Origin of the sequence: Tissierella praeacuta DSM 18095, from assembly GCF_900128955.1 — a bacterium.
In the GTDB taxonomy this organism is placed as follows: domain Bacteria; phylum Bacillota; class Clostridia; order Tissierellales; family Tissierellaceae; genus Tissierella; species Tissierella praeacuta.
The window spans coordinates 173,015-271,372 of sequence record NZ_FQTY01000003.1 but is presented as its reverse complement, the minus strand read 5'-3'; the positions used below and the strand labels follow the sequence as shown (position 1 = coordinate 271,372).

At 30.8% G+C, this 98,358-nt stretch carries 88 protein-coding genes, 2 pseudogenes and 1 other annotated feature (1 of these 91 running past the window's edge); of the genes and pseudogenes, 7 read left to right on the top strand and 83 right to left on the bottom strand.

Annotation, left to right across the window (positions count from 1 at the left end; genetic code table 11):
* Positions 1–464 precede the first annotated feature (464 nt).
* The 36 genes from BUB33_RS05950 to spoVG form a co-directional block, all read right to left on the bottom strand.
* A complete protein-coding gene (locus tag BUB33_RS05950; RefSeq protein WP_072974286.1) occupies positions 465–938 on the bottom strand; it encodes a demethoxyubiquinone hydroxylase family protein in 474 nt (157 codons plus the stop codon).
* Positions 939–1,044: 106 nt separating this feature from the next.
* Positions 1,045–2,250, bottom strand: coding sequence for a glycosyltransferase family 4 protein (locus BUB33_RS05945; RefSeq protein ID WP_072974283.1), 1,206 nt, complete (start codon positions 2,248–2,250; stop codon positions 1,045–1,047).
* Positions 2,251–2,356: 106 nt separating this feature from the next.
* Positions 2,357–3,835 carry a lysine--tRNA ligase gene (gene lysS, locus BUB33_RS05940; RefSeq protein WP_072974281.1) on the bottom strand — a complete coding sequence of 493 codons (1,479 nt, stop codon included), beginning with the start codon at positions 3,833–3,835 and terminating at the stop codon, positions 2,357–2,359.
* A gap of 29 nt (positions 3,836–3,864) precedes the next feature.
* A complete protein-coding gene (greA, locus tag BUB33_RS05935) occupies positions 3,865–4,341 on the bottom strand; it encodes a transcription elongation factor GreA (RefSeq protein WP_072974279.1) in 477 nt (158 codons plus the stop codon).
* A 150-nt stretch (positions 4,342–4,491) separates the two neighbouring features.
* Positions 4,492–5,328: a hypothetical protein gene (locus tag BUB33_RS05930; RefSeq protein ID WP_143154886.1), complete on the bottom strand. Its 837-nt coding sequence runs from the start codon at positions 5,326–5,328 to the stop codon at positions 4,492–4,494.
* A gap of 147 nt (positions 5,329–5,475) precedes the next feature.
* The gene (gene dusB, locus BUB33_RS05925; protein WP_072974274.1) at positions 5,476–6,444 is read right to left on the bottom strand and encodes a tRNA dihydrouridine synthase DusB; all 969 of its coding nucleotides are present in this window, start codon (positions 6,442–6,444) and stop codon (positions 5,476–5,478) included.
* A 43-nt stretch (positions 6,445–6,487) separates the two neighbouring features.
* Positions 6,488–7,270 (bottom strand): type III pantothenate kinase, encoded by a 783-nt coding sequence (locus BUB33_RS05920; RefSeq protein WP_425329680.1) that lies wholly within the window; start codon positions 7,268–7,270, stop codon positions 6,488–6,490.
* A 10-nt stretch (positions 7,271–7,280) separates the two neighbouring features.
* Positions 7,281–8,030 (bottom strand): ECF transporter S component, encoded by a 750-nt coding sequence (locus BUB33_RS05915; protein WP_072974270.1) that lies wholly within the window; start codon positions 8,028–8,030, stop codon positions 7,281–7,283.
* Positions 8,031–8,201: 171 nt separating this feature from the next.
* Positions 8,202–9,155: a P1 family peptidase gene (locus BUB33_RS05910; protein WP_072974267.1), complete on the bottom strand. Its 954-nt coding sequence runs from the start codon at positions 9,153–9,155 to the stop codon at positions 8,202–8,204.
* Positions 9,156–9,317: 162 nt separating this feature from the next.
* Positions 9,318–10,502 (bottom strand): sodium ion-translocating decarboxylase subunit beta, encoded by a 1,185-nt coding sequence (locus BUB33_RS05905; RefSeq protein WP_072974265.1) that lies wholly within the window; start codon positions 10,500–10,502, stop codon positions 9,318–9,320.
* Positions 10,503–10,529: 27 nt separating this feature from the next.
* Positions 10,530–10,931 (bottom strand): DUF2118 domain-containing protein, encoded by a 402-nt coding sequence (locus tag BUB33_RS16750; protein ID WP_072974263.1) that lies wholly within the window; start codon positions 10,929–10,931, stop codon positions 10,530–10,532.
* A 36-nt stretch (positions 10,932–10,967) separates the two neighbouring features.
* Positions 10,968–11,330, bottom strand: coding sequence for an OadG family protein (locus BUB33_RS05895; protein ID WP_084725204.1), 363 nt, complete (start codon positions 11,328–11,330; stop codon positions 10,968–10,970).
* Between the two features lie 14 nt (positions 11,331–11,344).
* On the bottom strand, positions 11,345–12,889 hold the full coding sequence (locus BUB33_RS05890) for an acyl-CoA carboxylase subunit beta (RefSeq protein WP_072974261.1): 1,545 nt from the start codon (positions 12,887–12,889) through the stop codon (positions 11,345–11,347).
* Between the two features lie 27 nt (positions 12,890–12,916).
* Positions 12,917–13,318, bottom strand: coding sequence for a methylmalonyl-CoA epimerase (gene mce / locus BUB33_RS05885; protein WP_072974259.1), 402 nt, complete (start codon positions 13,316–13,318; stop codon positions 12,917–12,919).
* Positions 13,319–13,475: 157 nt separating this feature from the next.
* Positions 13,476–14,411, bottom strand: a complete 936-nt coding sequence (gene meaB / locus BUB33_RS05880; protein ID WP_072974257.1) for a methylmalonyl Co-A mutase-associated GTPase MeaB — start codon at positions 14,409–14,411, stop codon at positions 13,476–13,478.
* 15 nt (positions 14,412–14,426) lie between these two features.
* Positions 14,427–14,822: a cobalamin B12-binding domain-containing protein gene (locus BUB33_RS05875; RefSeq protein WP_072974255.1), complete on the bottom strand. Its 396-nt coding sequence runs from the start codon at positions 14,820–14,822 to the stop codon at positions 14,427–14,429.
* Between the two features lie 90 nt (positions 14,823–14,912).
* Entirely contained in the window at positions 14,913–16,592 is a 1,680-nt protein-coding gene (locus BUB33_RS05870) for an acyl-CoA mutase large subunit family protein (protein WP_072974253.1), read from the bottom strand.
* Between the two features lie 229 nt (positions 16,593–16,821).
* Positions 16,822–18,630 carry an ATP-dependent zinc metalloprotease FtsH gene (gene ftsH / locus BUB33_RS05865; RefSeq protein ID WP_072974251.1) on the bottom strand — a complete coding sequence of 603 codons (1,809 nt, stop codon included), beginning with the start codon at positions 18,628–18,630 and terminating at the stop codon, positions 16,822–16,824.
* 77 nt (positions 18,631–18,707) lie between these two features.
* Positions 18,708–19,244, bottom strand: coding sequence for a hypoxanthine phosphoribosyltransferase (hpt, locus tag BUB33_RS05860; RefSeq protein WP_072974249.1), 537 nt, complete (start codon positions 19,242–19,244; stop codon positions 18,708–18,710).
* Between the two features lie 30 nt (positions 19,245–19,274).
* Positions 19,275–20,654, bottom strand: a complete 1,380-nt coding sequence (tilS, locus tag BUB33_RS05855) for a tRNA lysidine(34) synthetase TilS (RefSeq protein ID WP_072974247.1) — start codon at positions 20,652–20,654, stop codon at positions 19,275–19,277.
* Between the two features lie 166 nt (positions 20,655–20,820).
* Positions 20,821–23,148: a stage II sporulation protein E gene (gene spoIIE, locus BUB33_RS05850; RefSeq protein WP_072974245.1), complete on the bottom strand. Its 2,328-nt coding sequence runs from the start codon at positions 23,146–23,148 to the stop codon at positions 20,821–20,823.
* A 278-nt stretch (positions 23,149–23,426) separates the two neighbouring features.
* Positions 23,427–23,846, bottom strand: a complete 420-nt coding sequence (locus tag BUB33_RS05845) for a S1 RNA-binding domain-containing protein (protein WP_072974243.1) — start codon at positions 23,844–23,846, stop codon at positions 23,427–23,429.
* A 68-nt stretch (positions 23,847–23,914) separates the two neighbouring features.
* Complete coding sequence (locus BUB33_RS05840; RefSeq protein WP_072974241.1) at positions 23,915–24,241, bottom strand: FtsB family cell division protein; 327 nt, start codon at positions 24,239–24,241, stop codon at positions 23,915–23,917.
* Between the two features lie 48 nt (positions 24,242–24,289).
* Complete coding sequence (yabQ, locus tag BUB33_RS05835; RefSeq protein WP_072974239.1) at positions 24,290–24,757, bottom strand: spore cortex biosynthesis protein YabQ; 468 nt, start codon at positions 24,755–24,757, stop codon at positions 24,290–24,292.
* A gap of 20 nt (positions 24,758–24,777) precedes the next feature.
* On the bottom strand, positions 24,778–25,056 hold the full coding sequence (gene yabP / locus BUB33_RS05830) for a sporulation protein YabP (RefSeq protein ID WP_072974237.1): 279 nt from the start codon (positions 25,054–25,056) through the stop codon (positions 24,778–24,780).
* 66 nt (positions 25,057–25,122) lie between these two features.
* Positions 25,123–25,365, bottom strand: a complete 243-nt coding sequence (locus tag BUB33_RS05825; protein WP_072974224.1) for an RNA-binding S4 domain-containing protein — start codon at positions 25,363–25,365, stop codon at positions 25,123–25,125.
* A gap of 44 nt (positions 25,366–25,409) precedes the next feature.
* The gene (locus tag BUB33_RS05820; RefSeq protein ID WP_072974222.1) at positions 25,410–25,688 is read right to left on the bottom strand and encodes an HU family DNA-binding protein; all 279 of its coding nucleotides are present in this window, start codon (positions 25,686–25,688) and stop codon (positions 25,410–25,412) included.
* Positions 25,689–25,779: 91 nt separating this feature from the next.
* The gene (gene yabN / locus BUB33_RS05815) at positions 25,780–27,240 is read right to left on the bottom strand and encodes a bifunctional methyltransferase/pyrophosphohydrolase YabN (protein ID WP_072974220.1); all 1,461 of its coding nucleotides are present in this window, start codon (positions 27,238–27,240) and stop codon (positions 25,780–25,782) included.
* Between the two features lie 26 nt (positions 27,241–27,266).
* Positions 27,267–28,877, bottom strand: a complete 1,611-nt coding sequence (locus BUB33_RS05810) for a putative polysaccharide biosynthesis protein (RefSeq protein WP_072974218.1) — start codon at positions 28,875–28,877, stop codon at positions 27,267–27,269.
* A 96-nt stretch (positions 28,878–28,973) separates the two neighbouring features.
* Positions 28,974–29,525, bottom strand: coding sequence for a stage V sporulation protein T (gene spoVT / locus BUB33_RS05805; RefSeq protein ID WP_072974216.1), 552 nt, complete (start codon positions 29,523–29,525; stop codon positions 28,974–28,976).
* Positions 29,526–29,802: 277 nt separating this feature from the next.
* Entirely contained in the window at positions 29,803–30,753 is a 951-nt protein-coding gene (locus tag BUB33_RS05800; protein ID WP_072974214.1) for a peptidylprolyl isomerase, read from the bottom strand.
* A gap of 42 nt (positions 30,754–30,795) precedes the next feature.
* On the bottom strand, positions 30,796–34,314 hold the full coding sequence (gene mfd / locus BUB33_RS05795; protein WP_072974212.1) for a transcription-repair coupling factor: 3,519 nt from the start codon (positions 34,312–34,314) through the stop codon (positions 30,796–30,798).
* 35 nt (positions 34,315–34,349) lie between these two features.
* A complete protein-coding gene (pth, locus tag BUB33_RS05790) occupies positions 34,350–34,931 on the bottom strand; it encodes an aminoacyl-tRNA hydrolase (RefSeq protein ID WP_072974210.1) in 582 nt (193 codons plus the stop codon).
* A gap of 20 nt (positions 34,932–34,951) precedes the next feature.
* Positions 34,952–35,899, bottom strand: coding sequence for a ribose-phosphate diphosphokinase (locus tag BUB33_RS05785; RefSeq protein ID WP_072974208.1), 948 nt, complete (start codon positions 35,897–35,899; stop codon positions 34,952–34,954).
* A 28-nt stretch (positions 35,900–35,927) separates the two neighbouring features.
* On the bottom strand, positions 35,928–37,307 hold the full coding sequence (gene glmU, locus BUB33_RS05780; protein ID WP_072974205.1) for a bifunctional UDP-N-acetylglucosamine diphosphorylase/glucosamine-1-phosphate N-acetyltransferase GlmU: 1,380 nt from the start codon (positions 37,305–37,307) through the stop codon (positions 35,928–35,930).
* A gap of 129 nt (positions 37,308–37,436) precedes the next feature.
* Positions 37,437–37,700 carry a septation regulator SpoVG gene (gene spoVG, locus BUB33_RS05775; protein ID WP_072974203.1) on the bottom strand — a complete coding sequence of 88 codons (264 nt, stop codon included), beginning with the start codon at positions 37,698–37,700 and terminating at the stop codon, positions 37,437–37,439.
* Between the two features lie 273 nt (positions 37,701–37,973).
* Between spoVG and murC the strand changes: the two genes are divergently transcribed.
* The gene (murC, locus tag BUB33_RS05770) at positions 37,974–39,374 is read left to right on the top strand and encodes a UDP-N-acetylmuramate--L-alanine ligase (protein WP_072974201.1); all 1,401 of its coding nucleotides are present in this window, start codon (positions 37,974–37,976) and stop codon (positions 39,372–39,374) included.
* Between the two features lie 125 nt (positions 39,375–39,499).
* Here murC and BUB33_RS05765 read toward each other — a convergent pair whose 3' ends face one another.
* From BUB33_RS05765 to BUB33_RS05715, 11 genes and pseudogenes are all read right to left on the bottom strand, one after another.
* Positions 39,500–40,498 (bottom strand): LCP family protein, encoded by a 999-nt coding sequence (locus BUB33_RS05765; protein ID WP_072974199.1) that lies wholly within the window; start codon positions 40,496–40,498, stop codon positions 39,500–39,502.
* A 290-nt stretch (positions 40,499–40,788) separates the two neighbouring features.
* Entirely contained in the window at positions 40,789–41,214 is a 426-nt protein-coding gene (locus tag BUB33_RS16565) for a transposase (RefSeq protein WP_072974197.1), read from the bottom strand.
* Positions 41,215–41,447: 233 nt separating this feature from the next.
* A pseudogene (locus tag BUB33_RS16560) lies at positions 41,448–42,008 on the bottom strand (IS110 family transposase).
* Between the two features lie 914 nt (positions 42,009–42,922).
* Positions 42,923–48,112, bottom strand: coding sequence for an S-layer homology domain-containing protein (locus tag BUB33_RS05750; RefSeq protein ID WP_072974195.1), 5,190 nt, complete (start codon positions 48,110–48,112; stop codon positions 42,923–42,925).
* Between the two features lie 113 nt (positions 48,113–48,225).
* On the bottom strand, positions 48,226–49,251 hold the full coding sequence (locus BUB33_RS05745; protein ID WP_072974193.1) for an FAD:protein FMN transferase: 1,026 nt from the start codon (positions 49,249–49,251) through the stop codon (positions 48,226–48,228).
* Positions 49,252–49,444: 193 nt separating this feature from the next.
* Entirely contained in the window at positions 49,445–49,846 is a 402-nt protein-coding gene (locus BUB33_RS16315) for an N-6 DNA methylase (RefSeq protein WP_234949988.1), read from the bottom strand.
* Between the two features lie 113 nt (positions 49,847–49,959).
* A complete protein-coding gene (locus BUB33_RS05735; protein WP_072974188.1) occupies positions 49,960–50,808 on the bottom strand; it encodes a 3-hydroxybutyryl-CoA dehydrogenase in 849 nt (282 codons plus the stop codon).
* Positions 50,809–50,827: 19 nt separating this feature from the next.
* Positions 50,828–51,607 (bottom strand): short-chain-enoyl-CoA hydratase, encoded by a 780-nt coding sequence (locus BUB33_RS05730; protein ID WP_072974185.1) that lies wholly within the window; start codon positions 51,605–51,607, stop codon positions 50,828–50,830.
* Positions 51,608–51,721: 114 nt separating this feature from the next.
* Positions 51,722–52,846 (bottom strand): SpoIIE family protein phosphatase, encoded by a 1,125-nt coding sequence (locus BUB33_RS05725; RefSeq protein WP_072974183.1) that lies wholly within the window; start codon positions 52,844–52,846, stop codon positions 51,722–51,724.
* A gap of 113 nt (positions 52,847–52,959) precedes the next feature.
* The gene (locus BUB33_RS05720) at positions 52,960–53,484 is read right to left on the bottom strand and encodes a cob(I)yrinic acid a,c-diamide adenosyltransferase (RefSeq protein ID WP_072974180.1); all 525 of its coding nucleotides are present in this window, start codon (positions 53,482–53,484) and stop codon (positions 52,960–52,962) included.
* A 63-nt stretch (positions 53,485–53,547) separates the two neighbouring features.
* A complete protein-coding gene (locus BUB33_RS05715) occupies positions 53,548–54,711 on the bottom strand; it encodes a THUMP domain-containing class I SAM-dependent RNA methyltransferase (protein WP_072974178.1) in 1,164 nt (387 codons plus the stop codon).
* A gap of 141 nt (positions 54,712–54,852) precedes the next feature.
* On the opposite strand from BUB33_RS05715, the gene BUB33_RS05710 reads away from it, so the two are divergent.
* Together BUB33_RS05710 and tyrS are read left to right on the top strand one after the other, a co-directional pair.
* Positions 54,853–55,230 carry a class II SORL domain-containing protein gene (locus BUB33_RS05710; protein ID WP_072974176.1) on the top strand — a complete coding sequence of 126 codons (378 nt, stop codon included), beginning with the start codon at positions 54,853–54,855 and terminating at the stop codon, positions 55,228–55,230.
* Positions 55,231–55,281: 51 nt separating this feature from the next.
* Positions 55,282–55,478 (top strand) — a binding site (T-box leader).
* A 111-nt stretch (positions 55,479–55,589) separates the two neighbouring features.
* The gene (gene tyrS / locus BUB33_RS05705) at positions 55,590–56,813 is read left to right on the top strand and encodes a tyrosine--tRNA ligase (protein WP_072974173.1); all 1,224 of its coding nucleotides are present in this window, start codon (positions 55,590–55,592) and stop codon (positions 56,811–56,813) included.
* Between the two features lie 50 nt (positions 56,814–56,863).
* Here the strand turns inward: tyrS and BUB33_RS05700 are convergent, their stop codons facing one another.
* From BUB33_RS05700 to BUB33_RS05680, 5 genes are all read right to left on the bottom strand, one after another.
* On the bottom strand, positions 56,864–57,433 hold the full coding sequence (locus BUB33_RS05700) for a xanthine phosphoribosyltransferase (protein WP_072974171.1): 570 nt from the start codon (positions 57,431–57,433) through the stop codon (positions 56,864–56,866).
* 96 nt (positions 57,434–57,529) lie between these two features.
* On the bottom strand, positions 57,530–58,303 hold the full coding sequence (locus BUB33_RS05695) for an alpha/beta hydrolase family protein (RefSeq protein ID WP_072974169.1): 774 nt from the start codon (positions 58,301–58,303) through the stop codon (positions 57,530–57,532).
* A gap of 88 nt (positions 58,304–58,391) precedes the next feature.
* A complete protein-coding gene (locus BUB33_RS05690) occupies positions 58,392–59,168 on the bottom strand; it encodes a hypothetical protein (protein WP_072974167.1) in 777 nt (258 codons plus the stop codon).
* 15 nt (positions 59,169–59,183) lie between these two features.
* A complete protein-coding gene (locus BUB33_RS05685) occupies positions 59,184–61,598 on the bottom strand; it encodes an ATP-binding protein (protein WP_072974165.1) in 2,415 nt (804 codons plus the stop codon).
* Position 61,599: 1 nt separating this feature from the next.
* Positions 61,600–62,703, bottom strand: a complete 1,104-nt coding sequence (locus BUB33_RS05680) for a metallophosphoesterase family protein (protein ID WP_072974163.1) — start codon at positions 62,701–62,703, stop codon at positions 61,600–61,602.
* A 178-nt stretch (positions 62,704–62,881) separates the two neighbouring features.
* On the opposite strand from BUB33_RS05680, the gene BUB33_RS05675 reads away from it, so the two are divergent.
* Complete coding sequence (locus BUB33_RS05675) at positions 62,882–63,553, top strand: NAD(P)H-hydrate epimerase (RefSeq protein WP_072974161.1); 672 nt, start codon at positions 62,882–62,884, stop codon at positions 63,551–63,553.
* Between the two features lie 89 nt (positions 63,554–63,642).
* On the opposite strand, the gene BUB33_RS05670 is transcribed toward BUB33_RS05675, so the two are convergent.
* The 23 genes from BUB33_RS05670 to BUB33_RS05560 all read right to left on the bottom strand — a co-directional run bounded on the left by BUB33_RS05670 (position 63,643) and on the right by BUB33_RS05560 (position 90,377).
* A complete protein-coding gene (locus BUB33_RS05670; protein ID WP_072974160.1) occupies positions 63,643–64,215 on the bottom strand; it encodes a hypothetical protein in 573 nt (190 codons plus the stop codon).
* A 179-nt stretch (positions 64,216–64,394) separates the two neighbouring features.
* Positions 64,395–67,022, bottom strand: coding sequence for a pyruvate, phosphate dikinase (gene ppdK / locus BUB33_RS05665; protein ID WP_072974158.1), 2,628 nt, complete (start codon positions 67,020–67,022; stop codon positions 64,395–64,397).
* Between the two features lie 24 nt (positions 67,023–67,046).
* Entirely contained in the window at positions 67,047–67,922 is an 876-nt protein-coding gene (locus BUB33_RS05660) for a pyruvate, water dikinase regulatory protein (protein ID WP_072974307.1), read from the bottom strand.
* Positions 67,923–68,038: 116 nt separating this feature from the next.
* The gene (locus BUB33_RS05655; protein ID WP_072974156.1) at positions 68,039–68,401 is read right to left on the bottom strand and encodes an arsenate reductase family protein; all 363 of its coding nucleotides are present in this window, start codon (positions 68,399–68,401) and stop codon (positions 68,039–68,041) included.
* Between the two features lie 30 nt (positions 68,402–68,431).
* Entirely contained in the window at positions 68,432–68,647 is a 216-nt protein-coding gene (locus BUB33_RS05650) for a YdbC family protein (protein ID WP_072974154.1), read from the bottom strand.
* An 83-nt stretch (positions 68,648–68,730) separates the two neighbouring features.
* Entirely contained in the window at positions 68,731–69,261 is a 531-nt protein-coding gene (locus BUB33_RS05645) for a hypothetical protein (protein WP_072974152.1), read from the bottom strand.
* A gap of 59 nt (positions 69,262–69,320) precedes the next feature.
* Positions 69,321–70,310: a hypothetical protein gene (locus BUB33_RS05640; protein WP_072974150.1), complete on the bottom strand. Its 990-nt coding sequence runs from the start codon at positions 70,308–70,310 to the stop codon at positions 69,321–69,323.
* Between the two features lie 24 nt (positions 70,311–70,334).
* Positions 70,335–73,379 carry a type III restriction-modification system endonuclease gene (locus BUB33_RS05635; RefSeq protein WP_072974147.1) on the bottom strand — a complete coding sequence of 1,015 codons (3,045 nt, stop codon included), beginning with the start codon at positions 73,377–73,379 and terminating at the stop codon, positions 70,335–70,337.
* Positions 73,380–73,390: 11 nt separating this feature from the next.
* Complete coding sequence (locus BUB33_RS05630) at positions 73,391–75,238, bottom strand: site-specific DNA-methyltransferase (protein WP_072974145.1); 1,848 nt, start codon at positions 75,236–75,238, stop codon at positions 73,391–73,393.
* A 16-nt stretch (positions 75,239–75,254) separates the two neighbouring features.
* Entirely contained in the window at positions 75,255–75,821 is a 567-nt protein-coding gene (locus tag BUB33_RS05625) for a hypothetical protein (RefSeq protein ID WP_072974143.1), read from the bottom strand.
* Complete coding sequence (locus tag BUB33_RS05620) at positions 75,790–76,170, bottom strand: AIPR family protein (protein WP_072974141.1); 381 nt, start codon at positions 76,168–76,170, stop codon at positions 75,790–75,792. Before BUB33_RS05620 ends, BUB33_RS05625 begins: the two co-directional genes overlap by 32 nt.
* Positions 76,171–76,181: 11 nt before the next feature.
* On the bottom strand, positions 76,182–77,006 hold the full coding sequence (locus BUB33_RS05615) for a hypothetical protein (RefSeq protein ID WP_072974139.1): 825 nt from the start codon (positions 77,004–77,006) through the stop codon (positions 76,182–76,184).
* A gap of 239 nt (positions 77,007–77,245) precedes the next feature.
* Positions 77,246–78,253 (bottom strand): PDDEXK nuclease domain-containing protein, encoded by a 1,008-nt coding sequence (locus tag BUB33_RS05610; protein WP_234949987.1) that lies wholly within the window; start codon positions 78,251–78,253, stop codon positions 77,246–77,248.
* Positions 78,254–78,263: 10 nt separating this feature from the next.
* Positions 78,264–78,920: a DUF4391 domain-containing protein gene (locus BUB33_RS05605; protein ID WP_072974135.1), complete on the bottom strand. Its 657-nt coding sequence runs from the start codon at positions 78,918–78,920 to the stop codon at positions 78,264–78,266.
* A 9-nt stretch (positions 78,921–78,929) separates the two neighbouring features.
* Positions 78,930–82,172, bottom strand: coding sequence for a helicase-related protein (locus tag BUB33_RS05600; RefSeq protein WP_072974133.1), 3,243 nt, complete (start codon positions 82,170–82,172; stop codon positions 78,930–78,932).
* Between the two features lie 288 nt (positions 82,173–82,460).
* Entirely contained in the window at positions 82,461–82,694 is a 234-nt protein-coding gene (locus tag BUB33_RS05595; RefSeq protein ID WP_072974132.1) for a diguanylate cyclase, read from the bottom strand.
* Between the two features lie 196 nt (positions 82,695–82,890).
* Positions 82,891–83,628: a nucleoside phosphorylase gene (locus BUB33_RS05590; RefSeq protein WP_072974131.1), complete on the bottom strand. Its 738-nt coding sequence runs from the start codon at positions 83,626–83,628 to the stop codon at positions 82,891–82,893.
* On the bottom strand, positions 83,625–84,962 hold the full coding sequence (locus BUB33_RS05585) for a dihydrolipoyl dehydrogenase family protein (RefSeq protein WP_072974129.1): 1,338 nt from the start codon (positions 84,960–84,962) through the stop codon (positions 83,625–83,627). The genes BUB33_RS05590 and BUB33_RS05585 overlap by 4 nt, the downstream gene beginning before the upstream one ends.
* Complete coding sequence (locus BUB33_RS05580; RefSeq protein ID WP_072974115.1) at positions 84,955–85,878, bottom strand: ABC transporter permease; 924 nt, start codon at positions 85,876–85,878, stop codon at positions 84,955–84,957. Before BUB33_RS05580 ends, BUB33_RS05585 begins: the two co-directional genes overlap by 8 nt.
* A complete protein-coding gene (locus BUB33_RS05575; protein ID WP_072974113.1) occupies positions 85,871–86,947 on the bottom strand; it encodes an ABC transporter permease in 1,077 nt (358 codons plus the stop codon). The genes BUB33_RS05580 and BUB33_RS05575 overlap by 8 nt, the downstream gene beginning before the upstream one ends.
* 1 nt (position 86,948) lies before the next feature.
* On the bottom strand, positions 86,949–88,487 hold the full coding sequence (locus tag BUB33_RS05570) for an ABC transporter ATP-binding protein (protein WP_072974111.1): 1,539 nt from the start codon (positions 88,485–88,487) through the stop codon (positions 86,949–86,951).
* A gap of 79 nt (positions 88,488–88,566) precedes the next feature.
* Entirely contained in the window at positions 88,567–89,628 is a 1,062-nt protein-coding gene (locus BUB33_RS05565) for a BMP family lipoprotein (RefSeq protein ID WP_072974108.1), read from the bottom strand.
* A gap of 62 nt (positions 89,629–89,690) precedes the next feature.
* Entirely contained in the window at positions 89,691–90,377 is a 687-nt protein-coding gene (locus BUB33_RS05560; protein ID WP_200778137.1) for a Crp/Fnr family transcriptional regulator, read from the bottom strand.
* A 353-nt stretch (positions 90,378–90,730) separates the two neighbouring features.
* Here BUB33_RS05560 and BUB33_RS05555 point away from each other — a divergent pair, with 353 nt between their 5' ends.
* Together BUB33_RS05555 and BUB33_RS05550 are read left to right on the top strand one after the other, a co-directional pair.
* Positions 90,731–91,273: a GNAT family N-acetyltransferase gene (locus BUB33_RS05555; RefSeq protein ID WP_072974103.1), complete on the top strand. Its 543-nt coding sequence runs from the start codon at positions 90,731–90,733 to the stop codon at positions 91,271–91,273.
* A 190-nt stretch (positions 91,274–91,463) separates the two neighbouring features.
* A complete protein-coding gene (locus BUB33_RS05550; RefSeq protein ID WP_072974101.1) occupies positions 91,464–92,051 on the top strand; it encodes an SOS response-associated peptidase in 588 nt (195 codons plus the stop codon).
* Between the two features lie 44 nt (positions 92,052–92,095).
* On the opposite strand, the gene BUB33_RS05545 is transcribed toward BUB33_RS05550, so the two are convergent.
* The 7 genes and pseudogenes from BUB33_RS05545 to BUB33_RS05515 form a co-directional block, all read right to left on the bottom strand.
* Positions 92,096–92,710, bottom strand: a complete 615-nt coding sequence (locus tag BUB33_RS05545; protein WP_234949994.1) for a peroxiredoxin — start codon at positions 92,708–92,710, stop codon at positions 92,096–92,098.
* Positions 92,711–92,815: 105 nt separating this feature from the next.
* Positions 92,816–93,334, bottom strand: a complete 519-nt coding sequence (locus BUB33_RS05540) for a cysteine hydrolase family protein (protein ID WP_234949993.1) — start codon at positions 93,332–93,334, stop codon at positions 92,816–92,818.
* 39 nt (positions 93,335–93,373) lie between these two features.
* Positions 93,374–93,631, bottom strand: a complete 258-nt coding sequence (locus BUB33_RS05535; RefSeq protein WP_174905298.1) for a hypothetical protein — start codon at positions 93,629–93,631, stop codon at positions 93,374–93,376.
* 181 nt (positions 93,632–93,812) lie between these two features.
* The gene (locus tag BUB33_RS05530) at positions 93,813–95,936 is read right to left on the bottom strand and encodes a stalk domain-containing protein (protein ID WP_159429167.1); all 2,124 of its coding nucleotides are present in this window, start codon (positions 95,934–95,936) and stop codon (positions 93,813–93,815) included.
* 11 nt (positions 95,937–95,947) lie between these two features.
* Positions 95,948–96,109 carry a rubredoxin gene (locus tag BUB33_RS05525; RefSeq protein ID WP_072974094.1) on the bottom strand — a complete coding sequence of 54 codons (162 nt, stop codon included), beginning with the start codon at positions 96,107–96,109 and terminating at the stop codon, positions 95,948–95,950.
* Positions 96,110–96,126: 17 nt separating this feature from the next.
* A pseudogene (locus tag BUB33_RS16885) lies at positions 96,127–96,375 on the bottom strand (GNAT family N-acetyltransferase); the annotation flags it as partial.
* 137 nt (positions 96,376–96,512) lie between these two features.
* The gene (locus BUB33_RS05515) at positions 96,513–97,073 is read right to left on the bottom strand and encodes a DNA-3-methyladenine glycosylase I (protein WP_072974092.1); all 561 of its coding nucleotides are present in this window, start codon (positions 97,071–97,073) and stop codon (positions 96,513–96,515) included.
* A gap of 384 nt (positions 97,074–97,457) precedes the next feature.
* On the opposite strand from BUB33_RS05515, the gene BUB33_RS05510 reads away from it, so the two are divergent.
* Complete coding sequence (locus BUB33_RS05510; protein ID WP_072974090.1) at positions 97,458–97,976, top strand: nitroreductase family protein; 519 nt, start codon at positions 97,458–97,460, stop codon at positions 97,974–97,976.
* 45 nt (positions 97,977–98,021) lie between these two features.
* Here the strand turns inward: BUB33_RS05510 and BUB33_RS05505 are convergent, their stop codons facing one another.
* Positions 98,022–98,358: the final stretch of an ABC transporter ATP-binding protein gene (locus BUB33_RS05505; RefSeq protein ID WP_072974088.1), read on the bottom strand. The gene runs 371 nt beyond the window's last position; 337 of the gene's 708 nt are visible here — the last part of the coding sequence; its start codon lies off the right edge, out of view — the gene reads right to left on this strand; the stop codon is at positions 98,022–98,024.

Sequence of the window (98,358 nt, the reverse complement as noted above, 5' to 3'; positions counted from 1 at the left end):
TCATAGATTTGGACTTCGCGACATCTGACCTACCTTCAATTCGCTACGCTCATTGGGTTAGGTCATTACTTTTTATAATTCAAAGTTTCTCACACTGTTTAGTTTTCTAGGTTCATCGTCACCCCTTGAGGTGACTTACTTAGTATAGCAAACTTTTCCTTTGCTGTCAACTGTTATTTTTAAACTTTTTTAAATCATTTTGCAGATTTATGAAGTTTAATGTCACAGCCGACTTTTACTATCATACTCTCTTTTTCAAGAGTTGTCAACTGTTTTTTTGAACTTTTTTCAAATCTTATTTGATTTGCTTTTGGTTCAATGCCCCAGCCGACTTTTATTATGATACACGGTTTTAAACATAAAGTCAATACCTTTTTAAAAAAGTTTTTGTTTTTCTAGAAATAAAAGAATAAAGGTATACAAGTACACCTTTATTCTTTCCCAGTTTTAAATACTCTATAATTCTATTTTACATCATACATTCCATGAGTATTCATATAGTTAAACAATTCTTCTCCATGTTTTTGTTCGTCTTTTTGTATATGTTGAAGGGCTTCTCTTACTTCTTTGTTTGCAGATTCAAATACACCAGTATCATAAAAACCAGAGACATATTTCTCAGTTGCTAATAAATCACTACATAATAGTGCATCCTCAGGATTATTAAAAGACATATTGTTACCACTATTTGTATTAGTTGTTTGTTGAGTTTGTTGAGTTTTATTAGTATGTGTTAAATTTGGTTTTTTCCCTTGCAACAATTCATTTATAATATTGTAATGATGCTGTTCTTCTGAAGCTAGCTTATTTAACAACTGTTTTAAATTAGGGTCTTTTGCTTGATTAGCAAAACTTTGATATTTCTTGACACAAATATCCTCTTGGTGCTTTCCATCCTCTAAAATCATTCTCTCTTTTTGACTTAAGTTTATTTGCATAGTATACCTCCTATTGTATATTTTCTTTAATAGTATACTTTGCTTTTATCTGTATTTTATTCATCATTAACATTAAAAAGAATTAAAACCTTATGAAAAACAAGAACTAAAAATATCCTTCTATTTTATTAAATACATTTCCCCAAGACATCTTCTTTATTTCTTTTTTAGTATTATAATCCATCTTATAGTTTTCATATTTCTTCACAATTTGTCTTTCAATAGCGTCTTGTAATCTATCTTCAAATAATGGCAATTCTATTTCTAATGGTTTATCAACTTGACTCATATCTGGAAGCTGTACATACTCTATTACCCCACTATTATTAATGGTATCACCTAAATTTGATTTAAGCCCTGGAATTTCTGTTACTACTGCTAATAATCCACTAGCTAGAGCTTCTATTGTAACTAAAGATAATCCCTCATAAAAAGAAGGTAATACAAATATATCGGATTCTTTAAATATTTTGCCTAAATTTCTTTGAGTTACTTCTCCTAATAATTCCACGCCTAATCTAGTCCCTAGCTCCTTAATTTTCTTTTCTTCTTCTCCTGTCCCTGAACCGGCTAGAATCAATCTAATATTATATTTTTCTTTTAATTTATCAAATACTCTAAGTAAAGACATTATACCTTTGGCATAACTCAGTTTCCCTGCATATACCATCTTTATTTCATTATTATAAACTTTGTTTAAGGGAGGGGAAAAAATATCCTCATTATATCCTCCACCTATTACCATAATCTTTTCATTTGGAATATTATATTTCATACTAATATCTTCTCTTTGCTCTTCACTTAATGAAAAAATCTTGTCCAGTTCTTTACAACCAACTAATACTTCTTGTCTATATTGTGGACATTTCTCAAATTGCCTAATATCTGTCCCATGACATATTCCTATTACCTTTATATCTTCAGCCAGTTTTGCAACTAAAGAAGTTGATAACCATAAATGGTGAGATAGTATAATATCTGGTTTAAAATCTTCTATAGCATTAAGAATTACCCTTTTAAAATAGAACTTCCATTTATTCAGCATGTCTATAGTTAAATCACAATATCTAACACTTTCATAAGGCATAATATCACTCATACCTAAGATGGGAAATGGAAGTTCTTCTGTATTAAATATTAAAGGATAAAACTTATCTATATAACTAAGCTTAATGGAATCTCCATTTGGTATTCCAGCAATTAATCCTTGAATATAATTTTTTTTATTTCCTTCTCTTATTAATTCTTGCAAATATATTCCGCTACCTGTTTTCCCAGGATACTGAGATATAATATGTAAAATCTTCTTCATTTAACCACCACTCCTTGTTTTAAGGAAAGTATTTTTATAATATATACCCAAGTATATTTAAAATAAAAAAGAGCAGGAATCTAATCTCCTGCCCGTAACTATTATTTTACTCATCTAATGGCTTCATAGTTGGAAATAACAATATATCCCTTATGCTTGGCTGATTTGTAAGAAGTATTATCATTCTATCAATACCAATCCCAAGTCCTCCAGTAGGTGGAAGACCTACTTCTATTGCATTTAAGAAATCTGTATCCATTGGATGGGCTTCATCATCTCCTAAATCCTTTTGCTTAACTTGGTCTTCAAATCTTTGTCTTTGATCAATTGGATCATTTAATTCTGAGAAAGCATTTGCTAATTCCCAAGTATTGATAAACGCTTCAAATCTATTAGTCTTTCTTGGGTCTTCTGGGTTTCTCTTAGCAAGAGGTGATATCTCTACTGGATGTCCTGTAATAAACGTAGGCTGAATTAAATGTTCCTCACAGAATTCCTCAAACATTTCCGATATAATATGACCTCTAGTCATACCTGGTTTTATTTCTAATCCCTTTTCCTTAGCAACTGCTATAGCTTCTTCATCAGTGTTGATTGTAGAAAAGTCTACTCCTGTAAATTCCTTTACTGCATCTGCCATATCTAACCTTCTCCATGGTGGAGATAATTCTATTTCGGTGCCTTGATAATTTATTTTAGTACTTCCTAAAGCTTTTTCTGCTACATAAGCAAAAAGATTTTCAGTTAATCTCATCATTTCTTCATAGTCTACATATGCCTGATAAAGTTCTATATTAGTAAATTCAGGATTGTGTTTTGGGCTCATCCCTTCGTTTCTAAACATTCTTCCCATTTCATAGACCTTTTCAAACCCACCAACTATAAGCCTCTTTAAATATAGTTCATTGGCTATTCTTAAGTACATGTCAATATCTAATGCATTATGATGTGTAGCAAAAGGTCTTGCATTTGCCCCTCCTGCTATCGGACTTAAAATTGGAGTTTCTACCTCTAGGAATCCCCTATCATCTAAGTATTCTCTTACAGCCTTTATTATCTTCGTTCTTAAAATAAATGTCTCTTTCACTTCTGGATTTACTATTAAATCTACATATCTTTGTCTATATCTTAAATCCTGATCCTTTAAACCATGAAATTTTTCTGGTAATATTTGTAGGGATTTAGTCATTATAATTATTTCTTCAGCTCTTATGGATATTTCACCAGCATTTGTTCTAAATACCTCTCCTTTAACACCTATAATATCTCCAAGATCTAAAAGACTTAAATCTTTATACTCTTCTTCACCCATTGCATCTTGTTTAGCAAATATTTGAATACGACCTTCACTATCTTGTAAGTCAATAAAACTAACTTTTCCATGCCCACGCCTAGACATTACTCGTCCTGCAACTGCTACCTTTTGCCCTTCCAATTCTTCAAATTTATTTTTAATAGTAGCACTATGATGCGTATAATCAAATTTCTCAACTAGAAAAGGGTTTTTTCCTTTTTCGATCAGTTCCTTAAGTTTTTCTCTTCTCATCATCAACATTTCATTTAAATTTAATTCGGTTTCTCCCATTACTTTGCCTCCTTAGTTTATTAACCTTTTTATCTAGTAATAGTTAGTATTTGATATTCTATTTTCCCATCTGGAACAACTACCTCTACAATATCTTCAGATTTATGTCCTAAAAGTGCGGAACCTACAGGAGATTCATTTGATATTTTACCATTATATGGATCAGCCTCTGCAGAGCCCACTATAATAAATTCCATTTCTTCATCATATTCTAAATCTTTTACCAAAACTTTAGATCCAATTCCTACAACATCTGTTGTTATATCATCTTCATCTATTATCTTTGCATTTCTTAACATAGTTTCTAACTTCGCAATTCTTTCTTCCAATTGAGCTTGATCATTTTTAGCCTGATCATATTCTGAGTTTTCACTTATATCTCCAAAACTTAAAGCTTGTTTTATTTTTTCAGCAATTTCTTTCCTTCTAACGGTCTTTAACTCATCTAACTCATCCTCTAACTTCTTTAATCCATCCTCAGTTAAGAATACATCTCTTTCTGGCATTTCATTCTCTCCTTTACCCAATATATATTATTGCCTTTAAAATTATTATAAATATTATCTATCTATGCAAACTATTTAATTAATAGAAAAATTACATTTCCTACTTGTATGCAAGATATTATAATCAAGTGGAACCATAATGTCAAGTACTTAGAAATTCCCTTTAATATTTATAAAGGATTTTACATAATCTTCAATAGTATAATAATTATCTTCACAATATAAATACCTTATCCCTTTCATATTACCTCCTATTAGAGACTCTGCCAAACTGGAAAGAACCATACCCTCCATCCATATATTTTCCTCAATACTTAAATCATTTAAAGCAAAAGCAAAATCTTTAATGAAAGGCAAGGTTCTTTTATGGCTTAAATGAATACCATTACCAAAGTCAAAGATTATGCAATTTTTTCTTACTTTAGAAAAATCAATCTGCAAATTTCCTATCAAATTAATTATTATACTATAATTTCCTAAAATTCTTTTAATATTAGATGGATAAAATAAGGATAATCCTGTTTCTTCCAATATATATTCATAAATCTCATCATTATCCTTCTCACAACCTATGGCAGTTATAAACCTTATATCTTTTGAAATTCCTTTAATTAGGGCTTTTATTTTTTCTTTATTATCAGAAATCACTAAAATTTCCTTTTCTTCTAAGTTTGTTTTCATCCTATTGCATATTTCTTTCATTATTAAAGGAAGATTAGTTATTTTAATATTTTCTCCATCCGATATTTTCATATTTGTAAATTCTTCTATACGAAATATGGATTCTTTACTTAAGTCTTTATATCCTTCAATAAATAAACCAGTATAATTTTCATCTCCCTTTAGTCTTATTATAGCATCTAAATACTCTTTAAACTCATATTCATCATTAAAATCAATGGGTTTTAAATTTATTCCAGCTATTTTTCCTATTATATCATTTCTTCTTATAATACTGTCTATTACCTTAGGCTTGATTTTCGGCAAAAGAAATTCTGGCAAATATTTTCTAATTCCTTTTTTATAATATTCTATATATTTTTCACAATTTATTATATATAAAAGTTCTATAATACCCCTCCTCTCTAGTTTTAACTCTATTATATGAAAAGAGGTTTACATTCATTACATATACTATGGATAAAGATTAATATACTCTAACAATACTTTCTCCATATCTTCTTTATTTTCAATTGTGTATATTAGATTTTTTATTTCATTAGAATTTCTTAGTCCTTTTAAATACCAAGCAGCATGTTTTCTCATTTCTCTTACACCAACTCTTTCACCTTTTATGGAACAAACAAGATTTAAATGTCTTATACACATCTGAATTATTTCTTCTTTTGAAGGTGGGATATCTTCATCTCCAGTCATTAAATTAATTATTCTTCTAAATATCCATGGATTTCCTTGAGAACCTCTCCCTATTGCTATAGCATCACAGTTAGTAAAATTAAACATTCTAAGTCCATCTTGTGGTTCAAATATATCTCCATTTCCTATAACAGGTATACTTACACTTTCTTTAACTTTCTTAATAAATTCCCAATCTGCTTCACCAGAATAAAACATATCCCTAGTTCTTGCATGAATTGTTAAGGCAGAAATCCCTTCTTCCTCTGCTATTTTAGCTATATCTATTCCATTAATATTATCATAATCCCAACCCATACGTATCTTTAAGGTAACAGGCTTTTTAGATACCTTTATAACTTCTTTTATTATATCTCTAACTAAGATTGGATTTTTCATTAAAGCACTACCATCACCATTTTTAACTATCTTTGGAGCAGGACAGCCCATATTTATATCTATTATATCTATATCTTCCCTAGGGTTTAAGTATTCTCTTACAACATTTGCCATTATATATGGATCTGAACCAAATATCTGGATTGCTATTGGTCTTTCCTCTGGGTTTACCTGCAACAATGTTTTAGTTCCAGGATCCTTGTAATACATCCCCTTACTACTGACCATTTCAGAAACTACTAAACCTGCTCCCATCTCCTTACACAATATTCTAAATGCTAAATCTGTAACTCCAGCCATAGGAGCCAAAAATACATTATTCTCAATTTCTATATTTCCTATTCTCATATTTCCACCTCAAATATTAGAAAAGTAAGTAGCTCTAAGCTACTTACTTGTTTCTTTCAAATATTATCCTTAAACCTTCCAATGTCAACATTTTATCTATATTCTTTACATATCTGCTTTCAGATGCTATTAAGTTTGAAAATCCACCTGTTGCTATAATATTTACAGTATTTTCATTTTCTCCCATTTCTTTAATCATCTTTTCTATTATATAATCAACCATACCTATATAACCAAAAACCAATCCTGATTGAATACTGTTTGTTGTATTCTTTGCTATTACTTTATCTGGTTTCGCAATTTCAACCTTAGGAAGTTTAGCTGTCCTCATAAATAATGCTTCCGAAGAAATCTTTATCCCTGGAGTAATTGCACCTCCTAAATAATCACCTTCTTTAGATACAGCACAAAATGTAATAGCTGTACCAAAATCCACTATTATTAAAGGGCCACCATATTTTTCATAAGCAGCTACAGCATTTACTATTCTATCGGCTCCTACTTCTCTGGGATTATCATATTTTATATTCATTCCAGTTTTAACTCCAGGTCCTACTACAATAGGATCTATACCGAAGTATTTTATACTCATAGCTGGTAAAGTATGCATAAGTGGTGGTACTACAGAAGAAATAATAACATCTTTAACCTCTTTTGGATTTATTCCATGGTATCTGAAAATTTGTTCAAATAAAAGTCCATATTCATCAGATGTTCTGTCCCTTTCAGTTGCTATTCTCCAATCATATAATAACTCTTTATCATCATATACCCCAAATACTATGTTAGTATTGCCAACATCTATAACTAATAACAATAATTTCACACTCCATTCCTTATCTTTTGTTCTTTAAACTTCCAACTACAGAAGTTACTATTATAATAGCAATAATTGCTTCAGGTATACCATTAGTTACTCCTATACCAAAAATTATCTTTCTTGCAGTAGAAACATCCCCACCTATAGCCTCTACAAATCTTTCAGCATAAAGTAAATATATCATGGAAAGAACTCCTATAGTATTGGTCATTGTACCAATAGCAGATGCCATTATAATTTCCAAAGCTTTATTTTTAAACTTTGTTTGAACAAAATAAGCTATAATTAAAGTTAATATTATAAGAAATATATTTATTATAATCGACCATATACTCTGTGAAGTTTTTATGTTGATATATATCCCATAAGATAAATATCCTATAATTCCTGTGAAAATCAAATACAAAATTGCCATAATCTTATTTTTACCTAAATCTTTCAATATATCATATACATAAAAAGATACTATACCTATTAATATTCTAGGTAATACTGAAACCAATGGATTTAAAAATACAAAAGATACTGGTGTTTGATTAGTCATAGCTTGAAAAATACTAAATAGTCCAAATATGAGTCCAACAAAAGCACCTACAACTGGTCCTTCCATTACTGCACCAATTATAACAGGTATATGCATTATTGTTGCCCTTGTAGGTCCTACAGGTATAAAACCTAATGGAGTCATACCAAGAACTGCTGAAATAGCCCCTAAAACTCCTATAATGGTCATCTTTCTTACATTAAATCCTTTTTCTTTTACCATTAAAATCCCTCCCGCTCTAGTTCCTTTTAATTTTGGATACCAGTCGATAAAATATTAAATTTTAACTTTTAGCCAGTCCAATTCTAATTTGATATTGGCTATCTAACAAAAACATTATAATTCTATTTCTACATTAATTCAATATTAATTTTTATGTTCTAACACAATTAATTAAATATCCTTCAAGGCTTTCAGTCCACATACTCCCTCTGCAAACAACACACCATTTACTATAGCCTTACTCATTGCCTCCCCTGCCATAGTCCCTATAAGGCTTATATCTGCCATTATTTCATTAGTAGCCATAGTAAATATCGTATCTCCATCTACCATAGTATGAATTGGATTTATTGATCTTGCAAATCCATTATGAGCCATTTCTGAAATTTTATTTGCCTCAGCTTTAGTTAACTTTGCATTTGTAGCAATTATACCTATTGTTGTATTTTGTATGTTAAACCCTAAGTTTCTATTTTTATTTTTCATAATATCTATAGTATTTAATAATTTATTGTTTTTATAATCATATACTCCTGCAATTTGCTTATTATTTTTATAATCATAGATATCACCAAAACTATTTACAGCAACCATTGCCGATACTATTAATTCTCCTACTTTTATAGTAGCGGAACCTAAACCAGATTTCATAGCATTTTCTGGTCCTAAAATCTTGCCTATAGTAGCTCCCATACCACATCCTACATTACCCTGTATATTATTTACATTGGCATTTTTAGCGGCAATATATCCCATATTAAAGTCTGGTCTAATCTTACAATTTCCTATATTCAAATCAAATATCACAGCAGAAGCTACTATGGGAACCTTAGTTACTCCTACATCAAATCCTATATTCTGCTCCTCTAAATACCTCATAACACCTGATGCTGCTTCAAGACCAAATGCAGAACCCCCTGATAATACTACAGCATGAACCTTATCTACCATCTTCTCTGATTTAAATAAATCCGTTTCTCTAGTACCTGGAGCTGATCCTCTTACATCTACACCTCCTGTTGCACCACTATCACATATAATTACAGTGCAACCTGTCATACCTTCTTCCGATTGTGCATGACCCACTTTGATACCAGGAACATCAGTTATATAACCTTGATACATAATATCATCCTCTCAATTAACAATTAATGATTAACCGTTAAGAATTAAAAACGAAAAACCGAGATCCTTCGTTACACTGAGGATGACGAGTTTGGTCATTCCAAAAATGGTGAAGAATCTCGATTTAATTGTTCTTTATTCTCTGTTAATTTTTAATTAATCTTAGCCTCCAAAGAAATTCAACAATAGTCCTGCTGCTATAGCTGAACCTATTACTCCTGCTACATTGGGTCCCATAGCGTGCATTAATAAGAAGTTTTTCGGATTAGCCTCTTGACCAACTTTTTGTGATACCCTAGCTGCCATTGGCACTGCAGATACTCCAGCAGATCCTATAAGTGGATTAACTTTTCCTCCAGAAGTTTTATACATAATCTTACCAAATATTACTCCTGTAGCAGTACCTATGGAAAATGCTACAAGTCCTAATGCTATAATGCTTAAAGTTTTAACTGTAAGGAAAGTTTCTGCATTAGCTGTTGCTCCTACAGTTGTACCTAAAAATATTGTAACTATATTAACTAATTCATTTTGAGCTGTTTTTGACAATCTATCTGTGACTAAGGATTCTCTAAATAGATTACCTAACATTAACATACCAACTAAAGATGCTGCAGAAGGCAATAGTAAGGAAACTAGTATTGTAACCATAATTGGAAAAATAACTTTCTCTTTTTTTGATACTACCCTAAGTTGATCCATAACTACTTCTCTTTCTTCTTTAGTTGTCAATGCTTTCATAATTGGTGGTTGAATAATTGGAACCAACGCCATATATGAGTAAGCTGCAACTGCTATAGGTCCTAATAAATGAGGTGCTAGTTTAGACGTTAAATATAAAGCTGTAGGTCCATCTGCTCCACCAATAATACCAATACTTGCTGCTTCTGGTCCTGTAAATCCTAAAAGAATTGCACCTACAAAGGTAACAAAAATACCAAATTGTGCTGCTGCTCCAAGTAATATACTCTTTGGATTAGCTATAAGAGGTCCAAAATCAGTCATAGCTCCTACACCTAGAAATATAAGTGGTGGATATATTCCTAGCTTAACACCTTGATACAAATAATATAAAAGTCCTCCATTTTCTACAACAGTAGAAACCAACTCTCCAGTTACTGGATGTGGAGCAATCTTCACAACTGGAGGTGCCATAAGACCAGCCTCAGGCAAATTAGCCAATAACATACCAAATGCAATTGGAATAAGTAATAGAGGCTCAAATCCCTTAGCAATTGCTAAATATAATAGTACACAGGATATTAAAATCATTACTGCTTGTCCCCAAGTAATGGCAGCAAATCCTGTACTCTGGAAAAATTCCAGTAATATATCTCCTAAGTTCATGAAACTTACCTTCCTTTCTCAATGGAATTAGTCTAATACTACTAATTTATCTCCTGTATTTACAGTAGCTCCTTGTGTAGTATTGATACTAGCAACGACTCCATCTCTAGGAGCTAATATTTCATTTTCCATTTTCATAGCTTCTAGAATTAATAATATATCCCCAGCCTTAACTTTATCTCCTTCTTTTACTTCTATCTTCCAGATATTTCCTGGCATTGGAGCTTCTACAACTTCTTGTCCTGCAGATACTACTACTTCCTTTTTCTCTTCCTTTGGAGCAGGTGCTGGTGTAGATTTCGCTACAGGTTTTGATACTGGTGCTTGAGCTACTGGTGCCGCTGACCTTTGTACTGTGCTTCCTGATACTACTTCTTCAACTTCCACTTCATAAGAATTACCATTAACATTTATTATAAACTTTCTCATTGTTATGCCTCCTTATTTATGCTTCCATAGAAGCTTTTATTGTAATTTACCGTATATTTGCTCTTGTCTACTAGCTGCTGCCCATGCTGGAGAAGTTTGAGGTATTCTTCTAATGCTTTTTATGTTTACCTCAGGTACATTAACTCCCAAACTTGATGCCACAGCTGCAGCAATAACTGCTACTAATTCTTCATCATTTGTAGTAGTTATGTTTTCTACTACATTTTCTTTTGGTTTAATTGGTACTGGTGATTTTTTAATCTCTTCAACCTTTTTTTCGCCACCTATACTTTTTAGTACAGATATAAGAACTGCAAGTACGACTAAACCTAGAAATACAACAGACATACTAAATACTGTAATTACTAAACTATCTTTAAAGCTAATAATATCACCCAATGATTTCACCTCTTTTATACTGGTATATTACCATGTTTTTTTGCAGGTCTACTTTCTCTCTTAGATTCTAACATATCGAAAGCTGAAATAAGCCTAGGTCTTGTAATACTTGGAACTAATATATCATCAACAAATCCTCTTTGAGCTGCAATATATGGATTAGCTACAGTATCCCTGTATTCAGCAATTTTTTCTTGTCTAGTTATAATAGGATCATCAGAATTCTCAATATCCTTTTTAAATATTATATTTGCAGCACCATCTGGTCCCATAACAGCTATTTCAGCATTTGGCCATGCAAATACTTGATCAGCACCTAAGTCTTTAGAGCACATTGCAAGATAAGCTCCGCCATAAGCTTTTCTAACAATTAATGTAACTTTAGGTACAGTTGCCTCACTATAAGCATATAACATCTTAGCACCATGCCTAATTATTCCACCATATTCCTGCTCAGTACCTGGTAAAAATCCTGGAACATCTACTAAATTAAGCAAAGGTATATTAAACGCATCACAAGTTCTAATAAATCTTCCTGCTTTATCTGATGCATTTATATCTAGACATCCTGCTAAAACCTTAGGTTGATTACCAACAACTCCTATAGTTTTTCCATTTAATCTAATATATCCAGTTATAATATTCTGTGCATAATATGGTTGAATCTCGAAAAATTCTCCACCATCACCCAATAATTTTATAACTTCCTTCATATCGTATGGCTTATTAGGATTAACTGGAACAATTTCATTTAATCTTTCTTCTACTCTATTTATATCATCTTCTATAGCATAAATAGGTGCTACTTCTAAATTATTAGATGGTAAAAAAGATAATAACTCTTTAATTCTTTCAATACATTCTGCTTCTGTCTTATCTACAAAATGTGCTACTCCTGATATTTTATTATGAGTATTGGCACCGCCTAGTTCTTCTTGAGTAACTTCCTCCCCTGTTACAGATTTAATTACTTGAGGTCCTGTAATAAACATCATACTTGTCTTATCTACCATAAATATAAAATCTGTCAAGGCTGGTGAATAAACTGCTCCACCTGCTGAGGGTCCCATTATAACTGAAATTTGAGGTATCACTCCTGATGCAATAGTGTTTCTATAAAATATTTTTCCATATCCTGACAGTGCATCTACTCCCTCTTGAATTCTAGCTCCACCTGAATCATTAAATCCTATAATTGGCGCTCCCATTTTAAGTGCCATATCTTGTACTTTGCAAATCTTCGCAGCATGCATCTCGCCTAAAGACCCACCAACTACTGTAAAATCTTGAGCATAAGTAAATACAAGTCTTCCATCAACTGTACCATAACCAGTAACTACTCCATCTGCAGGCGCCTCTAATTTTGCCATATCAAAGTTCGTACATCTATGCTCAACAAACTTATCAATTTCTATAAAACTGCCTTCATCAAATAACAAATTAATTCTTTCTCTTGCAGTAAGCTTTCCTGACTTATGGTGTTTTTCAATTCTTTTCTCCCCACCACCAAGCTCAATTTTCTTAGTGTTTTCTAGGAGTATTTCAATTTTTTCCTTCATATTTACCCTCCTTCTTTTGTTAAGTACCTAATCCCTTTGACAAAGCTCTATCAACACTCCAAAAGTTGATTTTGGATGTAAAAAGGCAATTTTTGCACCACCAGCACCATATCTTGGTTTCTCATCTATCATCTTAATTCCTTTTTCCTTCATTTCTTCAATAGCTTTTTCAATATCATCTACTCTATAAGCAATATGTTGTATCCCTTCACCCTTTTTCTCAATAAATTTAGCTATAGGACCATCTTCTTCAGTAGATTCTAGTAATTCAACTTCTGTATCCCCTATGGGTAAAAATGCAACCTTAACTTTTTGCTCTTCCACTACTTCCTCATTTACACTTTTCATCCCAAGAATGTCCTCGTAAAATCTTAATGTTTCATTTAAATTTTTAACAGCAATACCAATATGGTCAACTTTACCAACCATTTTACTTTCTCCTTTCATTATTAAATTAACAATTAGCAGTTTTTCTCTTTATTTGACAACGGAAAATAAAACCATATATCTAATAATTTATATAATTTTAGTCATACCAAACTATCACTCATTTATTTTTTCAAGATTAATCTGTTAGCATCAATTATCAATTGGTTATTAACTGTATTATCTCATCTTTCGCAGTATAAGGATCTGTTTCTCTTAGAGTAACCCTTTTCGCTAAGTTTTCTATTAAATCTTCCTTGACTGCTCTGTCTAAAATCAATTTCATTAAATCTTCTTCTACCATTTTCAATATCTCTAATTTATTATTTCTTATTCTTATCTTTTCCAGCTCATGTGTCTTCTCCAGATATTCTCTATGCTCTAAAATCTTCTCTAAAAGTATATCTATATCTTTATTTTTTCCTGCCGATACTTTAATCACCGGTGGCCTATAATCACTATGTTCATTTAAGTCCAAATTCATTTCTATTTCAACCTTAGTTTTGTCAGCTCCATCTAAATCAGATTTATTTATGGCAAATACATCTGCTATTTCCATTATTCCTGCCTTTATTGCCTGAATATCGTCCCCTAGATTGGGAACCATGACCATAAGCACAGTATCTGCAGTCTTTACTATATCCACTTCTGATTGCCCAACTCCTACTGTTTCTATAAAAATATAATCACACCCAAAAATATCTAAAACCTTTATAGCACCCCAAGTAGCCTTTGACATACCTCCCAATGAACCACGAGTACCCATACTTCTTATAAATACATCTTTATCTAAGGCAAGATCATTCATTCTTATTCTATCCCCTAAGATAGCTCCTCCACTAAATGGGCTAGTAGGATCCACAGCAACTATGCCTACTTTCTTCCCTTGTTTCCTAAGTTCCTTAGTTAGTTTATCAGTCAAAGTAGATTTACCTGCTCCAGGAGGTCCTGTTATACCAACTACATAGGCTTTACCTGATTTATTATATAATTTTTTTAATATATCAATTGCTTCTTTATCATTATTTTCTAACATAGTAATAAGTCTAGCACATGCTCTTTTATTACCTTCCAATAAACCTTCATTTATATTCAAATAAGACACCACCTATTATCTCTTAAGGTTACTTGTAATAAAATCTACTACATCCTTTGTTGGTGTACCTGGAGTAAAAATCCCTTCCACTCCTGATTCTATAAGATAGGGAATATCATCTTCTGGAATAACTCCTCCCCCTACTATAAGCATATCATCTACTCCTTCATCTTTTAATAGATTTACTACCTTTGGAAATAAATGATTATGTGCTCCTGACAATATACTCATTGCCACTACATCTACGTCCTCTTGAATAGCAGCCGCAACTATTTGCTCAGGCGTTTGTCTAAGACCTGTATATATAACTTCCATTCCCGCATCTCTTAATGCTCTTGCAATTACCTTAGCTCCCCTATCATGTCCATCAAGTCCAGGTTTTGCAACTAAAACTCTAATTGGTCTATCCATGTTTTTATATACCTCCCGTTTATTCAATTAACAGATAACAATTAACCATTAACAATTAAAACTAATTAATATAAATTAATATGTTAATTGTTATAATATTACTGACTGTTGATATTCTCCAAATACTTCACGTAAAACATTACAAACTTCCCCAAGGGTCGCATACGCTTTAACAGCATCTAATATAAACGGCATTAAGTTTTCTTCCGTATTAGCTTTTTCTTTTAATAAATTTAATTTTCTTTCAACTTCTTCATTATTTCTTTCCGCTCTTAGCTTCTTTAATTTTTCTTTTTGATTTATTTCAACTGTTTTATCTACTTTTAATAATTCCTTTTTATCTGTTTCTTCAATTTGGAATTTATTTACTCCTACTACTATTCTCTCTAAAGATTCTACTTCCATTTGATATCTATACGCAGCATTCTGAATTTCTTTTTGAATATATCCCTTTTCTATTGCCTTAGGTGCTCCGCCTAATTCATCTATAGTTTCTATATATTTAATTGCCTCTTTTTCTATCTTATTAGTTAAACTTTCAATATAATAAGAACCCGCTAATGGATCTATTGTTTCCGTTACACCAGATTCATGAGCAACTATTTGTTGAGTTCTTAAAGCAATCCTAACAGAATCTTCTGTTGGTAATGCTAAAGCCTCATCCCTTGAATTAGTATGAAGTGATTGAGTTCCACCAAGAACTGCTGCTAGTGTTTGAATTGTAACCCTTATTATATTATTATCAGGTTGCTGCGCTGTTAATGTAGATCCAGCCGTTTGAGTATGAAACTTAAGTTGCATTGATTTTGGACTCTTTGCCTTGAATCTTTCCTTCATTATTTTAGCCCATAATCTTCTAGCTGCCCTGTACTTTGCAACTTCTTCTAAAAGGTCATTGTGAGCATTGAAGAAAAAAGATAATCTTGGTGCAAAATCATCTACATCAAGTCCTGCTTTAATGGCTGCTTCAACATAAGCTATACCGTCTGCTAATGTAAAAGCAACTTCTTGGGATGCTGTAGAGCCTGCTTCTCTTATGTGATAACCACTAATACTTATAGTATTCCATGCTGGAACTTCTTTTGAACAATATTCAAATATATTAGTAATTAATCTCATTGATGGTTCTGGTGGGAATATATAAGTTCCTCTTGCTATGTATTCCTTTAAGATGTCATTTTGTATAGTTCCCCTTAACTTATCCTTTGAAACGCCTTGCTTTTCTGCAACTGCAATATACATTGCTAATAAAACAGATGCTGGTGCATTAATAGTCATTGATGTACTAACTCTATCTAAAGGTATGCCATCAAATAAAACTTCCATATCCTTCAAAGAATCTATAGCTACTCCTACTTTTCCAACTTCACCTTCTGATAACCCGTCATCAGAATCATAACCTATTTGTGTTGGTAAGTCAAAAGCAACACTTAATCCAGTTTGACCTTGTTCCAATAAGTATTTATATCTTTGGTTTGATTCTTCAGCTGATGCAAATCCAGCATATTGTCTCATAGTCCAAAGTCTACCTCTATACATTGTAGATTGAACACCTCTAGTAAATGGAAATTCTCCTGGAAAGCCTAAATCTTCATTGTAATTTACACCCTCTACATCTAATGGAGTATATAGCCTATCTACTTCTATATTTGAGCCTGTAGTAAACTTTTCCTTTCTTTCAGGAAACTTAGCTAAGGATTTCTTCACTACCCCATTATCCCAATTATCTACCGACATCTTAATTTCTTCAAGCTTTTTATCATCAAACAACTTGATTTACCTCCTTATTATGGCAATTTTAAATTTTACCTAAAAACTTATCTTCATAGTATATTATAGTAATAAGTACCAGGTTTTTGCAACATATATTTCAATATAATTTAAAAATGAATGGAATATTGCATTTATATATATAAATATGTAGCAATTCCTTCTTTTATAACATTCATTCAGTTAGGTCATAAAAAAAGTAGGCTCCCTATAAAAGGGATCACCTACTTTATGCTCCTATGAACAAAGATTCAAATTCTTTACCATCTATAGTCTCTTTCTCTAATAAAGCTTCTGCTACTCTATGAAGTTTATCCATATTATCCCTTAATAATTGCTCTGCTTTATTATATGCAGTATCAATTAAAGTTCTCATTTCCTTATCTATGGCAGCTGCTACATCTTCACTATAATTTCTAGTCCTGCCAAAATCTCTGCCTACAAATACTTCTTCATCATCAGTACCATAGGTCATAGGTCCAAGTTTATCACTCATACCATAATGGGTAACCATTGATCTGGCAATTTTAGTAGCTCTTTCAATGTCGTTTTGAGCACCTGTACTTATATCCCCTAATACTAATGCTTCCGCTACTCTACCTCCAAGAAGAGTTACAAGTTTACTTTCCATTTGTTTTTTTGTTAAAAAACTTCTATCTTCTTCTGGTATATAAGCTGTAAAGCCTCCAGCCATTCCCCTTGGAATAATAGTTACCATATGAACTGGATCAGTATCTGGAGTAAGTCTAGAAGTAAGTGCATGCCCTGCCTCATGATAAGCTGTAAGCTTCCTCTCCTTCTCACTAACAACTTTAGACTTCTTCTCTGGCCCTGCTTGAACTTTAATGGAAGCTTCTTCAATTAAATCCATAGGTATAGCTTTTAAATTAAATCTGGCAGTAAGTAATGCTGCCTCATTTACTAAGTTTTCTAAATCTGCTGGTGTAAATCCTGGAGTTCTCTTAGCAACTACTTGTAAATCAACATCATTATCCAATGGTTTATTTTTTGTATGAACCTTTAATATCTCTTCTCTACCTCTTACATCAGGTAACCCTACATAAATTGTTCTATCAAATCTACCGGGACGAAGTAATGCAGGGTCAAGTATATCAGCTCTATTGGTTGCTGCCATTACAATTATACCCTCATTGGTTGCAAAGCCATCCATTTCAACAAGTAGTTGGTTCAATGTTTGTTCTCTTTCGTCATGACCTCCACCAAGTCCAGCACCTCTTCTCCTACCTACTGCATCAATTTCATCAATAAATACTATACAAGGAGCATTTTTCTTTGCTTGTTCAAATAAATCCCTAACTCTGCTTGCTCCAACACCTACAAACATTTCCACAAAATCAGAACCAGATATAGTAAAGAAAGGTACTCCTGCCTCTCCTGCTACTGCTTTGGAAAGATAAGTTTTACCTGTTCCAGGAGGCCCAACTAACAATACCCCCGTAGGAATTCTAGCACCTATCTCAATATATTTTCTAGGAGTTCTAAGAAAATCTACTATTTCCTTTAACTCTTCCTTTTCTTCCTGTAATCCTGCTACATCGGCAAATGTAATAACCTTTCCATCTTCTTTAACCATCTTAGCCCTAGACCTGCCAAAGGACATTACCTTTCCTCCGCCACCTTGGGATTGTTGCATAAATACAAACCAAAACACTGCAATAACTAAAAGAGTTAATATAGTTGGAATTACATTTACAAACCAAGGAGTCGTAGGTTCTGGTATAGCACCATAATGTATCTTTTCACTATCAACTAAATCCTTTAAATAATCTGAATAAAATGTATATCTCATTTCATTAGGCAATAAAGTTGTAAATTGAGTCTTATCCTTCAATTTACCTTTCACTTCATTTCCTTCCATTTCAATGCTTTCAACTCTACCCTTATTTAAATGTCCTACCAATTCAGTTACGTCTATTTTCTTAACCTGTTCAACATCATTTCCAAATCTTGTTACTAAAAGCATTATAATAATCACTATTAGTAGGTACACACTAATACCTTTGAAAAATCTCTTCAATACAAATCCTCCCTCCTCTTATAAGTAAATAATATCTTTTTATTATATCATCATTATATAGTTTTTTCAACCTTCTACTAACTATATACTTCCTCTTTAAGTGCGGCAACATAGGGTAAATTTCTTCCTATTTCAGAATAATCTAGCCCATATCCTACCACAAACTCATCAGGAATAGCAAAACCTAAATAATCCACACCTACATCAACCTTTCTTCTATCTGGTTTATCTAAAAGAGTACACACCTTAACAGAAGCTGCACCCCTCTTCCTCAAATTATCTGTTAAATAAGCTAATGTATAACCTGTATCTATAATATCTTCTACAATTAATACATCCTTATCTTCTACACTAAAGTCCAAATCTTTTATTATTCTAACCTCACCAGTTGAAGTTGAAGATCTGCCATAGGATGAAACAGCCATGAAATCCAATCCTATTGGCTTGTTTATATTTCTAGCTAAATCTGACATGAAAATAACAGCACCTTTTAATATTCCTACTAAAATTAAATCCTTATCCTTATAATCCTCAGTAATTTGAGCTCCTAATTCTTTTACTCTCTTTTCAATGTCTTCTTCAGAAACTAATATACTTTTGATTATATCTTTCATTGTATAATCCTCCTTATTATGTATTGTTAATTAATTATAATATATTGATAAGATCCTTTTTGTTTTCTTAGTAACCTTATACAAATCATTTGTCCTATACCCCACAACCCAAAGAATATTTTCATCATCTACAATTAATGGAATCTTATCCCTTAGTTCCTTTGGAATTTTTTCATCAATAAAATAATCCTTAAGTTTCTTTGTCCCTCTCATACCAAAGGGTATTATTCTATCTCCATCTATTCTATTTCTTACAACTAATTCTCCCTTAATCTTATCTAGGTCAAAATACTTGATATTCTTATCTTTATTCATATTAAAATCTTTATATATATCAAAGACTTTAATATCAAAAGAATAGCCTATATCATTTATAATATTAAGTCCTGGAAAGTTTAATTTATATGAATATTTGTTTATAGATTTACTTATACCCTTTTCAATAATTAAATCTCCATAAGTTAATTTTGCAACTATATCATTAGATAAATGAACTTCCCTCCCAGTTCCTAATGTCAATAAAAGATTTATGACTGAGGATATTTGAGCCTCAGTAATCCCATGTAAAGAATCATTAATTTTTAATATAGCCAATCTTATAATTCTTTGCTGAATACTTCTATGTTCCTCTAATAATTTCCTACCATCTAAGATTATACTACGTTTATCTTGATTTTTCACTATAATATTATATCTTAACTCAGAAAATTCTTCTAAAAATTCACTATCCATAGAAGAAATCCTAGAGGTTCTCCAAAGAGTGTTAACTATATTAGGGTTAAAATTTTCCTCAATATAAGGAATTAGTTCTAATCTAACCTTATTTCTACTATAAATAGGTTCTAAATTTGTTTTATCCAATACTGTCTCTATTTCTTTTTCTTTTATATAAGTCTCTATTTCTTTCCTACTTATACCCAGTATTGGTCTGATTATATCTTTGATTACAAAATCCATACCCTTTAAACCATCAATTCCTGTTCCTCTTAAAAATCTCATAATTAAAGTTTCTGCTTGATCATTCATATTATGAGCTACAGCTATTTTACCTCCGCCTACTAATTCAAGAATTTCTCTAAAAAATCCATATCTAAGTTCCCTTCCAGCCTCTTCTGAAGATATACCCTTTTCTTTACCATATTCAACCATATTTACATTTTTAGTATAATATGGTAAACCCAGTTTTTTAGCCATACCCTCAACAAACAATTGATCTGCTTTAGCATCTTCCCCTCTTACTCCATGATTTACATGAGCAATATATATATTAAAATTAATTAAATCTTTAATCTCTAGTAAAACATATAGTAATGCCATAGAATCTGGTCCCCCAGAAACCCCTACAACTATATTATCATTTTCACCAATTAAATTATAATCTTTAATAGTAGATAGTACTTTATTCTTCAAAACAATCACCCTATAATTTATTTACTAAACCAATGTCAACTATATCTTTATTATAACCTAATTGTCAACAAAATTTAAGGTTGCAATAAATTTTTATTTATTGCAACCTTAAACTAGGGAAGAAATATAAATACTATTAACTATAAACCCCTAGCTATCCACTGCCCTATATGTTTTTCCAAACCTTTGTTACTAAGACTGTCATATCGTCCCTAGTATTCAATACTACATTACTAGCTTCTTTTATTATTTCATTGGCTATAACTTGGGGATTAATACTATCTATTTTAGTTATAATATCTTTCAACCAAGCTTCTGAATTATCTATATATCTATTTGCATCTAAAACCCCATCTGAAACCATAATGATAATATCTCCATCTTCAATATATTCTTCATATAAGTTAAAATCTATTTCCTTTAATATTCCTACAGGCAATGTCCTTGAATTAATTATTTCCACTCTATCCCTTTTCTTTATAAACGTTGCCGGTGCACCAGACTTAATCATCTGCAGTTTTCCTAAATATAAATCTATAAAAGAAAGATCTAATGTTGTAAATATCTCATCATTGGATTTTGTCCTTAATACAGAATTTATAGTTTTTAGTATTATATCCTTATCTATATTTGCTTCCATAAGTTTTTCTAAAAGAGAAATCGCTACCTTGCTTTCCTCATTAGCCTTTCTTCCTATACCCATTCCATCACTTAATGCAGAATAATGAATATTATCAATTTCCCCAAATGTGAAGTTATCACCAGATATTTTATTCTCCGAATTTCCCATTGTTGCCATTTTAGTTATGGCACTGAATCTATTGGATTTTAAAAGTTTAAATCTTTGCTTCCTACTAGATATGCTATTGAAACTAGTATCACTTGCTACTGAAAAACCTAAACTTTGTGATATAATTGTTTCTAATCTATTATTCACATCCATAGGGGTATTTAAATCTATATATATCTCAAAATCTTCTTCTCCCATTTGCAAAACAGAAATATCCTTTATATCTATTCTATTATTTTTCAAATCCTTATACAAACCTTCTTCAATCTCTTTGTTAAAGGTAGAGTTGGTATAAAGATTAGCTGTCATATCTTCTATGGCCTTACTAATACCTTCTAACTGCTCTGATAACAAAATTCTACTTTCTCTTAATCTTAATTGCCAGTTGTAATTTAATGTGGATCTTTCCACAGCCCTATCAATTGTTTCGATTATTTCTCTTCCCCTAATGCAAAAACTATTGGCTTCTGAATAAACCATTTCATTATCAATTCCATTCATCTCAACAAGACCTACTAAGTTGAAAAAATTTTGATAGGATTTATAATAATTTTTTTCCCAACATTCTTCATATTTAGAGCAGTTTGTACAAATATTGTTGGCTATGCCATCTACCATGCTATATACTTCATTTGTAAAATAAAAATCCTTTTCTTCTGCCGATTCCTTAAAAGTGCTGCTTAGATTATTAAATAGCTCTGACATCCTATTTAGTTTTTTGACTACAACCTCATCCTTCTTCTCTGCATATTCTTTTTTTAAATCAAAATCAACTGTCAATAGTTCAGATATTTCAAAATTCATCTTTTCCGCAGTTATTAAAAAGAATAATGATGCTAATATTATTTCTTTAAAATTTAAAAAGGAAGTTCCTAACCCATTTATATAAAAAGAGATAATCCCATTTCCTAGAAAAAATCCTAAAACTGAACCAAAGATTCCTAAATCCTTAAATATTCCAGCTAAAAGCCCCGTAATTCCAAATATACCTATGATAAAAGGCATCTCGGGGTGTGATATATATGTTACCATTCCTAGAATTATCCCTATAGTACCACCTAAAAATGCTCCATAATTATAGGACAAATGTAGTATTACAGCTATACAAACTAAGTTTTTAACTTCAACTCCCATTACTGAGATATTCTTAATCCCTGCTAAAGTCAGTGCTAAAGTAATAAATGAGCAAATCATTTTTTCATTATTTAGATTTGCCCCTCTAATTTCTTCTATAGGAATACTAAATGAAAAAATATAAATCATAGTAAAAACTACTACTCCTTCAAATATAATCATAAATAAATCATATATAAATATTGTATTGCTAAATAAAATCCCTAGACTTCTAAATCCTGTAAATATAAAAGCAGATACTACAGCTGCCTTTAATAAAGAATAAGTTTTTTCTTTTTTAAATACAGTGAAAAATGTATAAATTAAAATATATGAAGAAATATAACTTATGCCTTTTATTCCTTGTAGTGATAGAGTACCTACTATTACAGCTATAAGTAGATGAATGTTTAAATTTTTCATTATAAGGTATGAAGCTAGAAATGCAAATCCAAAGGGAGTCAATTTATTTAGTATATTTACTCTAGCTAGAAAAAAACCCATAATCATAATTATTACTGCACTACTATCCACTTCAAATCCTATATTGTACCAATGCCTTTTAGTAATTAAAGAATCAGTCCTCATCATAAAAATCACTCCTGTTATTAGTATTTAATTAAATACTAACAAAACAAGTCCTAATAATTTGTCAATTCTAGGCAGTAGGTTTTAAGAAACTTTAGACATAAATCATTGGTTTATACTATAACCTTAAGTTTTCCTAAACAAACCTTAATATTCTTTACTTTAAGGAGCAATCATTGTATTTTCAACCTTTGCTTCCTTAAGTTATATATTTTCTATTAAATGTCTAATTTTGTAGCTTTTTAGCAATAAACAAAAATAAAAACCGGTTAATACCGGTTTTATAACTCTATCCCACTCATTTTCTTTTGTTTCATACTATTGCTTCTTCTACTATCTCTTGTTTTCAGTTGTTCTTGTTTCTCACTACTATCCTTTAAAAACTTATTTATCTTATCTTCAAAGGACATATACTTCTGTTTATCATCTGGTTTATTCCACTCAATTTCAACTGGTTTTGTGGTCTTAGGCTTTGCTTGTCTAATTGAAAGACTAATTTTCCCCTCATTTGAAATTGATAAAATCTTAACCCTAACTTTTTGATCCTTCTTTAAATGATCACTTACTTTCTCTACATAATCGTGTGATATCTCTGAAATATGAACAAGTCCACTTTTCCCTTCTGGTAGTTGAATAAAAGCTCCAAAGTTTGTTATCCCTGTAACAGTACCATCAACTACATCTCCTACAGATACCGGCATAAATTAATGATTCCTCCTTAAAAATAGTTTTCTTAATTCAGTATATATTAGAAATCTTTTAATGTCAATTAGTTATGCTTTTTTAAAGTCCCTAAAAACGGGTTTTTCTTTTTGTTTTTATCTATATATATAATTTCCCTAGGTTTTACCATTCCAAGTTCATCTCTTGCTACCTTTTCTACAAATTGTAAACTATCACTATCTTCTATTTCCTTATTTAAACCTTCTATCTCCATTTCTAATGTTTTCACCTCTGTTTCGATGGCTTGTTTCTTAGTTTCTAATCTTTTCATTAAAGTCCTTTGATTCCAAAAAATAAGTCCTAAATATCCAAATAAAAAACAAATTATTATATGTCTTAGCTTCAGTTTTTTCTTTTTTCTCTTTTTCTCCATAGTATCACCACCTAATATATAGTATTCTACAAAAATTTAAAAACTCCTTTATTTTTTTGTAGAAATTATTTTTTTATACTTTTCCCTTTGTTTTGCAAGCTCTATAGAAATTTTTTTCATCTTTCTTACGGTTGGCAAGGATTTACTTTTGAAAAATTTAATTGGATAAAAAACCAAGTAGACAATCCTTTTTATAATCTCCCGTACAATTCGTCCAACTTTTATGCAAATAGGGTAGATAAATTTACTAAATATCTTTAAATATATAAAAGCACCTATGATAAATCCAAGTATAATATATCCTCGTATTTCTCCCCAGTTAATCTTTATGAGAATGAAAAAAAATACAGAAGCAATAATCGTCCAAAACAAAATATCTTCTATATAAGTAACAATCTTGCTAGGTTTAGAAAAATATCTTACTGTTTTATATATATCATAAATAAAACCAGCTATTAACCCTCCATAAGCAGCCGTCAAAAAAATATATAATTCCACCATTAGTGAAGTATCCATATTCTTCTCCTCAAATAAATTTATTTAAATATTTTCCCCATTATATTCTTTGGAGTTCCTTCTTTATTCATATAGTTTACCCCATTAATCTTTCCCTCTATTTTTACACTACCATCATCTAAATTTAATTTAGCTATATTTAATCCCTCCCCCTTTATTGTCATTCCACCTTTTACTGTAGTTAAAATAATTGTATTATCATTAAAACTTTCTACTTGCTCTACTCCTGTCACTGTCATTTTCTCCCTATCTTCAACCATTATATTTTGATTTCTAATTTTGATTTTATTTTCAGTCATCTCTATCCCTCCAATTTTTCAACTAATAATATCTATGAGAAAAAAAAGACTTTTATTACAAAGTCTTTATTCTATCTTCTTATATAATTCTATTGCATTATCTTTTTTTACATTATCAGCTATACCCAATACTTGAATCTTCATAGATTCATTGCCAAAATTTATCTTTATTGTATCATCAATTTTAACTTCGTCTCCTGGTTTTGCTTGTTTTTCATTTATAAATACTCTACCTTGCTCACATGCTTCTTTTGCTATAGTTCTTCTTTTTATTATCCTCGCATTTTTTAGATACTTATCAATTCTCATCTTTATCCTCCTGATAAAAAAATCAGGTCAAAGACCTGATTTCATTATTTGTTTACTATTTCTTTTAAAGCTTTTCCTGCTTTAAATACTGGAGCCTTTGACGCTGCTATTTTAATTACTTCTTCTGGGTTTCTAGGATTTCTACCTTCTCTAGCTTTTCTTTCTCTTACTTCGAAAGTACCAAAACCAACAAGTTGTACTTTTTCTCCTTGTGCCAATGTTTCTTCTACTGTTTTCATAAATGCATTTAATGCACCTTCTGCATCTTTTTTAGTTAAGTTACTTTTCTCTGCTATGCTTGCTACTAATTCAGCTTTGTTCATAATAAATTCCTCCTCATAGTTTTTATTTTTTCAATAAATAATTCTATATAAATTTGAAAAATCCTTCTTTTATTATATAATTGTTAGCATTTTAATGGATTTTATGTATTTTTGCTTCATTCCATAGTTCATCCATTTCTTCTAAAGTTATTTCTTCAAATTTTTTGCCAAGACCTTCCAGTTTTTCTTCCATAAACTCAAATCGATTAATAAACTTATTTATAGTTCTATTTAAGGCTATCTCAGGATTTATATTTAAAAATCTTGATAGATTAACTATAGCAAAGAGCAAATCTCCCACTTCTTCCTCTGTTCTTTCATCACCACCTCCAAATTTCTCTATGGCTTCTAATACTTCTTGATGCTCTTCTATTACCTTATTTAATGGTCCTTCGATATTATCCCAATCAAATCCGATTTCTGCTGCTTTTTCTTGAATTTTAAAGCTAGTCATAAGAGCTGGTAACCTAGGTATATCCTTCAGTTTATCTGTAAACTTAGTGATATTTCGCTTGGCATATTTTAGCATATTCCAATTATATACTACTTCTTCCGAGTTTTCCACACTTTTTTTCAAAAAAACATGCGGATGTCTATAAATTAATTTGCTGCCAAGTGCTGAAGTTATATCATATATATTAAACTCCCCTTCATCAAATGCGATTTGTGAATGAAATATAACTTGAAGTAGCAAATCTCCCAATTCTTCAATAATACTGTCTATATCACCCTTATCAATTGCATCAACTACTTCATAGGCTTCCTCGATTACTGATTGACGTATAGATTCATGTGTCTGCTCCATATCCCAAGGGCAACCATTTTGTGACCTTAACACTTTCATTATACCCAATAAATCATTAAAATCAAAAACTTTCTTAGGGTTATTATCCATTTTTGGGACAAAAATACTAGTTAAAGGTCCAACTTCCTTTACCCTATCTAATTCATATATAGGTATATAGAGTTTTTTCTCATCTTCTTCTATACCTGCACTATGAATTAAATATATTTCATGTTCATCACCATAGATCTCTGATAGTATAAGCTTAATTTCAGATAATATTCTATAATTATATACCTGTGTAATTATCATATCTATGTTAATATCTACCATTAAAATATCAAATTCTTCTCCATTAACTATTTTAAGACCATTAATTGGATCTCGACGGATTAGTTCAATCATTGGTTCAATAAAACTCATTCCAGATATTATTTCTATATCTATATTTTTATCTATTAAAATTTCTACAGTTTTCTCAGCAACTAAAGGATTCCCAGGTACAAAATAATTTATACTTAAATACTTCTTTGATTCTTCAATTAGGTCCTCCGCAATTTTTTCATAAAGCTTGTGAAAACTGTCCTCATTATCATATAGAAAATCATAAGACTTATACGGAATGTTATTATCTATAAAATACTTGACAGTTGGATGTTTCTCTGTCCTTAAAAAATTCTTATCACCAGAGTTTATCCTATTTATTGCACCTAAAGTAAGAGAATCTATACTTCCTGGTCCCAATCCTATTACATATATTTTTCCCATAACCTTTCTCCTTTATAATACGTTAACTACTTAATTAACTTAAATCTATTTATTTTTTTCCCTATCTTATCACCTTTAGGCAATAAAATCAAATCTTCTTCAGTAATAGAACCCGTTACAATTAAAAGTAATCCATATAAAATTGCACCTATTAATATAGATACTATAGTTGCTAATTTAGGTCTTATAATATCCATTAAAAATATATAAGAACCAAAGGCTGCTATTGCCATACCAAAAGATGCAATAAATGGCTTGATAAATATGTCTTTAACACTTAACCTTATTTTAGCATATTTTATTACACTTATTAAATCCAAAACAGTTGCAATTCCAAATGCTACAACAGTAGATATTGCTGCACCATAAATATTTATACTTGGTATAATTGTTAATGTATATGAAAGTATAATTTTAACTACTGCACCAATAAATAAGTTTCTTGCTGGCAGCCCTGGTCTACCTAATCCTTGCAATATAGCAGACAAGGTTTGAACTATGGTCAAAAATATTACACTAAAAGATAAAATAGATAAAGAATTGCTAACATTAACTATGGTTTCTATATCATTATTATAATATAGTAATTCAATTATAGGCCTTGCCAATACAAATAAACCAAAAGCACAAGGTAAGCCTATTAGCAAAGTAATTCTAATTCCTGAGGAAATAATGGATTCTATTTCCTTCTTATTTTTTCTAGCATTTGCATCGGATATTGCAGGTACTAAACTCATTGATATAGCTATAGAAAACACTTGAGGCAAATTAATTAAGGTTTGTGCCATTCCCTTTAAATTACCATATAAAGCATTTGCCTGTTTTTCTGTATATCCTATGAGTTGAAGCCTATTTAATACAATCATAACATCTATTGTATCCATTATGGGAACTATGGCAGCACCTAATGTAATTGGAATAGCAATTATAAGAAGATCTTTTATAATATGTTTTACTTCATATTCTTCTATAATTATACTTTTATCTAGCTCTCCAATAATTCCCTTTCTTCTATGAAAGTAAATAAGAATCACTGTAAGGGCACCTACCATAGCTCCTATAGATCCACCAAAAGAAGCACCTCCTGCGGCTATAGGTATACCTTTATCTAATAATAGGTAAGTTAATAATAAACCAGATGCTACCCTAAAAAATTGTTCCGTTATTTGCGATAAAGCCGTAGGTGTCATTAATTGATGTCCTTGAAAAAAACCTCTGAAAGCTGACATAATAGGTACAAAGAATAAAGCTGGTACTAAAGCAATTAAGGCATAGTAAGCATTACTATTTCCTGATTTTTCCACTATTATATCCGCCGTAAAATACACAAATAGTGCTGTAAGTAACCCTCCTATAAAAAGCCCCATAAGTGTAACTTTAAATACTTTATAAGCTCCTTTAAAGTCTCCTATTGCCCTTCTTTCCGACACTAATTTAGCTATAGCTATTGGAAAACCTGCTGTTGATATAGTAAGCAATAAGGTGTACAAGGGATATGCTGTCTGATAATATCCCATACCCTCAGATTTTATTATATTGGATAAAGGTAATCTATATATAGCCCCTAGAATCTTTACAATCACTCCAGCTATACCTAAAATAGCAGCTCCCCTCAAAAAATTACTTTTTTTACTCATTAATTTTTCCCCCTAAAACATAATCTTTTATATTATATCATTGAATTAAAAAAATTAATACAAATAAAAGATAAACCTACCCTGAGGGTAGGTTTATTAATTTTCCATTTGCTTAGATAAAAATCCTGCTGCTGTTTCTGTTAACTTTATTTCCAAGTCCCCCATAACTGCATTTGGTTCTTTTGATATTAATATTACAGAACCTATAGGGTCTCCTTGCATAATTATAGGTGCAATCACTTGAGCTGTATAATCCTCTAGATTTGGATCTTCATAGGTTATTTTCATTGGGTTATTATCATTACCTGTTGAATAAGTACGCCTGTCTTCTGTTAATTTTTCTAACTCTGGGCTTATTCTTTTTTCTAAATATTCTCTTTTAGATCCACCAGATATAGCTATTATGAAATCTCTGTCAGATATCATGGCAGTATGATTAGTACTTTCATGAAGAGAATCACAATATTCCTGAGCAAATTCATTTAACTCTCCAATAGGAGAATATTTTTTAAGGATTACTTGACCTTCTCTATCAGTGAATATCTCCAAAGGATCTCCTTCTCTAATCCTAAGTGTTCTTCTGATTTCTTTAGGAATTACAACTCTGCCTAATTCATCTATTCTTCTAACAATTCCTGTAGCTTTCATTGTTGACCTCCTATAACAATAATTGTGTAGTGAGATTATTATTTAACTAAAAGGAAAATTTTATACATCCTTCAAAGATTAGGTTAATGTATTTACATTAATTAACTTAAAGTACCTAAAGTAATTAACCTAAACTTCTAAACTTACATTAGAAACAGTTGCTTTAGCACTAATATAAAATTCCTTATGTAAAAATATAGAAGGGAGACTTTTCTAATTATTATAAAATAAATCCGTAAAAATGTTTACATTAATAACATCTTCACGGATCTATTTTTTATTTGGTATTATTAGCCTTATTATCTAAAAATATCTTAACCTTAGCTTCATCTCTTAACTTTTTAATTTTTTCTACATATTTATCTTCTTTCAGCACCATAACTATATCATCTTTTAAAGCTTCATAAGTATCCTTCTTATCTTCTACTTTAATTATATGATAACCTACTTCAGTATGAATTAGATCGCTAACCTCACCAGGATTCAATGCAAAGGCAGCTTCTTCAAATTCTGCTATCATGTTTCCCTTAGCAAAGTATCCTAGATTTCCACCTTGTATAGCAGAAGTCTTATCAATTGATACCTCATTAGCAAGTTTTGCAAAATCTTCTCCTGCCTTAATCTTTTTTAATACTTTTTTACCTTCTTCTTCTGTTTTTACCAATATATGAGATGCCTTAACTACAACTAATTCTTCCTTATTATTTTCAAAATAATTTTTTATTTCTTTTTCATTTATTGCAGTATCATTTAAAAAAGCTTCTCTATATTTATTAAATAATAATTCTTTTCTTAAATTTTCTTCAAAAAATTCTCTAGATATATGACTATTATTTAAAAACTCATCAAATTTTTCTTGTCCGCCAATTACATTAATATATTCTTCCATCTGTTCCTTAGTTTCTTCTGAGGCAATTTCAATATTAATTTTTTTAGCTTCTTTTTCTATAAGTCTTTCCATAATCAGCTTTTCAACAATCTTTTGTTTAAGTTCTTCCTCTAAAGTTTTTCCATCTTCTCCTACTTGAGTTAGAGCATCTTCCCCAAGTTGTTGCTCAGAAATTCTTTTAAATACTTGAAAATCACTTTCAAATTCTTCTGTTGTTATATTCTCTCCATTTACTTTTGCAATAATATCTTCTTTATTACCTGTACATCCACTTATAGTAAAAACAAGTGCTAATAATATCCCTATTATTGCAAATCTTCTATAACTTATTCTATTCAATAATAACATCCTCTCTAAATCTATTTATTAAATCTATCTCTATTATATATTATTTTGTCCATGATTAAAACCATTAATTTTTTCTACAAGAACTTCTAGTTCTTCCAACACATTATTTTTTACCCTAAATTTAAAGGAGGGTTCCATAGATAAATCAAAAGATAGTCTCCTGCCATATTCTGTAGATAAGAAATGTAACAATTCTGCAGATAAATTATTTGTAGATTCAAACTCTAAAATAACTTCCTTACCTACTTCAGTAATATTTCTAATATTATTTTTACTGCATAAATATCTAATATAGGAAATATTCATTAGATTTTCTACTTCCTTAGGCAAATCACCAAACCTATCAATTAGCTCATCTAATAACTCTCCATAATCATTTTTACTGGAAATGGAGGCAATCTTTTTATATACTTCTATTTTTTGTTCCTCATCTTCTATATATCTTTGTTTAATATATCCATCAACTTTAATGTCTATTGTAGTATCAATATGTTCTTCAATTTTTTCGCCCTTTAACCTTCTAATAGCCTCATTTAAAAACTTTACATATAGATCATATCCTATGGCTTCAATATGCCCATGTTGTTCTAATCCCAAGAGATTTCCTGCACCTCTTATTTCTAAATCTCTCATGGCAATTTTAAATCCTGAGCCAAATTCTGTAAATTCCTTTATAGCTCTAAGTCTTTTTTCAGCTACCTCTGATAAAACTTTATTTTTCTCATAAACAAAATACCCATAGGCTATTCTATTGGATCTTCCTACTCTGCCTTTAAGCTGGTACAATTGTGATAAACCCATTTTATCAGCATCATGGATTATTATAGTATTAACATTTGGAATATCAAGACCTGTTTCAATAATAGTAGTACATACTAAAACATCTATCTCTTTTTCCAAAAAGCTTACCATAACCTTCTCCAGTTCTCTTTCACCCATCTGTCCATGTCCTACACCAAACCTTGCCTCTGGTACTAATTTTCTAAGCATAGAAGTAATCTTTTCTATAGTTTCAACTCTATTATATACAAAATAAACCTGTCCTCCGCGACCTAGCTCTTTTAAAATAGCATCTCTAATCATTTGCTCATTAAATTCTACAACATAGGTTTGTACAGGATACCTTTCTTCAGGTGGATCTTCTATTACGGACATATCTCTAATACCAGATAAAGACATATGAAGTGTTCTAGGTATTGGTGTAGCAGTAAGGGTTAATACATCTACTGTTTCCTTAAATTTTTTAAGAGCTTCCTTATGTTTTACACCAAATCTCTGCTCTTCATCTATAATCAATAATCCCAAATCATTAAAAGAAACATCCTTAGATAACAGCCTGTGTGTACCAACTACAATATCAACTAATCCTCTTCTAATATTATCAATTGCTAGTTTTTGTTCTGATTTACTCCTAAATCTGCTAAGGGTGGCTATTTTAATTGGAAAGCCAGCAAATCTCTCCATTATAGTATTATAATGTTGCTGAGCAAGAATAGTTGTAGGTACTAAAAAAGCAACCTGCTTTCCATCCATAACAGCCTTGAAAGCTGCCCTCAAAGCTACTTCTGTTTTACCATAACCCACATCACCACAAAGAAGCCTATCCATTGGTTTAGGTCTTTCCATATCATTTTTAATTTCTATAATACTTCTAATTTGTCCCTCTGTTTCCTCATAAGGAAACAAGTCTTCAAATTGTCGCTGCCACTCACCATCTTTAGAAAAAACAAAACCTTTATAGCTTTCTCTCTTTGCATATAGCTCTAGCAATTCATGAGCCATTTCCTCCACAGCTTTTTTAGCCTTCTCTTTGGTTCTTGCCCATTCTGCACTTGATAATTTGTTTACCTTTGGTTTTATACTATCAGAACCTATATATTTCTGAATTAAATGCATTTGATCTATAGGCACATATAATTTATCTTCACCTTTATACCTTATAGTCAAATAGTCCTTCTTTATGCCTTGAATATTTAATTGCTCTACACCTTCATATCTACCAATTCCATGATTTTCATGTACTACATAATCACCGATATTTAAGTCTGAAAAACTAATAGATTTACTAGGATCTTTCTTTCTTAACTTTCCTATTTTTTTCTTTCCTGCACCAAATATTTCCTTATCACTAATTACAATTAACTTTAAGTCTGGATATTCAAAACCTCCGTGAATACTACCTGATGTAATAAACACTTGAGAAGATTTAATCTCAGCATATTTATCAGCCATATAATTAGCTTCTATATCCATATCTAATAACATTTTATGAAGCCTTCTGCCTCTTTCTTCTGTTCCTGAAAGTATAATAATCTTATATCCTCTATATTTAAAATGATTAATATCCTCTTTTAAAACATCCATCTTATTATGATAAGATTGCATTCCCTTTATAGAAAATTTATAAATAGATTTAGAATTCCATCCACTATCTCCACTCAAAAGTGCACTATTCGTAATGCATGTCTTTTTCTTTATTTCCTCCAGTAATTCATCATATTTATAAAGAATATTAGAATGTAAAGGTAATACCTCTCCAACTTCATAAAGATCTGTAAATTTTAAGTTAAAATCATATTCTACATTCTTTACTCTTTCTTCTATCCTCTTAGGTTCATCTATATAAATTAAAGCATCTTCTTTTAAGTAACTAATAATGGATGTTAAATATTCTTTTGGTATATATGGTACAACCATATCCATATTGGATATAAATAATTTTTCAGTTAAATATTCTTTATATTTATTGAATTTATTTTCTAAATTTTCTTTTTCTATTATGCTAATTTTAGACTTAGATAAAGCCTTACTTAAATCCTTATTTAAACTTTCAATTATACTTTCTCTATATTTATCTAATATTAAATTTTCCTTTACCGGAAAAATAAAAGTCCTGTCTAAAGCCTCAATAGATCTTTGATTAGTAATATCAAAAGTTCTTATGGAATCTATTTCTTCATCAAACAGTTCAATCCTAATAGGATTTCCACTATATGCTGGAAAGAAATCTACTATTCCTCCTCTTATACTAAACTGCCCTATACCTTCAATCATATTTACTCTCTCATATCCACCATCCAATAATGTCTTTATTAAATTATTTAAATCTATTTCTTCACCTATCTTTATATCTTGTGAATATAATTTAAATATTTCTTTAGACATTAATTTATGAAACATGGCCTCTATAGAAGTAACAAGTAATAAATCTTCTCCTTCTACAAGCCTAGATACAATCCCAAGTCTTTCATTAGTATTCTCATAACTGAATGCGTCTACTTCATAAAACAATAATTCTCTTTTTGGAAGCAAAAATACATTGTCATTACCTAAATTCTTCAAATCTTCATAAATTCTTCTACTTCTTATTTCATTATAACTTATTATTAGTATTTGCCTTTTAGTATGCTCCTTTAGAGCATAAAGAATATGCCCTATGCTTTCATCAATGATACCATAAGTAGCAATAGGACTGTTTTTCTTTTCTATATCTTTCTTTAGTTTATTATAGGCATCTAAATTATCCAATGTATCTATTAAAAAATTGGGCATATCCTCACTCCTTTAGAAAAGACCATAGCCCAGGTTTAATCCTGGGCTCTATTGCCTTTAGTATTAAATTCATTCATAGCTTCATCTATACCATATTTTATAATTGCTTCTACTGACTGTGCTCCCAGTAATATAGAACCTTCAATAATTTCTCGTTCTGACTTTGAAAATCTACTTAAAACAAAATTTGCTAAGTCTTGAGCTTCATGTTTTTTCCCAATGCCTATTTTAACCCTAGGAAAATCATCTTTCTGCAATAAATATATTATAGATTTTAATCCATTATGAGAGCCTGCACTTCCCTTCCTTTTAATTCTTACTGCAGCAAAATCAATATCAATATCATCAACTACCACAATAATATTTTCAATTGGTACCTTGTAAAAATTATATATATCTCTAACAGTAATTCCACTGTTATTCATATAAGTTTGAGGCTTAACCAATAAAACTTTTTCATTTCCTATAATTCCTTCTCCATAAACAGATTTGAATTTAATTTTATTTATTTTAATATTATTTCTACTTGCTAATAAATCTATAGTATCAAACCCTATATTATGCCTAGTATTAGTATATTCTTTTCCAGGATTTCCTAAACCTACTACAACAAACAAAAAATCATCTCCTGTTATATCTATTCAAATAACTTGCTTACAGACTCATTATCGTGAATCCTTCTTATAGCCTCCGCAAATAATGGTGCAACAGATACCATTTCTATTTTATCAATTTTCTTCTCTTCTGGAATAGGTATTGTATCTGTAATAATGAATTTCTCCAACTCAGAATCTCTTATTCTTTCTATAGCTGGACCTGATAATACTCCATGAGTGGCACATCCGTAAACTTTCTTTGCACCAAAGTTCTTCAGTACACTAGCTGCTTTCGTTATAGTTCCTGCTGTATCAATAATATCATCAATCAATATTACATTTTTACCCTCAATATCCCCTATAACATTCATGACCTCTGAAACATTTGCTTTTGGTCTTCTTTTTTCAATTATAGCTATAGGAAGATCTAAAAGATTAGCAAAGGATCTAGCCCTGGTTACACCACCTAAGTCAGGAGAAACTACAACGGTTTCCTCATCTACAATATCTTTGAAATACTCCGCCAATATGGGAACTCCTGAAAGATGGTCAACTGGTATATCAAAATATCCCTGAATTTGTGCAGCATGTAAATCCATACTTATTACTCTATCAGCACCAGCCGTAGTAAATAAGTTTGCCACTAACTTTGCTGTTATTGGCTCTCTCGCCTTGGTTTTTCTATCTTGTCTAGCATAACCATAGTATGGAATTACAGCATTAACTCTTCCTGCTGATGCTCTTTTTACTGCATCTATAAGTATTAAAGTTTCCATAAGATTATCATTTACAGGTGTACAGGTTGGCTGTACTATATAAACATCTATACCCCTAACTGTTTCACTAATGTTTACATTTATTTCTCCATCACTAAATTGACTAACATCACATGTTCCAAGAGGTATATCCAATTCCTTACAAATTTTCTCAGCCAATTCTCTATTTGCATTACCTGAAAATACTTTTTTTCCACCCATGCATAAATTCATTTTTATATATTCCTCCTAAGTATATTTATTATTTTTTATAACCTTTTCTTTCTACCCAACCTTCTATATTCTTTTGCTCTGCCCTTGCTATAGATAATGTACCCTCTGGTACTTCTTTAGTTATAGTAGAACCTGCTGCTACATATCCCCATGATTCCACATTGACTGGTGCTACTAAATTTGAGTTACTGCCAACAAAAGCATTATCTCCTACAGTTGTCCTAAACTTCTCCTTACCATTGTAATTTACAAATACAACACCACAACCTATATTTACATCATGCCCAATATCTGCATCTCCTATATATGCCAAATGGCTAGCTTTTGTATTATCCTTAAGGGTTGAATTCTTAACCTCAACAAAATTACCAATCTTAGCATTTTTCCCAATATTACTATTAGGTCTAAGATGAGCATAAGGACCTATATGAGTATTTTCTCCCACAACACTATTTTCAATAGTTGAAGATTCAATACTAACATTATTATGAATCATACTCTCTACTATCCTAGAATTGCTTCCAATAATACAATCTTCTCCTATTTCAGTATTTCCTTCTAAACTTACTCCTGGATAAATAATAGTATCTCTACCGATCTTAACTCCATCTTCAATATAAGTATTATCAGGATTTATTATAGTAACACCATTTACCATATGATACTCACTAATCCTTTTTCTCATAACTTCCTCACTAAATGCTAATTGTACCCTAGAGTTAACACCATGTATCTCAGTGGAATTTTCAATAATATAAGCTCCAACCTTATGCCCTTCTTCTTTTAGTATACCTATAACATCTGTAACATAATATTCATTTTGAGCATTATTATTATCAATCTTACCTAAAGCATATTTAAGCAGCTTACCATCAAAGCAATATATACCCGAATTAATTTCTTTTATTTTCTTTTCTTCCTCTGAAGCATCTTTTTGTTCTACAATTTTAAGTATATCTCCAGTATCTTCTCTTATAATCCTGCCGTATCCTGTAGGATCATCTAAAATAGCAGTAAGTACTGTTGCCTTGAATTGATTTTTACTATGATAATTAATTAACTCATCTATAGTTGACTCTGTAATAAGGGGCGTATCCCCATATAATATAACTACAGTACTGCTGTCATCTATATCCTCCATTGCCTGCATCACAGCAAAACCAGTCCCATATGGAACATCGTCACCAATAGGTTGAGTCTTGAATATTATAGGCTCTTCTTTGAAATATTCTCTAACTATATCCCCTCCATGGCCTACGATAACTACATTCTTTTCCACTGATGCACCTTTGCTAGCATTTATTACATATTCTAATATAGGTTTTCCACAAACCTCATGTAGTACTTTAGGAATCTTCGATTTCATTCTTGTTCCTTCACCTGCTGCCAATATAACAGAAATATTCATTTTTTTACACCTCAATCTAAATTATCTATCAAATAATATTTTAACCCATTTCCCATATAAGTCTACACTAAAATCCATAAAATTTATATAATTTATATTATAATGGAAAAAAGAGCCTTTTGGCTCTTTTTATTCTGTAGCTAATACTTTCTCATATTCTTTAAAAATTGCATCCTGAATCTTTTGCCTAGTTTCAGCATTAATGGGATGGGCTATATCTCTAAATTCTCCATCTGCCATTTTTCTACTTGGCATGGCAACAAATAACCCATTTTGACCTTCAATTATTTTGATGTCATGAACTACAAATTCTTCATCAAAAGTAACAGATACTATTGCCTTCATCTTTCCTTCTTCTGAAATCTTTCTCAACCTTACATCTGTAATATTCATCCATTAAGCCCCCTTTTTTTAAGTCGCAAAAACTATTGAATATTCTTTATATTCTATAAAAAATCAAAAACTCCTTCTTTTTTTGGAATTTTTTTTACTTTTTTTATTAATTTCTTATAAACTTTACATAATATACAAATTTATCTTTAAATATTTTCCCATTATGATATAATCTATCAGTGACAATTTAATACTATTAGAATAAGATAATATTAATATATAATATGGTAATAATAATTAGAGAAAGTAATTTTTTATTTAGGAGGAAAGCTTATGTTCGACTTTTGCATAACTGATAATAAATATCCTAGGGTTCATTTTATTGGAATTGGTGGTATATCTATGAGTGGTTTGGCTGAGATATTACTATCTGAAGGATATATTGTAACTGGCTCTGATACAAAAGATAGTTCTATAATTGAAAGATTAAAAAACTTAGGAGCCAAGATTTACATAAACCATAGACCAAGTAATGTGGATGGTGCTGATTTAGTAATATACACAGACGCAATATCAAAGGATAATGAAGAGCTTGTAAAAGCATTTTCCCTTAATATTCCTGTAATTGATAGAGCAACATTTCTAGGTGCTTTAATGAAGAACTATAAAAACTCTATAGCAGTATCTGGAACCCATGGAAAGACTACTACCACTAGTATGTTATCTACTATATTAAATCGTTCTACTTTAAATCCCACTATTCTTTTAGGTGGACAATTAGATGAGATTGGTGGTAATGTAAAATTAGGTTCTAAGGATTATATACTTACAGAAGCCTGCGAGTATAAAGGAAATATACTAAAATATTTTCCTACAATGGCTATAATTTTAAATGTTGATGCAGATCATTTAGATTATTTTAGAAATATGGATCATATACTAGAAACCTTTATTCAATATAGTAAAAATCTTGATGAAAATAGCTATCTATTAATTAATATAGATGATATAAGCTCACAAAAAATAATATCCAGCACTAAGGCTAAAGTAATTACCTTTGGAATTACTGGAAATCCAGATTATAAGGCAGAAAATATAACCTTTTCTCCTGAAGGATATCCATCCTATACTCTTAAGATTAATGGAGAACTACATTCTATTAAATTAAATGTTATGGGTATTCATAATGTATATAATTCTCTAGCTAGTATTGTTGCAGCTCATATTTATGGTATTTCTATGGAAGAAATTCAAAAAAATATCTCAATTTATACTGGTGTTCATAGAAGATTGGAATTGAAGGGATACTATAAAGGTGTAAAAATCATTGATGACTATGCACATCACCCAACAGAAATCCGTGCTACATTAAATGCCTTAAAGAATTCTACAACTGGAGATATTTATTGTGTATTCCAACCACATACCTATACTAGAACTAAACTTCTATTAGATAATTTTGCAGAATCCTTTACTGAAGCAGATAAAGTTATAATTACAGATATTTATGCTGCTAGAGAAATAGATAATGGACTAATTCATTCTAAAGATTTGGCAAATGCTATATTTAACAATGGTTCTGATGCTGTTTACCTTGGATCATTTGAAGAAGTAGAAGATTATTTATTAAATAATGCTAAGGAAAACGATATTATCCTAACGATGGGTGCTGGAAATGTATATCTTGTAGGTGATTCAATAATAGAACATAATAAGGAAAAAACAGCAGTTTAAATCTTTACAACTTAAAATTATAAATTAAAGTATAGATTCTTCTCTGTGTTCAAAATGATAAATATATTGTCATCTTGAGCATGGTGGAGAGTCTTTTTAATATATAAAAAAGCCCTTATGGAAAATCAAAGATTTGGGCTTTTTACATTATATATTTTTTCTAATAATTTTGTTGCTTCTATTTTATCATAGATGAAATATGATAATACTTTTTTATTTATTTTTCTAAACTCTGCTTTTCCTGGTAATGTAAGCATTTCAAAATCTTCATTATTAATTCCAATAGCTTTTCTACCATAGGACAATGTGTCCATTAAATTAATATCAGTTTTAACATGATTAAAACCTTTTGTAATAACAGTTAATATGTTTTCTGATGCCTTCCCTATAAATGACTGTATAAACCTTTGTTGAGCCTTTATTCTTCCTAAATCTCCATCTATATAACCACCTTTTTTATTATTTCCTTTTCTATATCTCAAGAACTCTATTGAACTTTTACCATCTAATACTTGTTTCCCAGGTGGAATGTCTATATTTAATGGAGGACTTGCTGTAGGATCTTTATATTTCATATGAAAAGGCACCTCTACTTCAACACCATTTAATCCATCAACAATTTTTTCTACTCCTTTGTAATCTAACATAATATAATGATGAATCGGTACTTCATTTAATATATGAGATACAGTTTTTTTAACTCCTTCCACTCCATGCTCTCCATATACACTATTTATTTTCCTTTGCTCTGCTGTATTATATCCTTTTCTATGAATATAAGTATCTCGAGGTATATTTACTAAATTAACCTTTTTAGTATCTGGGCAAAAAGAGGCAAATATAATAGTATCCGTCCTTACATCTTCCATTCCTAATATTACAAAATTTACCCTATTACTCTTTTCTATAGCTTCTTTTAAGTTAGAATACACCTCCGGTTCCTTTGTGTCTGTTTCTAATTTTTTAACTATGGTTTTACTAATATCCATTTTATCCATTAATGGTATATTAATATTGCCTTCAAATTCTATATTCTTTTCTTTTATATAAGAATAAGAACCAATGGATATTGCAATAAAAAAACAGATAAATGATATAATAAAAACCTTAGAAAAAGTTCTCATATGAAGCCACCTTCCTAAGTAAAGTATTTCTAATATATTGTAACCAATTTTATATTTTTTAATTGTAAATGGTATATATTAAATATATATCCTATAAATATGATGATAAATTTAAGACTTATATAAGCATTTTTAAAAAATCTTATTCAAAAAAAGCATAAAAACCTGCTAACAAAATTCAAGATGATTTTTTAAAAAATTCATCTTGATTGTATATATTTAATTTTATCCATAACAAATAAGCCGACCATGATTCGGCTTTTTACATCCTAAGATTCGTATAAGATTCTTTATACTACCCTTTTTATCTCTCCTACTATTTTTGCTTCTATAACTCTAACATAGTAGATTCTTAAAAATTTATTCAGTCCTGCAAATTTACAAACTTTCTTAGCTTTACCTTCTTCTTTTTTAATCATGTAACAGTAAACAGGATTGTCTAGGTCTTTTGCACTCATCATACATTTCATTGCTTGATAGCCAACTTTTCTAAGAATTGCATTACCTCTTTTGGAAATCTTACGTTGGTTGCCTTTGAATCCAACCGATTCATATGGTGGAGCGTCAATTCCAATGTAAGATATGAGACATTTTTTGTTTTTAAATTTACTTAAGTCTCCAAATTCAGCTGTCAATTGTAGTGCTAACTTGTCAAAAATGCCTGAGAATTTTTTTGCTTCTTGAAATTCTTCTAAGGGTTCGGCAAGGTCAACCATTTGTGATAAAATATAATTAAGGCTTTGGTTAATCCGTTTAACCAGCTGAATGCTCTCATAAACGTCCGCTCTAATTATGGGCTATTTAAGTGCTGAGTGGAGATACATTCCTGAGCAACCTTGTAGATAGCTTGTGCCTTTTCGGTATTGGAATGGTATCTCTTTTCTTTTGCCCATTTTCGGTAGTCTTTGATAAATTCTGTTTCAGTTTTTTCTAGTACTAAATCCTTATGCTACCAAATTTCTAAAAAGTCTAGTAGTTTATCTTTTTTAAAGTCTCCTGCTCCATGAGGAATAAGCTTTTTCAGTCCTGGAAACACTTGATCAATCAAATAATCTAGAAAATTTATCTGACTAATCCTTAATTCCATATAATGCTGATAAGATCGATTTAAGTGTCTTAAGGCTTGATAAACTTCAGTATCCAAGGTGTATTCCTCTAAGTTATGCCAGTACATTAGCCCATATCCTGCAATTAATTTAGAGTCAATTTAGTCGTTCTTGGCTTTTCGGAAACTCATAGAGCAAGAGAATTGCTTCATCTCTAGGGGATTAATGACCGCAACAAAAAAGCCTGCTGACTTTAAATAGTATAATACCGGTAAATGATAGCTTCCTGTGACCTCCATAATAATCCGTACTTCGCTAGATAAAGTTTTAAGCTTTGATATAAAGTCATTCATATCTGTTTTTAAATGATTCACATTACAAGGTTTCCAAATAGTCTCATTACCCTCTTTCAAAGCACAAATAGTAGCCTTGTCTTTTGAAATATCAATGCCAATTGAAATCATAATTCCTCCTCCTTGTATTTAAATAATTAAATGAAGTAGATTCTACCTGCACCCATTTTCACTCATTTTAGCTTGTGACACAGAAGTATTATCCCAACCTGCTTAACCGAATGCATATAATGAGCCGGTAGACGACAATTTTTATAACGGGCGTTATAGCCCAAAAAAACATCCTCGACGTTCTACCTTTTCATTATATAAAAAACAGTACAAGAAAGGGTATCTCATTCTTACACTATTTATGGTACTAAAAATAAACCCTCCCAAAATACGAGTAGCCATAAAGACACCTTGTGAACCTACGGGCAGGCAAACTGAATACGCTGAGAATTAGGTCTGACACTTAAGCTTTCAAGTTGTTAGACCTAATTCTTTTTATTTTATTTTTTGTAAGCTTACAATATTCTTAAAGTAATTTAAGGCGGTTTCCCTATATATCAGAGAACTTTGATTTCTGATAAACCGAAAAAATATGGAATTTAGTAAGTCAACAAAATTCTCGGATTTAAGCTATAGAAAAAGTACATACCAATTATCTGATGTTACCCCCTAAATCCGGACACGGATTCAGGGGGTAACATCATTTTCATTTGTGTGCTTTTTCAATGTTTAATTTAACCGATATTATGTTGGGTAACACTCCATCTAACCATTATCCTTAATATTATATGGGTATTCCATGGGCAACTCTCTCAGATATTTGTTCCGGAAAGCCAAGCTGAAACGTTGTAATGCACAAACACTGTAAAAATTATCAGTTGCTTTAGAGATACTATTGAAGAAGTGTTGGAATTTGAGTCAGATTCGTTTATCATAAAACTTGAACAGTCCCAGTGATTGATAAGACTAATCATTAAAAGATACAGACCTGATGTATATCATCAGGTCTGTATCTTTCATAGGGGGATAACTATTTATGTTGTTTCTTGTTTTTCTTCCGCTACTTTTAGCACTTCACCGGGATGAATGACACTGAAAATTGTCTTGCCGTTGATTCTTGCAAGCTCTACCATGCTACAATTATAGTCTTTTGAAATCTTCAAAAAGCTATCCCCTTTTTTTACGGTATAACTTCCGTAGGTTAAGTTATTTGGCGTTGCATCGGTTTCTCCGCTTGCATTAAATGTATATTCTTTTCCGGCAAGCGCCTTTCCATAATTATAGTACATCCACTTACCGCTGTCGTTCTGGGTCCAGCCCTGTGCATTGTCACTGCTGATTACCAGCTCGACGAAGCGCTTTAAGACTGCTGCTGTCTGTGCTCTAGTGGCAGTTCCTTGCGGCTCAAAGAAGTTTCCGCTCTTTCCGGAAAGGATACCTGCCATATGCATCTGTTTTACAGCGTCCTTTGCGAAGCTGCTAATTTTGTCACTGTCTGAAAACTTACTTTCTGCACGAACCTTTGGCACTTCAAAGCCAATCGCTTTTGCGTAGTCTGACATGATGACTGCCATTTGCTCACGGGTAATATTTTCTTCTGGTGCAAATATAGTATTCGAGGTACCTTTCACAATACCATTTTTGCTTGCCCATTCAACATACGGGAAGTAGTAAGCGTCCTTTGCTACATCAGTAAACTGACTGGTCTTGTACTTAGAGGTGGTATCTGCCCCTCCAAGTCTTCCGAGAGCAGTAACAAACATACCACGAGTCATGGCTTTTTCAGGGCTAAATTTGCCGTTTCCTGTTTCTTTCATTAGACCACGAGTAGCTACAAAATCAATGCTTTCCTTTGCCCAATGGCTGCTGATATCCGTAAAGCTTTCTTTCTCCGCTTTATAACCCACTCCATATACAGATAAATGATCGGTTGAGAAGCTTACCAAACAATTTTCTGTATCGTAGACAGAGTTTGGTATTTCCTGCAGCTTGCCGGCAGTATCAACGTAGTAAGCAATGACATTGGAATCTTTTTCTCCCTTGCCCAGTGTGTAAGGAATCGACACAGAAACTCTGCCTTTACCGAACTTGTGAATGTTATTCCCTTTGCTGTCCACAATGCTCAGGTCATACACCGGTCTCTTATTGATGACCTTAGCTGCTTCTTTTGAGAGTTTGTCGTTATCCACAGGCTTTACCAAGATTTTAATATCGCCATGTGTAGCCTCTTGGATCTCTTTCAATGCGTTTTGATTCAGTACTACTACCACATGACCACTGTTTAATTTAAGCTCTCGAACCTGTGATTCCACTGCCTTATCCAATGCTTCTTTTGTCAACTGAAAAGAAATCTGCCTATTGGATTTTGTGTTTGCCTTGATTTCTATATTTATTCCGTTTTGCTCGGTTTTATTCTTTTTCGCAGTATCCAGTGCTTTTTGAACCCTATAATCAAGCTGTTCCTCGGTAATTTTTACAGTCTCTACGTCTTTATTTACCTCCAACTTCGAATCAATATTCCTATTTTTCTTCACTTTCTTTTCTGCTGGTACGGAATAAAAGGAATGGTTTCTCTTAGCAGACGGTTCACTTTGAGTTGCCTGTGTTGATGGCGTAGGTGTATCAGTTTTTGTTTCCGATTTACTACTTCCATCACTACTACCATTGTTACTAGGAGGTGCTTGATTCCCATCTGCCACAGCATTTGGTACATTTGCCGAACCATTGTGAATAGCTACTGTATATTTTTTAGCTTTGTCTGCTTCAAATATTGCGCTTATAATGCGTGTTCTATTGACCGTAAATGCGTAAATAGCTCTATCACTTACGATTTGTCCGTTTTCTTTCCATGCTACAAAATGATATCCGGGATTAGGAGTTGCCATTAATGTTGTTTGATATCCTTCCGGATATTCTCCTATTCCCGTAACCTGCCCATAGGTCGAGTTATTTGCTTCTACCGAAATATTATAACGTCTTTTTACAACTTTATCCTCACGGGTATCTTCAGAATTTGATCCATCTTCGTAATTTATATCCGGCTCACCATCTACCTTGTAGCTATTACGAAGCTCCTCTGCTGTGGGTCTAGTCGATACATTTGCTCTCCATCTGGAAGTGTTGGGGCTATCACCAACTCCGTGAAACAGCTTTCCATCCTTGATATTCTTAATGATATTCTGTGCAACATCTACTTTAGATGCCACAGCTTTGCCCGGCAGAATATTACTGCCTCTAACTGCACTGAAAGCAGAACCCCCTTCAAGATAAGCTATTTTGACATAAAGTTTACCGTTTCCGTTGATAGCATCTCCACCATTGTTGTAGAAACCTTCGCCGCCTATTGCAATGAGTTTACCTTCACCTGTAATCTCACCATCTTTCATGATAATAGCATGTCCACCCTTATTGGTAAGATAGGTACTACCCGCACCGTAGGCTGCGAGTACAGAACCCTTGCTTATATTAATCTTGCCGTTTTTTACAGCAAGAGCAGACTGCCCTTCGCCACTGGTATATGCATTGCCCTCGTCACCACGAATAAATACCTGCCCTTTTACCGTTATGTCACCTTTTACCGTTACCACCGGTGGGTTGGTTTTATACCAAGACTTACCATTTGACAAATAATGTCTGTTTGAGTTTATAGAAGCATTTTCTAAAGTGGCACCATTATTGAGTAGCAGTTGACCAGACAGCGATGCTCCGCTTAGGAACTTTTTGCTATAATCATCGTAGTTCATTGAGAAACTTCCACCGTCATTTACCTCTATGATGCCTTCCACTATGGAATCTCTGAGGTTCAGCTTTCCTCCTTTTTCCACGATTATCCGTACACTGCTCATCACATGCATGTTGACCATTGTCAGACTGCAACCATCTGGAACTACAAGTGTCTGAGTAGTTTTTTCATCTTCTACTGCAAATCCCAGCTTTCCGTATGTTCCATTGATATGAGAGCCGTACCAAGCCTTGATATCCTTAGGCACTGTCACTTTATTGTCGCTGTGATTGAACTGTGTTATTACCCACGGCTCCATATCGTAAATAAATTTCTTATCATGAGGCATGGGCACTAAACCGTCCGTAGTGAGCCTTTCTTCTAACATTTCCTTGCCTGTGTAAATGTTAAAAGGAAGCGATTCACTCTTGACAGTGTTTCCCTTAGAATCTGTCACCACAACATATATACGATACTTCTCAGCTTTTTTTGGTATACCCTTTAGTGTCAGAGAACTGTCATACGGAGAATATACGGCAACCATACCGCTGCCACTTGGTTCTATCTTCGCTTCTGTTTTCTTTCCATCTACCACAACCCCACTGTCCTTAAGAGGAAACCAGTGTGAATCTGTAACTTGTTCACCTTCTGCAACCAAGGCTGCCTGTACCTCTACATCACTGTTTTTATTCATCTGCACGTTTGTAGAAGCACCACCGATGGCATCATAGCCTTCCTGACCTTCTACTGCAGCTTCAAAAGCACCTACCAGTCGAATATGTAATGTCTTTTTCACATTTACATCTTCTGGTTTTGCTCCAAAAATAATTGCAGAATATACTTTTCTTCCACTGCTATCTCTGCTAATCGAAAGTGTCAGTTTTAAGTTTTCGTATCCTTTTGCTTTAATGAGGCACTCGGTGGGAACTTCTTCCTTGACTGCTCTTTCACCAAGCAAAATTTCTCCTTTGGAGGGGTTTAAAAAATAACTGGTGTTGGACCAAACACCTGATGCGCTGCCTGAGCAGTAATATTCAGTCTCCCCTACGGTTACAGCTTCTATTGCTTTAATCCACTTCTCATCAGAAAATCGAATAGCAAAATCACTGTTTCCATTGCTCGCACTCGCACAGCTCATTACTCTATTGGGATGAGGCAATAGTCCGGTTGCAGTTTCCCTTGTAGATCTGTCCGGCACGTTACTTGTTCCTTGGTCTCCGCTGGTTTCCGAAGCCTTAGTATCCTCTGCCGGAGCGGAAGGCTCTGGAACGACACTTCCCGTTTCCTTAATTTTAGCAGTGTGTGTTGTCTTATCCAGCTCTATGGTCATATCATCATAACCTGTTGCTTGAATGACACAAATAGCCGGATTTGCCCCAGAATACCCCTCGCCTATTGCAAGAATTTTATCCTCTATTCTCTTATAATAATGCGTGTTACGGTCTAGTGTTAGCGCATTCCCCAAGAGATATTCTGTACCATTTACATTAATAGATGTTACTGCCTCTACCCAAGCACCGTCAGAAAATATGATGTTAAAATCATTACTGATAACTGTACTGCTTTTTACTATGGTTGGGAGCTTGGCTTTTGCAAAACTGCTAGAAATACCTGCGTCGGAGTCCACCGAACCTGTATGCGGCACTTCACCAGTATGCTCTGTAACACTTCCATTCGATTGAGCTTCCCCCTCCTCATCATCATGCTTCTGCACTGTATTAGATGTGGAATCTGAAGTTTCTGTAACCACTGCATGCTTAGTTCTGTCAAGTTTCAAAACAAGAGTTTCGTACCCTTTTGCCGTTATTCTACAAATAGCTGTGTCGTCACCCTTATATCCTTCACCGACCAAAACATATTTATCTTCTGTATTTTTATAGTACCCGGTTCTTCTGCAAACAGCAGCAGACATTCCTACTTCATTATATTCCTGATCGTTGACAGAGACACCGTTTATGGAATTAATCCAATCCACATCAGATACCGATATTTTGAAATCATTGCCAAAATATGCCTCACACTTCTCCACTGATGGTGGTTTCAGAAGCTCTGAAGTTTCAGATTCCTTGCCTGTCTGCGTTTCCTCTACTGCTTTTTTAATCGTTGCCGTATAAGTATCTTTTGTAAGCTCCAAATATACAGGGGCATAACCTTCTGCCTCAATCTTGCAAGTTGCAGGGTTTTCCCCACTATAACCTTCACCAATCAAAACATATCGTTGATTAGCATTTGCATAATACTTTGTATTGCTATAAACAGAGTACGAGCTATTACCTTTTGTATAAGGTTGATCGTTTACAGTTACGCCTGTAATTGCATTTATCCAATCTCCATTAGAAAATGTAATCATAAAGTCGTAACCGAAATTAGATTTGCAACTTTCAATCTTTATTTCGGCGACATTTGCCGCAAATGCTTGTATCGGCAGTAATGTAACCACTGTTGAAAAAATCATCAACCACGAAAGTAGCTTCCGGGTTAATTTAGTTTTACTAAAATACATAGTTAAACCTCCTTTTAAATTAAAATATATTATTTAACAACTCATATGTGAGTTATTTGCATATAACTGAATATTAAATTATTTTCATAATTAAAGCACGTAAAACATATCTGTTATTTTTCATTTTTTGACAGAACAGAAACATACGTCCCAAAAAAAGCTTCTGATAAAGAAAATGTTGATTGCAAGCCTTCTGTAATGGTAATTTGCCCGCCTTTCGTTATAAAAATCGCTTCAAAATCATCTGAATTTCTCCAAAAATCTTCTGCTTCTTCCAGACCCATGATAAATAGTGATGTAGATAATCCGTCGCAGGCTACGGCATCCTCTCCAACCACCGTGACAGATGCTAAATCACCTTCTATCGGAATTCCCGTATTAGGATTGATAATGTGGCAATACTTCACCCCTCCTTCTTCAAAATACCGTTCATAGCCACCCGATGTTACGACAGCTTTGTCCTTTATCTTTAAGCTACATGCACATCCATCAGAAAATGGATTTCTAAGCCCAACAAGCCAAGGCTCACCATTGATTTTTCCTCCTAGGACTTGTATATTTCCTCCGATGTTCACCAATGCCGATTTTATCCCCTTCGCTTTAAGCATCTGTATGAGTTGTTCCGAAACATATCCTTTTCCTAGACTTCCCAAATCGATTTCCATCTCTTCTGGTAATCTTACTGCACCGCTATCAGCATCGTATTCAATTTTCCTGTAGTTAACATTCTTTACCAACTGTGAAATCGACTGCTCAGATGGTACATGAAAGGAACCCGTAGTAAACCCCCACGCTTTTACGATAGGATAAATAGAGATATCCAAGACACCGTCTGTTCTTTCGCAGAGCTTAAGCGACCGACTTAGCAAATCTCTTGTGTCGCTAGATACCACGTATGATTTTCTATCATTCAATCTGTGAATTTCGCTGTTGATATCCGTAGTAGACAAAATGGACTCCAGCTCATGTATTCGCTCTTCTATCTGCTTTGAGCAATCATTCTCATGATAGATTGTCCAGCTTACAAAAGTATCCATGGCAAAAACAAAACCACTTTGTGCCTCTACATTACCTTTTAATACGCTACACCCTGTTAAGAGCAATACAAGCAGGGTACAGAATATAAACCTTGCTTTCAAAATTCACACCTCCTTGCTCCGACAATTTGCTAATACCATCTCTGGTTAGCCATGACTAACTATAATATAATCCGATTTATATTCCTTGTCAAGTAAAAAATTTAATTATATTTGGTAGAAGCTCTAAAACCCTTATACTATTTGCTACTGTCATTATTGTGACACGAAATCCAGCTGCAGGGTCATAGATAGATTATTTTCCATCTTCGGAAAGTTCAGAAACATCCTCGTTAAAAATAAGCGGTACCATTAACCGAATAACTTCACGAGGGGTAAAGTATTCGTCGTCGGCAGTCTCGTTGTAAATTTCCGAAAAAATGCGAATCAATTCTTCAAAGATATATCCCATCAAATCATTTGGCACATTTTCATGGCTCAGATAAATCTCATCGGCATACTTTGAGATGCCCATATAGAGAAGACCTTCATATGATCGTTCAATCGAAGCATAGATATTAAATGCCTCCATAGTTTCATGCAAATTGGCAGAAAAAGAGGTTAAACTATGTGAAGAAAGAATTTGATATTGGGTCACACGAAAAAATGTTAGGTGCTTGCGGAGTGCTTGAATGGGATTATGAGCTATAACCTGCAATTTAAGATAGCAAAAGGCGGACAGTCGTAACTGTCCGCCTAATATGCCCCATAGATTAGGTAGGTTCACAATTTGTCCTTGTGAATATTCCCCAAAATCGGAAGGGTTTATTTTTAATATTCAAAAAATCCCTTTTTAGTTTTTCTGCCTAATAATCCACCTCTTACCATCTTTCTTAGTAGAGGATGAGCTCTGTATTTTGAATCACCAAATTCTTCATATAAAACATCCATAATAGCTAAACAAACATCAAGACCTATTAAATCTCCTAAAGCTAAAGGTCCCATTGGATGATTTGCACCTAATTTCATAGCCTCATCTATATCTGAAGCTGTAGCCACTCCATCTGCAAAAATGCCTACTGCCTCATTTATCATAGGGATAAGTATTCTATTTACTACAAATCCTGGTGCTTCTTCTACTTCTACTGGAGTTTTGCCCAATCCTTTAGATAATTCAACTATTATATTCTTTGTTTCTTCTGAAGTTGCAATTCCCTTTATAACTTCAACTAATTTCATCATTGGAACTGGATTAAAAAAATGCATTCCTATAACTTTATCAGGTCTAGTAGTCACTTTTGCAATTTCAGTAATAGATAATGATGAAGTATTAGTAGCAAGAATTGCAGTTTCTTTACACAATTTATCTAATTTAGCAAATATCTCTTTCTTTAACTCCATATCTTCAGATATGGCTTCAATAACTAAATCACAATCTTTTAAATCTTCATAGGATGTAGTTATAGAAATATTATTTAATGTATTATCCATAACTTCCTTTGTAATTTTTTCTTTTTCTACAAGTCTGTTTAGCCCTTTTTCTATAGATTTAATACTTCCTCTTGGATTAGCTTCGTCAATTGACCTAACCCACATAGTTACTTTATAATCCTTCTGTGCAAAAATCTGTACTATGCCACAAGCCATTGTACCTCTACCTAATATACCTATATTTTTCATACTGAACTGCACCTCCAAATTATTTTAATTTATAACTAGGTGTACGTTTTTCTAAAAACGCGCCCATTCCTTCCTTTTGGTCTTCTGTTGCAAAGCAAAGTCCAAATAAATCCTTTTCAATAGCCATTCCAGTATCTAAATCCGTTTCCATTCCTCTATTTATAGCAGTTTTAGCGTATCTTACAGCAAGTTGAGCCTTAGAGATAATCTTATTTGCCATCTCAATAGCTACTCCCATTAATTCCTCTCCCGATACTACTTTATTAACTAATCCGATTCTATATGCTTCTTCTGCATTAATTATATCACAAGTAAATATAAGTTCCTTTGCCCTTCCTATTCCTACAAGTCTAGATAATCTTTGAGTCCCAGCAAAACCTGGAGTAATTCCAAGCCCAACTTCAGGTTGTCCAAATTTAGCTTTTTCCGATGCTATTCTAATATCACAAGCCATAGAAAGTTCACAACCTCCACCTAAAGCAAAACCATTTACGGCTGCTATAACTGGTTTCTCCATAAGCTCAAGCTTTCTAAATAGAGATAATCCCTTTTCAGCAAAGACTCTAGCCTCTGTTGTATTCATACCTTTCATTTCCCCTATATCTGCCCCTGCAACAAAAGCTCTGCCTTCTCCTGTCAATATCAATACATAAACTTCTTCATCACTGTTAATCATATCTATAGCATTGTTTAAATCATCTAATACTGCTGAATTTAAAGCGTTTAATGCATCTGGTCTGTTAATAGATAAAATACCAATATTCCCTTCTTTCTTAAATAATAAATTATCCAAACTCAAAACATCATCCCCTTTTGTTAATATTATATCAAATGCTTTGTTGGAAATCAATTCCTATTCCAATATATTATACCATATAAATATACTGAATAAGCAAAGGCTTATTCAGTATATTTATTTAATAACATCCATTAATACTATGGCAAAGTCATCCTGTTGTTCACCCCAGCTATGGGTTATAATATTGTTATTTATCTCATTTAAAATATTTTCTTTATGATTTTCTATAATCTCCATTACACTTTCTATACCAAATTCCCGTCCTGATTTATCCTTAGCTTCCGTAATGCCATCAGTATAAAATAAAATTTTATCTCCCTTACTCAATTTAATGCTTTTTTCTTCATAAAATATTTCTTTAAATAACAAAGTCATAGGATATCCCTTTATCTCTAGTGTTTCCATTTTATTTTTATTATATCTAATAGGAATACAATTATGTCCTGCATTAGAATATCTAAATTCATAGGTTATCTTATTAAAAACTCCATAAAATATTGTAAAATACTTGTCTACTTCTAGATTTAATGTACTGAACCTTCGATATAATTCTGATAATGTAACTGATGGACTTAATATATCATCTTTTATAGATCTCATAGTCTGTCTAATAAACATAGTCATCATAGCAGCTGCCACACCATGACCTGAAACATCTGAAATATATATACCTATGTTTTCATCATCAATATGAAAAACATCAAACATATCCCCACTTAACATTTCAGAAGGTCTATAAATATAATCAATTGAAATATTGTCTAATATCTCCTTATTTGGTAAAATCTTTTCTTGAATTCTTTTAGCAAATCCAAGATCCTTGCTCATCTTCTTATTCTTCTCAATCAACTCTAATTCTAGTTTTCTTTCCCTAGTTACATCTCTAAACACTTCCACTGCTGCAAAAACTTTTCCTTCTGAATTAGTAACAGGTGAAGATTTTACTGAAAAGTATCTTCCATTAATTTTTTCTTCCTTTTGTACAATCTCTCCAGTATTTATACTTCTTTCCGTAATGCAGAAACTACATGGCATCTTTTTACCATGGGCTCTATAACATTTCATACCTACTAAATCCTTACCCAAAGCTTCCTTCATTGTTTTATTTGCATATATAATAGTCCCATCTTTATCTACAACACGAACCCAATCCGCCATACCTTCTAGTACGTGGTAGTTTAGCATACCATATTCTTCTATTTTTTTCTCTACATAATTTAAATTTTCTTTTCCTAGCATGCTTATCACCCATATATAATATTTAATATCCTTAAGTATCTTGTAACGTAATTCTTGTCCCTATTTTATCCTATTTAATAAACAAATTCTATATATTTTTACAATTTAATACTTTAGTACCTAACAGGCACTTCTTTTTCCTCTGAATATCTTGCCATGGAATATAGGGCATCAGATAATCTATTTACATATTTTATAACCAAAGGATCTATATCTGCAACTTTAGATAAAGTAATTATTCTTCTCTCCGCTCTCCTGCATACTGTCCTGGCAACATGAAGATGAGCAGATTTCTTTCCAGAACCTGGTACAATAAAACCAGTAGGGTTATTTAATCTACCCATATATAAATCAATAATCTTTTCTAAATAATCTATATCTTCCTCTACTATATGATGCTTTACCTTCGTACTATCTTCTGTGGCTAAATTTGTAGCAACTGTAAAAAGTTTATTCTGTATATTTTGAATTAAATCATACATTTCTTCATCATCAACATAATTCTTAGCTAAACCCATAAATGTACCTAGTTCATCAACAGTTCCATAGCTCTCTACCCTTATATCATCCTTTGATACTCTCTTATTATCAAAAAGACTGGTTGTTCCCTTATCCCCTGTCTTAGTATAAATAGTCACAATATCCCCTCCCATTTAATCAATTTTCAATTAACAATTTAATACCATTAATCTATTAATATTTTAATTGTCTTTTGTTAATTGTTCTTTATTAATTGTCATAGGTTTTGGTCCATAGTATTGATAGTAATCTACTTTAATTCTTCCATTATACAATTTTCTTTTCCTATCTGCTTTCTTACCATAATCTCTCTCAAAATTTTCATTGGAAGTTATTACATAGACTGACCAAGTATCAAGTTCTTTAAACTTTAAACCTAAATCCTTATGGAGTCTTTCAACCTCTCTTCTTTCACTTATACGTTCACCATAAGGCGGATTTGTAATAACTACACCATATTCATTTTTTAGCTCTGCATCCCTAAAGTCTTTAATAAAGAAAGCTATATCATCTTCTAATCCAAAGTTAGCCGCATTATCCCTTGCACGAAGAATTGCCTTTCTATCTATATCACATCCCAATATGTGTAGCTTTGTTTCATTATCTATAGCTTTAAATGCTTCTTTTTTAGCCTCTTGCCAATACTCTTTTTTTACTCTAGGCCATTTTTCTGCTGCAAAGTTTCGATCAAGGCCAGGAGCCATATTCCTCCCTATCATAGCTGCCTCTATAGGAATAGTTCCAGAACCACAAAATGGATCAAATAAAACTCTATCCTTATTCCAATAACTAAGTAATATCATTGCAGCCGCAAGAGTTTCTTTTATAGGTGCATCTCCTTGCCTTTCTCTATATCCTCTTTTATGAAGTCCATCTCCTGAAGTATCTATCGTCAAAGTTGCTATATCTTTTAATAGCGATACCTCTATAGTATATTTAGCTCCTGTTTTTTCAAACCATTCTACATTATATTTAGTCTTTAACCTTTCCACTACTGCCTTTTCTACTATTCTCTGGCAATCAGATATACTAAATAATTTAGAATCTATACTTTTACCTTCAACTACAAAATTTCCGTCTTCTGTAATCCAATCTTCCCAAGGAAGTTCCTTTGTTTTTTCAAATAATTCTTCAAAGGTTAAAGCCTTAAACTCACCCATCCTTAAAAGTACCCTATCTGCAGTCCTGAGCCATAAATTAGTTCTTGGTATATCCCTCTCCGTTCCAGTAAATATAACTTTCCCATTTTCTACCTTTAAATCATTATATCCTAAGTTCATTAATTCTCTCTTAACTACAGCCTCTAAGCCAAAAGTCGCAGTGGCTACTAACTCAATGTTTCCCATATTATCTCTCCTTAAAAAATGTATAATTATATTATACTCTATATCTTAAATATTTAGTTAATAATATTGATTATTTTTTTCTTTATTTGGGTATAACAGTTATTGAATGTTAAATAATAATTATTATGGAGGGGTTTATATATGAAAAGCATAGGTAATCTATATCAAAGTGGAGATTGGAAAGGTGAAAAACATGTTCCAGTAATTCATGCACCTGAAACAGTTAAAAAAGATAATTTAGTAGATGTAAAAGTTCTTGTTGGAGAAGAAATAGCACATCCAAATACATTTGAACATTATATTTCATGGATAAAAGTATATTTCCAACCTGAAGGACATAAATTCCCAATTGAAATTGGCTCATTTGACTTTACTTCTCATGGAGAAAGTGGATTATTTACTGAGCCAAATGTATCCATTAGATTTAAGGCTGAAAAATCAGGTACAATATATGCAACATCCTATTGTAATATTCATGGATTATGGGAAAATAGTGTAGAACTTAAAGTAGAAGAATAGAAGGACTCTTGACAACATTTTTATATTAGTATATTATAAAATGTAATTATATAATTAACTATGAAGGATAAAAGTAACTAGGTAAAGGTAAATCCACAGAGAATAGACTATTGGTGAGAAGTCTATATCCTTAGCTTAGTGAATTACAGTTCTGGAGTTTCAATTTAATTATTGCGTTTCCCACACGTTACGTGGATGAGGCTTTATGCGAATTAAGGTGGTACCACGGGTTTCCTCTCGTCCTTTAGATGAGATGAGGCCCTTTTTTTATGACCTACCATAAGGAACAATAGGTTTTAATGAACAAATTTGAGTTGCAAAACTACGTAATATAGCAATAAAAAAACAGGAGGAATATTATGCAAAATGTATTCGATGCTTTAATGGAAAGAGGATATATCAAGCAAACTACCCATGAAGAAGAAATAAGGGAATTGTTAGGTAAAGAAAATGTGACTTTTTATATAGGGTTTGACCCTACTGCTGACAGTTTACACGTAGGTCACTTTATTGCCATGATGTTCATGGCTCATATGCAAAGAGCTGGCCATAGACCAATCGCCTTAGTTGGTGGTGGTACTGCAATGATTGGTGACCCTTCTGGTAGAACTGATATGAGAAAAATGCTTACTAAAGAGGATATTGCTCATAACGTAAATAGCATTAAAAAACAACTAAGTAAATTAATCGACTTTAGTGAAGGTAAAGCTATTTTAGTTGATAATGCAGATTGGTTACTTGACTTAAATTATGTTGACTTTTTAAGAGAAGTAGGTTCTCATTTTTCAGTAAATAGAATGTTAACTGCAGAATGTTTTAAACAAAGATTAGAAAAAGGACTATCTTTTTTGGAATTTAACTATATGCTAATGCAAGGGTATGATTTCTATGTATTAAATGAAAAATATAATTGTAAAATGCAATTAGGCGGGGATGACCAATGGTCAAATATGATTGCTGGTATGGACTTAGTAAGAAGAAAATCCAGCAAACAGGTATATGCTATGACTTGCACCTTACTCACTAATAGTGAAGGAGATAAGATGGGTAAAACAGCAAAGGGGGCTCTTTGGTTAGACCCTGAAAAAACATCTCCCTATGAATTTTATCAATACTGGAGAAATGTTGATGATGCAGATGTTGATAAATGTTTAAGACTACTAACATTTGTTCCAATGGATGAAGTAAGAAAACTAAATGCTTTAGAGGGAGCAGAAATCAATAAAGCCAAAGAAATATTAGCCTTTGAAGTAACAAAGCTAATTCATGGAGAAGAAGAAGCTAACAAAGCCCAACAGGCAGCTAAAGCATTATTCTCTGGTGGTATAGATGAAGGTTCAATTCCTTTTACTGAAATGGATAAAACTGTATTTGAAAAGGGCATTGGAATTCTTGACTTATTAAAGGATATAAACCTTACTAAATCAAATAGTGAAGGAAGAAGACTTGTAGAACAAGGTGGTATCACGATTGACGATATAAAAGTAGAGTCAATAGATAAACAAGTTACTTTAGATGACTTCAAAGATGGAAAAATAATGATTAGAAAAGGTAAAAAAGTATATCATCAAGTAAGAATTTAAAATTAAAATAACTTCACTTTTTGGTGCCTGGCACCAAAAAGTGAAGTTATTTATCTAAATATAATTTTTCCATTTTCTGTAGATTGTACAATTGCTAAAGATTCAAGTTTTATTCCTCTACTCCTTAGACTGTCACCACCTTTTTGAAATCCCTTTTCTATAGCAATACCTAGTCCAACTAAATTGCAGTTAGCCCTATTTATTATATCTATCAATCCTTCAGCAGCCTTTCCATTAGCAAGGAAATCATCTATTATCAATATATTTTCCCCTTCATTTAGGTATCGCTTTGATACTCTTATAGTATAAGTTTTGTCCTTTGTATAGGAGTATACTGTACTTTCATATGTATCATTATCTAGATTTTTTGATTCTGTTTTCTTTGCAAATACTACTGGGACATTAAAATGTTGAGCTGCAATAACTGCAATAGCTATACCTGACGCTTCTATCGTAAGAATTTTATCTACTTTATCAGATACAAATCTAGCTTTAAATTCTTTTCCTATTTCATTTAACAATTCTATATCTATTTGATGGTTTAAAAAACTATCTACTTTTATAACATTTCCTTCTTTAAGAGTTCCATCTTTAACTATTCTTTGTTTTAGCAATTCCATTTCTTCACCTCAATGATTATTTTATACTATACTATAATAATTAAAGAATTTATTCAAGAATTTAATATTTATATAAGCTAAATAGTTTAACCCTTATTAAATTTTTTTCAATTCACATAACCAAGATATACTTTCTTTCATCATATTTGTAGTTACATAATGATTTAAGTTAGGATATTCAACTAACTTAATATTTTCCTTGTTTTTATACAAAGGCTGAAGCTTTTGTACAAATAATCTTTGGCTATCTATGGACACTACACTATCACTATCTCCATGAAGTATAAGAACAGGTCTGTTCTTAAATAATTCCAAATTGTTATAAGGATCTAATTTCACTATCTTTTCCTCAATTTCTTTTAAGTCCTCAGTCATTTTAATTCCTAAATATTTTTTAAATATTTCATTAGAGTTTTTCCATGCACAAGAACCATTTAAAACAACTAAGGATTTCATCATAGGATTATGTGTAAATATTCCTGCAGCAGTAAACCCTCCCATAGAATGTCCAGTTAGAAAAATATTATCTGGATCTCCTTCATATTTCTTAATAATTTCTTCTATCAATAAATTAGACTCTTCCAGATTCTTTAATATTGTCTCCCAAAAATATTTACCACTAGCAGTTACATAATCTATAGAACCTCTCTCTCCATGATAGATTCCATCTGGTATTAATACTTGAAAGCCTACTGTTGAAAATATTAATCCTCTAATCCTTTGAGATTCCTTACTTGAACCCCAGCCATGGTAAAATATAATAGTTGGTATAGTTCCTTCTACATCTTTTGGTCTAAATAAAATGGCAGGAATATTTTCTATATATATCTTTTCTTCAACTATATAATTAGAATATAAATAATCTTTCATTTAATCCTGAACTCAAACCTAATACAAATAAGATTATAGCGTTACAGGATTTTCACCTACCTTTCCTTTTATAGTTTTTTATATATATTTATTTCTTTGAAATCTTTGCTTTAACAAAATATCCAATAGCAAAACCTACTAATAAAATTACAATAGTTGGAACAATCAAAGCTTTAATTGGATTTCCCGTAAGATATAAAGCCGTAGGGCCATCAGCACCACCTATTATGGCTATAGAATGCTCCTTTTTCGTATTATTTATAGAATCAGAAGAGATTTCTTCTGATTCTTGAATATTTCCATCGAAAATAATAGTTTTATCTTCACCGGCATAAACAATTTCTTTATCTCCATCAAAGAAAAATTCATTAATTTCTCCATCACTATTAACAAAAGTTTTGATAGCAGCAGCTTCCATTTTGCAGCTCATACTTGCATATTTCGGTAAAACCACTGATAAATTTTTATAATCAAAACTATCAACCTTATATGCTCCCCAAGCGATTTCAAAACCTTTTCTCGATTTTAAAACTGACATAAGTACATAATCCCCTACAGAAGGATTACCTTCATTGTCATTCTCATCATAGAAAAACGTATATCTAAATGATGATATAATACTTGCTTCACTAAGATTTAACTGCTTTCTAACAGCATAATCATTTAAATTCTTATTACTAATTATATTTTTTTCTACAGAAACTTTTATATCATTTTCATCTATACTGATTATTTCTCCAACTATTAATGCATCATGATCATTATGCATTAAACGATAAAGCCCATCAGCGGCATAAACATTATTATTTAATATTAATACAAAGATAAAAATTAAGGCTATACAATGTTTTTTAATAATATCCATTTATAACACCTTCCTTTATATTTTTATAATATTTCCACCTAGCATCTTTGCTGTTTCTGGATCACAAGTTGTAAAAATAACTTGGTATTCTTTAGCAAAGTCATTTATTAGTTTTATAGATTGATCCTTTCTCTTAGGATCTAAATCTACTAAACAATCATCTAATATTACATATCCAGTCTTTCCCTTAAAAATATGCTTTAGTAGTGAAAACCTTAGGGCTAATGTAACACTATCATAAGTCCCAGCTGATAACAGTTCCACAGGAATCTCACCATTTAAGTTTTGAAGCTTTATATTAAACTCTTCATCTATGTCCCCAGTTTTATATTTACCATCTGTAATAATTTCCAGCAATCTTGCAAATTCATAGGCTAATGGTTCCATAGGATTGCTTGATAGTTCTTCTTTTGTTTTTAAAAATACCTTTTGAATTTCTAAGAGTTTTTCTCCTCTTTGAATATTCCTTTTAAATATAGACTCAGAATGTAAATATTCTTCTCTTAGTTCTTCAAAAGATGTATCCAAGAGATTATTTTTAGCTTCATAATAATAGGATTTTAACTTGTCCAAATCACCTTGAGCACTATTTAATTCTTCTCTAATTAAAATTAAATTGATTTTAAATTCGTCTGCTGTAGTAAATTCTTCTGGTAATGGTTTTAATTTTTCTAGTTTTGACCTTTTATCTTTAAGTATAGTTTTTTTATCTATAACTAAATCAAATAAATTATCATGGTCAGTATATTTCTCCTTCCACTGAACTATTAGATCTGTTTTGTTTTTTTTATTTGCTAAAATATCTAATTCTTCCTCATTGATTTCAGTTAATTCTTTATGGATTTCATCTAAATCTCTAAAGACTTTAATATTCTCTAATTCTTTCAATTCTTCCTCTAATTCTTCCTTAGTATCCTTATCTAATATGAATTCCAATTGTTTGTTTAAAGATATCTTTTCATTCTCTAGTCTTTTAATTTTTTGGAGATTAAGTTTACCAGTTTCTATAGTATCAATCTTGAGAATGTGTAATAATTGATTATATTCTTTCTTAGATGATTTATATTTATCATTCAATTCTTGAAAATCTAAATCTCCTGTTTTAATTTCCATTTCAAGTTCATTATCATAACTTATATTTATTACACCATTGGCTTCAAATGGATTACCTAAATCAAGTACTTCTCGCTCCCTAAAATCTCTTGATATATATAAGGGCTTATCCGATGATTTTTTTAATATTCCTATCATTTTACCAGCCTTCATAGTGGTATCTAATGTTAATAACTCAGTCTGAATCTTAGATAATTTGTCTATATCATCACTGCTTATTATGGGTATTGTAGATAATTCATTTATAATGTAATTTATCTTCTCTTGAATTTCTTCTATATTTTTTAGTTTCCTTTCTAGGACTTCCCTCTTCTTTGATTTCTCTAAATCATCCTTCTCTTTATTTAATTTTTTTCTTTTTTCCTTTAACACAAGAATTTTTTCATCCAGTTGTTCTAATAATTGCTCAGTTTTAGGCCATTCTCTATTGGCTTCCGAGAAATCTTCTAAATCTTTATTGATAGAAGATATTTCCGCATCTAAAATCATCCTATTATTTACATCATCTTCAATCTTTTCTAATCCAAGCTTTTTTTCAGATAGTAATTTTATCTTATTCTCTAATTCCTTAATTTTATTACATATATCTTCAAACTCTTTTTCTGATTCATCTGCTCTTTCCATAAGCAATTTTAAATTCTCTTTATTGTAATAACTTTCTAATATTTTTCCTAATCCAGTTTTATATGGGTTATTAACTCCTCTATTATTTTCTGGATAGTTTTTCTCTCTATTCCATCTCTTATATAAACTATCTATTTCATCTTCTATATTCTTCTGTATAGTATCAATGGATATACCGTCTAATTCCATCATAGTTCTTCTTAATAAATCATTAATCTCATTAGTTATTTCCCTATTATTAATTATATTAAACAAAGCCCTCTTCAAATCTCTTTGCTTCGCAAATACAATATTGCTATATGTGCTTTCTCCATGGGTTAAGATTTTAGACAATTCTTCTTTAATGTCATTTTCATTTTTTATAATAGTTCCATTTGGAGTTAATAAATGTATATTTTCAGTATTTCCCCATTCTTTATAGATTTCATATTCTCCATTGTCATATTCTATAACAACTTTGCCATTGATAAAATCACCATTTGGCTGTGGCATAAACTTAAATAAAAACTCTTTATCTAGATTATTATTTCTTTTAAGTTTTATATCCTTAAATAAAGTAGAATGAATCCCTTCAATAATAGTACTCTTTCCTGATTCGTTTGGCCCTAATATTACATTAACTCCCCTATCAAACCCCAGACTAATATCCTTTAACCCAGCAAATCTCGTACTCTCGTAGGATTTAATATACATTTTACCTCCTCCTCAATAAATCATATGCAATCTGCAATGCTTCATCATCATAAGTCAAACCATTTAAAAATTCATAGGGAAAAGAGCCCTTTGTAAATTCTCTTTCTATAGTAGTTTTATTTATCCTAACCCTTAAATGGGAATCGTCAACTATTAAGTGAAATATTTTAGATTCTAAATTTCTGTAAAAATCATTTAAATTTTCATAGGCTTCATTGGATATACTGCCTTTAAGACATAGACGAATGATTTTCTTATTCGGTTCATCCTTTAAAGCCCATAATTCTATAGAGTCTAAATCTTCATCAGAATTTACTTCAAATTCTTGATCGAAAAATCTATATTCTCCTGTAGGTATTTTCTCACCAACTATTTTTCCATCATTTATATTTATAAACCAAGCATTACCCTTATCCTTATAATCCAATCCATCTGGCTCCGGTGTACCTGCATTAAATATTTTATTATCCAATATTTTATCTTTAAATGGATACATAAGATGAGTATGCCCTAGCAGCCATAAGTTTGTGGGTATAGAACTTAACTCATTTATCCCCATATAATAATAATTCCCCTCAATATCAGGAGAAAGTCCTTCTAATGCCCCATGGGCAACTCCTATATGATATTTACCTGTTTGTGATAATCCTTCCTCCTTAATCCAACCTAAGCTATTCTCACTTGAATGTTTGCTATGGCAAGGAGCTGGATATATAACTACGTCTAAATCATAATTATTTAAAAAATAATACTTCTTTTCATTTAATAAAACTATTTTTTCACTTGGTATTTTAGTAAACTCCCTCCATAAATCTGTCATACCATTATCATAATCATGGTTTCCAGGTAAGACTAATACACATGCTCCATTAAACTTGTCCAAAATCTTTACAGTTCTATGTATATCTCTTTTAGCTACTTGTATTGTATTAAATAAATCTCCCGCAATAACAAATAAGTCTGCATTTAATTCATTTGATTTTATTATCATATTTTCTAAAGTCAAAAATCTGACCTCACATAATTTTTCTTTTATTTCATCTGCATAATTATTGAATTTCATTCCCAAGTGAATGTCCCCTGTGTGAAAAATCTTAAGTTCCATAATATCCCCCCATTTTTTAGAAGAAATTTATATTAATTAACAGCTACCATAATATCTTCCATTTCTATTATATAACTATATATTATAATAATGAAGTGGAAAACCAAATATCCTAAATTATATATTGTTGATACTACTTTCCCTAAGATATATAATAGTCTTGAAAGGAGTGTTTTTTATGATTACTATTAGCTGTAATGAAATGAAGGCTATGGACTCCTATGCCATAGAAAATATTTGTATTCCCAGTATAGTTCTTATGGAAAATGCTGCAATAAAGGTAGTCAATAATATAGATTTAGATAAAACAACAAATTTCACTGTAATATGTGGAGTTGGTAATAATGGTGGAGATGGTTTAGCCATAGCTCGTCATCTTATATTAAATGAAAAGAAAGTAGATATATTTATTATTGGTAATTTGGATAAAGGAACTAAAGATTTTAATATTAATTTAAATATACTTAAAAATATGGAAATAAAATTTATTAATATTAATAATAGTGAAATGGAACTTGAAACTCTCAAGAAATCTTTATTAAAAAACGACTTAACTATAGATTCCATATTTGGAATTGGACTTACCAGAGAAGTAAGTGGAATATTTAAAGAAGTAATTTCTTTTATTAACAATTATTCCAGCAACATTCTTTCAGTAGATATTCCTTCTGGATTAGATGGAGATAATGGAAATGTTCTTGGCATATCTGTTAAAGCAAATAAGACTGTTACCTTTCATTTAATGAAGAAAGGATTATTAAAAGGAAAAGATTATGCTGGTGAAATAATAGTGGAACCTATTGGGATTCCTGAAAAGGCTACTATATCCATATTGAAAAGAGAACAATAATTACAATATCCTTTTTAATATATAGAAAAATCAAAGCCATTAAAATCTCATTATTTAATACATTAAGGTTTTAATGGCTTTGATTTGACCTATAATTTAATATCAAAAAACTTGCCTTTATCTTTATCTAATACATCTTTAATGATATCTTTACTTTCTTTGATATCCTTATTATTATAGTTTTGTTCAGCTTTATTTACTGCTTCTATTAGATATTCTCCGTATTTAATATCACCTTTATCAGAAATTATCCTTGCCTCCATCTTTGCCTCTAATATAATATCCCTAGCCTCTTTTTCTGACTTTGCATTTTTTAGTCTGCTTTCGATTTCCTCACGTCTTCGATTTGCCATTTCAGCTTTTCTTAATTTTTCAGGATCAATTTCCATGATTTTAGCTTTTTCTTCTTCCGTAAGTTTTTCACCTCTTGCAATCTTTTTAGCAATCTTGTCTGCAATGATATCATCTTTAATTTTCTTACTCATTATAGATGCAATACTTCCACCATCATCTATCTTTTTATCTTTATTTTGAGTCATATTAAATCCAAATATATTTTGTCCTGATATAATATTTTTACTGTTCCAAGGTTTAAAACCTTTGATTTGTTTATTATTTTGCATAAAGTTACTAATTGTAAATTGAGTTCTTTCTATTTTCACAATATCACTCCTTCTCACATTCCGTTTTAACTATATATTATATATCGGCAGAGAATAGTGTAGATTGAAATTTATATTTTATTTTCATATTCAACTGTATCAAAATCTTTATCTACATCATCATTACTAAATAGAAATAGTCTAATAAATACTTTCATATTTATTAGACTATTTTTTATTTATCTTGGACTATTTATTTGTGCTTGGGCGGCTGCTAATCTTGCTATTGGTATTCTGAAAGGTGAACAGCTTACATAGTTAAGACCTAACTTATGGCAAAACTCAACTGAACTTGGTTCTCCACCATGTTCACCACATATTCCTAATTTTAATTTTGAATTAGCCTTTCTACCATATTCTATGGCAATCTCCATTAATTTGCCTACACCATCAATATCTATAGCCTGAAAAGGATCCTTTTCAAAAATTCCCTTTTCTATATATTCATTTAGGAATTTTCCTGCATCATCTCTTGAAAATCCAAATCCCATTTGAGTTAAATCATTAGTTCCAAAGCTAAAGAATTCAGCCTCACTAGCTATTTCATCTGCAGTTATTGCTGCTCTTGGAACTTCAAGCATTGTACCTATCATATATTTAACTATATTATTTCTTTCCTCAAATACAAGATTTATTTCTTCTATAATTTCATTTTTTACATATTTTAATTCATTTACATGTCCAATTAATGGAATCATAATTTCCGGATAAATATCATTATATCCCTTCTCTTTAATATCTATTGCTGCTTCCATTATTGCTCTTACCTGCATCCTATATATTTCTGGATAAGTTACAGCTAATCTACATCCCCTATGCCCAAGCATTGGATTAAATTCAGCTAATTCTTCTACTCTGTCTTTTAAATCGTTAAAACTTACACTCATAGCCTCAGCTAATTCTTTTATATCTTCATCCTTATTTGGTAAGAATTCATGTAATGGAGGATCTAAAAGTCTCACTGTAACTGGTTTTTCTCCCATGACTTCATAAAGTTCATAGAAGTCCTGTCTCTGTACTGGTAAAAGTTCAGCTAAAGCTGATTTTCTTTCTTCTAAACTAGTGGCAAGAATCATTTTTCTTACAGATGTAATTCTGCTTTCTTCAAAGAACATATGCTCAGTTCTACATAGTCCAATACCTTCAGCACCAAATTCTAAGGCTTGAGCTGCATCCTTTGGATTATCAGCATTAGTCCTAACTCCCATAGTCCTTATTTCATCTACCCATTTCATAAACTCTCCAAAGCTCCCACTTAAAGTTGGTTGTATCTTTTCTATATCTCCTTTATATACAGTTCCAGTACTTCCATCTAAAGAAAGAAATTCTCCCTCATTAAATATTAAATTCTTAGTTCTCATTGTCCTCATATCTTCATTGACTCTTATTTCACTACATCCAGCAACGCAACATTTACCCATACCTCTTGCAACTACTGCAGCATGAGAGGTCATCCCTCCACGAGCTGTAAGAATTCCTTCTGCTGCAACCATCCCCTCTATATCTTCTGGAGAAGTTTCTTGTCTGACTAAAATTGCCCTCTCTCCTCTTTCCTTAGCTTTTACTACATCATCTGCATGAAAATATATCTTTCCTGATGCTGCTCCTGGAGATGCAGCTAATCCTTTAGCTACTACCACAGATTCCTTTAAAGTCTTTTCTTCAAAAGTGGGATGTAGTAGTTGATTTAATTGGTTTGGCTCCATTCTCATAATTGCCTCTTCCTTGGATATTAAACCTTCATGCACTAAGTCTACTGCCACCTTGATTCCTGCTTGGGCAGTTCTTTTACCATTTCTAGTTTGAAGTATATAAAGCTTACCATTTTCTATTGTAAATTCTATATCTTGCATATCCTTATAATGTTTTTCCAATATATGGGTTATATTTACAAACTCATCATATACATTTGGCATAATATCTTTCAGATGAGATATTTCCTCTGGAGTTCTAATACCTGCAACTACATCTTCTCCTTGAGCATTTATTAAATATTCGCCAAATAAGTGGTTTTCACCTGTAGCAGGATTTCTTGTAAAAGCTACCCCTGTACCTGATGTATCTCCCATATTACCAAATACCATGGACTGAACATTAACTGCAGTTCCTAGATTGTCTGCTATATTATGAAGTTTTCTATATACCTTAGCTCTTGGATTATTCCATGATTCAAATACAGCTTTAATGGAAAGTTCCAGTTGTTTCATGGGATCTTCCGGAAATTCTTCATTTAATTCATTTAAGTAAATTTCCTTATACTTTTTTACTAAAATTTTTAAATCCTCTGCACTTAAGTCTGTATCCTCTGTTATTTTTTTATTTTCTTTCATATCTTCAAGTAAGGAGTCAAATCTTACCTTCGGAATACCCATGGCTACATCTGCAAACATTTGAATAAATCTTCTATAACTATCATAAGCAAATCTTTCGTTTCCTGTTGAATTTGCTAATCCCTTTACTGATATATCATTTAATCCTAGATTAAGTATAGTATCCATCATTCCCGGCATTGAAAAAACGGCTCCTGATCTTACAGAAACCAATAATGGATTATTTTCATCTGAAAAACTCTTACCAACTCTTTTCTCTAACTCCTTCAACTGCCCATGTATCTCATTTAATAATTCCTTCCACAATACTTTGCCTTCATCATAGTAGCGTATACATGCAGCTGTGGTAATAGTAAAACCAGAAGGTACTGGAAGACCAATATTGGTCATCTCAGCTAAATTGGCACCCTTTCCTCCTAGTAAGCTCTTCATTTCCTTCTTGCCTTCACTAAAACTATAGACGTATTTGTTTTCCATTTCTTACTCCCCTTTCTAAACTCTTTATCCGCCGAAATTTATGCCGTTTTTTCTAAGTAAGAATAATATTATTTCAGATGTTTCTTCTATTGCCTTATGAGAAACATCTATAACTGGACAACCAATCCTTTTCATAATTCTATCTGCATATTCTAATTCATCTAATATTCTTTCCAAACTTGAATAATTAGAACCACCTGATAATCCTAAAGCCTTTAACCTCTCTTCCCTTATTTCATTTAGCTTTTCTGGAGAATTTGTAAGCCCTATAATTTTTTTTGCTGGTATTTGAAATAATTCCTTGGGTGGCTCAACCTCTACTACTAAAGGAATATTAGCAACCTTTATGTTTTTATTAGCTAGATACATACTTAGAGGCGTCTTAGATGTTCTCGATACTCCAATTAGTACTAGATCTGCATCAATTAGCCCCCGTGGATCCTTGCCATCATCATATTTAACAGCAAATTCAATAGCAGCCACTCTTTCAAAATAGGTTTCATCCAACCTTCTTATAACTCCAGGTTCCCTTGCAGGTTCAAGTTTTAAAATTTTACTCATTTGATTTATTAAGGGACTAATTAGATCTATAGTTAAAAGATTTGTATCCTTAGAATATTCTTTTATAAATTCAATTAATTTTTCATCCACTAAAGTATATATCAAGATAGAATTACTTGTAAGAGATGCTTCTATAAGAATTTCCTTTAATACATTTAATTCTTGCACATATGAAAATCTTTTAATCTCATAGTTATCGGTTTTAAACTGAGAAATAGCAGCTCTAGTTACTAAAGTAGCAGTTTCTCCCAATGAATCCGACAGGATAAATATTTTAATATCTCCCAACTTCTCTCCTCCCTTAATAGAAAATTCAAACTTTTCAATATATATACCCATACTTGCGGGCATAATAATTAGTTATTTTATTTTTATAAATATCTTTATCTCCATGGTCCATTAGATCTCACTCGTATACATCCATAATTTAAATATTCTTTTACTAGACTATTTTTTTACTTGGCACACAAATTATTTTCCCATTCCTCTGCCTTAAAACCAACTAAAACAACTTCTTCACCTATAATAATAGGTCTTTTGACAAGCATACCATCAGTTGCTAAAAGTTTAATTTTCTCATCATCAGACATATCAGCTAGCTTGTCCTTTAATCCTAACTCTTTATATATATTTCCACTTGTGTTAAAAAATCTTTTAATAGGATAATGGCTTTTTCCTATCCATTCCTTTAGTTCATCTTCCCTAGGATTGTTTTCCTTAATATTTCTTTCTTCATACTTTATATTATTTTCATCTAGCCATTTCCTAGCTTTGTTACAAGTGCTACATTTTGGATAACATAAAAATAAATATTTCATTTTTCTCTTGTCACCTTTCTTTTTGTAATCTTATAATACCTTATCTAATGCATCTTTTAATAATTTTGCTTCTTCATCTGTAAGAGTAGTTCCTTTTCCCATCTTACCCTCTTCATGATTCCAATCTCTAATATCATATTTTGCTGGTCTATCATTCCAGCTAACTTTATTTAATTCCTTAGTCCAGTTACCTTTTTCTGAAAGTACTGCTATTTTTTCTGTGATTTCGTATTTTATTTCTGCCATTTTGTTGCCTCCTTTAATTTTTGCTTTTTATATTTTCCATAAACATCAGCACAATCTTCACTACTATTGGCTTAAATAATTTGCTATGCTTCGGCTGCTTTTAATCCTAAAAACTTGGTACAATCTACTGGACACCTTATATATTCTTCTTCAAATCCAACTCCATAGCAATAAAAATTATATTCAGCTCCTATTCTAGTGACAGTTATCCTTCTGCTTCCACTATCAGTGCTTTTCTCTAAACACTTCATACCATCTTCATAATCTAATACAGCCATATATGTTTCGTTTAATTTTTCATTTGTACATACAAGACATATTAATTTCTTCTTATCATTTTTATAGAAATCATCTCCCAGAATTTCATAATCCCTGCTTGAAAAAGATACATTACTAGACATCTTATTTTTTCTCTTACCTTCAATATTCTTCTTAACCTTGCTTAATTTAGTAGTATATTTAATATATACATTAAATTCACCTGTATCTGTTGCAAATTCAACCCTCTTACTATCTTTTGTTTCATCAAATAACGCAGGAACTCCTTTTAAAGAATTGATAATTGTGGTAAGAAAAACTCCAATAAAATAATCTATTTTATTTATTCTATACATAGTAATCCCCTTTTAATCTTCAAATTTTTCCATAGTTATAAGCTAATGTAACTAAACTTCTATATATTCTTATCTATCCATGCCTTTAGTGAATTATCATCAACTACTATATATTTGCCTTTTTTAGTTCCTCTATAATTATCTAAGAAATGGATATCCATTAGAAATTTAACTATATTAATAACTACATGATAAGCTACGGTATATTTGGTATCTTTCAAGATTAAGCTTTCATATTTTTCTACAATCTTTCTCGGTTCTATATAGTCAGTACCATATTCAACCTTTCTATTTACAATGCTATTTACTATGGTCTTAAACAAAGATTTATCAATAGAGATACTTCCATACTTTTTAGAAAGTTTAATCGTTCCATTGTCTGTACTATTATTCTCGATATTAACTTCTTGATTGCTTTCATTTTCTATAGTATCACTTAACTTTACCTTTAAATCTTGTTCCTTAAATCCAGCAATTTCTAATACCTTTATACATCTGCTATAAATAGTATTAGCATTGTCATTAACAAGTACAAATAATCCATATGAGGTCTTTTTATAGTATTTTTTATTTATCTTATTATGTTCATAAGTAAATGGCACCCTTGCCCTTTCTTTATAATCATCATTTCTTAAAATATCTGCTATTATGCCTTTATCCTTTTTATATAACTCTTCCATCAATATCAATAAAATATCTCTCCAATATTTTACAGAATATCTTTGACCAAATAGGGATATTTCCATAGGGTCAGTGCCTGTCCAATCTTCCAAATAGTCATATTCTGTATCTTGTATGAATTGACTCTGTTCTTCTCCTTTTATTATAGATATATATTCATTTCTTACTTCATCTATTTTTTCAAGTATTTTCTTAAGATCTTCATGCTTTTCTTTATATTCATCAATCTCTTCTACTAAATCTTCATTAACTAATTCTATAATTTTACCTTTTAAGATTTCTAAATGTTCATAAATATCTTCTTTAAGCCAGTTGAAATCTTCCTTAACTATCTTAAAAATATCTTCTGGATTACTTCTATTTATCATTGTTATCCCCCTTTCCTTCTTTTCCTAATTCCCCTTCATTATTTTTTCCATCAACTGCTCATAGCTCCCCACAGCATGATACTTAACTTCACCATTACTTATTTTTTCAAAATGCTTCTTTGCACAAAGAATCTTTGCCCTTTCTACCCCCCTAGTATCAAATTCAAGGGATTCTAGCTTACCTTTAGTTTCTGCTACAAAATATATATGCTTTATCTTTTCTTCATCAAATACTATTGCCCAATCTGGACTGTATTTACCAACTGGTGTTGGAATATAGAACCCTCTCGGTAGTTTAGCATATACTATAACCTCTGGTCTTATATCCATTTCTTCAGCAAATTCTTTCTCTTTAGAAGAGTCATATTTTAAATAGTCATAGATATGTCTTTTAGTTTCTATTATATCCTTGCCAAGAATTCCTTTTAATTTATTATCAGTAAATATATTTATATCGAAAACTTCATCTATTTTATTGTAAATAATATGCTCAATTATTATATGAGCTTTCTGTTCATTAATAAGTTTAGCTGCTTTAATAATAAATTCCTCGGGATTTTTTTGGAATAAATAAAATGTATTTGCCCGTATCCCTTGTAATATCCTTACAATAGCATTTCTAGTTAATTTAGTCTCATCAACTAACTTTCCGATTAAATCATATTTAATGCTTGAGTGATAATTAGCTTTTAGCTTATCAATTTCCGCTTCCTTAACTACAAAGGCTTCACCTTTTTCCAATTCTTCTTTTGAGCTTATTTCTTCCATTTCACCTATTCTTACTTCATAAGTTAAATCAGCCACTTTTAAATCTTTATCTAAAGAAGCAATGGCATTCCTGATTAATTCTTCTGTATCAAAATCTACATAATATGCTGTTTTTATATTGATCTTATCCCAAAGTTCTTTAAACTCTTTTTTATTAAAGTTATCATTTACCTTTATATCTTTAACATTTTGATCCCTAGCATCTTCTACTAAATCCGTCTTGCCTTCCACATATATCTTTCCTACTAATTGAATTATACCTTCTTCAAACTCCTTTAATTCTTCTGGAATAATTAACTTATTTTCTTCCAAATCCTTGAAATACTTATCTGTTAACTCATAGTTTATATCCACATATCCATTTTGTATAAAAGTAAATTGGAGATTATTTGCAAGTTTTTCATCAATGAGGATTTCCTTACCTTCCTTATTTTTGATAATTTTATTTTTAAAGAAGTCCTTATCTGCTTTTCTTGGTCTATCAGACAATGATTTGGCTATATCTGATTGCAATTCCTTAGCAAAACTTTCATAAGATTCACTGGCTACTACTGTAAGCATATTTACTTCATGGACATCTTCCCCTAATACTTCCTTGTCCATTCTCTCTCCATATTTATTGACACAAAGTCTTAGTCCTCTGCCTACTTCTTGTCTTTTCCCTACTGTAGAGTCACTATGTTTTAATGTACATATTTGAAATACATTTGGATTGTCCCATCCTTCTCTAAGTGCAGAGTGGGAAAATATAAATCTAATGGGCTCTTCAAAGCTAAGGAGTCTTTCCTTATTCTTCATAATCTTGTCAAATGCAGTTTCATCATCAGATTCTTTTTCTTTTCCTTTTACAGTAGGATCTATCATTCTCTTATTTTTATCAATGGAAAAATAACCATCATGAGTTTTCTTTAAATCAATGGACTTCAGATACTTAACATAAGGATCATCAAAAAGATTTATATATTCATTTAAAATATTTATATATTCTTCCTCAAATATAGTTGAATATATACCATTTAATTCATTCCCATCTTTATCATATTGCCTATATTTTGCAACTTCGTCTATAAAGAACAAAGATAATACCTTTATTCCTTGATTAAATAATTCCCTTTCCTTTTCAAAATGGGACTTAATAGTTTCTCTAATCTGTATCCTTCTCATATTTAGTTCTGATATATCTCCCTGTACCTCTCCTGCCCTAAGAGTAATGCCATTAGTAAAGTGAATTGTATTATTATAGCCATTGATTTCAGAGACTCTATATCCCCTATATTGCTCCATATAGTTAGAGTGAGAATATAGGTCAAAATCTATATCTACATATCTTGATTCTTTTCTTATGCCATTAGTTCCCTTTACTTCATATTCTATTTTAGCAAGAGGATAACCCTTCTTAGATAAATTAATCTCCTCCAAGTAAATATATTCATTAGTTCCCCTTGAACCTTTAACTTCTATCCCTTTTACTCTGATCTTTTTAACAAGCTTTTCATTATATGCATCTAATGTATCTAATCTATAAATTTTATTATATTCTTCTCTATGGGTAGCAGAATATCTTAATGTAAATAAGGGATTAAATGCTTTTAGCGCTTCCTTTGTAGTTTTACCTTCAACTGATTGTGGTTCGTCAATTATAAGAATTGGATTAGCGCTTGCTATAACATCAATAGGTTTTCTTGTATTAAATTCATCTAACTCCATATATATTCTTCTAGCATCTTTCCCTCGAACATTAAATGCCTGGGAATTAATAATCATTACATTGATACCTGAATCTGAGGCAAAGGTTTCTAACTTATTTAAATGTCTTGAGTTATAAATAAAATATCTAATCTTATGCCCGTATATATCCATAAAATGTTGTTCTGTCATTTGAAATGATTTATATACTCCTTCCCTAATTGCAATAGAAGGTACTACTACAATATACTTATTCCAACCATAATGATTAAATAGTTCATACATTGTCCTAATATAGGTATAGGTCTTTCCTGTACCAGTTTCCATTTCAATAGTTAGATTATATTCACCTTCAAGTTTTTTTGATTGGATTAGTCCATTATTCTTTTGAACCTTTTTTATATTATCTAAGACATCTACATTTCTTAAAAGGATCTTTTTATTTTTAAATCCTTTATCTGTATCTAAAAAACTTGTTTGATCTAAATCACCTTTTTTTATTTTACCCTTATCTAAAGTATAATTAGAAATTTCCCTTGGTTGCCCCTTAAAGCAATCAATAACTGAACGGACCGCATCTTTTTGAAATTGCTGTTCTTTAAATTTAATTTTCATCTCTTCACCACCTATAAAACCTTTATTTCTGTAGTTGGAGACATACTCTTAAATATTTCTTCTAGATTTATTCTAGAAGGACAATCTTTGAAAGAATTATCTCTAAATACTGCCTTAAGAGGTTTCATTTTGGCTATTTCTCTTATCAAAGATTCATCTATATTTTTCTCAAAGCATGCTATAAGAGCATTTTCGTCTACAAAATACACTTCCTTACCACTAATTATCTTTGTCTCCATAGGAAGGGATAATGGAAGTCCTGCCTCTAAAATTACCTGTGATAATAAATCTAGCCCTGTTCTATCTTCTTTTATATTTGCTTCTAATTCATGTAACTTCATTTGAGTTAATTCATTTGGTAAATAATATATATCTTTCATGTTGGAAGAATCTACTTTAAACACTCTAAATCCATAGTCTATATCTGCATTTGTTTCTTTCTTTATTTTTTTTGCTGCTCTACGAATACGTTCTTTTCCTATTTCAGCTATGGTCTTATATCCTGCTTTATAGGCTTCTGATTTTTCATCAGTTTCTTCTGGTAGTTGTACCATAATATATTTTCTATTACCACCATCTTCTGCGTTTAGTTGCATTACTGCATGGGCAGTGGTGGCTGAGCCTGAGAAGAAGTCTAGGATAATGGAATCATTATCAGATATTAATCCAATCAAATAATTCATAAGTTCAACAGGTTTCGGATAATCAAAAACTAAATCACCTAATAATCTGAATAGATTTCTATTTGCACTATCTGTATGCCCTACAAGCTCATGTTGTAAAATTGTTTTTGAAATCAGACCTTTTTGTTCATTTAAATATCTTTTTACCTGAGGCCTTTTATTCTCATCTTCAGGAAGATAAATTCTATTATCATTAATTAACTCATACATCGTATCTTCCTTAAACCTCCACCCACTAGGGTATGGTTCTTTATATACTTTGCCATTATGCTTAATATTATATCCTCTTTGTCCACTTGCTGTTATATTATCTAATCTATATAAACCTCTTCCATCATTATCATCATATTTGTATTGTTCATTTGATTTTTCTGTCCTATTTAATCTTTTAAATTCTTCTATACTATTTAAATTTCTTGCATAGCAAAAAATATAATCATGATCTTCAGACACATATTTGTTATTATTCTTTGTGCTATATGTCTTTTGCCAAATAAAATTGCATACAAAATTCCTTTCCCCAAAAATCTCATCACAAATCTTCCTTAAATTATGCACCTCATTATCGTCTATGGATATAAAAATTACTCCATCTTCACTAAGTAGATTTCTTGCAAGTTTTAGTCTTGTGTACATCATAGTTAGCCAGTCACTATGATATCTTCCATTGGCATCTGTGTTTAAAAATAACCTATTTCCTTCTTCATCTACTTGTCCAGATTCTTCTAAATATTCATCCTTATCTTGGGTGAAGTTATCCCTATATACAAAGTCTTTTCCTGTATTATATGGTGGATCTATGTATATACATTTTATTTTATTTAAATAGGATTCTTGCAATAGCTTAATTACTTCTAAATTATCTCCTTCTATATATAAGTTTTCTGTATTATCCCAGTCTACACTATCTTCCTTTACTGGTCTAAGAGTTTTGTTTATTGGTGTATTTCCCATTAATATTGCTTCTTTCTTCCCTGGCCAAGTTAATTGATATCTTTCTTTATTTCCTTCTACTATTTCTCCACTTAATTCCTGCTGTAATAGCTCAAAGTCTATTGCTTTCGTTATATTTCCATCTTTATCTTTAATTTCTGTAATTACATTTGGAAATAACCTTTCTATTTTTTCTATATTATCCTTTGTCATATCCTTTGATTTCATATTTAATTTATCCATATTATCCTCCTATCTATTAATCTAACATTACTTTAGCTGTTGTTCTTACTTTGTCGAATCTATTATAGTCAATTTGTCTTTTAATCATTTTATTATATTCAACTCCATCATCTTTAAGCGATTCCATTGAGTACATTTTTGTAGTTCCTTTATATAAATTTATAATATTATTAACCTTCTCTATATTATTTAATTCTTCATATAACATAGAGATTTTTCTTTCTTTACACTCGTATTTTGCAAAACCATCAATTAAATAATAAACAATTGGATTGTTACCATCTTTACTATTCTTTTTTTCGATTTCGGCTCTCTTATATAAAAGAAAAAGATCTAGTAACATATCTATTGTTAATTCTGGATTTTTTATAAACTCAATAATTTCATTAAACTCATTTGTGTCTACCTTTAACAAATTACTTTTCTTCGTATATGCATAATATCCACCTTTTGAAAAAGCTATAATTACCTGTAATAATTTAACTAAATCTATATAACAATCACTTGCTTTTCTTATTTCTTCAATCCCAAACTTTTTTAGCCTTTCTGAATTAATACTTTTCGGAAAAAGTATGCTTATCACTTTGTTTTATTAACAGCAAAAATCCTTTTCGTTCAAACTCAGTTTGCAATCTTAGAAATTCACTTCTATTGGCAATAAATGTTGATTCCTTAATTGAATTTTGAGAATTTGTGTATCGAACTATATCCTTATAGAGTATCTTTTCATTATCATCTTCTCTGTTAATTTCAAGTATTTTTAACATTACAAAACAATCTTTGAACTCTTCATCTAATTTATTTGGATCAATCTTGTTCAGAGCTTCATATATTGAATTTACAGTCTGACACCCATTTACTATCTGCGGGTTCTTTATTTTAAAGGAAGCATTAAGGTTATTACCTAAAGACTTTACTGAAATGCTGTCCATTTTATCACATATTACTGTAATCCCATTATTATAATAAAAAAATTATTTCTTTCATGCTCATTAAGTAGAGTTGTATAAATGTTTTTATTAATCTTGCTATTCCCGAGATATTCTCTAATATTTTGATCGAATATTGGGTACTCATTATCTTTTGCTTCCTTAAATAATCTATATACAGATGAAACAGGAGTAAATACATATCTTGCATCTATAACATTTTTAAGTTTATACTGATCATTATTTATCTTTAAAATAGTACCCTTATTAACGCTATGTATTGTTACTTCTAAGTTAGTCTTATTTTTCTTAGTTTCTCCAAAGTATTTTTCTTCTATATCATCTAGGTAGTAAATACTTACCATGTGATTTGGATTCTTTTTACTATACTCTTTAACAAATGTTTCTGCATTTTCATTCTTTGAATTATTTGTTACATAAAGTTCAGAATAAATCATAAAATCTGGATGACTTGAGTATTTAGTATATATGTTTTGAAGTTCCTCTGATTTTGAATAAGTACCCTGCTCTAAAGCCTTGACTGCTCTTGAAACAAAATCATTTTTTACATACTCTGTTTGAATTTTAGTATTATCCGAATAATACTTATTTTGTATTAAATATAATTCTTTAGTATCTTCATAAAATACATAACAATCAATTCCTAAGTCTTTGTAATCTATTATTTGCTGCTCAATTAATTCTTCATCTACATAAAAAAGCTTATCAAGAACCCAATAGTTAAAAGCCCATTCATCCTTTTCAATATTAGATATGTATGGGTTGTTTTGCTGAATATCTTTAATGTCTTCCTTTATTTGTTTCATGAAACTTGACATAATAACCCTCCAAGCAAATTATCTTTTCTATAGAAATTATCCTTTAAACTTCCCTGAATCTTAGTAAAATTAAATATATACAACTTGTCCAAAATACCCAAAATAGTTAACTAATCTTCTAAAACTTCCTATATCATTAATTTATAGACTCTTTATTTAATTTATCCATCATCTTCGTCCTCTTTATAAGTATGTGCAAAAATGCACATACTGGAAATATACAATATATTCTTAAATGATCATAAGTTTTTCATAACATCTTCTACTTGATTGATGAGTTCTTCCTTATCTGGTAAGTAATAAACATATTTTGAAGCGAAAATATTATTTTCAAGTCCACCTAATGCATATTCTGCAACTACTTCTGAATTATCTGCACATAAAACTATTCCTATTGGTTTATTGTCCTCATCATCACTGACTTCTGCTGCATAATAATTAACATACATATTCATCTGTCCTATGTGTTCTGGCTTTAGCCTACCAATTTTTAAATCAATCAATACATAGGCTCTAAGGATTTTATTGTAAAAAACCATATCAATATAATAATGGGTGTTTCCTACCGTAATTCTTTGTTGTGAACCTACATACATAAACCCTCTGCCTAATTCAAGCAGAAAATTTTCTAGTTTTTCTATCAATGCTTTTTCTAAATCTTTTTCTAAAATTGGCTTGTCCTCTGGTAATCCTAAAAACTCAAAAACATAAGGATCTTTCATGATATCATTTGGAGTTGAAAATGTTATTCCTTTGGTAGCTAATTCTAGTACTTTTTCTTTATTTGTATTTCCTTTTGATAGCAACAATCTTTCAAATAAAGATGAATCTATTTGCCTTTTTAATTCACGGACAGACCAGTTGGAATTAACTGCCTCTTTTTCATAAAAGCTTCTTGCTGCTTCATCAGAAACACTTAATAATTCACAATAATGTGACCAACTTAATTTAACAGACACTGTCTGTTGAATTTGATAAGTTTGATAAAACCTCCTCATATATTGTAAGTTTGATACTGAAAATCCTTTTCCTAGTTCTTTTGTTAGTTCTTTTGAAAGTCGTTTTAATAGCTCTTTCCCGTATTCTGCCTTTATAAATCCATCTTGTTCATTTTCAACAATTATTCTACCTACATTCCAATATGTTGTTAACAGTTCTCTATTAATTTCTCTGGCAATATTTTCTCTTGATTTTAAAATAAGATTCCTTATTTCAACAATAATATTTCTATTGTCAATAGTATCCATCATCGTCCTCCTATCTATTAATCAAACTATCTAATTCCTTAACTTTCATCCGTAGCTCTCTATTTATATCTACCTTTTTATTAAATTGTTTTTCACTATTTCTTTTTTTCTCTAGTCTATCTATTTCCTTTTTTAATTTCTCTATATTTTCATTTAATTGGATTACATCTTCAATATTATCATCCCTACTACTTTCTATGGGTATTAGTTGTCTAATAATATTGTCATAAACATCCTTTAGAGTTAAACCTAAGAGTATATCTATTTTTAGTTCATCTTCTTTGAGCCAGTTTGATTCATAATAAGAATGTATTACCATTTTATTTTCATCAGTTTTATTTCTTTCTTTATATCCTATGGAGAGTTTTATTTTATCTTCATATCTTAGAATAAATAATATTGGATATGGTATGACTCTATCTATATTTTCAAGTACTTCCTTTGATAGATCTTGAGTCTTTAAAGATATTTCAAATATTTGAATTTCTTCAACCTCAGTTGTTGATTCTAAATTTGTTGTTTCTTCTGATAGTTTGTATTTCCAAATAATATTATCTACTTCCTTAATAAACTTGGATTCTAATTTACTATCTGCATTAATCTTACTATAGAATTTATTCTTAGGAATCTTTCTTCCTAAATATGTTCTCTCTGGTAAATTTAACATTTTTTCCACCTACCTTATGATTACAAAGGAAATTAGTTCAAAATCATCTAGACCTTTTATATTTTCTAGTAATGCTGTTGTTCCACCAGCTGAAAACAAGCTATCTATATCGCTATCTTCATTTACATCTACTATACTTCTTATGGTATCTTCTAATAATCTAGAGTACTTGTCCATTTTTCTGCCATCTTTCGTTTCTTTATTAAACTCTAGATATGCTTCTTTTACAGGTTTATTCTTTCCTTTACATCCAGTTCTTAGGATATCTAGTATCTTTTTCACCTTTAAATGTTCTAAATAAACTTCCCCATTATACTTCATATAAACTAGATAAAAAGGATATATCATATTTCGTTTATTTTTATCTAGTTCATCATTTATGTTTTTTAATACATAGATTGTCCCTGGTAAAATACCTTTTTCTTCATCAGATTTAATCACAGTGTGTAAACCATTGGGAACTTTATCTAAATCTCCATTCTCCTTTACATAGCTTACTAAATCCATTCTAAAATCATTTAGCCCTAAATCTGTTATAGATACTCCTGTATTTATATCTTCTAAATCCAATACTTCCTCTTGTAATCTCTTTAGTTGATCCTTCCTATATTCTAAATCTGTAGATTTATTTGAAAGATAATTATCATCTCCTGTAGCAGTTACATCTACTATTATCATTCTATTTTCTACTCTTTCCTTAAGCTTTATATATTCATCAAGGGTCATATCTGGCCAAAAGTTTACAAGTTGAATGGTTTCATTTTTTGATCTGATACGATCTATTCGCCCAAATCTTTGAGTTATCCTTACTGGATTCCAATGTATGTCATAATTTATTAAATAATCACAGTCCTGAAGGTTTTGACCTTCAGAAATACAATCAGTGGCTATTAGTATATCTATTTCACCTTTGATATCTGGCATAGTCAAATGTTTTTCCTTAGATATTGGTGAAAAACAAGTAAGAATTGTATGCAAATCATTTTTAATTTTTAATGTAGTTTTATTTGCATCGGAGCCTACTACTTTTGCTGTTTCTAAGTTATAATTTCCCTTAGCAAACTTTGATATATGTTCATATAAATAATCTGCAGTATCTGCAAAGGCTGTAAATATGATGACTTTTTTATTTCCAGAATTCATTTGTCTATATATTTTTTCATCTATTATCTTTTCTAATGTTTTAAGTTTAGTATCATGGTCTGCTGTTATTTTTTCCATTTCTTCCAATAGTGAAGTTATTACATTTCTATCGCTTTCTAAGTCTTCTCGCCATGAAATTCTATCTATATCTGCCAAATTTATCTTTACAGTACTTCCTATGCTATAATCATCGTCTAGCCAATCATCTTCATCTAAATTAATGTTATTTATTTCATTTTGATTTACAAACCAATTTGAGATATGTAAGTCAAATTTATCTATATCCTCTATTGTATTTTCAATATTACTTAACATCTTAGACAAAGTTATTCTAAAGGCATCTACTGAGCTTTCAAGTCTTTTTAATAAATTTATTCTCATTAAAGTCTGTAGACTTCGTTCTCTATCTGCCTGTCTTAAACTACCTATCCCCCCTCTTACTACGGTGTCATAAATATTCTCATAGAAATTTAGTCTACTTGCCAATATATAATTAAACGGTGCATATATACTTAAATTCAACTTAGTTAGTTCATTAAATATATCATTATAATTAATTACATCTTTTCTATCTGTCAATTTGCAGAAATGAGAAATTGGTTTTAGTCTAGTTGGAAACTTGCCTATTTCTTCAACATTATAGTATCTTTGAATATGTTTACGTGACCTGGCAATGGTAAGGCTATCCAATAGTTCAAAGAAATCAAAATCTAACATTTGAAGTAATCTTTCTGTTGTCCTTTCATCATTTGGCAACTTCGACCATTTGTTAAAATTTAACTGAGTTCTTCTAAAAATATCTTCTATTCCTCGCTCTGTATTTAGTTTTGCATTTATATTTGATGTATTGCCTTCATAAGCTAATGCTAACTGATTTCTTAAATCTGTAAATTTATTATTTACTGGTGTAGCAGAGAGCATAAGCACACTAGTCTTTACTCCTGGCCTTATTACATCATTCATTAATCGCTGATATCTAGTTTGTTTGTTTTTATAAGGGTCGTTGTTTCTAAAGTTATGTGATTCATCGATTACTATCAAATCATAATTTGACCAATTTAATCTTCCCAAATTTATACCATTACTATAGCCATTCTCCCTAGATAAATCTGTATGATATAATACATCATAGTTAAACCTATCTTTAGCTAATATATTATTTGTATAATTTTCTCTATAGGTGTTCCAGTTTTCAGATAGTTTTTTTGGACAAAGAACTAATACAGATTTATTTCTTAGTTCATAGTATTTGATTACCCCTAGTGCCGTAAAAGTCTTTCCAAGTCCCACACTATCTGCAAGAATACATCCATTGTATTTTTCAAGCTTATTTATTATACCTATAACTGCATCCCTTTGAAAATTATATAGTCTTTTCCATATTTCTGTTTCTTTAAATCCTGTAGATTCATTTGGTAATATATCTTCTGTAATATCTTCAAGAAATTCATTGAATATATTATAGAGAATAACAAAATATATGAACTCTGGTGAATTTTCATTATAGACAGTTGTAATATAATCTACTACTTCATTAGTTATATCTTCTAGCTTATCTCTATCATTCCATAGTTGTTCAAATAAGGTAAAATATGTTTTTGTAATTGAATAATCCTCCGATTTTATAGCTATATTTGAAAGATTATTACCTTTTTCATATCCTAGGTCAACGGTAGTAAATCCATTAATTTGAGTATATGTACATTTAGGCTCATTACTCTCTATATTAATGAATCCTTGCAATCCTGCATTAGTTTTATTTGATTTGAATGTTACTTTTCTTTTTATCCAATCACTACATTCCTTAGCAATAGCTTTTTGTGTCAATTCATTTTTTAACTTTATTTCAAATTCAGTTCCATATAGACTTCTTTCTCTATTTAACTTAGGTATATAAAATTCTCTTTTTTCTTTATCTATCTTATCTTTAATAAATGTAGGAGAATTAAAAACAAACTTAAGTTCATCTATTCCTTCAAGCTCTTTCTTTAGAGATTCATAAGCATATATAGAAAAGCAAGATGCTACAATAGATAATTTATCACCTTTGTTAATTGTTTTTTTAAGATTATCCCCTAGTAAACTCTGAATATTATCTATTATTTCCATTGATTATAGTCCCTCCAGTCATTACATCTTTACCTTTATATATTCGACAAATAAGACTAAAGTCCTTCTTTTTTCTAAATTCTTCTACTATCAAAAAATCTCCTTCTCCTAATATTAAGAAGATTTTTTAACTATAAGGTCACATATCTAATCAACTCAAATATTCTTAACAACCAATTATTTTCTTCATACATATCTTTATCCACATACTCTATTAATTCTCTTAGCCTAAGACTTCCATATTTCTTTTGCTTCTTTTATATTAGCATTTTTAAAAACCATTATAAATTAACCTCCACCGTACCTATATACAAAATCTTCTTTTCTTATATTTTTTATAATAGTAGCTATAATATTAATTAATCTATCACCTTCACAATGTCCAAATTTATCATTGATATTCTCTAATTTATCTACATCTATAAACGTGATGGAAATTGATTTCTTTTCTAAATGATATCTTTCTATTTTCCCTTTTAATTTTATAAATCCTTGTTTCTTATTAAATACCCCTGTTCCCAAATCTAAAGTTAGTTTTTTTCTAATCTAACACTCTTGATATCTGTTTTTTTATTATTTCTAGTAATATTCTTTCTCCATCTCTAATTATGATATCACCTTCATTATTTACAACACAAATCATTCCTTTCCTATAGATAGTTATATATTAACATTAAAGCTGTCCATAGAAAAGGACAGCCTCTGCAGATTTAAAAATTTATCTTTGATCATAAAGTTTTTTTAAAGATTCTAATGCTAAAATAATTTCCCTTCTCTCTCCTTCTACTGTACCTATGCTTTCCATAGCATAATCTACTATACCTTTCTTTGTATCAGATTTATACTCCACTACATTGTTTAATATACTAGCAACTTTTACGCCTCTAATTTGTCCCAACACAAATAAGGATGCAGTTTCCATATCTGATGCTAATACGTTTTTCTTACTCCATTTCTCCATGATTTGATTTTCTTCATCAATATAGAATGAATCATGAGATCTAACTAATCCACAATGATATCTATATTTTAATTCTTCACATGTATTTATAATTAAATTTGTAAATTTAATATCTGATACTGCAGGATAATTTGGTGAAACATACATATTGGTAGTCCCATCTTCTCTCACAGCTGCTGAACAAATAACTAGATCTCCCAGCCTAATATTTGGTTGAACTGCACCTGCTGACCCAATTCTAATGAGATATCTTGCTCCACAAGATATCAATTCCTCTATAGCTATTGCAGCAGATGGACCTCCTATTCCAGTAGAAGTAATTGTTATAGGTACACCTTTGTAATATCCCCTTATTGTTCTAAATTCTCTATTATATGCTATTTCTTCATAAGAATCTAAGAATTCTCCAACTCTCAATACCCTAGCTGGATCTCCTGGGAGTATTACGTACTCTGATATATCTTTTTCTTCACATAATATATGAGGCTGTTTCATCCTATCACCTTCTCATTTTTTGATTGCAGTAAAGCTTCTAATATGGTTTCCGTTAAACTAGGATGAATGATTAAATTAGATAGTATTTCATCTACTGTTCTTTCTTCCTTTATTAATTGCCCCATTAATCCAATATATTCTGATACGTTCTCTCCTACCATCCATATACCTAAAATCTTATTATCTAAGCCTATTATGGTTTTTACAAATCCTTCTTCTATATTCTTTGCCCAACCTCTCCAACTATCTTTAAAATAGGCAATTCCTAGTTTATATGGGGTATTATCCTTTTTCAATTCCCACTCTTGTTTCCCTACTCCAGCCATTTCTGGAAATGTAAACACTGCTCTAGGTAAAACCTCATAGGATATATCTACTGGTATATCTCTTAATATATAATCTGAAACTTTTATTCCCTGCTGAATAGCCACATGAGCCATGCCTAAAATTCCATTAATATCACCTATGGCAAAAATATTTTCTTCATCAGTTAATAAATCTTCACGAACTATAATTCTATCTTTACTAGTTTTTATTTTGGTGTTTTCAATTCCCTTTGGAAAATTTGGGGTTCTCATAAAGGTAACTAAAGCCTTTTCTGCAGAAACAATACTTCCATCATCTAATAATACATTAACTCGATTTTTACCTATTTCTGCCTTTCTAGCACCTATGCCTTTTATAATCTTTACATTTAAAGATTTAAGATTTTCTTCTATAGGAAATACTAAATCTTCATCATTTCCAAGTAAAATACTTTCTTCTTTCTCTATAACAATAACATCTACACCTATCTTGGCATATAAAGCTGCAAATTCTATACCTTCTACATTTCCGCCTAAAATTATTATACTCTTAGGTATATTTGTTAAATCTATAGCCTCTTTATGAGTAATTATATTTACTCCATCAATAGGAATATCTTTTATACTAGCAGGTTTAGTTCCTGTAGCCACAATAAAATAATCGGTTTCTATTATTTGAGATCCTATTTTAAATCTTTTAGAATCTATGAATTCACCATCTCCATAGTATATATCTATTTCATCATCTAATAAATTGTTTATAATTTTCTTTTCTAATTTCTTTAAATCATCATCCCATTTTGTTATAAGATTTTCCCTAATTTCTTTTATTTGTTCTTTTTTTATGCCTTTAAAAGAATCTAAAATCTTCTTTACTGGCAATGCACCCCATCTAAGGGCAATACCTCCTAATTTATCCTTCTCTATTAAAGCTACGACCTTTCCCCCATTTCTTAAGACCCTAGCACTGTAATATCCTCCTATTCCTCCACCTATAACTACAACATCATATTTTTTAACTTTATACATTATTTATCCTACCTTTATTTTTCTTCGCCATTTGCCTTTTAGTTACAATAATTAATGCAAATATAGTTGCTATATAAGGAATCATTTGGGTAAATTGAGAAGGAATTCCTACAACTTGTAATCTAATACCTAGGGCATCGAAAAATCCAAATAATAAAGCTGCAAAAAATGTACCTACTGGATTAGCTTTACCAAATATTATTGCAGCTAAAGCAATAAACCCTCTATTAGCACTCATGTTTTCTGTAAACAAAGTTAAATATCCTAAGGAAAGATGAGCTCCAGCCAAACCACATAATATTCCACAGGCTATTGAACTAATATATTTCATTTTTCTTGGACTAATACCTGCTGTTTCTAAAGCATCAGGATATTCTCCAGAAGCACGAAGCCAAATTCCTTGTGGGGTTTTATATAAATATATATAAGTTAATACTACTAAAATCCAACTAATATAAATAAATACTGTATGATTATTAAAAATAGTATTTAAAAAAGAAATCTTATTGAGCATTGGAAAATTAAGTCTTGGTAATGGTACTATATCTGGTGAAGAAAAAGCTCCTTTAACTCCAAATATACTTCTAAGTAAAAATACTGTTAATCCTCCTGCAAAAATATTTATAGCTATGCCTATTACAAATTCATCTGATTTTAAGTCTATAACAAATAAAGCAAATAAAAGACCTATTAATAAACCAATAAAAGCTGCTAAAAGCACTCCCATAAATGAGCTGCCAAAGAAATAACTTCCCACTACTCCAAAAAATGCTCCTAAAAGAATCATACCTTCCATACCTATATTGAGTATTCCTGCTTGTTGAGTAAGTAATCCTCCTAATGCTGCTAATATAAGTGGCGTAGCAGTTCTTATGGTATGTTGTATCAATGCTAAATTAAAAAGTTCACTAAACATTTTTTTCACCTACTCTTCCAACCTTTTTTAGACGCCAGTTTTTATAGATATTTTTAAATCCCGCTTCTCCTGCAATAAATAAAATTATTATGGATTGAATAACTAATACTAATTCTGATGGTATTCCTGTAGCGTTCTCCATAGAAATGGAACCTGTTTTTAAAGCACCAAAGAATATGGACATAATTACTACACCTATAGGGTTGTTTCTCACTATTAAAGCTATTAACATACCATCAAATGCATATCCTGGAGATATATGTTGTAAAAACCTATAGTGCACTCCTATAACTTCAAATACTCCAGCAATACCACATAATGCTCCCGATATCACCATGGCTATTACCATTTGTTTCTTATCCTTTATTCCGCCATATCTTCCAAATAAGGAGTTTTGTCCTACCATTTTACAATCGTATCCAAAAGAAGTTTTTTCCATTAAATAATACATTACTATGGCAATAATTCCCATATAAAATATGCTAGTATTTAAGGTAGATAATCTTACTAATCTAGAAAGTTGAAATTGTTCTGCTATAATCTCTGTACCTCCCATTTTTCCCTTAGTTGTAGCAAAAGGATAATTAACTAAATATCCAGTAAATAAAGTAGCCACTGTATTTAACATTATTGTAGTTATAACTTCATCTACCTCATACTTTACCTTAAGTAAAGCAGGGAAAAACGCATAAACTCCTCCTATAAAAGCTCCTGTCAAAATTGCCAATACTATACCAATAGAACCTGGAAGACCGGTAAAAGTTATACCAACATAAGCTGCAGCAAATGCCCCTAAATAAAGTTGTCCTTCTCCACCAATATTTGATATTCCTGACCTAAAGGATATGGCTGTTGCTAATCCAGTTAATACCAAAGGAACAGTTTTAGCAAATGTTGTAGCTATATTATATTTGGAGCCGAACCCACCTTTTATTAAAGCACCGTATCCAACTAAAGGACTTCTCCCATTTGCCATCATAATTAAAGCACCTATTAATAATGAAGCAAATATAGATATAAAAAGGGAGATTATATACTCTAAATTTCTTTTTTCAATTATTTTTTTCATCCTATACACCTTCTTCCAAACTCATGTTTTTTCCAGTCATATAAAGACCTATTTCTTGCTTTGATATAGTTCCTTCATCAAATTCACCAGTTATACTTCCCTCATAAATAGTCATTATCCTGTCTGATAATCTAAATATTTCATCTAATTCTGCAGATACTAATAGAATAGCACATCCTTCATTTCTCTTTTTTATTATCTCTTTATGAATAAACTCAATTGCTCCTATATCTACTCCTCTAGTAGGTTGAGATATAATTAATATTGGGGTATCGAAAGTAAATTCTCTAGCAATAATCATTTTCTGCATATTTCCACCTGATAGATTTCCAGCAAAAACTTCTTCTGAAGGCGTCCTTATATCAAATCGATTTATAAGTTCTTTACTTTTTTCCCTAATCTTTGATTTATTTAACTGAAGTCCTTTAATTGCATAGGGTTTTTTATATTGAGAACCCATAATAATATTTTCAGAAATAGTGGCATCTTTAGATAATCCCATTGCCAATCTATCCTCTGGTACATGTGCAATGCCTAACTTTCTAATATCTCTCGGGGATTTGTTTGATGATTCTATTTCCTTTATAAAAAACTCTCCACTTTCCTTTTCCCTAAGACCTGTTAATACTTCTACTAACTCAGATTGTCCATTCCCCTCTATTCCAGCTATGCCAAGAATTTCACCAGATTTTAAGTTAAAACTAATATCCTTTATAGCTAAGAGTCCTCTATTATTTTTTGCACTTAATTTTTCTACTCTTAGCACTTCCTTATTTTCAGTGTTTCTCTTATCTAGTTTATGAAATAAAACTTCCCTACCGACCATCATTTCCGCCAATATTTGCTCGTTGGCATCTTTAGTATTTAAAGTTCCTATCATCTTTCCTTGACGCATAACACTTACCCTATCTGATATGGATAATACTTCTTGAAGCTTATGGGTAATTATTATTATTGTTTTACCTAATTCATTTACTAGTTTTCTTATGACTTTAAATAATTCTTCTGTTTCCTGAGGTGTTAAAACCGCCGTTGGTTCATCTAATATTAATATATCAGCACCCTTATAAAGTGCCTTTAATATTTCAACTCTTTGCTGAATTCCTACTGATAATGACTCCACTTTCAGCATTGGGTCAACAATTAATCCATAGGTATTGGATAATTCCTTTGTAACTTCAATTGCTTTTTCCTTATTTACAAACATTTTATTTTTCCTCGGTTCTGTACCTAATACTATATTTTCTGCCACAGTAAAAGAAGGTACTAGCATAAAATGCTGATGTACCATACCAATTCCTAATTCTATTGCATCTAAAGGACTCATAAATTTTACAGCCTTACTATTAAAATAAATTTCTCCTATAGTAGGTTCGTAAAGTCCATATAATATATTCATAAGAGTAGACTTTCCAGCTCCATTTTCTCCAACTATTGCATGAATTTCTCCTCTTTTTATTTCAAGGTTAATATTATCATTTGCTAATACCCCAGGAAATTGTTTGGATATATTTTTTAATTCTAAAACTTTATCATCCACTTAAATTCTCACCTCGTTATCTTATATAACCATAATTATTGTAAAATGGAGAAGTAGCTGTCTACTTCTCCATTAAATCTTATTTACCTGTTGGTGCTTCTATTTCTCCACTAATGATTTTTGCCTTTATATCTTCAAGTTTTGCTTTCATATCTTCTGTTGCAAATTGAGTCATATTACTTGAACCATATCCCATTTCTACACCATCTTGTGCTAAACCATAATGAACTACTTTACCTTTTTCTATTTTATCGTTTTGTATATTTTCTATAGTATCATAAATTGATTTACCTACTTTTTTAACCATGGAAGCAACTATAACTTCTGGATTTATATAACGTTGATCAGTATCTACTCCTATGGCATATTTGCCCATTTCCTTGGCAGCTTCAAATACACCTTCCCCTGTTTTCCCTGCTACTTGGAATATAATATCTGCTCCCCTTGAATAAAGTGCCGTTGCACTTTCCTTACCTTTTGCTGGATCTTCAAAATCTTCTGCAAATATGGTTTCAACTTTAACTTCTGGATCAATGTATTTTGCCCCTGCTTCATAGCCTGCTTGGAAGTTTCTTATTACAGGAATATCCATTCCTCCAACCATACCTATTAATTTACCCTCATCTATGCCTTCTATAGATGTTTCAGTTGTAAGCATGGCAGCTAAAGCACCTGCTAAAAATGAACCTTCATTTTCTGCATAGGATATAGTGATTAGATTATCAATTCCTTCAATTTCATTGTCTACATAGATATATGAAATTTTTGGGAATTCCTTTGCTACTTCCTGAACTACATCATAAAACTCGAAACCTACAACTGCTACTATTGAAGCATATTGAGAAGCTTGTACTAATTGGTCATTTAATAATGATGAATCATTTCTGCATTCATATACTTTGTACTCAATGCCTAAATCCTTCTTAGCTTGCTCTACACCTTCGTGAGATGAATCATAAAATGAACGGTCTCCTAATCCACCTGCTAATACTAATCCTACCTTTGTTGCTTCAACAATATCTGATGCATCATTAGTAGCTGGCTTATCTGAAGTTGTTGGTACATCAGTTTTTTTACATCCAGCTAATACTGTGGATACTATCAACATTAGTGATAATAAAATTAAAAGTTTCTTTTTCAAAGAAAACTCCCCCTTATTATTTTAATATATAAAATCGATTTCTCTCGATTTTATTGACATAATTATTCCTTTCGACTTAGGATTTCTTCCTCTCTCAGTCTTTTTATATCAATAATATTAATTGAATTATTTGATACGTCTATGATACCATTTTCTTTTAATTGCTGAAGTATTCTATTTATGCTCCTAGATGTAACTGCAAACTGTTCACTTAATTGTTCTTTGTTTACATTGATTTCTATACCACTACTTGATTTAACTCCTGAATCTAATCTATATAATAGATAATTACATAATCTATACTTTAAAGAATACAAAGTGTTTTCACCTGCTAATTTTGATAGTTTATAAAAACTATCACATAATGTTTTCATTATATGTAAAGAAAAACTTCTATCCTTATCAATCCATTTTAGAAAATTTTCTCTTCCTATACGAATTACCTGAATATCTGTTAAAGCTTCAATAGAGCAAATATATGGCTTATTATCAAATATCTCCAATTCCCCAAAGTAATCTCCATTTTTATATATGGCCTGAGAATACTTTTTTCCATTTTCTGCTGTCAAAGATATATTAGCATAACCTTTGACTATAATATAGAAATACTCATATTGCATATCTTGATGACATATTAGTTGCCCCTTAGAGTATTCCTTAAATTCCCACTTTTTTAAAATCTCATAGGGACAATCTCTTAATATCTTTTTTATTCCTTTATTTGATTCAATGATTTCAATTATATGCAAAGTTCCCACTCCTTAAAGTATATAATAAAATTCATACTCTAATGAAGGACATCCGTCCTAAAAACTTAGAAATTTATTATAAATTATATCATATTAAGGAAAAACTGGGAATTGTGTCCTACTATTTATTGGGATAAAAATATTTACCTAAATTTCCTCTAGACTTCACTTTTTATTTTTAGGTATTAATCATTTTATCTTCTGAGTTACAAACTCCGTAGTTTTATGATTATGATAATTCTATATCTTTATTTCATGTTATCCTATAATAATTAATGAATTCATTCCAAAAACTTATATTGTTATTATATTCTCTATGATATAATGTACTATAAAAATAAGAGGTGATATTATTGGCTAGATTAATTGGTGATAGGATAGTATTAAGAGAGTATAGAAAAGAAGATTTACCATATATGAGAAAATGGGTAAATGATATTGAGATTACCCAATATTTGAGCAATATATTTTTATATCCCCATACTTTAAATGAAACTGAAAACTTCTTAAATAATATTCTGCAAGGTGCTTCTAACTTTAAAGGTTTTGTTATAGCTCATAAAGACACTGAAGAATACATTGGTCAAATTGATTTAATAAGGATAGATTGGGTTAATAGAGTTGGAACATTAGGCATTGTAATAGGGACTAAGGATAATTTAAGTAAGGGCTATGGCAGCGAAGCAATTAAACTCATTCAAGAATTTGCTTTTAATAAATTAAATCTTCATAAATTAGATTTAGAAGTAAGAGCATATAATAAAAGGGCTATCTCCTGCTATGAGAAATGTGGATTTAAAGAAGAAGGCAGAATAAGAGAAAATTTCTTTGTTGATGGAAAATATACTGATACTTTATTTATGGGAATATTGAAGAAAGAATATAAAGAAATGTAATTCCCCATACTACTCCTTCTAATTAATTCTTATAAAAGCATTTTTCGTGAATTTTCTTTAGCTTATACTTCTACAATAGTAGAACAAAAACATTTATTTTCTATATAATATTCAAATACTATTTTTGCTCTGTTCTTTCATTATCTTTCTGGGTATAATAACATTATAAAATATTTAATTAGGTGATATTATGTGTGGTAGATTTTCTCTAGATACAAATATAGATATGTTAATAGAAAGATATAAAGCTATAAAAACTGTAGGAAGATTTAATCCTCAGGAGGAAGTATTTCCTACAAATATGGTTCCTATTGTAATAAATAATAATAATAATAACGAACTGAAAATAATGAAATGGGGATTTATGCCTGCATTTACTAAAAAGCCCATAATAAACGCAAGGACTGAGACAGTAGATATTAAACCCTTGTTTAAAAATTCATTTTACAGTAGAAGATGTTTAGTTCCCGTAACCAGTTTTTTTGAATGGCAGAATATAAACGGAAAGAAAATAAAAAGAAAAATATCTGTGAAAGATGAAAATATCTTCTCTTTAGCTGGATTATATAATGTTTTTAGAGATACAGATGGTAAAGAATATGAATCTTTTACTATAATTACAACAGATGCTAATGAAACTATGAAAGAAATCCATCACAGGATGCCTGTTATTTTACCTAGAGAAATGGAAAAGTACTGGTTAGATACAAGTTCTGAAGATTTAGATATTATAAAATCTATAATGAAACCATATGATGGGAAAATAAAAATAGTCTAATAAGTTTGGAATCTAAACTTATTAGACTATTTTATTAAAATTATCTAATTAATATCTTTATAACATAAATACCAATCTACACAATAATATCCGTCTTCTCCTCCTACTCTTCTAAGAAGCTCTTCATAGGTTGTAGGTGCTGGTACTACTACTGGCTGCCCTGGGAGCCAATCTGCTGGAGTTGCTACTCCATACATATCTGTAGTTTGTAATGCAATCAGTAATCTTAATATCTCTGGTATATATCTACCATTAGATAAAGGATATACTAATATCGCACGAATAATCTGTTTATCATCTATGATAAACACATTCCGTACTGTTGTACTTGTACTTATATTTGGGGCAATCATTCCATACATTTTAGCAATACTCATGTCTTTATCTGCTACTATTGGGAAAGGAATTTGAATACCTGTGTTTTGATATATATTATAAACCCATGCAAGATGGGATGGATTACTATCTAAGCTTATTCCTAAAAGCTGGGCATTTCTCTCAAGAAAAGAATCATATTGCCTTGCAAGGGCAATAAATTCCGTGGTTCACACAGGAGTAAAATCTCCTGGATGAGAAAACAATATTACCCATTTCCCTGTATAATCAGATAATTTCACAGGTCCAAATGTTGACAGCCCAGCAAAATCTGGTGCTTTCATTCCTAAAGTTAAACATGTATTTTCACTCATTTTCTCACCACCATTATTTTATCGTTCTATATATCATATGAATCTTATACTATAGTGGTGAATTATTGGATTTATTTATACAATAACAACTTGACACATCTTCATTGCATTTATTGCATTTTTATGGCTTTCTGGAGTCACACCTGCACAACATTTTTCATCTACTGATATTTTTACTTCTGGTAAAAATGCCTTAATTAATAATGCATTTGAGATAACACAAATATCTGTACAAAGACCTATTATCTGAATTTCCTCTATTGGCTCTTTTTTGTTAATATCCATTAGTTCTTGAACTAATTCCTTAGAGCCAAAAGTATCTTTATTATAAATATTAGTTTTAGTATCCCTTATTAAATTTTGAATATCCTTATGTAACTCCCACCCATGAGTATTTTCTATACAATGTTTTACTGGTAAACATCTACCTTCCTGTGTAGATAGATAGTTTTCTTTATGAGTATCTCTTGTATATATTATATTCCCTTGAAAATTCTTTATTTTTCGGACTACATTTGGAATAATATCTATTGCTTCCTTGGTACCCAATACTCCATCTATAAAGTCATTTTGCATATCAACAACTATTAACATTTTACTCACTTTCATCTTCCTTTCTTTTTATCTTGTCTTCTAAATACGTGAACATCCCGCAAATAATAGACCAAACACAATACCTACAGCAGCCATTATTAAAGTTGCTTTACAAAAATTTTGAAGGTTTTTATTTGCATTACCTCCAAATCCCCATATAAAATACATAACTATGTTTATAATTGGGATAGCAAATACAATTAATACAGTTATCCATTCTCCAACGGTCATTACATCATCATTATTTTTAGACCCTGGACTTTCCCAAGACTTATTATAATTATAATCATTAAACAAAATATTCTCCCCCTTTATTTTTTATAAAGTCCATTTAATATATTCGCTATAAGTTATGAAATTCCTTCTTTTTTAAGATTTCTACTTTTAAAGTTTTTTAATATTGGTATATCTACAGCAAGTTAAATATTAATTCTTTAATATATAAAAACAAGCCCTTTAACAATGGGCTTGTCCTTATTTATATTCCTATTTCATCCAATTCATATAATTTATATTGTTTAATGATATTCATTAGTTTTATAGGATATTGAGAATCCGTTGCATATCCTGCTCTTCTTAGTGCCCAAGCACCTTGAGTACTATCATGCATTACATCCCTAAATATACCATACCTTTCACCTTTTAAGAGTAGCTCTTTATGATTTAACCAACTTTCATTGATATTGTTATAAGCTCTAAACTCTGCATCAATTCTAAATTTAGTTCCATTGTACTCTTCCCATGTGTTGGATATAACTGAACCTGCTGTGCCTTTCCCCTTAATTCCAAAGAGATTATTAGAGACTTTTCCAGTATATTTATCTACAGGTACAGATTGCCCCCATCCTGTTTCTAATATAGCTTGTGCTGTTTGTAAAGCAGCAGACATCCCTGTATTTCCCCAAGATTCTTTTGCTAGATTAGATGCTACCCCTAAAAACTTATCTTTTGCAACAATTGGTTTTGGTCCGTAGGTCTGCCCCAAATAAATCTTAATTGGAATTTCTTCACTTTCTATAGTCTTGCCATTATATACGCCTACTGCTTTAATATGGCTATAGCTTAGTTCTCCTTTAGTTGGTGTAAATTTATATTCTATAGAAGGATTTTGTCCAGATGCTAAAGTTTTTTTAGTTCCTTTAGTTGAATTTATTAGGATATAATCAACACTATTTAAGCCAATATTACTTAAAGCTTTTAGCTTTACTTCCGATGTAATTACTTGTTTCGGTCCCACTCCTTCAATAAGCAGACTAGGCTTCCCAGGTAATTTAACAGGAACACCTTTAGTTTGGTGTATTATTCCAAAGGTATCTTTTACTCTAACTAAAAGCTCTTTATCACCTTTATACTCTGGACTTGGAAACCATTTATAACTTCCATATCCTTGCTTTTTAAGGACTTCTTCCACTCCTGTATTTGGATCCCTTAGAATATATTCTGTTTCTATAACATTAAAATTTCTAGTAGCAGATAAATTAACTGGTTTATCTATTATCATACCATCTTTAACTCCTGAGAACCCTAAAATATATGGAACTTCAATTTTAATATTAATAGCTTCACTTGGATAGGCATTATTATTTTCATCATAGGCGATTACCTTTACAGAATAGTTTCCATTATCATCTACCATAGGAGACCATTTATATGAACCTTGTGGATCCAATTCTGTTGTTAAATTGGTCTTGTTTTTATCTAGATTAACTATTTCATATTTTACATAGGAAGCTACAAAATTAACATTAGGATTTAAAACTATATTTTCATTTACTACTTGTCCGTTTTCTACTCCCGTTAAAAATACATTGGGAATTATATTCATATTTACAGGTATTGCATCCCCTGAAAGGAAATTCCCCTTATTATCATATACAGCAGCCACAAGAACCTTCTTTCCATTATCCTTTATATTTGGCAGCCATATATATTTTCCACCTAAATCATTTCCTCTAGCTATAACTTTTCCCTTAGCTGTTTTAGGATCCATTAATAGGTATTTTATTTCTACTGCATTTTTAGGTGCACCATTAGGTAAATTAAGCTGTAACTCAGTTTTACCACTAATATTATTATCTGCAATTAAAATACTTTCTTGAAAAAACGGAGTAAAATCTGATGAAATATTAGAGTTGATATTAACAACACTATTAATTCCATCCCATTCAATTCCTATACCTAAAGCATTACTTACTAATCTCAAAGGCGTATAAGTACGCCCATCTATTATTACAGGCGCTACATCAGATAAAAAATATTTCTCTTCCTTATCTATATACTGAACTAAGCGACTATCAATCTTTAAAGATATTGTACTATTTCCTTTTTCAATTTTTACAATCCTGTCATCATTGTTCCAAGTAACTGTTGCTCCTAATTCTTCTGATACAAAGCGTACAGGTACTAAAGTTCTACCATTCCTTACTATTGGCATTGATTTAGAGGTTATATCTTTTCCATCTACGACTAATTTAATATTTCCTGCTGCTAAAGATTTATCATTACCTTTAAGCCCTATTATTGATATAATGATTAAAATAATAATTATTTTTATCTTAAATATTTTATTTATTTCTTTCATTTTTTCTCCTTTCTCATTCAAATATATAGAGGTTATTTTATTTCCTCAAAAGCCATTTTAGGCTGGTTGCAGGTTGGGCATTTCCAATCTTCTGGCAAATCCTCAAAAGCTGTATTAGACTCTATACCATGTATTTTATCCCCCTTTTCTGGTCTATAGGTATAGCCACATACTGTACACTTATAATTATTCATCTTATCATCTCCTTTTATTATTGTACAAATCCTTTATCCTTCATCTTATCTGGGTTATTAAACAATGCCATTCCTGTTTTCATCTTTCTAAAGTTAAACTTTCCATAAAAAGTTTCCTTTCCTGGTGAAACATATAAAATATAATTACAATTAGGTAGTCCTTCTAAAATCTTCTCTATAATAATTCTTCCTATACTCTTCCTTTGATATTCAGAAGATACTGCTATATCATAAATTGCAGCCTGATATACTCCATCTGAAATTGCTCGACCAAATCCATTTCAACTTCTTTTAGTATTTTAACTACATTTTCCCAATCTATATTTGAACAATTATATTGAAATCTTAAACTCACTTCATTTTCTTTCTGAAAACTTTAATTTAATAATAGTATATAGTTGAACTAAGATTTTGAATATTGTTCACACCATACCATATGATCATTAACCATGCCTACGGCTTGCATAAAAGCATAACAAATGGTTGAACCTATAAATTTAAATCCACGAGCATATAAATCTTTACTTATTCTCCCAGAAATCTCCGTATTTACAGGAACTTGAGATAGATCTGTCCATTTATTCACTATTGGCTGATTATCAACAAATTTCCAAATATAATTATTAAAAGAACCATATTCTTCTTGGATACGTAGAAATGCCTTTGCATTAGTTACTAATGCATTTATTTTAGCCTTATTTCGAATAATACTAGGATTAAGTAATAGCTCCTCCTTTTTCTCTGTACTGTATTCAGCAATTATTTGGGGATTGAAACCATCAAAGGCTATCCTCATACTTTCTCTCTTATTTAAAATCGTAGTCCAACTTAATCCAGCCTGCATACCTTCTAAAATAAGAATTTCAAACAATAGATTATCATCATGAACTGGTTTCCCCCATTCATTATCATGATATACTATATCTACATCCTTTTTTGCCCAAGAACATCTCTTGACTTCCATACTAATTCCCCTTATATTTATTTTACCCTATCAAATATATCTTTACTGCTTGAACTATTAAACACTAATTTTATAATATCACATTTACATTTCCACATCAATTTATACCTAATATAAGTTATTAATTAAATTTCAATATGTTATTTAAATCAAAATTTTTCTAAAAATTATACTGCTCCTTAACCAAATAAAATAATCCTACTTTTTCTAATAATTTTACTTGTAATATAATAGGTTCGTCAGTTTTACCCTTCATAAAGACATAATAACAACAATTTAGTCAATAGATAAAGTTATAAAATAACTTATATTCTGTTTGTCCTAAACTCTCCTAATTTTTATGATATAATATATATATGAAAAATTTAAAATAGGAGGGTTAATATGTTAGATTTATTGATGAAAAGAAGGAGCATAAGGAAATATAAAAATCAAGAAATAGAAGAAAAAATCTTAGATAAAATATTGCAAGGAGCTTTAACCTCTCCTTCTGGAAAAAATAAAAGACCTTGGGAACTTGTTGTAGTAAACAATAAAGAACTACTTAAAAATTTAGGGGCTTCTAGAGGTGGAGCTTCTCAGCCTATAGCAAATGCTGAATTAGCAATTGCAGTTTTAGTAGACCCTGATATTACAGATACTTGGATAGAAGATGCTTCTATTATGGCTACTGTAATACAATTATCAGCAGAGTCATTAGGACTTGGTTCTTGTTGGATTCAAGTAAGGAATAGGTTAACTGAAGATGGTGAAAATGTAGAAGATTATGTAAAAAAACTTTTAAATATTCCTGAAAAATACAATGTAGAAACTATAATTTCCATAGGTTATCCTGATGAAGAAAAAAGTCATCATAATCTTGAAACTTTGCCTTATGATAAAGTACATTATAATGGATTTTAAAAAGGTTCCGAAAATTGTGTATAACACCATTTTCGGAACCTTTTTTTATTCTTCCCCTAAATAAGCTTTTCTTACTCTATCATCATGTAATAAATCCTTAGCATCACCTGAGAACAAAATCTTCCCAGTTTCTATTACATAACCTCTATCTGCTGTTTGCAGTGCAATATTGGCATTTTGTTCAACAAATAAAAATGTTAATCCCGTTTCTTTGTTTATCTCCTTAATAGATTCAAATATTTCTTCAATAACTATTGGTGCTAATCCCATTGATGGTTCGTCTAACATTAGTAGTTCAGGATCTGATAAAAGGGCTCTGCCTATGGCTAACATTTGTTGCTCTCCACCACTTAAGGTTCCTCCATATTGTTTAGTTCTCTCC

Excerpts from the sequence above, each read along its gene's own strand:
- BUB33_RS05635 (WP_072974147.1), bottom strand. The coding sequence starts at position 73,379 with ATGAAAATTAAATTTAAAGAACAGCAATTTCAAAAAGATGCGGTCCGT.
- BUB33_RS05650 (WP_072974154.1), bottom strand. The coding sequence starts at position 68,647 with ATGGCAGAAATAAAATACGAAATCACAGAAAAAATAGCAGTACTTTCA.
- BUB33_RS05735 (WP_072974188.1), bottom strand. The coding sequence starts at position 50,808 with ATGAAAAATATAGGTATATTAGGTAGAGGTACAATGGCTTGTGGCATA.
- dusB (WP_072974274.1), bottom strand. The coding sequence starts at position 6,444 with ATGAGAATAGGAAATATAGAAATTGAGAATAATGTATTTTTGGCTCCT.
- BUB33_RS05725 (WP_072974183.1), bottom strand. The coding sequence starts at position 52,846 with ATGCTAGGAAAAGAAAATTTAAATTATGTAGAGAAAAAAATAGAAGAA.
- BUB33_RS05600 (WP_072974133.1), bottom strand. The coding sequence starts at position 82,172 with ATGGAAATAATAGATAATATTCAGAGTTTACTAGGGGATAATCTTAAA.
- BUB33_RS05605 (WP_072974135.1), bottom strand. The coding sequence starts at position 78,920 with ATGTTAAATTTACCAGAGAGAACATATTTAGGAAGAAAGATTCCTAAG.
- lysS (WP_072974281.1), bottom strand. The coding sequence starts at position 3,835 with ATGGGAGAAACCGAATTAAATTTAAATGAAATGTTGATGATGAGAAGA.
- BUB33_RS05820 (WP_072974222.1), bottom strand. The coding sequence starts at position 25,688 with ATGAACAAAGCTGAATTAGTAGCAAGCATAGCAGAGAAAAGTAACTTA.
- spoIIE (WP_072974245.1), bottom strand. The coding sequence starts at position 23,148 with ATGATGAGGACTGATTCTTTAATTACTAAAAGGCATTGGTACAATATA.
- mfd (WP_072974212.1), bottom strand. The coding sequence starts at position 34,314 with ATGCCCAATTTTTTAATAGATACATTGGATAATTTAGATGCCTATAAT.
- hpt (WP_072974249.1), bottom strand. The coding sequence starts at position 19,244 with ATGAAAGATATAATCAAAAGTATATTAGTTTCTGAAGAAGACATTGAA.
- BUB33_RS05590 (WP_072974131.1), bottom strand. The coding sequence starts at position 83,628 with ATGAAACAGCCTCATATATTATGTGAAGAAAAAGATATATCAGAGTAC.
- BUB33_RS05695 (WP_072974169.1), bottom strand. The coding sequence starts at position 58,303 with ATGAAAGATTATTTATATTCTAATTATATAGTTGAAGAAAAGATATAT.
- ppdK (WP_072974158.1), bottom strand. The coding sequence starts at position 67,022 with ATGGAAAACAAATACGTCTATAGTTTTAGTGAAGGCAAGAAGGAAATG.
- BUB33_RS05845 (WP_072974243.1), bottom strand. The coding sequence starts at position 23,846 with ATGCCGGTATCTGTAGGAGATGTAGTTGATGGTACTGTTACAGGGATA.
- BUB33_RS05510 (WP_072974090.1), top strand. The coding sequence starts at position 97,458 with ATGTTAGATTTATTGATGAAAAGAAGGAGCATAAGGAAATATAAAAAT.
- BUB33_RS05840 (WP_072974241.1), bottom strand. The coding sequence starts at position 24,241 with ATGGAGAAAAAGAGAAAAAAGAAAAAACTGAAGCTAAGACATATAATA.
- yabQ (WP_072974239.1), bottom strand. The coding sequence starts at position 24,757 with ATGGATACTTCACTAATGGTGGAATTATATATTTTTTTGACGGCTGCT.
- spoVT (WP_072974216.1), bottom strand. The coding sequence starts at position 29,525 with ATGAAAGCTACAGGAATTGTTAGAAGAATAGATGAATTAGGCAGAGTT.
- glmU (WP_072974205.1), bottom strand. The coding sequence starts at position 37,307 with ATGAATATTTCTGTTATATTGGCAGCAGGTGAAGGAACAAGAATGAAA.
- BUB33_RS05750 (WP_072974195.1), bottom strand. The coding sequence starts at position 48,112 with ATGTATTTTAGTAAAACTAAATTAACCCGGAAGCTACTTTCGTGGTTG.
- BUB33_RS05890 (WP_072974261.1), bottom strand. The coding sequence starts at position 12,889 with ATGAAGGAAAAAATTGAAATACTCCTAGAAAACACTAAGAAAATTGAG.
- BUB33_RS05540 (WP_234949993.1), bottom strand. The coding sequence starts at position 93,334 with ATGTTAATAGTTGTTGATATGCAAAATGACTTTATAGATGGAGTATTG.
- murC (WP_072974201.1), top strand. The coding sequence starts at position 37,974 with ATGTTCGACTTTTGCATAACTGATAATAAATATCCTAGGGTTCATTTT.
- BUB33_RS05765 (WP_072974199.1), bottom strand. The coding sequence starts at position 40,498 with ATGAGAACTTTTTCTAAGGTTTTTATTATATCATTTATCTGTTTTTTT.
- BUB33_RS05945 (WP_072974283.1), bottom strand. The coding sequence starts at position 2,250 with ATGAAGAAGATTTTACATATTATATCTCAGTATCCTGGGAAAACAGGT.
- mce (WP_072974259.1), bottom strand. The coding sequence starts at position 13,318 with ATGGTTGGTAAAGTTGACCATATTGGTATTGCTGTTAAAAATTTAAAT.
- BUB33_RS05910 (WP_072974267.1), bottom strand. The coding sequence starts at position 9,155 with ATGTATCAAGGTTATATAACTGATGTTCCTGGTATCAAAGTGGGTCAT.
- BUB33_RS05685 (WP_072974165.1), bottom strand. The coding sequence starts at position 61,598 with ATGTATATTAAATCCTACGAGAGTACGAGATTTGCTGGGTTAAAGGAT.
- BUB33_RS16565 (WP_072974197.1), bottom strand. The coding sequence starts at position 41,214 with ATGGTTGACCTTGCCGAACCCTTAGAAGAATTTCAAGAAGCAAAAAAA.
- BUB33_RS05680 (WP_072974163.1), bottom strand. The coding sequence starts at position 62,703 with ATGGAACTTAAGATTTTTCACACAGGGGACATTCACTTGGGAATGAAA.
- BUB33_RS05660 (WP_072974307.1), bottom strand. The coding sequence starts at position 67,922 with ATGGGTATATATATTGAAAAGTTTGAATTTTCTATTAAGGGAGGAGAG.
- yabP (WP_072974237.1), bottom strand. The coding sequence starts at position 25,056 with ATGACTGAAAATAAAATCAAAATTAGAAATCAAAATATAATGGTTGAA.
- BUB33_RS05875 (WP_072974255.1), bottom strand. The coding sequence starts at position 14,822 with ATGGATAGACCAATTAGAGTTTTAGTTGCAAAACCTGGACTTGATGGA.
- BUB33_RS05610 (WP_234949987.1), bottom strand. The coding sequence starts at position 78,253 with ATGGATACTATTGACAATAGAAATATTATTGTTGAAATAAGGAATCTT.
- tyrS (WP_072974173.1), top strand. The coding sequence starts at position 55,590 with ATGCAAAATGTATTCGATGCTTTAATGGAAAGAGGATATATCAAGCAA.
- yabN (WP_072974220.1), bottom strand. The coding sequence starts at position 27,240 with ATGGGAAAAATATATGTAATAGGATTGGGACCAGGAAGTATAGATTCT.
- BUB33_RS05640 (WP_072974150.1), bottom strand. The coding sequence starts at position 70,310 with ATGATAAATAGAAGTAATCCAGAAGATATTTTTAAGATAGTTAAGGAA.
- BUB33_RS05825 (WP_072974224.1), bottom strand. The coding sequence starts at position 25,365 with ATGAGAATTGATAAGTATCTAAAAAATGCGAGGATAATAAAAAGAAGA.
- BUB33_RS05550 (WP_072974101.1), top strand. The coding sequence starts at position 91,464 with ATGTGTGGTAGATTTTCTCTAGATACAAATATAGATATGTTAATAGAA.
- BUB33_RS05785 (WP_072974208.1), bottom strand. The coding sequence starts at position 35,899 with ATGAATTTATGCATGGGTGGAAAAAAAGTATTTTCAGGTAATGCAAAT.
- greA (WP_072974279.1), bottom strand. The coding sequence starts at position 4,341 with ATGCCAGAAAGAGATGTATTCTTAACTGAGGATGGATTAAAGAAGTTA.
- spoVG (WP_072974203.1), bottom strand. The coding sequence starts at position 37,700 with ATGAATATTACAGATGTAAGGTTGAGAAAGATTTCAGAAGAAGGAAAG.
- BUB33_RS05655 (WP_072974156.1), bottom strand. The coding sequence starts at position 68,401 with ATGAAATATTTATTTTTATGTTATCCAAAATGTAGCACTTGTAACAAA.
- BUB33_RS05585 (WP_072974129.1), bottom strand. The coding sequence starts at position 84,962 with ATGTATAAAGTTAAAAAATATGATGTTGTAGTTATAGGTGGAGGAATA.
- BUB33_RS05905 (WP_072974265.1), bottom strand. The coding sequence starts at position 10,502 with ATGAACTTAGGAGATATATTACTGGAATTTTTCCAGAGTACAGGATTT.
- BUB33_RS05515 (WP_072974092.1), bottom strand. The coding sequence starts at position 97,073 with ATGGAAGTCAAGAGATGTTCTTGGGCAAAAAAGGATGTAGATATAGTA.
- BUB33_RS16750 (WP_072974263.1), bottom strand. The coding sequence starts at position 10,931 with ATGAGAAAGTTTATAATAAATGTTAATGGTAATTCTTATGAAGTGGAA.
- BUB33_RS05580 (WP_072974115.1), bottom strand. The coding sequence starts at position 85,878 with ATGTTTAGTGAACTTTTTAATTTAGCATTGATACAACATACCATAAGA.
- BUB33_RS05630 (WP_072974145.1), bottom strand. The coding sequence starts at position 75,238 with ATGGATAAATTAAATATGAAATCAAAGGATATGACAAAGGATAATATA.
- BUB33_RS05525 (WP_072974094.1), bottom strand. The coding sequence starts at position 96,109 with ATGAATAATTATAAGTGTACAGTATGTGGCTATACCTATAGACCAGAA.
- BUB33_RS05715 (WP_072974178.1), bottom strand. The coding sequence starts at position 54,711 with ATGGGAAACATTGAGTTAGTAGCCACTGCGACTTTTGGCTTAGAGGCT.
- BUB33_RS05700 (WP_072974171.1), bottom strand. The coding sequence starts at position 57,433 with ATGGAATTGCTAAAACAAAGAATAGTTAAAGATGGAACTCTTAAAGAA.
- BUB33_RS05645 (WP_072974152.1), bottom strand. The coding sequence starts at position 69,261 with ATGTATAGAATAAATAAAATAGATTATTTTATTGGAGTTTTTCTTACC.
- BUB33_RS05675 (WP_072974161.1), top strand. The coding sequence starts at position 62,882 with ATGATTACTATTAGCTGTAATGAAATGAAGGCTATGGACTCCTATGCC.
- BUB33_RS05950 (WP_072974286.1), bottom strand. The coding sequence starts at position 938 with ATGCAAATAAACTTAAGTCAAAAAGAGAGAATGATTTTAGAGGATGGA.
- BUB33_RS05575 (WP_072974113.1), bottom strand. The coding sequence starts at position 86,947 with ATGAAAAAAATAATTGAAAAAAGAAATTTAGAGTATATAATCTCCCTT.
- BUB33_RS05915 (WP_072974270.1), bottom strand. The coding sequence starts at position 8,030 with ATGGTAAAAGAAAAAGGATTTAATGTAAGAAAGATGACCATTATAGGA.
- BUB33_RS05710 (WP_072974176.1), top strand. The coding sequence starts at position 54,853 with ATGAAAAGCATAGGTAATCTATATCAAAGTGGAGATTGGAAAGGTGAA.
- BUB33_RS05690 (WP_072974167.1), bottom strand. The coding sequence starts at position 59,168 with ATGGATATTATTAAAAAACATTGTATAGCCTTAATTTTTATCTTTGTA.
- BUB33_RS05810 (WP_072974218.1), bottom strand. The coding sequence starts at position 28,877 with ATGAGTAAAAAAAGTAATTTTTTGAGGGGAGCTGCTATTTTAGGTATA.
- BUB33_RS05615 (WP_072974139.1), bottom strand. The coding sequence starts at position 77,006 with ATGTCAAGTTTCATGAAACAAATAAAGGAAGACATTAAAGATATTCAG.
- BUB33_RS05620 (WP_072974141.1), bottom strand. The coding sequence starts at position 76,170 with ATGGACAGCATTTCAGTAAAGTCTTTAGGTAATAACCTTAATGCTTCC.